Raw genomic sequence first — 111,660 nt, 5'->3', positions numbered from 1 at the left:
GCACGACCCCAAAGACAGCACGTCGGCCGATCTTGCCGTCCCTGATTTTGAGGCGGCGTTGACTGGCGATATTCGCGGCAAAAAGATTGGTATCCCAAAAGAATACCGCATGGACGGCATGCCCGATGAAATAGAAAAGCTATGGTCGGACGGAGCCGCCATGATGCGCGACGCCGGGGCCGAGATTGTCGATATCTCCTTGCCGCACACCAAATACGCGCTGCCTGCGTATTATGTGATCGCCCCTGCCGAAGCTTCGTCAAACCTCGCGCGCTATGATGGTGTGCGCTACGGCCACCGCGCCAAGCTTGATCAAGGCGACGGCATCACCGAGATGTACGAAAAGACCCGTGCCGAAGGTTTTGGCCCTGAAGTCCAGCGTCGCGTCATGATCGGAACGTACGTGCTATCGGCCGGGTTCTATGATGCTTATTACAACCGCGCGCGCCGGGTTCGGGCGCTGATCAAGAAAGACTTCGATGATGTTTTTGCAGCTGGCATCGACTGTATTCTAACACCAGCCACGCCCTCCGCGGCGTTTGGTTTGGGCGAAATGACCGATGCTGATCCCATCGCGATGTATCTTAACGATGTGTTTACCGTGACGGTGAACCTTGCGGGATTACCGGGAATTGCTGTGCCAACGGGGCAGGACGCCCAAGGGCTTCCACTGGGCCTGCAGTTGATTGGGCGGCCATGGGAAGAAGCCGACCTGCTTTCTTCCGCCTACGCACTAGAACGCGCGTCAGGCTTTGTGGCCAAGGCTGAAAAATGGTGGTAAAAAACCGAAAATAGAACAAAAACAGGCTTTCGTGATCGCTATGATACCCCGCTTTATTCTTGGCATGACTGCCATCGCAGCATTTTCCGCCTGTCAGCCTGTCGCCCCGGAAGACAGCCAATTTGGCGTGGGCTACAATCAGACCTTTGACGCACAGCGTACGGATCGCGACGCGGCATTGGCCAGCAGCACGCCTGTGCCATTGCCTTCCGAGGTAACGTCTGGCCCACTGCCAGCCGCGGGCTCTGCCGAAGCAACGGCCGCTGAAACCGCAGCACTCTTGGCTGCAACAAGCCCGCAGGACCAGCAGGCCCGCGCGGATGCGTTGGCGAACAATTCTGGTGAGGCACCCATCATCGCAAGCCCCAGCAACCCAGCCCCGGCTGTGGTCGACGCCGCGGGCATCAGTCGCGAAAATAACTTTGACGCGGTAACCGGCCAGCGGAGCATCGACGATGACGCCGCGCGCATCGCGTCCAGCCGCGAACAATATGAAGTCATTCAGCCCGAAGCGATCCCTTTGCGCGAAGATACTGGTCCAAACATCGTGGCCTACGCCCTGTCCACAAGCCACCCTGTTGGCACCGAAGTCTATAAGCGGTTCAGCTTGAATAAGGCCGGTAAATTTAAACGCAATTGCGGTAAATTTCAGCATCAGGATCAGGCGCAGATTGAATTCCTAAGCGCAGGTGGTCCTGAAAAAGACCCTCGAGGCATGGACCCAGACGGGGATGGCTATGCCTGCACGTGGGATCCAGCTGTTTATCGCAACAGCTAAGCCCGCGCTGTGCATCAGTATCCTTCACCTAACTGCGGCCCGCGTCGTGGCGGGATACTGCCTGAGCTGATCGTGATCCACTACACAGCCATGCAAAGTGCTCAGGCCGCAATTGAGCGGCTTTGCGATCCTGAGGCCGAGGTTTCAGCCCATTACGTGATCGCATCAAACGGAACAGTGACCCAACTTGTCGACGAAGATCAGCGCGCTTGGCATGCGGGCTCCGGCAGTTGGCAGGGGCAGGGTGATGTCAATTCTCGATCCATCGGGGTTGAACTTGATAACGCCGGCACCCATCCTTTTTCTGAGCCTCAAATGGCGGCACTTGAGGCGCTGTTGCGCGGTACCATGGCGCGCTGGTCTATTCCCGCGGGTGGTGTGATCGGTCATTCAGATATGGCCCCAGGCCGCAAATCAGATCCGGGTCAACGGTTTGACTGGGCGCGTCTTGCTCGCCAAGGTCTTGCCGGTCATGCGACAGGACCTGCGCTAGATGGGCCTGCGTCTGAGGAGGGGTTTCGCGCCGCCGCAACCAAGGCCGGCTATCCTGCTGACACCTCCCTAGATGTGCTTCTCCAAGCAACCCGTTTGCGGTTTGCTCCGTGGCGGACCGGACCGCTTTGCGCTGCCGACCTTGCTCTTCATCATGGTCTCTAGCCCTAAACCCCTTTCCTTTGGCCAAATTTCCCACAGGAGGCCCAAAACTGCGCCTACACCCCATTGACCTGCCCCCCCATTGCCCACTACCGCTAACGTCGCGCGGAAGGCTGGATGATCGCGGTGCTGGCAACAGTGTCGAGGAAAGTCCGGACTCCAAGAAGATACGGTGCCGGGTAACGCCCGGGCGGGGCAACCCGACGGAAAGCGCCACAGAAAATAGACCGCCGCTCAGACAGGTCGGGCAACCGAAACCATCACGGGCGGTAAGGGTGAAACGGTGGAGTAAGAGCCCACCGCGCCGCTGGTAACAGGGGCGGCATGGCAAGCCCTACCGGGAGCAATGCCAAATAGGGACCGCGCGTTCGCAAGGACGGGGCCACTTCTGCCCCAGCAGGTTCGGGTTGGCAGCTATAGCTTTGTTGGCAACAACAAGGTCAGAGGAATGGTCATCCATGGCTGTAGGCTTGCCTGCAGCCGGGACAGAACCCGGCTTACAGGCCTTCCGCGCATATTTACACAAGACCCAACGGTGCCTCTGCACCCAGGGATCTCAGCAAGGAGACAGCGATGCAGTTGGCAGGAAAAACAATAATTGTGACCGGTGGCAGTGACGGCATTGGTCGCCATATCTGCCTCAAACTGGCGGCGCAAAAGTGCAACGTGGCCATCATCGGCCGTGACAGCGCGCGGCTTGACGCTGTTGCGGCTGAAGCGCGGGCTGCGGGTGCCCCTGCCGCCCATGGCTTTGTCTGTGACCTTCGCGAAACCGACAATATTGCGAAAACTTTGGCCGATATTACAGAACAGTTTGGCGTTGTGGATGTCCTCATCAACAACGCGGGTATTTGGCACAAAACGGGGCCGCTTGATCTGATCGATTCGCAATTGATCGACGACACCGTGGCCACCAACCTGTCGGGGGCCATCCATTTGACCCGTGCGGTGCTGCCGGGGCTACGCGGACGGCCTGAAGCGGCGATTCTAAACGTGGTTTCGAAATCGGGCGTTTTGGCGCAAGCGGGCCAATCGGTGTACACAGCGACCAAATACGGCATGCGCGGCTTTACCGACGTGCTGAAGCTGGATGAGGCGGAGAGCGGTGTGCGTGTCGCAGGCCTTTATCAAAGCGGAACAAACACGGCCATGTTTGCAAAGGCGAATGAAGAAGTTCCGAACCATATTTTTACGGAACCTGATGATCTGGCGGACGTGGTGGTGTTCATGTTATCGCGTCCCGCAAAGCTTTGGATGCATGATGTTCGTATAGAGCTTTGAGAGCGTCCTTTTGCGGTTGACTTGGCACTGCATCCGGGTAAAAGCCGGAACTCAGGATTAACGCACAGCCCCATCCGGGTGGCAGTGCAGTAGGAGTAATACCATGGCGAAGCCAACCACGATCAAGATCCGTCTGAACTCGTCCGCGGGCACAGGCCATTTCTACGTCACCAAAAAGAACGCACGCACAATGACCGAGAAAATGGTCATGAAAAAGTACGACCCCGTTGCGCGCAAGCACGTTGAATACAAAGAAGGCAAGATCAAGTAATTGATCTGCTAACTTTGCTTGAAAGGCCGCGCATCTAGCGCGGCTTTTTGCGTTTTAAAGCGCACTTCAAAGCTTCTGTGCAGGCAGCCCGTCTGGGGTCGTGTGCTTTCGGGCACCGGTATTGCGATTGATACGCGGGCCCCTGCCACGATCAGCTAGGTGGTGGCAATCATTGGTGCGCAGGCGCTAAAGTCTGGTTCCGCCGCGTCACCATTGGCTGGATCGGCCGCGCAACAGACCCGCCCCCGCAGTCCGGTCTGATCTCAAGCAGGGCTTGGATCCTGCGCTCGAGAATGACTGGTTCACAGAAAAGGATAGCCAACGAAAAAGGCCGGACCCTTTCGGACCCGACCTTTCTTTAGCTTAATATGTCAGCGAAGGTTATTCGCGGTTGCCGAACAATTGCAGCAACATCATGAACATGTTGATGAAGTTCAGGTACAGGCTCAGTGCGCCCATGATGGCTGACTTGCCCAACCATTCGCTGTCGCCGTGCTGAGCGTGTGCGATGTAATCCGTCTTGATGCGCTGCGTGTCATAGGCTGTCAGACCCGCAAAGATCAGGACGCCAATCGCAGAGATCGCGAAGGTGAGCGCAGAGCTGGCCAAGAAGATGTTGATGATCGAGGCTGCAATCAGGCCAATCACACCCATGATGAGGAAACTTCCCCAGCCAGAGATGTCTTTCTTGGTCGTGTAGCCATAGAGCGACAGACCCGCGAAGGCGATTGAGGTAATCAGGAACACCTGAATGATCGACGCGCCCGTGAACACAAGGAAGATCGAGCTGATCGACAGTCCCATCAGGAAGGCGAAAGCGTAGAACATCAACTGAGCCGTGGCTGCGGACATCTTGTTGATTGCGGCGCTAAAGCCGAAAACCATCGCAAGCGGTGCGAACATCACGACCCATTTCAATGGGGACGCGTAAAGCGCGTGGCCGACGTTGGTCAGATATTGACCTTCACGCAGCTGTGCGACGCCGTTGGCGGCATCTGCTGTCACTGCCAGGCCTGAAATCGCCCATGCAGCGGCGAATGTAATAAGCATGCCTACGGACATCGTGCCGTAGACTTTATTCATGTGCGCGCGAAGACCTGCGTCAATCTCCGCGGTACGGGTTCCGGCAGCTGTCCGGATTGTATTCACGTCTGCCATTGATACCTCCAATTGGGAACGACGGGCGTGCGGGACACTCCCAACACGGTTCAGCTGTAATATCGTGACTGAACCCCCTGTTTTCAAGTCTTTTGATCAGGAATACCGACCTTTATTCGCGGCTCAGTGCCGCAGGTTAACTTGGGGATGCCCAAAATTGCCCCTATTGGGTTAGCGACAGGTCAAAAAACGGACATTTTGTCCGGTAGTGAGTCATTTTGACTTCACATCTAGTGATGGTTGTGTCTCTTTTGATGCGAAATGTTGATGCTTTTCGTCAAATTGACGAACTGATAACTGCTGACGCGATACCTTTTTCGACGAGTACAGATCATGCGTAATCTTGATATCACCACCTTGCGATCCTTTATTGCGGTAGCTGATTCCGGCGGGGTTACGCGGGCGGCGGGTTTTCTACACCTCACACAATCGGCTGTCTCGATGCAGTTAAAACGGCTCGAAGAAATGCTGGGACTGGACTTGCTTGATCGCTCTGGGCGGACGGTTGCGTTGACCGCCAGTGGGGAACAATTATTGGCTTACGCGCGCCGCATGGTGGCCCTGAATGATGAACTCGTCAGCCGTTTGACCGATCACGAATTTGAAGGCACCGTGTCTTTGGGCGTGCCCCATGACATCGTTTATCCGGCGATCCCGCAGGTCCTTAAACAGTTTAATGCGGCCTATCCAAGGGTGCGCGTTTTGCTCGAATCCTCACATACCCGCGTCCTAAAAGATCTTTTTGCCAAAGGCAGTTGCGACATTATCATGACGACAGAGACCACCTGCGATGCAGGGGCTGTCACGTTGGCCACGCGGCCGCTGATGTGGATCGGTGCGCCGGGTGGTGTTGCGTGGCGGCAGCGCCCGTTGCAGCTTGCCTTCGGGCGGCTGTGTACGTTTCGGCCAAACGTGGTGGCCGCCCTCGACGAAGCTGGCATCACTTGGCAAGTTTTGGTTGAGACAGAAAGTGACCGCACGATTGAAGCCACCGTCAGCGCGGACCTCGCGGTGCACAGTATGATCGAGGGCACAGAGCCCCCTCATTTGGAGCGGATCGATCACAAGGGCGCTTTGCCGATGCTCCCAGCACAGCATATCAATCTGTACCGGGCGCAAGGTGGCAAAGGGCCTGTTCTGGACGCCCTGAGCGATCTTTTGCTTGGGGCCTTTGCCGGAAAGGTTGACAGGTAAGCAGTCTCGCGGTTTAGTCATCTCCAAGTTGTTTATTGGAGTTTAAAGTCTATCTTTGGTTGGGCGTAGACGGACGTTGTCTTGGTGATATCAGATCACGAAAACGTGTTTATGTCCGGCAAAGTGCTTCAGCATCTAGGGGGCTCCTTATTTAATATAGTGCGCGAAATTTACTTAGCGTGCTGTCCAAAAAGGCGTTTCTCGCATTTGCATCAAAGATGCATGTCTTTGGGGCGCAATCGCTGGCCGGCTTCTTTCGGAGGAGGCTAGGGGGAATTTAATACGTTACTTACCCTTGGGTTGTAGCGCGGGATGCTACATCACCCAAGTAGCAAGTAATTTAAATTGTCGTGGAGCGCATTTTTTGTATGCTTGATCAAAATGGGATGGTTGAACAAGCAACATAATTTCGCGGATCTATGTCGAACAAGTAACCAGTTGGCGTGCTGTTTCCACGTCGATAGAGAAAGGAACTAAGGCCCATGGCTCATATCGTGGACGTACATGTTGGTAAACGCATTCGCCAGCGGCGTTGGCTGATTGGAATGACGCAGCAAAAACTGGCCGAAATGGTCGGGATCAAATTCCAGCAGATCCAGAAATACGAGACAGGTGCAAACCGCGTCAGCGCATCGCGGCTTTGGGATATTGCCGACGTCTTGGGCGTTCAGGTGGCATTCTTTTTCGAGGGCATCAAAGCGCAGCAAGACGTTGTTAGTTCCGACGGTAATGCAGTTCCCGATGATCTGATGGGGGACAAGGAAGCGATGGATCTTGTGCGCTCCTACTATGCCATTCCCGAAAATCAGCGCCGGCGACTGTTTGAGTTGGCCCGCGTGTTAAGCGACGTCGCCTAAAAGCGCGCAAGGGTCTGCCGATAAGGCGGACCCGGTCTTGCAATGGTAAGCGTTAGCTGGCACGCCGTTGCAATGACAGATAAAACCCGATTTGATCCCGAAATTGACCGTGTTGGCCAGATGTTGGCTGATGCGGCACGCTCCGTTATTTTGCCTTTTTTTCGCGACCCGAACCTTGGTGCGGATAACAAGTTGGCAGCAGGCTATGACCCAGTTACCGAAGCGGACCGGGCAGCCGAACGTGCCATGCGCGACATACTTCAAACAGAGCGCCCTGATGATGCAATCCTTGGTGAAGAATACGGCACCAAACCAGGCACTTCTGGCCTGACTTGGGTGCTTGACCCGATTGATGGCACCCGTGGTTTTGTATCTGGTGCACCTACTTGGGGTGTCCTGATCGCCCTAGGTGACGCGCAGGGGCCTTTTTACGGCATCGTCGATCAACCCTATATAGGGGAGCGTTTTATCGGCCATCCCGAAGGCGCGACCCTGACGGGCCCGCAGGGATCTGGGCCGATCAAAACACGCGCGCCTCGCGCTTTGGCAGAAGCGACGGTTTTCACGACATTCCCCGAGGTCGACACGCCGCAAGACGCTGTCGCTTTTAACGCCGTAGCAAGCAAGGCGCGTTTGACCCGTTACGGGATGGATTGCTATGCTTATGCTCTCATTGCTGCCGGTCAGATCGATCTGGTGATTGAAGCAAGGCTCGCCCCATATGACATTCAGGCCCCCATCGCGCTGATCCACGCAGCCGGAGGGATCGTTACAAATTGGGAAGGCGGCCCGGCCCATGATGGCGGTCGCGCCATTGCCGCCGCGAACCCCGAAATCCACGCCGAAGCGATTGCGCTGCTCCAAGGAGCGATGCAAAGCTAATGGCAATCTTACTCAAAAATGCCGATGCGGTCCTGACGATGGACGATACCCGCCGCGAACTTTCAGGTGTGGATATTTTGCTTGAAAACGGTGTGATCGCGGCAATCGGACCAAACCTGCCAGCCAACGATGCCGAAGTCATCGATGCACGTGGCACCCTCGTTACACCGGGCCTCGTGAACACACATCACCACCTTTACCAAAGCCTCACACGGGCGGTGCCAGCGGCGCAAGACGCGCTGCTGTTTGGATGGTTGCGCACGCTCTATCCGATCTGGTCGCGGTTCACGCCAGAGCATATGCACGTGTCTGCCCAAGTTGGCCTTGCGGAACTGGCCCTATCGGGCTGCACCCTCAGCTCTGATCACCTTTATCTCTATCCAAACGGAGCGCGGCTCGAAGATACGATTCACGCGGCCGCTGAACTTGGTTTGCGGTTTCATCCCACGCGCGGCGCGATGAGCATCGGCGAAAGTGCCGGCGGTTTGCCCCCCGATGCGTTGGTCGAAGACGAGTCCGCCATCCTCAACGATTGCATTCGGGTTATTGATGCATTCCATGATCCCGCCGAAGGATCGATGTGCCGAGTGGGTGTTGCCCCGTGCTCGCCTTTCTCGGTGAGCCGTGAACTGATGCGCGATGCTGCGCTATTGGCACGCGACAAGGGCGTGATGATGCACACGCATTTGGCCGAAAACGTCGAAGATATCGCCTATTCGCTTGAGAATTTTGGCAGCTTGCCGGGGCAATACGCGGAAAGCCTTGGCTGGGTTGGACCGGATGTATGGCACGCCCATTGCGTCAAGCTTGATTCGTCCGAGATCGCGCTTTTTGCTCAAACGGGTACCGGGGTTGCGCATTGTCCTTGTTCAAATTGCCGTCTTGGCAGCGGGATCGCACCGATCCGCGCCATGCGGGACACAGGCGTGCCAGTGGGCCTTGGGGTTGATGGGTCAGCAAGCAATGACGCCGGCAATCTAGTCGCCGAGGCGCGTATGGCGATGTTGCTGCAACGGGTTGCGCGCGGGGCTGACGCCATGAGTGCCCGCGAGGCGCTTGAGATCGCCACACGCGGTGGTGCAGATGTGCTGGGCCGCCCCGATTGTGGCAGGCTTGAGGTTGGCAAACGTGCTGATATCGCCGTGTGGGATATGACTGGCGTTGCTGCCGCAGGCAGTTGGGACAAGGCAGCTCTGTTGCTTGCAGGCCCAACGATAGTGCGCGATCTGTTTGTCGAAGGCCGCCAGATTGTGCGGGACGGGCAGATTACAACGCTGGACATGGGGGCCCTTGTTGCTCGGCAAAACAAATTGGCAGAGCACCTACAGGACACGCTTTGAAACAGATTTTCCTCATGTTTGCGGCGCTGGTCTTTAGCGCGCAATTGGCGCTTTCTGATGCGGCTGTGACCAAAGGTCTGAACAATCTTCGAGCTCAAAAGGGCCTGTCAAAACTAAGTGTTTCGAAGCCACTGCAACGCGCCGCAGAGGATCATGCGCGCGAGATGTACACTAAAGGTTATTTCGATCACCGCGGGGCCAATGGGTCGACTGTGGGCAGCCGGACCAAACATGCAGGGTATCGTTGGTGCATCGTGGCCGAAAATATCGCCAAAGGACAAAAATCCGCGGCAGAGGTTATGAGTGTCTGGACGAAATCGCCGGGCCATCTCAAGAATATGGCGCTGCGCCAAGCGCGTGACGTCGGGGTCGCGCATGTTGGCGATGTCTGGGTGATGTTGCTGGCCGCCAAACGCTGCTGAGTTAGCGTTGTAACTGTCCTGCGATCCATACATCTCGGATGGCACGATCATCGCCCATCATGATGGTCGGAAATACAGCTTCCCAGATTGTTTCGGCCTGCGCAGCACGCTGTGCGATGGCCGGGGTTGAGGCAAGATCAAGCACGGTAATATCCGCATAACCACCCGCGCGCAGATGGCCGATCTGATCTTGTAAATGCAGGGATCGAGCGGATCCGGCTGTTGCTAGCCACATCAATTGCGCAGGGTGCAACGCTGTGCCGCGCAGTTGCCCGATCTCATATGCCGCAGCCATTGTCCGCAACATCGAAAAGGACGACCCGCCGCCGGTGTCCGTGGCGAGGCCCACCGGAATATTGCGCGCGGCCAGTCCGGCCATATCAAAAAGCCCTGATCCGATGAATGTATTGGATGTGGGGCAATGCACCAAAGCGGCACCTGTTTCTGCGATACGGTCCACTTCACGCGGTGTCAGATGGATGGCATGACCAAAAACACCACGCTCTCCGAGCAACCCATGGGTTTCATAGGTGTCAAGGTAGTCACGCGCATCTGGATACAGGTCTCGAACCCAGGCGATTTCGTCCACCTGCTCGCTGAGGTGGGTCTGCATGAGGCACTCCGGATGTTCGGCCCATAACGCGCCCAAAGCGCTGAGTTGTTCAACCGATGAAGTGGGCGAAAATCGTGGTGTGATCGCGTATTGTGCACGGCCCTGACCCTGCCAGCGGGCGATCAACGCTTTGCTGTCGTCATAGGCCGATTGCGCCGTGTCGCGCAGCCCGTCTGGCGCGTTGCGGTCCATGCAGGTTTTGCCCGCAACCACACATTGTCCGCGCGCTGCGGCAGCATCAAACAGGGCGTCCACACTATGCGGATGGATGGTCGTAAAACTGCAAACGGTTGTAGTCCCACACGCAGTTGTAAGGTCCAAATACCGCGCTGCAATTTCGGCGGCATAGGCTGGATCACTCAGGCGCAATTCCTCAGGGAAAGTATAGGTGTTAAGCCAGTCGATCAGGCGTTTTCCCCAGCTCGCGATCATCGCGGTCTGCGGGTAGTGCACATGTGCATCTACAAAGCCGGGGCAGATCAAACCATCCGCGTAATCAACCACTTGGGATTGTGGGTGATCGCGGAGCAATGTCGCACCATCGCTCACGGCGGTAATGTGCCCGTCCGAGATCAAAACGCCACCGGCAGGATCAACCCGCACGGCATCAGACCACGCATGCGTCATCGGGTCGGCATCAAAAAGTAAGGTCTGGCCTAAGAGCAGTGTTTTATGAGTCATGCCGCATTCTAGTCTTGCTGGCGTATGGGCTGCAATCGAGAACGCGTCCCCGCGGCATTGTATCCGCAAAAGGGTGCGTTTATGATCGCGCAGGCAAGGGAGTGAGCGCAATGTCAGAGCAGATTTTGGAGCCCTCAGAGCCCCCTCACGATGACAGCACCGAAGACGAAGCGTTCGTGTTGGACCAACGCGATGTTGCCGCCATACTCTATGCGGTAGAAATCGACGATCAGGTCAAATTGACCGAGTTGATGGAGCCACTGCACGCAGCCGACATCGCTGACCTTCTTGAGCAAATCAGTGCTTTTGAACGTACCCGCTTGATCCGGCTTTACGACCACGAATTTGACGGTGAAATCCTGTCAGAACTCGACGAGTCGATCCGCGAAGAAGTCATCGCGATCCTGAGGCCCCATGTGTTGACGCAAGCCGTCCGCGAGATGGACAGTGACGATGTGGTGGATCTAGTCGAGGACCTGGAAGGTTCCCGCCAAGAAGAGATCCTAGATGCGCTCGAAGACAGCGACCGCGTGGCCATCGAACAGGCGCTGACCTACCCTGAATACTCTGCCGGGCGCCTGATGCAGCGCGAAGTCGTCATGGCCCCCGAACATTGGACCGTCGGTGACGCGATCGATTACCTGCGTCGCACTAAAGAAGAAGACCTGCCTGACCAATTCTATCACATTATTATGGTCGATCCACGCCTGCATCCGGTTGGCAACGTCACACTCGGCAAGGTGATGCGGTCCAAACGCACGACCTTGCTGCGCGACATTCTGGAAGAAACATTTCACGTGATCCCCGCCATGCGCGATGAGGGCGACGTGGCTTATGCGTTCAACCAGTACCACCTGATCTCGGCCCCTGTGGTCGATGACGAGGGGCGCTTGATTGGGATCATTACGATTGATGATGCGATGGCCGTACTGGATGATGAGCACGAAGAAGACATCTTGCGATTGGCCGGTGTCGGCGAAGGCTCTTTGTCTGACCGCGTGATTGAGACGACCAAACAGCGTCTGCCCTGGTTGGGTGTCAACCTCATCACAGCCATTGCCGCCTCCATGGTGATTTCACAGTTTGAGGTGGCGATTGCGCAGATTGTTGCGTTGGCCGTGTTGATGCCGATTGTTGCGTCCATGGGCGGGAATGCAGGCACGCAAAGTCTGACCGTTGCGGTGCGCGCGATCGCCACCAAGGATCTCACCGGCTCGAACGTCTGGCGCGTTATCCGGCGTGAATGCCTTGTTGGGTTGGTGAATGGGACAATATTTGCCGTTATCATGGGGATCGTCGGAATGATCTGGTTTGGTTCGCCGGAATTGGGCTACGTCATCGCGATCGCGATGGTGATCAACATGGTCGTGGCAGGGTTTGCAGGGACGGGCATACCGATTTTGCTGGAACGGATGGGGATCGACCCCGCGCTGGCTTCAGGTGCATTTGTGACAACTGTTACAGATGTGGTGGGCTTTTTTGCGTTCCTCGGCCTGGCAGCGGCCGTTTTGTTATGAGCTTGGCTGGCGCAAAAGATGCCGCACGCAAAGCAGCATTTGCCCACCGAAAACCGCTATTTGAAAATGCCAATGCTGCGCAGGCCGGATACCTCAGCGAGGTGCTTGCCGGGTATCGCGGCGTGCCCCTTTCGGGGTTTATGCCAATACGCACCGAAATCGATCCCGTCCCTGCCATGGCTGAGGCAAGCGCGCATGGTCCGGTTGGTGTTCCGGTGATCGTCGCCGCGGATACGCCGCTGCGGTTTGCACAATGGACCCCAGATGCTGCGATGGCTGCTGGTGCCTTTGGCGCGTTGATCCCACAGGATCCGGTGTTTTTTGAACCAGAGATCGTGATCGTGCCGCTGTTGTCCTTTGACCGCGCCGGGGGACGATTAGGCTATGGCGGTGGTTTTTATGACCGTACCCTTGAGATGCTGCGCGCAAAGCGGGCAACATTAGCCATCGGTTTTGCCTTCGCCGGCCAAGAGACAAATGACATCCCACTCGAGGGGACAGATCAACCGTTGGACCTGATCGTGACAGAACGTGGTGTGATTGAGGTCACGCGCAGCTAGGCCAAAGCTGGCTTGCGGCGAATGACCCCTTGCCGTGACGCGCGCGGCGTCCTAACCCGGTGCCATGAAAATACTCTTTCTTGGCGATGTGATGGGCCGCGCTGGGCGCCGCGCGATCACCGAAAACCTGCCGCGCTTGCGCACAGACTGGAAACTCGATTTCGTCGTGGTCAACGGCGAGAACGCGACCAGTGGTATGGGCCTGTCGGGCATGCACGCAAAGACCCTGCTTGAGGCGGGTGCTGATTGCCTGACATTGGGCGATCATGCGTTCGATCAAAAGGATATGTTGGCTTTTATCGAACAAGAACCACGTATCATCCGGCCGCTGAATTTCTCAAAATCTGCACCTGGCAAAGGTGCGCGTGTCTTTACAACGCGAACAGGACGCAAGGTGCTAGTCACCCAGGCGCTTGGCCAAGTGTTTATGAAACGCCCCTTTGATGATCCATTTTCAGCCCTTGATGAGGTTTTGAAAACCCATCCGTTGGGCGGCATGGCTTCTGCGATAATCGTTGATTTCCACTGCGAAGCCACATCCGAGAAGATGGCGATGGGCCATTGGTGCGATGGCCGGGCCAGCCTTGTTGTCGGCACCCACACCCATGTCCCCACCAGCGACGCGATGATCCTGCCGGGCGGTACGGGTTACATGACCGATGGCGGCATGTGCGGTGATTACAATTCGGTGATTGGCATGGACAAAGCGGAGCCCCTGCGCCGTTTCATCACTGGCATGCCGCGCGAACGTTTCACCCCCGCAAATGGTGAAGCCACGCTGTCAGGTGTCTACATTGAAACGGACGACCGTACTGGCAAAGCCACGCGCATCGTCTCCATTCGCCAAGGCGGGGCCCTTCAGCAAAGCGCTCCGTGACCCGGCGCGAGACATTATTCTACGCCTGCGTCCTGATCCTGATGGGTGCTGGCTGGGGCATTACGATCCCGTTGACCAAGATTGCTGTCAGCACGGGCTACGGACATTTCGGGTTGGTGTTTTGGCAGCTCGCGATCGGTTGCGTGATCATGGGTACGGTCTGTACGCTGCGGGGCATTCGCTTGCCGCTGAACCCACGTGCGCTGCGGCTATACCTGATCCTTGCGTTGATCGGGACGATTTTACCCAACACCGCCGGCTATCAGGCCGCCGTGCATCTGCCGTCGGGTATCTTGTCGCTGCTGCTCAGCATGGTGCCGATGTTTGCGTTTCCCGTCGCGCTTTTGCTAGGCAACGACCGGTTTGAAGCCCGCCGTTTGGTGGGCCTTGGCTGCGGGTTGTTTGGGGTGCTGCTGATCGTGGCACCGGGTGCCGAAGTGAGTCTCAACTTGCCGCTCTTCTGGGTCGCTATCGCGCTGATCCCGGGCATGTTCTACGCGTTCGAGGGAAATTACGTTGCCAAATGGGGCACTGAAGGGCTCGATGCTTTTCAGGTCATGTGGGGTGCTACGCTGATCGGGGTCCTCTTGATGGGGCCGGTATCCGTCCTGTCGGGTCAATTTGTTACGCCGGTTTGGCCGCCCAATATACCGCAAGCTGCGTTGGCCGCATCTTCGGTGGTGCATGTCTTTGTCTATGCCACATATGTTTGGCTGGTTGGTCGGGCAGGGGCCGTGTTTGCCGTTCAGGTCAGCTATCTTGTGATGGGTTTTGGCTTATTGTGGGCCAAGCTTATACTGTCAGAAGCATATTCCCCTCTGATTTGGGCTGCGTTGGCTGCGATGTTCCTTGGTATGTATCTGGTTCAGCCCCGGCCAAAGGTTGCCCTTGCCGACGCACCTGCGATGGGCAACACTAAGGGCTAAATTTCTGGCGCGAGGCGCAAGCTATCACTATGGAAATATTCGACTTTTCCCAAACGACCGAGGCCGTTGTCGCACTGACCGTCGTGGTGATCATGTTTATCATGTTCCTACGCGAGTCCCTACCGACCGAAGTAGTGGCTCTAACGGGCGCTGCATTGCTGCTTGTTGCAGGCGTGTTGCCTTACGAAGATGCGCAGGCCGTGTTGCAAAATTCAGCTCCTTGGACGATTGCCGCAATGTTCATTGTTATGGGGGCGCTGGTGCGCACGGGCGCGCTGGATGTACTAACCCGGCTGGCAGAACGCTATGCGCGCACCAATCCCAAAACCACCGTGGTGGGCGTGATCCTTTCGGTCATGGGGGCCTCCGCGATTATGAACAATACGCCCGTGGTTGTTGTGATGATCCCCGTCGTTGTGCAGCTCAGCAAAACCTTGGGTACGAAAGCGTCCAAGCTGCTGATCCCCCTCAGCTATGCCGCGATCATGGGTGGCTCACTGACGTTGATCGGCACCTCGACGAACCTTCTGGTTGATGGTGTGGCCCGCGAAAACGGGATGGAACCGTTTGGTATCTTCGAAATCCTGCCCATTGGTCTGATTGTTTGTGCTTGGGGCCTCATTTACATGAGCACAATCGGCCGAAAGCTGCTGCCAAGCCGCGATTCCATGGCCAACATGCTGTCAGATCGCTCAAAGATGAAATTCTTTACCGAAGCTGTGATCCCGCCCGAAAGCAACCTGATCGGGCGCGATGTAACCGATGTGCGGCTCTTTAAACGCGAGGGTGTTAGGCTCATTGACGTTGTGCGCGGCGATACTTCGCTGCGGCGAAACCTCAAAGGGGTTCAGCTTCAGCTCGGTGACCGCGTGGTTTTGCGCACTCAGATGACTGAACTGCTAAGCCTTCAGGCCAACAAAGAACTCAAGCGCGTTGACCAAGTTTCCGCGATTGAGACAACCACCGTTGAAGTCCTTATCTCGCCGGGTTGCAAAATGGTGGGCCGGTCACTTGGCAATCTGCGTTTGCGCCGTCGCTACGGGGTCTATCCGCTGGCGGTGCACCGCAGGAACCAAAACATCGGACGGCAGTTGGACGATCTGATCGTAAAGGTCGGTGATACCTTGCTGCTTGAAGGGGCCGCCGAAGACATCTCGCGCCTAGCCACTGACATGGACCTTGTCGACGTCAGCCAACCTTCTGCGCGTGCCTATCGCAGGAGCCACGCGCCGATCGCCATTGCGGCGCTTTTCGGCATTGTGGTACTCGCGGCGTTTAACGTGGCTCCGATCCTGCTTTTGGCTGTCATCGCTGTGGCGGTGGTTCTTGCCACCGGCTGCATCGACGCCGAAGAGGCGTTTTCATTTGTCGATGGGCGCCTTCTTGCGCTGATCTTTTCGATGCTTGCTGTCGGGGCTGCCTTGCAAAACTCCGGTGCAATCACGCTGATCGTTGACAGCATCGCGCCAAGTTTGGCATCCTTGCCTCCCTTTTACGTGATCTTCTGTGTCTTTCTACTCACGACGATCCTAACCGAAATCGTGTCTAACAACGCTGTCGCCGTCATCATGACGCCCATCGCCATCAGCCTTGGCGCTGCCCTTGGGATGGATCCGCGCCCGCTGGTTGTTGCAGTGATGATCGCGGCATCCTGTGCATTCGCCACGCCTATTGGCTATCAGACAAACACATTGGTCTACGGCCCGGGGGGCTATAAATTCACCGACTTTATGCGCATTGGTATTCCGCTAAACCTCAGCATGTCGTTGATCGTCAGCGCGATGATCCCGTTTTTCTGGTAGCGCTTATCACAGCGGCCAAAACACCAAGATCGCAGGGATAGACACCGCAATCACGATGATCTCTAGCGGCAATCCCATCCGCCAATAATCCCCAAATCCATAACCCCCTGGGCCAAGGATCAGCGTGTTGTTCTTGTGCCCAATTGGCGTCAGGAATGCCGCCGACGCCGCAATCGCAACCGCCATCAGAAAAGGATCCGGCGATACACCCAAGGTCTGCGCCATCTGGATGCCTACAGGTGCTGCGACAATCGTGGTCGCCGTATTATTCAGCACATCTGACAAGGTCATCGTGACCACCATCAATACGGTAAGCACGGCCCATGCAGGCATGCCTTGGGTCAGGTTAATTAACCATCCTGCAATTAATTCGGTGCCGCCAGATGTTTGGAGCGCCGCACCCAGCGGGATCATCGAGCCCAGCAGCACCACAACGGGCCATTCGATATGGGTATAAAGCTCTGACAGCGGGACGATCTTGGCCAAGACATAGGCCACAACCACGATCCCAAGAGCGACTGGCAGGTAAATTAGCCCAAATGATGCGGCTGCAACTGCCGCTGCAAAGAGCCCAATCGCCAGCCACACTTTTTTGTCGTTCGTCACGGCCAGCCCGCGATCGGCAAGTGGCAACACACCCAGCCAATCCGTCACTTGGGCTGCCGTATCGCGCGGCACCAACAACAAAAGGATATCGCCGGGCTTCAGGATTGTCTTGCGAAGCTGCGAGGTGATCTTGCGGCCTTGCCTTGATATACCCAAGAGTACGGTGCGCTGGCGCCATGCAAGCCCGACTGATTGCGCCGTTCGACCCGCAAGCCGGGCATGTTCAGTGACCACAACCTCGATCAGTTCGACCCCTTCGCCATCCGCATGCAGACGCTCTTCGCGCTCGGCATCGGCCAGCGCCAGCTCCAGCGTGGTGCGGAATTCGTCGAGTGCGTCAGGGGTGGCCTCAAGCACAAGCGTATCACCCGCCCTGATCGGCGTGTTATGCGCCGTGCCATACCGCCGTTTACCGTCACGCATCAGACCCAAGATCGCCACGTCAGATTTCTCGGCGACCTCATAAAGCTCGGCCACGCGTTTGCCGATCTGCTTGTTGTCTTCGGGCACCACCAACTCGGCCATGTAGGGTGCCAAATCATCGGCCTGCACGGCCGCATCTGCGCGCTGAGGGATCAACCGCCAACCAATCAAGGCCACAAAAGCAAGCCCCGCAATGGCGGCAATCCCGCCCACGGGGGCAAAATCGAACATCTTGAACGGCTCACCCAGCGCCTCTTCGCGTATAGAAGCGATGATAATGTTGGGCGGCGTCCCAATCAGCGTGACCATCCCGCCAAGGATCGTCGCAAAGCTTAGTGGCATCAACGATAGGCCTGGTGCGCGCCCGGCCTTGCGCGCCGTCTGGATGTCGACCGGCATCAAAAGCGCCAGTGCCGCCACGTTATTCATAAAGCCCGACAGGACGCCGCCGACCACACCCATCAACGTGATATGCGCCCCAAGACTGCGCGAGGCATCAACCAACGTGCGTGTGATCAAGAGCACCGCGCCTGAGCGGACAAGCCCGGCAGAAACAACCAACACCAATGCCACAACCAGTGTCGCGGGATGACCAAAACCGTCAAAGGCGTGTTTGGTGTCGACCACGCCCAACACCACCCCAGCCATCAGCGCCGAAAAGGCCACAAGATCATAACGAAAGCGGCCCCATAGCAAGAGGCCAAAGACGCTTCCAAAAAGCGAAAACAGGATAATTTGGTCGGTTGTCATCGGGGTCGCCTTTGAAATCGTTACGGGGTCTTTGACGGTGTGAGCGTAGGGGCGGAACTGAGGGTTTTCCACCCCTCGACGTCATGCCCGGCTGATTTCGGTTGCAACCGGCGCGCTAGGTTAGGGTTTTGATTGCTTGCAAGCCTCTGCGCTGGCCTTGTCGGGCGCGGTGGGCTGGCATATAGAAACGCAAAGCAACTTTTCAGACATGAGGTTTCCATGGCAGGCCACTCAAAATGGGCAAATATCCAACACCGCAAAGGGCGTCAGGACAAATTGCGCGCCAAGGTATTTTCCAAGATGTCCAAGGAAATTACGGTAGCCGCCAAAATGGGCGATCCTGATCCTGACAAAAACCCCCGTTTGCGCATGGCCGTGAAGGAAGCAAAATCTGTTTCTGTGCCAAAGGAAGTGATTGATCGGGCGATCAAGAAATCCCAAGCAGGCGAGGGCGATGATTACGAAGAAATCCGCTATGAGGGCTACGGTCCCAATGGCGTGGCTGTGATCGTCGAAGCAATGACCGACAACCGCAATCGCACGGCCTCAACGGTGCGGTCGACCTTTACCAAGAACGGCGGCAACCTCGGCGAAACCGGCAGTGTTGGTTTTATGTTCGACCGCAAAGGCGAGGTGACATATTCCGTTGATACGGGCGATGCCGATACGGTGATGATGGCCGCGATTGAAGCTGGCGCTGAAGATGTTGAAAGCACCGAAGAGGGGCATGTGATCTGGTGTGCGGACACGGATCTGAACGATGTCGCGACCGGGCTTGAGGGCGAATTGGGCGAATCCGATTCTACCAAACTGGTCTGGAAGCCCAATATCACAACTGAAATGGATCTAGAGAGCATGCAAAAGCTGATGAGGCTGATGGATGCGCTCGAAGACGACGACGACGTACAGCGGGTCACCACCAATTTCGAGGCCTCAGATGAGGTCATGGAACAGCTGTCCGAAGAATGATGTTGTCGCGCGGCGTCTCAAGCGCCGCGTGTCGACCAATCTGACCTGGTTTTAAATTAGACAGCACAAATATAATGCGCGGCGTTGTCCGAAATTGCGTGTTGTTCGGAAATTTTCGCTATTGGCTGAGCCGGTTTGAAAATTGTGGGCTAGAAAAGAAAAAAGCGCATTTCTGCGCATCAATTCCGTATCTCCGATCCTTTTTACTTGCGAGCGCCTATCTGAAAATGCAGGTGGTGGCGCCTTCGCTGTTCAGCTGGCCGGGCGCAAGAAGCTCAGCCAGCTGGTGGTGGTAGACGTGCAGCACTTACGTTTAGGGCGTGCATTGTCGATCTGCGTGAGCAGGCGTTTTACGTCGTTGAGTTTGCCCAGAACGTCTTCAGTTCCTGCGTTGACCTGAACCTGCAAAATTTTGCTTTGGGTCTCCAGTGCGGACTCAATCAAGTCCAGTTCCTTGCAGCTCACGTCTAGTTTTGTGTTTGTGTCAAACATGTCTTTATCCTTAATACCTGATATCCAGATAGGGTTAGTATAGTCTATACGCTAGTCCGCCCCGATCAGATCACTGTGATGTGTCTGCAATTCCTCACGAAACTGCGAGGTTGGGTTACAAGCCGGTTTTTTTGGGCTCTTTGTTGCCCGCTGCATATCAATACGGACAGCGCGCCAAGTTCCGTCGCCGCTCATTACAAAGAGTAACGGGGCGCATGCATGAAAAATTCAGGCAATGTGGAGTTGGTGCGCGCAGCTGACTGGGATAATGCGCGGAAGGGGGGTATCACCGGCAAAGCCGCCCGCCGCAAGTGCAAAACTTGCGAAATTTGAACTGATTTATCGAGGCCCTGCGTGATCACATCTTTTCTGCCCGGCTTTGCGCTTAGTCTGACGTTGATCCTTGCGATCGGTGCACAAAATGCATTCGTTTTGCGGCAGGGGTTAAAGCGGCAACATGTGTTGGCCGTCTGCCTGATCTGCGCGGTGTCGGATGCGTTGTTGATCATCGCTGGGGTGGCAGGGTTCGGTGCACTGGCCCAAGCGTTGCCGTGGTTTGAAATCGCGATGCGCTACGGCGGGGCCGCTTTCTTGATCTGGTACGGCTGGCGCAATGCAAAGAGCGCGTGGCGCGGAGGCGCGGCCTTGGACATTGAAGGCAGCACCGAGCAAAGCTTGCCACGGATCGCGGCGACCTTGCTAGCGCTGACGTGGCTAAACCCGCATGTCTACCTCGATACAGTCGTGTTGATCGGATCGATCTCGGCGCAATATCCTGACCGGTTTGCATTTGGCGTCGGCGCTGTGATGGCGAGCTTTGTCTTCTTCTTCGCGCTTGGATACGGTGCGCGCCTGTTGGGTCCACTTTTTACCCGCCCCCGAAGCTGGCAAATCTTAGACGGGCTCATCGCACTCACGATGTGGGGCATCGCGGCCAAACTGATCTTTGGTTAAGCGCTTGTAGACATGCGCTGATTGCGCTTTTGTCCGGCTATGGCCACACAGCTTCCTCATCGCCCCATGACCGGTATCTTTTTGATGCTTGTAACGGGCGTTTGTTTCATCTTGGTGACCGCATTGGTCAAATCAATGGGGTCGCGCATGCCCGCTGCTGAGGCGGCATTTCTGCGCTACGCAATGGGATTGGTGTTTGTGCTGCCCGTGATCTCAACCCTCAGGGCGGCGCATTTGACACGCCGACAGTGGCAGCTTTTTACAATCCGGGGGCTGTGCCATGCGTGCGGTGTGATCCTCTGGTTCTACGCGATGACCCGCATACCAATCGCAGAGGTGACGGCGATGAATTACCTTGCGCCGATCTACGTGACTATCGGCGCTGCGATATTTCTGGGAGAGAGGCTGGCAGCGCGCCGAATTTTCGCTGTGGTAATGGGGTTGGTAGGGGCCGCGATCATTCTGCGCCCCGGTTTTCGTGAGGTCGGCAGCGGCCACCTAGCCATGCTGATCGCAGCAGTGGTCTTCGCCGCAAGCTATTTGATTGCCAAGCTCCTTGCGGATGAAACGAAACCAGCCGTTGTCGTCGCAATGTTGTCGGTCTTTGTGACCATCAGTTTGGCACCATTTGCGGCCTATGACTGGATCGTACCCAATGCCAAAGAGCTGACATTTCTAGCTGCCGTCGCCTGCTTTGCCACGGCCGGGCATTTCACCATGACGCTGGCCTTTGCTGCCGCTCCAGTGACAGTGACGCAACCGGTGACGTTCTTGCAGTTGATCTGGGCCGCAGCGCTGGGGGCGTTCATGTTTGCGGAACCGGTAGATATCTGGGTCGTGGTCGGCGGGTTTGTCATCCTCGCCTCTGTCACCTTTATCACGTGGCGAGAGGCGGTTCTGAAGGGCCGCCACATCACACCCCACACGAATGAGACAAAGGTTTAGCGCTTTTATTGATTGACGGATCAATAAAAGCGCTCCACCCTGATCGGGCTTCCATTAAAGGACCCGAATCTTATGCCCAAAGTTGGAATGGAGCCGCTGCGCCGTGCCTCATTGGTAGAGGCGACGATCTCCGAGATTGGGCGGGCCCGGTCGCTTGACGTGACCGTCGGCCAAATTGCCAAGGCCGCCGGTATGTCCACCGCACTTGCGCACCACTATTTTGGCGGCAAGGATCAGATCTTCTTTGCGGCAATGCGCCATATCCTTGTTGAATACGGGGTTGAGGTCCGCACGGCGCTGGCCGGTACCCAAACACCTCGGGAACGGGCCGAAGCAATTGTGCGCGCGAATTTCGCCCAAACCTGTTTCACCCCAGAGACGATTTGCGCATGGATGTCGCTTTATGCTGCTGCCAGCAAGGGTGGGCGGATGCAGCGTTTGCTACGGCTTTATCAGGGGCGTCTGCGGTCCAACCTGCGCCACGCCCTGCGCCCGATCAGTGCGCAGCCCGAGGCTGATGCAGAAACACTGGCTGCCCTCATCGACGGACTTTATCTGCGGGCCGCTTTGTCAGAGGCCGCAACTGCCGACGATGCGCGCAATGCCGCGATGTCGATCCTTGATCTGTTGCTGGATATGCCCAAATGAACAAGCCCAACATCCTGATCCTGATGGTTGACCAGTTGAACGGGACATTGTTCCCTGATGGTCCTGCCGACTGGCTGCATGCGCCCAACCTCAAAAAGCTTGCTGCGCGCTCGACCCGTTTTGCGAATTGCTATACAGCCAGTCCGCTTTGTGCGCCGGGACGCGCGGCGTTCATGTCGGGGCAACTTCCATCGGCGACAGGGGTCTATGACAACGCGGCTGAATTCGCATCATCAATTCCCACATACGCACATCACCTGCGGCGTGCGGGCTATCAAACATGTTTGTCAGGCAAGATGCATTTTGTCGGCCCAGACCAACTTCACGGGTTCGAAGAACGCCTGACCACCGATATCTATCCTGCTGATTTCGGGTGGACACCAGATTACCGCAAGCCGGGTGAACGTATCGATTGGTGGTACCACAATATGGGCTCCGTCACCGGCGCGGGTGTGTCCGAGATTTCAAACCAGATGGAATATGACGACGCCGTGGCGTATGAGGCGACGCGCAAGCTTTATGATTTATCACGCGGTCAAGATGCGCGGCCTTGGTGCCTCACGGTCAGCTTTACGCACCCGCATGACCCTTATGTAGCGCGCAAGAAGTATTGGGATTTGTACAACGATTGCGAGCACTTGCAGCCCGACGTTAAGGCGATGACTTATGAGGAGCACGACCCTCACTCACAGCGTATTTTTGACGCCAACGATTGGCGTAGCTTTGACATAACGGATCAAGACATCCAGCGCTCACGCCAAGCTTATTTCGCCAATATCAGCTACCTCGATGATAAGGTCGGCGAGATCCTGCAGACGCTTGAAGACACCCGGCAAGAGGCGATCATAATGTTCGTCTCGGATCACGGGGACATGCTGGGCGAACGGGGCCTTTGGTTCAAGATGAGCTTTTTCGAAGGCTCGGCCCGCGTGCCAATGATGATCGCCGCTCCGCAGATGGAGCCTGGTCTGCACACGACGCCCGTCAGTAACATCGACGTCTGCCCGACACTTTGCGAGCTTGCCGGCGTCTCCATGGACGAGGTGATGGATTGGACCACCGGTCAGTCGCTTGTGCCCATGGGGCAGGGTGTGGAACGCACCGAACCCGTGGCGATGGAATACGCGGCCGAGGGAACCCAAACACCGATGGTGTCGCTGCGCTACGGCAAATGGAAGTTTAACCGCTGTGCAATTGATCCCGATCAACTCTTTGATCTGGAAGCCGATCCGCATGAGTTGAACAATCTTGCAGAGCATCCTGAGCATCAGGGCACCCGCAGTACGTTGCGCGCCAAGTCAGAAGCGCGTTGGGATCTGGCGGCCTATGACGCGGATGTGCGCAAATCCCAAGCCCGCCGTTGGGTTGTCTATGAAGCGCTGCGTCAGGGCGGTTATTATCCATGGGATTACCAACCCCTGCGCGATGCATCAGAGGCCTATATGCGCAATCATATGGACCTCAACGTGCTTGAGGAAAACAAACGGTTCCCACGCGGGGAATAATCAACAAAAACAAAAAAACCAACGGTGCAGTGCCGCAAGAAGCAAAAAATATGCACCGATCAAAAAAAAGCGACCAACAAAAACGAGGGACAACATGCTTACGTCTGTAATCTCATTCGGAGTTATCCTGGCATTTGTGCTGGTGATAATCTGCGTCATCAAATGGTGGGACCTACCACTGACAGGCGTCACCCCGATGCCGCTTTTTACCTTTATCGCCATCCTTTTTACGTCCGGTCTAGATGTGGGCCTGATCATGTTCCCGTTGGCTTTTGACTTTCCGCTTTATGCCGATACCGCCACGGAGCCAGCTTATGCCTTTACCAACCCCTTGGCCTTGGAGTTTGGCTTTTGGGGTTTTCTGATTTGGGCATTCTACTTCCTGACGACGTTCTATTTCTGCGCAATCGAGCCGCGGGTGAAATTCTTTGAAATCCCTGCCGTTAAGCTCCTGAACAACTTTGTAATCATCACGACCTGCGCCTTTACCGGCGCGCTGTTCTTGATCTACATGCCGTATTACATCGCCGAAGTGGGCGACGGAGAGACGATTTTGCCGGTCTTCTACCTGATCTGCTTCTTGGTGATCCTTGTGGCGGCGTTTTCTTCAACGGATCTTAAGTTCGTCCGCCTGTTGTCCGTCAGCTCAACAGTGCTTTTCTTTGGCCTGATTGCTTATATGTGGCTGAACGCAGGTATGGGTGTGGGTGAATTTGTGACCACGGCCAGCAATGTCGGTGGCTATTTCAGCAACATCCACACGTTCATCATACCTCTGACGGAATATCACGAATTCTATCTGTTCTGGTGGTTTGCATGGTCGATCATGATCGGTCAATTTGTCAGCCGGTTTGTGGGCGGCCTTAAGACATGGCAGTTGCTGGCGGCTTTGCTGGTGTTCCCGTCAATCCCCTTGGCGTTGTGGTTTTCGGTGCTGTATTACTACTACCTCAACGGGATCGGCACGGCCGGTTTGCCAAATTGGGCCATGACAATTGTGGGGATCGTGTTTGTGATCAACTCGTTTGACTCGCTCATCCGGCTTTATACCGACAACCTCAACCTCACGACTGTGCGCTTTGGCACCACGTCATATGTGCTGGCCAACACCATCGGCCTGTTTGTCCTGACGTTGCTGTTTCAGTCCCAATGGCTGCAGATCCAGTGGGTCGGGTCCGTCGTGATTGGCATTTACCTGATGGCGCTGGCCTACATGTTTTTTGTCAAACGCTCGAAGCTGTCTGGCCTAACAGGCGAGCCGAATTTCGCTGCTGAATAATATCGAATGGCCCCGTCTGCGATGTCAGGCGGGGCTCTCCAACCAAAAGAGAGACTTATGCAGACCCAACCCAAAGCAAGCCATTTTATCGACGGCCGTTACGTTGAGGACACCGCAGGTGCCCCGATCGAGGTGATCTATCCCGCCACTGGTGAAGTGATCGCCACCGTGCACGCCGCCACGCCCGCCATCACCGAGCAAGCGATTGTTGCGGCAACCCGTGCCCAAGGCGCATGGGCTGCATTGACCGGAACCGAGCGTGGTCGCATCTTGCGCCGTGCCTCTGACATTCTGCGCGAGCGGAACCATGATCTGAGTGTGCTTGAGACCTATGACACCGGCAAACCCTATCAGGAAACCTCTGTCGCAGATGCGACAAGTGGGGCCGATGCGTTGGAATTTTTTGGCGGAATGGCCGCGACCTTGACGGGTGAGCACATCCAGTTGGGTGAAGATTGGGTCTATACCCGCCGCGAGCCTCTCGGCTTGTGCGTCGGTATCGGCGCGTGGAATTACCCGACCCAGATTGCTTGCTGGAAAGGCGCTCCGGCGCTGGCATGCGGCAATGCGATGATCTTTAAGCCGTCCGAGACCACGCCCCTTTGCGCGCTAAAAGTTGCTGAGATTTTGCATGAAGCCGGGCTGCCTGCTGGGATTTACAACGTGGTGCAGGGGAGGGGCGACGTGGGTGCGTCTCTTGTCACCGACCCTCGCGTAGACAAGGTGTCACTTACCGGATCCGTCCCAACGGGCCGCAAGGTTTATGCAGCGGCGGCGGCCGGTATCAAACATGTCACGATGGAGTTGGGTGGCAAATCGCCAATGATCGTCTTTGATGACGCGGATATCGAAAGCGCAATCTCGGGTGCGATCATGGGCAATTTCTATAGCTCTGGCCAGGTCTGCTCCAATGGCACACGCGTGTTTGTGCACCGCGCAATTAAAGAGGCTTTCCTGACCCGCCTCGCAGAGCGTTTAGAAGGAGCCGTGATTGGTGATCCAATGGACCCGGCCACGTCCTTTGGTCCGATGGTGTCGGAAAACCAGATGAACATCGCGCTAAGCTATATTGAAAAAGGCAAAGCGGAGGGTGCGCGTCTGGTTTACGGCGGTGCAAAGCTGGACCGTGAGGGTTTCTTCATGCAGCCCACCGTTTTTGCAGATGTGACCGACGACATGGTGATCGCACGCGAAGAGATCTTTGGGCCTGTTATGGCTGTTCTGGATTTCGACGATGAAGACGACGTGCTGGCGCGTGCCAATGATACCGAGTTTGGTTTGGCCGCAGGCGTCTTTACCCGTGATTTGGCGCGTGCGCACCGGATCGCTGCAGGGTTTGAGGCGGGGACTTGCTACATCAATACCTATAATGATGCGCCTGTTGAGGCCCCTTTTGGGGGATCGAAGAACTCAGGCGTGGGGCGCGAAAACTCCAAGGCCGCGATTGAGCATTATACTCAGCTGAAATCGGTCTATGTACGTATGGGCACGTTGGAGGCACCTTTCTAAACAAGACATAATTCAAAGGTGCGCTGCCGCGCATTTCATTCTTGGGATGTGCGGCAAACGTGCTCGCAAAAGGGCGGGTGTCGTGGGGAATTTGGTGGAATTGATCATGCCAAAAACGGGCCTCTTTGACCTGCAGACAGATCACGAAGGATAACACGATGGACGCAGATTTTATTATTGTAGGGGCAGGCAGTGCAGGCTGTGCAATGGCCTACCGCCTAGGTGCATCAGGCGCGTCGGTGTTGGTGATTGAGCACGGCGGCACCGATGCAGGGCCGTTTATTCAGATGCCCGCCGCCCTGAGTTATCCGATGAACATGAAGCGCTACGATTGGGGTTTTCAGTCCGAGCCCGAACCCCATCTGGGTGGGCGCAAGTTGGTGTGTCCACGGGGCAAAGTGATTGGCGGGTCTTCTTCGATCAATGGGATGGTTTATGTGCGTGGGCATGCCATGGATTATGATCACTGGGCCGAGGCTGGTGCGGATGGCTGGGGCTATGCCGATGTGTTGCCCTATTTTAAGCGGATGGAGACTTGGCACGATGGGGATCATGGTGGCGATCCCGATTGGCGCGGCACGGACGGACCGCTGCACGTCAGCCGCGGCCCGCGCGACAACCCGTTGTTCGATGCATTTGTCCAAGCGGGCAAGCAAGCTGGGTACGAAGTAACCGACGACTACAACGGCGAGAAGCAAGAGGGCTTTGGCCCCATGGAGCAGACCGTCTGGAATGGGCGGCGATGGTCGGCGGCAAACGCCTACCTGCGGCCCGCTCAGAAGCAAGGCAATGTGCATGTTATCCGTGCTCTGGCGCGGCGAGTTGTGATGGACGGTAAACGAGCCGTCGGTGTTGAGGTTAAGCGGGGTGGTAAAGTCGAAGTGCTGCGCGCGGGCCGCGAAATTGTACTTGCAGCGTCATCGATCAACTCGCCAAAACTGCTGATGTTGTCGGGGATCGGCCCTGCGGCGCATCTAGCTGAACATGGGATCGATGTGGTCGCTGACCGTCCGGGCGTAGGTGGAAATCTGCAAGACCACCTCGAAGTTTATCTGCAGATGGCAGCGTCCCAACCAATCACGCTTTATAAGCACTGGAATCTGGTATCAAAGGCCGTGATCGGCGCGCAGTGGCTTTTGACGAAACGCGGGATGGGCGCTTCGAACCAGTTTGAAAGTGCGGCCTTCATACGCTCCAAACCGGGCGTGCAATACCCCGATATTCAGTACCATTTCTTGCCGATTGCTGTGCGCTACGATGGGAAAGCCGCTGCTGAAGGGCACGGGTTTCAAGCCCATACAGGACCAATGCGCTCAAAGTCTCGCGGACGTGTCAGCCTTGCCTCTGCAGATCCCGCTGACGAACCAAAGATTGCGTTCAACTACATGTCTCATCCAGACGACTGGGAGGAGTTCCGTACATGTATCCGTCTAACCCGCGAGATTTTTGCGCAGGAAGCCTTTGCGCCGTTTGTAAAACACGAGATCCAGCCGGGGGCGGATGTGCAAAGCGACGCCGAGATCGATGCCTTTATCGGGGAGCATGCGGAGAGCGCTTATCACCCCTGCGGCACCTGCCGAATGGGCCGGGCGGATGACCGGGACGCAGTGGTAGACAGCCATGGACGCGTGATTGGGGTTGAAGGGCTTCGTGTTGCTGACAGCTCGATTTTCCCGCGCATTACCAATGGGAACCTGAATGGACCTTCGATCATGGTGGGCGAGAAAATGGCTGACCATCTGTTGGGTTTGGACCCGTTACCAGCGTCCAATGACCAGCCTTGGATCCATCCGAATTGGCAAGTAACACAACGTTAACTCAGCCTAACAAATAGCATTGCGCCGTTTCAGTTTCGGCTCCATAACCGGCGCATGTTAAGAATTTGTTCACTGTTTGCCCTCTGTTTTCTCTTTGCAGTGCCGTTGCAGGCTGCGGTGCGGGACACCGTTTCGGGGTCCGTCCGAGTTATTGACGGCGATACCTTTGATGTTGGAGGCACGCGCGTCCGGCTTCATGCGGTCGATGCGCCCGAAATGGACCAAACTTGTAAAGCAGTGCAGGGTGCGACGTGGGATTGCGGCGTTTGGATCACCAAGGTGGTGCGTGACCGGTTTGCAGGTCAAATCGCCACGTGCACGTCGCGCGATACGGATCGATATGGCCGGACGGTAGCAACCTGTGTGGTAGGCGGACAGGATGTTGGCGCGTGGTTGGTCGATCAGGGGATGGCCTTTGCCTATGTCAAATATGGCAGTGACTATGTCGCCCAAGAACGTGTTGCAGCACGGGCAAACCGGGGCCTACATGCCACCCAAATTCAAGCCCCTGAAGACCACCGCCGCGCCAAACGCAAAGCTGCTGCTGCACCAAGCGGGGAGTGCCAGATCAAGGGAAACATATCGGCGAGGGGGACACGCATCTACCACATATCGGGTCAGCAATTTTACCAACAAACCCGCATCTCCATAAGAAAAGGCGAACGGTGGTTTTGCTCTCAAGCCGCGGCACAGGCGGCCGGTTGGCGCGCAGCGCGGCGCTAAAGATTAGTCGACACGGTAAGGCAGTATGTCGCGGCGGTCAGGATTTACGACCAGTTTACGTTCCAACGGGGGAACGGCGCGCTGGTGGCACGTTTTACGCTCGCAAATACGGCACGAAATACCGATGGGTTCAAATGCTGACGTACGGCTTAAGTCCAGCCCATCGGCATAGACCAGCTGCGCGGCATGGCGAATCTCGCACCCTAGGGCGATTGCAAAACGGCGCAGAGGCGCGCCGAACCGCCCTTCGGATTTCGAGATGTCACGCGCCAAGCTAATATAGCGGACACCATCGGGCGTCTCCGCCAACTGACGCAAAAAGCGCCCCGGTGTCTCGAATGCGCTATGCACGTTCCAAAGGGGGCAGGCCCCTCCAAATCGCGCAAATTGCAGCCGTGTGGCAGAATGACGTTTGGTGATTGTACCGGCTTGATCAACGCGCACGAAAAAGAACGGAATGCCCTTTGCGCCGGGCCGCTGCATTGTCGACAGGCGGTGCGCCACCTGTTCGATGGAGGCCCCAAAATGGGTAGCGAGCATCTCAAGATCATGACGTACTTCACGGGCGCGATCTTGAAACGCGCGGTAAGGCATCAGCGCCGCCCCGGCAAAGTAGTTGGCGAGCCCTAACTTGGCGATGCCGCGTGCCGCCGGAGTATGGAACCGCGCAAGGTCCAATGTCGCATCAAGCAGCGCGTCATTACGGCAAAGCGCCACCTGCACAAGCATCTGAAATGTCTGCGTTTCGCTGCTGGCATGGGCTGAAATCTGCAAGCTCTGTGCGTCTGGATCATACAGTCGCAGCGCGTCCATTTCTGCCAGCTCGACCGTGACGCCAGCGTCGGCGAGGGCGGCAATGGCCGTTGTTCGGATCGATACACCCTTCGCCTGTGCCCTGCCGAAATGTTCAGCAGCCCGGTCCACAGCATCGATGTAGTTATCGCAATAGTGAAAGAAGTCGCGCACTTCTTCCCAAGGGCTTGGGCTGGCGCGCGCATCTTCACGCCCCAGTGCTTCGTCCAGGGATGCAAGGCGTTCTTGGGTTTGTCGGTAGCTTTGGTGCAGAGTAAGAAAGGCCCGTGCTAGGCCCTGTGCGTTTGAGGCGGCAAGGCGTAAATCTGCAAGAGGCGGCATGACGCCCTCAAAAAGTGGATCGGCCAAAGCTTCGCGCATGTCGCTGACCAGACGTTCACCGTCTCCGGCGCTGAGTTCCGTTACATCAAGGCCGAATTCTGACGCCAACGCCAACACCACAGTTGTCGACACCGGGCGGTTGTTGTTCTCCATTTGGTTGAGATAGGGCAGGGACACACCAAGTCGTGCGGCAAAGTCTTTTTGGGTGTGCCCAAGTCGTGTGCGCAATTCGCGCAGCTTAGCTCCAGCATAGAGTTTTTGAGTGGCCATAACGCGCCCTTTGCAACTTTGCAGTTGCTTTAAGCTAGCTTTGCAAACTGTGTCGCGCAAGCGGCCTTTGGCGACTTAAAGCCCTAGTGAGCGTTCGCGACGGATCACGGCGTAGATCGCTATCAATCCGGCTATTGCGGTCACCAGCATCAACCATAGGAGTGGAAACGCACCTGTTTCCGGTCCAAGCAGCATGCCTGCAAGGGCGCTTAGGGCAGCGCCGCCACCAATCATGATCGCACCGCCCAGCCCGGAGGCTGTGCCTGCTAGATGAGGACGCACTGACAGCATGCCGGCCGTCGCGTTGGGGATGCATAGCCCGTTACCCAAACCCACAAGCGTCATCATGCCGAAAAAGCTGAGCGGGCTGCCATAGCCTGCCAAGAAGATTAGCAACGAAATGGCACCCCCTACAGCATTTGCTGCGCAGCCCCAGAACACCAGCTTGTTGATGCCAAACTTGGTGGCGTATCGCCCGGTGATGAAGTTACCGACAAAATATCCGACCGCTGGAGCACCGAAATAAACGCCGAGTTTGGCGGGGCTCATGCCAAAGACCTCTGTGCCGACAAATGGCGCACCACCCAGATAGGCAAAAAACGCACCTGAACAAAAACCAGCCGCCAACGCGTATCCCCAAAAGCGCGGGGAACGGAAAAGTTCGGGGTATTCTTTGAATTGCGCAACGAGGGATTTATCAGAGGTTCGTGCCGTTTCGCCCAGGTCGGCCCAGGTCAACGCCATTACGGCAGCACCCATGATGAAAAGTGCCCAGAAGTTAGCTTTCCACCCAAAGAACTGATCCAGAATGCCGCCCAAAGCAGGGCTCACCATCGGGACGACGGCCATTCCCATTGTTACGTACCCAATCATCGAAGCCGCCCGGTCTTGCGCATACATGTCGCGCACAACGGCGCGGCTTAACACCATGGCAACCGCGACAGCTGCTTGACACATCCGGAATGCTAGAAATACGTGCACATTGGGTGCGTAGATGCACCCCACAGTTGCCGCCAAAAACAGCCCCAACCCCCATAACATGACAGGTCTTCGCCCAAACCTGTCTGAGAGTGGTCCTATAAATAGCTGCAAGCCGGCGCTGAACAGTAGATAGAGGGCAACGGACAGTTGCATGATGCCGTAATCCGTCTCGAAATGTTCGGTCATCTTCGGCAGGCTAGGCAGGAATATATTCATCACGATCGCTGACATGCCTGCCAGTAGGATCAATGTGACGATATGTGGTGGTGTGGTGTGGTCGCCAAATTTGGCGGGGGCCACGTCGGGAAGGGTGTCTTGCATGCAAATTTAGGTAATCCTGTGCTGCGATCTTGTCCACGCTAAATTTATTAGCAAATTTGCAATTAGCACTCGATCGGCTGAAAATAGTTTGCAAATTTGCACGAATGGCCTTTGGTTCCTCGCGCACTTGCGTAATATACGCGCGACCAGCCCTCAAAGGAGCGCCCCATGAAAGATATCCACGAACAACTCGAAAATCGCCGCGCCGATGCCCGCCTAGGTGGCGGCCAAAAGCGGATCGATGCGCAGCACGCTCGCGGTAAATTGACCGCCCGAGAGCGCGTCGACTTGCTGTTGGACGAAGGCAGCTTCGAGGAATTCGATATGTTCGTGACGCACCGCTGCACGGATTTTGGCATGGAAAAGCAAAAACCGGCTGGGGATGGCGTTGTCACAGGGTGGGGCACAATCAACGGCAGGCTTGTCTATGTCTTTAGTCAAGATTTCACCGTTTTTGGGGGATCTCTTTCAGAAACGCATGCGCAAAAAATATGCAAAATCATGGACATGGCCGTGCAAAACGGCGCGCCTGTGATCGGGATCAACGATTCCGGCGGTGCGCGCATCCAAGAGGGCGTGGCCAGCCTTGCGGGCTATGCTGAAGTGTTCCAGCGCAATATCGAGGCGTCCGGCGTGATCCCGCAGATCAGCGTTATCATGGGCCCTTGCGCAGGCGGAGCGGTTTATTCACCAGCGATGACTGACTTTATCTTTATGGTCAAAGACAGCTCTTACATGTTTGTGACAGGCCCAGATGTGGTCAAGACGGTCACAAATGAACAGGTCACCGCCGAAGAGCTTGGGGGTGCCGCCACTCATACCCGCAAATCCTCGGTCGCAGATGGTGCATTTGAGAACGATGTAGAGGCGTTGGCCGAAGTGCGCCGACTGGTCGATTTCTTGCCTTCCAACAACCGCGAGATGCCGCCTGTGCGTCCGTTCTTTGACGATCCTGCACGGATTGAAGCGTCACTCGATACGTTGGTGCCGGAAAACGCCAACACGCCCTATGATATGAAAGAGTTGATCCTCAAACTGGGCGACGAGGGCGATTTTTATGAAATCCAAGAGGATTACGCCAAGAACATCATCACTGGTTTTATCCGGATTGAGGGCCGCACCGTGGGGGTTGTTGCTAACCAGCCGATGGTGCTGGCCGGGTGTCTGGACATCGACAGCTCGCGCAAGGCCGCGCGGTTTGTGCGCTTTTGTGATGCGTTTGAAATCCCTCTGCTGACGTTGGTCGATGTGCCCGGTTTCCTGCCCGGCACGTCCCAAGAATACGGCGGCGTGATCAAGCACGGTGCCAAGCTTTTGTTTGCTTACGGCGAAGCGACAGTGCCGATGGTCACGGTCATCACGCGCAAAGCTTATGGCGGTGCCTATGACGTGATGGCGTCCAAGCATTTGCGCTCAGATTTTAACTACGCTTGGCCCACTGCCGAGATCGCCGTGATGGGGGCCAAAGGCGCGACAGAGATCATCCACCGCGCTGATCTGGGTGACGCCGATAAGATCGCCAAGCACACGGCGGATTACGAAGAACGCTTTGCCAACCCGTTTGTGGCCGCTGAACGTGGGTTCATCGATGAGGTTATTCAGCCCCGCATGACCCGCAAACGCATCGCGCGCGCTTTTGCCAGCCTGCGCAACAAGAAGGTCACGACCCCGTGGAAGAAGCACAACAATATCCCGCTCTGAGGGATAGACCCGTGCGTTTGATGAAAGTGTTAGCAGCGGTCACAGATGGCCCAAACCGAGCGATGAAAGGACCCCAATGACCCAGCTGTGGAAAAACCAGTCCTTTACCATCGCTCATGCCGATGATGGTAAGTTTGAGGGCGCGGGCCTGCGTCCGTTCTTTGAGTATCGCGAGCTTGGCGTCTCTGCGGCCACTAAGGGCGCGTATGGTGCCCATGTGATCCGAGCAGTGCCCGGCATGGAAGGCCCCGGCACTTGGCATTCACATGATCTGGATTTTCAGATGGTTTATGTGACCAAAGGCTGGGTTGTCTTTGAGTACGAAGGGCAGGAGGGGCAGGGCGGCGGCGAGCATCTGCTACGCGAGGGCTCATCTGTGCTGCAGCCCCCCGGTATCAAACACCGCGAAGTCCGGCATTCCGACGATATGGAGCTGATTGAGATCATCTCGCCCGCGAGCTTTGACACCAAGGACGAAACCGCCCCATGAGATTGCTTGCTGCCCTGATCTTTGTTGCGACACCGCTGGCTGCGGCTGATGTGCCTTCGGGTCAGCAGATCACGCTGCATGAGGTGCTTGTGGATTCGCAACCTGAGAGCACATGGCTGCGCTTTCGCTTTTTGGCACCTCAGATTGCGCGGGGCGACACACAGTTGGACTACGCCACTGCCGCCCCCGATATGGTGCACCTTTGCGATGCGCTGGCAGTGCCTTACATAGCCAAATATGAACTTGAAGCAGATGTGATTGTGATTTCTTTGATGGACCGGATTACTGATTTTGCTGTGCCTGATCCGGACGCTACCCAGTTTTTTGAGGCATTTCGCATCGAAAACGCATCCTGCATTTGGGAGGATTTCTGATGCACCCACAATATCTTGCGAGGTTACGCTCATCCGGCCAACTCAATGAGGCTTTGGAGTCACATCTTTGCCGATTGAAATTGTCCGCATATCGCTGCGCTGCGCGATCCGTTATCTTGAGCCCAAGAAATACTCAGGTGTTTCTTACTTCAAAGGCGGGGCAAGTGGTGCGTCATGTGCTGCGTCCCCGCATCATTAGTGACTGGAGAAATAGATGTCGAAGAGCATCAAACTGTTGGCAGCATTCGGTTTCATCACCGTGGTTGCCGCCTGTGCGCGTGAGCAGCAGGTCGAAGAGTTTGTCGTGGTTGAACCCGAGCCCATCTCGGTCGAGCCGACATACACCGGTAAGTACAAGTAATACCGAAACAGGACGGGCGCCCCGCCAATTGGTCGCGCCCGTCCTGAGTGCCTTCCCACAGGAGGGCTTGGCATGGCACTAGACTATATGCTTAAGCATCGCGGCTTTCCGGGCCGTTTGCCGCGCACGGATTACCAATTCACCCTTCGACGTGCCAACCCCAAAGGGGCCACACCGCTGATCGCGCGTGAGCGTCGCCCAGACCGCCGTTCACCCGATAAAAACGCCGACGAAGGCTTTATGCGCGCCTTGTGGGAAAATTTCGGCGATACGCCGTTCGAGCGTGGCAATCTGGACGCTGGACGGTTGTCGTGGCTCTTGGGTCGCGAAGTGTTGGAAGCGACAGATCCGTTTGATCCTGCAAGCTATGAAGCGATGCTGGTTGTCGACGAAGCGGCCGCACGCGCTGCATTCCCCGATGTGTTCGACTCATGATCGGCATTTTGTTGCGTGTGTCAGAAGGATTTCGGCGGGCAACAGCCGATATCGGCCTGGTGGGCGTTTCCGGCTATGCGCGGGTCAATTCATCGGCCAACGTGGCTTCAGTCAGTGATGGAACCTCCAAAGACATTCTGACGGATAAAAAAACATATACCCCTTCCCCTCCAGGGCAGCGCGCTTCACACACGGTGCCGCTGCCCGATTTTTTTGGGAAAAACGCGTTTGTGGTTGGTTCATACCATCCCAGTTGCGTTTTGGGGTCAGGCAAGAGCACAAAAGGAAAACCTCCATGCGTTTCAAGACATTCACTCTTATTGCAGCAGCGTCACTCGGTCTCGCTGCCTGTGGCGACAATGTGGGCGAGCAAGCCCTCGGAGGTGCTGCCATCGGTGCGGGCATTGCAGCCATCACGGACGGAGACATCGCAAAAGGTGCTGCAATTGGTGCAGGCGCAAATGTGGTGGCCTGCAACACGGAAATCGCCGACTGCAATTAACCCAACCGCTTACGCCGCGTCCAAAAGACCGGCTCAAACACACACGAAACCCGCCCGGCCTGCGCCGGCGCGGGTTTTTTCGTGGCCTCACCTCAGCAAAAGGGACAGCTCATGTTCACTAAGATCCTGATCGCAAACAGAGGCGAGATTGCTTGCCGCGTTATTAAGACCGCCAAAAAGATGGGCATTCATACCGTCGCCATTTATTCGGACGCAGACCGTCAGGCGCTCCACGTGCAGATGGCAGATGAGGCGGTGAATATCGGCCCGCCCCCAGCGAACCAGTCCTATATTGTGATCGATAAGGTCATGGCGGCGGTTAAATCATCGGGCGCGCAAGCCGTACATCCGGGGTATGGTTTCTTGTCTGAGAACTCGAAATTTGCCGGAGCACTTGCAGATGCTGGTGTTGCTTTTGTCGGCCCCCCCGTTGGTGCCATTGAAAAGATGGGGGACAAAATCACCTCCAAGAAGATCGCCCAAGAGGCAGGTGTCAGCACCGTGCCAGGCCATATGGACTTGATTGCGGATGAGGATGAAGCGGTCAAGATCTCGAACCAGATTGGTTATCCCGTGATGCTCAAGGCAAGCGCTGGCGGCGGAGGTAAGGGCATGCGGATCGCATGGAACGACCAAGAAGCGCGTGAGGGGTTTCATTCGTCCAAAAACGAGGCTGCAAATTCCTTTGGTGATGACCGCATTTTCATCGAGAAATTTGTAACTCAGCCGCGCCATATCGAAATTCAGGTGCTGTGTGATGCGCATGGGAATGGCATCTATTTGGGGGAGCGCGAATGCTCGATCCAACGTCGAAACCAAAAGGTTGTTGAAGAGGCCCCAAGCCCGTTTCTAGATGAAGAAACCCGCAAAGCCATGGGAGAGCAGGCTGTCGCGTTGGCGCAAGCCGTCGGTTACACCAGCGCTGGCACGGTCGAATTCATCGTAGACGGCAACAAGAAATTCTACTTCCTTGAGATGAACACCCGGCTGCAGGTGGAACACCCCGTCACGGAATTGATCACAGGCGTCGATCTGGTTGAGCAGATGATACGGGTCGCAAATGGCGAGCCCCTGAGCATCAGCCAAAAAGATGTGAAACTGAATGGCTGGGCCATTGAAAACCGTCTTTATGCCGAGGATCCATATCGTGGATTTTTGCCCTCAATTGGCCGTTTGACGCGTTATCGCCCGCCAGCAGAAGTGGTCGAAGACACCCACGTGGTGCGCAATGATACAGGCGTCTACGAGGGCGGCGAGATATCGATGTACTATGATCCAATGATCGCAAAGCTGTGCACTTGGGCCCCGACACGGGCGCAAGCGATTGAGCGGATGCGCGTGGCTCTCGACAGTTTTGAAGTTGAAGGGATCGGGCATAACCTGCCGTTTCTCAGCGCGGTGATGGACCATCCCAAGTTTATCTCTGGCGATATGACAACGGCCTTTATTGCTGAAGAATACCCTGATGGGTTCGAGGGCGTGACCCTGTCTGACGTCGATCTGCGCCGAATTGCTGCGGCAACAGCGGCGATGCACCGGGTGGGTGAAATCCGCCGGGCGCGGGTCTCTGGCCGGATGGACAACCACGAGCGCAAGGTCGGGTCCGATTGGAATGTCGCCCTGCAGGGGCAATCGTTTGATGTGATGATCAATGCTGATCCCGAAGGGGCGAGCGTCACATTCTCGGATGGCGAAACCTTGCGGGTAAGTGGGCCGTGGACGCCTGGTGATCAGCTGGCCTTGATGACGGTCGCTGATGCTCCGCTGGTGCTAAAGGTTGGCAAGATATCTGGCGGTTTCCGGATTCGTACACGCGGCGCGGACCTCAAGGTTCATGTGCGCACACAACGGCAGGCTGAACTCGCGCGCAAGATGCCCGAAAAACTACCGCCCGATACGTCGCGTCTTTTGTTGTGCCCGATGCCCGGGTTGGTCGTAAAGTTAAACGTCGAAGTTGGCGATGAAGTCGAAGACGGTCAGGCCCTGTGCACTGTCGAAGCGATGAAGATGGAGAATATCCTGCGCGCTGAAAAACGCGGAAAAGTCGCCAAGATCAATGCCAGTGCTGGCGATAGTCTTGCTGTCGACGATGTCATCATGGAGTTCGAGTGATCACGGCAACCCTCAATACCAAACTAGGGCGCGGCAGCTATCTAGCTGCCGGGCCAGCTGTTTTTTGTTCGCGAATTTCACGTTTGCGGATCGTCATCTTGTCGATGCTGCGGGTGATCTCGCGTACGCTCCATGGGAACGGTTTGCGGATCTTCACATCGCCGTCCTTGCCGATAAGCGCCAACATGAAACCACGCGGCCGCAGTTTCAGCCGCAAATCACCACGTGCCGCTGGGTCCGTATCGGTCACCACAATCACATCGCGAACTATCAATTCGTCGCTCTGCGCTTCCAACAATTTCAGCTGTTCGATATATGCGGGGTCATCGGTGCTGTCTGCAAAGATGACGACAGGTCGCTTTTTCCAGACTAATTCATTCAAATCGACCGTATCTGCGGCGATGAATAGCTCTGAAACGGGTGTTTCTAAGGCGGTTTGGGCCATTAGGGGCATAGGGAATAGTCCCGTAAAAACAGATAGTAAGATGGCTTTCATTGGCGCTCCTTCACCTACCCATATAAGCCGCTCAGCCGTCTTTGCGAAGGCTTTGTGCGCCAATTTTAACATTAAGCTGACCGCAAGGGGTTATACAGCATGATCGCCGCACTTCCCTCGACATGGCCGAATGGGGTGGCCCTGAGCATCAAGGCGGCGCGCTTTTTCATGGATATCATTCTGCATGTGGGTGCACATCGCACCGGTACGACCAGTTTCCAGCACTACTTACAGTCCAATGCAGCGGTTTTGAGCGAGGACGCGACTGGCTATTGGGGGCCATTGCGCACCCGCAAGGGGTTGTTTTCGGGTCTCTTTCCCGGAGTTGCCGGGGCGAGTGGGCGCAATTTGCAACGCCGGGCCGAGGGACGCGTCAAAATGCATCTGACACTGGCTGAGCAGGCCGGTGTTGATCGATTAATCGTCAGCGACGAGAATATGATCGGCTCCCCGCGGCATTGCCTGCGTGACGGGCTGCTCTATCCTGCCGTTGGTGACCGGATGGCGCGCATATCATCGGCCTTTGGTGGCCGGATCAGTCGAATTGTCCTAAGCTTGCGCGCGCAGGACCTTTGGTGGGCGTCCACCTCTGCCTATGCGGTTTACCGAGGTCACAGCGTGCCTACCGCGCGTCATTGCGAGCGCATTGCGCATACAAGACGCGGTTGGCGTGATGTAATTACCGACATCGCCTGCGCTGCACCCGAAGCCGAAATTAGGGTGCTGCCGTTTGAGCATCATGTGGGGCGTCCCGATCTGCTGTTTGCTGCCGCGACTGACAGACCGGCACCTACAACACACGCGGACGGGTGGCTTAATCGCTCGCCCGATCTTGCAGCGATGCGCACAGCGATAAAACAACAAGACAGAGACGCTTCCGAGTTGCCAGAGGGCGACGGCCGTTGGCAACCCTTTGCGCCGGCGCACACCGCTGCCATGCGCGAAACATACCAAGACGACATGATGTGGTTATCTGCCGGTGCAGACGGGCTAGCCACACTGACACAGGACCCGACCCGCAGCAGAACAGGCAAAAGCCAGCCTGCGGGCGACATCAGACAAGGACACTCAAATGACCAAGGACACTCCTCGATCCCCCGACCACGCCATGTGGCGCGGTCTGGCTGAAGCGGAACTGCGCGGGCGTAGCCCCGAAGACCTGACGTGGAAAACTCTTGAAGGGATCGATGTTCAACCGGTTTATACGGCTGACGACCTTGAGGGCGTATCGCATTTGGGCGGCATCCCTGGTGCCGCACCATTTACCCGTGGGGTGAAGGCCACAATGTATGCAGGCCGCCCTTGGACGATCCGTCAATACGCAGGGTTTTCCACGGCAGAAGAATCCAACGCCTTTTACAAGCGTGGATTGGCAGCGGGCCAGCAGGGGGTTTCAGTCGCCTTCGATCTTGCGACCCATCGCGGATACGACAGTGACCACCCGCGGGTAGAGGGCGATGTAGGCAAAGCGGGCGTAGCAATCGACAGCGTTGAGGACATGAAAATCCTCTTTGACGACATTCCGCTTGATAAAGTGTCTGTCTCGATGACGATGAACGGCGCGGTGATCCCAATTTTGGCAAGTTTCATCGTCGCTGGTGAAGAACAAGGTCACGATAAATCCGTGCTCGCAGGTACGATCCAGAACGACATCCTCAAGGAGTTCATGGTCCGCAACACGTATATCTACCCGCCCGAACCTTCGATGCGGATCATCGCGGATATTATTGAATACACATCGACTGGGATGCCAAAGTTCAACTCGATCTCGATTTCAGGTTACCACATGCAAGAGGCCGGCGCGGACCTTGTGCAAGAGCTGGCATTTACGCTTGCGGATGGTCGCGAATACGTGCGCGCCGCGATTGCGCGCGGTATGGATGTCGATCTATTTGCGGGGCGTTTGAGCTTTTTCTTCGCCATCGGAATGAACTTTTTCATGGAGGCGGCCAAATTACGCGCGGCGCGTTTGTTGTGGCATCGCATCATGGCGGAATTTGAACCCAAGAACCCCAAATCAAGCATGCTGCGGACCCATTGTCAGACATCTGGGGTCAGTCTTGCCGAACAAGATCCTTATAATAACGTCGTGCGCACCGCCTATGAAGCGATGAGCGCGGTATTGGGCGGCACACAAAGCCTGCACACTAATTCGCTCGATGAGGCAATCGGTTTGCCGACCGATCATTCAGCGCGTATTGCCCGTAATACGCAGTTGATATTGCAAGAAGAAACCGGGATCACCAACGTCGTCGACCCTCTGGCTGGCAGTTATTATGTAGAAAAATTGACCCATGATCTTGCTGAGGCCGCCTGGGCGCTAATCCAGGAAGTCGAAGAGTTGGGTGGCATGACCAAAGCCGTCGCTTCGGGCATGCCAAAGCTGCGCATCGAAGAAGCGGCCGCCACTCGGCAAGCCAATATCGACCGGGGCAATGAAGTGATCGTTGGCGTGAACAAGTACCGCCGTGACAAAGAAGACCCGATTGATATCTTGGATGTTGACAATGTCGCAGTGCGGCTGAGCCAGATCAAACGTCTGGAAGGCATCCGCGCCACTCGAGATGATGCGGTCTGTACCGCGGCGCTTGCAGAGCTGACTCGCCGCGCGAAAGAAGGCGGCAACCTGCTCGAAGGTGCGGTTGAGGCCGCGCGTGCGCGGGCAACAGTGGGAGAAATTAGTATGGCTATGGAAGAAGAATTCGGCCGTCACCGCGCAGAGGTCAAAGTGTTGGCAGGTGTCTACGGTGCCGCCTATGAAGGCGATGAAGGCTTTGCTGCGATCCAAAAAACAGTAGAAGATTTCGCCGAGGCCGAAGGCCGTCGTCCACGTATGTTGGTGGTCAAAATGGGCCAAGACGGGCACGATCGAGGTGCCAAAGTGATCGCCACTGCGTTTGCCGATATCGGATTTGATGTCGACGTGGGCCCTCTATTTCAGACCCCAGCGGAAGCTGCGCAGGATGCCGTTGACAATGATGTGCATGTTATCGGCATCTCGAGCCAAGCCGCTGGTCACAAAACGCTGGCCCCGCAATTGGTCAAAGCTCTAAAAGACGCCGGAGCAGAAGATATTTTGGTCATTTGTGGCGGGGTTATTCCGCAACAAGATTACCAGTTTCTGTATGATGCAGGGGTCAAAGCAATCTTTGGACCTGGTACGAATATCCCAGCAGCTGCGCAGGATATTCTGAAACTCATTCGGTCCACACGGGCGTAAATAAATGGGGAAGGACGTTAATTCGTCCTTTTCCGACCCAGATGCAGTTTTGGCCGGGTGCAAATTATCGCAGCCTGACAGGCTTTCGCGACAAAATGCACTCAATCGCCATCGGTATCGGATGGGCACGCACCGCTCGGATGGGTCACACAAAAGCAAAGGCCAGTTTCCGCATGTCGGGCCTGCCAATTTACTGCGAAAGGATACCTATGCTGACCCTTGATCATATCGCTGTTTCGGCTTCGGATTTGCCGTCTGCTACGCGCCATGTTGAGGCGTCATTGGGGGTTCCGTTACAACCCGGAGGCGTGCATGCGGTGTTTCATACTCACAATACACTGCTTGGTTTGTCCGATGATCTGTACCTTGAGGCGATTGCAGTCAATCCGGATGCGCCGAAACCTGATCGCGCGCGCTGGTTCGATTTGGACCGCTTTAGTGGCCTGCCACGTCTTACCAATTGGATATGTCGCTGCGATGATTTGGAAGCAGCTCTTGCGCTTTTGCCTGCTGGGTTTGGCAAGCCGGTTGATCTGGCGCGAGGTGACATACGCTGGCGTATGGCGGTGCCACAAAATGGTGTGCTGCCGTTTGACAACTGCGCCCCCGCGTTGATCGAATGGCAAAGCGACGCGCACCCAACAGGGCGCCTGCAGCAACAAGGATGCAGCATAACAAACTTGGAAGTATCCCACCCAGAATCAGGTGAACTAGAGGCGCTTTTGGCTCCGTTTCTGAAAGACGCACGCATCGGCTTTGTCGCAGGGCCCGCGGCATTGGCGGCACAGATGCAAACGCCCGGTGGGGCCGTATGGCTGCGTTGATCCGAGAGGCTGAACTGCGCGATGCCCCCGCTATTTCTGAGCTATGGAATGCGCTTATTCGCGATACGACGGGAACGTTTACTACGGTTGAAAAATCGCATGAGGATATCACCATGCTGATCCGCGACCGGTCGGGCAGTTTTCTGGTGGCGGGGGGCGATCATGTGCAAGGTTTTGTGACGTGGGGCCAATTTCGATCAGGTCCGGGATATGCCGGGACGGTCGAGCACAGCGTGATCGTTGGCAAATCCGGGCAGGGGATGGGGCGCGCTTTGATGCTGGCCGCTCAAGATGCAGTAATTCAGCAGGGCATCCATGTGATGATCGCAGCGATCAGTGGTGAAAACCCAAACGCTGTGGCATTTCACACCGCCATGGGTTTTGAAAAAGTTGGCCATCTGCCTCAGGTAGGGCAAAAATCGGGCCGCTGGCTGGATTTGATTTTGATGCAAAAATCCTTGATTGCGCCCTGACTTCCCCAGTCGGGCGGTTTACAAGACACCTATGTCGATCTGGATCCGCATCACTGAGGCGTTGTCTGCCCTGACTTCTGGCGAAGGCCTGTCGGAGGTATTCGACCGCCTGCGCGCCCCGCCTGAACGCTCTGTTGGTTTCACCATTGCGGTCATCGCGTTGGGGGCCAAGATGGCCAAAGCCGATGGGCGCGTGACGCGAGATGAGGTTACGGCCTTTCGCGAAGTATTCAAAATCGCCGATGATGATGCCAAAGGCGCTGCGCGTGTTTTTGATCTAGCACGGCGCGACGTCGCTGGCTTTGAGGAATACGCCAACCGCATCGTTGCGATGTTTTCGGGCACGCCAGATATGCTTTGTGACCTGATGGAAGGGTTGTTTCATATCGCGATGGCCGATGGCATCTACCATCCAAACGAGAACGCGTTTTTGGAACGCGTTGCCGAAATATTCGAGCTGCCCGACGAGGTTTTTGAAGGAATGCGGGCACGGTTCGTCCCCGACACCTCGCCACTGCCGCATACCGTTTTGGGCATCGCCCCGGGCGCGTCAAAGGAGGTCGCACGCGCGGCTTGGCGCAAACTGGTAAAGGCCAACCACCCCGATGCTTTGATTGCGCGTGGATTGCCCGAAGAAGCGGTGCGGCTCGCCGAAAAACGAATGATCGACATCAACCGCGCATGGGATACCTTGTCAAAGAAAGGCCGCTGACATGCGCATCGCCACTTATAACGTTGAGTGGTTTGGCAACCTTTTTGACAAAAAAGACCGATTGATCGACGACAATGGCAGTTCGGGCCGTTACGGCGTGACCCGTGCACAACAAATAGCGGCGCTCGCTACCGTTTTCCGCGCGCTAGATGCAGACGCGATCATGGTCATCGAAGCCCCGGATCAAGGGCGCAGACACAGCACGATCGCAGCTCTCACAGGGTTCGCTGACCGGTTTGGCCTGCGCGCGAACGCCGCTATCATGGGGTTTGCCAACGACACCCAACAAGAAATAGCGTTGATGTATGACCCCAGCGTGCTCGAGGTTTCGCATGATCCGCAAGGTGCTGCGACCGGGCCAGATGGGACCACTGGCGCGCCCCGATTCGATGGGGTGTTACGGATTGATCTGGATATCGACGCCACCGAGGATTTGGTGGTGTTTTCCAAGCCTCCGCTGGAATTGGCCCTGCGCAGCCAGAGCGGCTTTGAATTTCGCATGATCGGCGCACATCTGAAATCCAAAGCACCGCATGGCGCGACAAATCCGGCGCAAGTGATGCAATATGCTATCGCTAATCGGCGCAAACAGCTTGCGCAGGCAATCTGGCTGCGGGGCCGGATCGACGAACACATCAAGGCTGCAGATGCTTTGATGGTGATGGGCGATATGAATGATGGCCCCGGTTTGGACGAATTCGAAGACCTCTTTGGCCGCTCTTCGGTTGAGATCGTACTGGGACGCGGCCGGGAGGGCAGCCTTTATGATCCGCATGCAGAGCGTGTTCTAGGCCAGCGCATTGGGGCAAGCCCTACAACATCGCGGTTTTGGATGAGGAAGGAAAAGCGCTATTTGCAAGCGCTGTTGGACTACATCATGGTCACACCTCATTTTCGGGAACGCGGGGCGGTTTGGCGGATCTGGCACCCATTGGATGATCCAGAATGCTGGAACACTGCGGCTCTGCGCGATGCACTGGTGAAGGCTTCTGACCATTTCCCGCTGACGATCGAATTTGACGCCTGAAGTTTTGAAATTTTGCGCTCAGCACACTATATTGGCCATATGAAACACGTTGTCGCCACCCTTGCCCTTTTGATTTCCGTACCTGCCCACGCGCAGGATGCGCCCTCCACCTTGATGGAGCGCGGAGCGCAGATGTTCCTCGAGGGTCTGCTTAATGAGATGGCACCAGCCCTGGACGATCTGTCGGAATTTGCTGAGGAAATGGGCCCATTTTTGCGCGATTTCGCGACCAAGATGGGGCCAAAATTGCACGAATTGATGGGCGAGGTTGAAGATTGGAGCGCCTATAGCGCGCCTGAAATGCTGCCGAATGGCGATATTATCATCCGGCGCAAACCCGATCATCCGCTTGATCCGGTGACCCCAACAGTACCCGCGCCCCAAGTCGACCTATGAGTAACTCGTCTCCCTTTGCGTCGATAAAACGGCTAGATTATACCGTGCTGATCGTGCGCGACATGGCGGCGATGCAGCGGTTTTACGAGGATGTCTTGCTCTTGAAGGTGACGCGCAAGCTTTCTGAAAACTGGTATGAGTATGCGATGGGGGACACCATTCTTGCACTGTCGAACCCCGGATTAACAGCCGATGATGCGCCGGTCCCGCGTGGTACAGCAGCCGTGCAATTGGCGTTTCAGGTGCCGCGTGTAACGGTCGATGATTGCCACGTCGGACTTTTGGCTCTCGGCATCGATGTTGTCTCGCCGCCAACAGACCGCGATTTTGGCCACCGGACGCTGTTTTTTCGCGATCCCGACGGCAATCTTTTGGAGATTTACGCAGAAATCTAGCGTTTGACTGTTTTGACCGCCACTTCTGCACCCAAAGATGCGGCGAGCGAATTCAACCGCGCCTCCGCGACCTCGCCATAAAGCGGGATCATGTCAGCCGTCAGCCACAGCTCCAACAGCTTTTTCTTTGGGAACCAGCGTATTTCGCCGCGTTCACTACCTTTGTTCATCCACAACATCGCGCCAAAGCGCATTGCTTTGCCAAGGATTTCGGCGTCATGGCGCGTGCCTTCATCGACCATTTCATAGAGGTCCTCGAACCGGCTGTTTTCGCGCTTGTTTGAATATCGGTGCAGCAGCGCGAGGCCCAAATAGATACGCTCAGAGTGTTTGAGACCGCCCAGATTGGCGCGGGTCGCGTTGTCAAAGCACAGTTCCGCGCGGTAATCGGGATGCGCGCGCCAACTCACGTCATGCAAAAGACACGCCGCTTTGACCAACCGCAAACGCGGGGCCGGGGCAGATTTGTAAAGCGGTTGAATGAAGTTGTAGAGGATCTTACCAAACCCAGGCATTCGGGCGTCCTTGGCCTCGGCAAAGCGGCACGCCTCAACCAGCGGATCGCGGTCGCGTAGGCGTTGGGGCATCTGTTCATAAAGCATTCCCTCGCGGATGCCGTAGCTGGAAACCGCGATGTCCTTGGGACCAAAGGTTTTTACAAGGCGGCCCAGAACCTGAGCCGCATAAGGCACAAGCGCCATCCGGCTGGACGAGACGCCTGCGATACTGCGTAATTCATCGGCATCTGTTTCTTTAATATAGGCTAAAGTCGCCGCAACCGAACGTCGCGTCATGCGGTATTCATGCAGTACATGGAGCGGATAGCCGCGCCGCACCATGTCGATACGGGCAATGGCGCGCCATGACCCACCCACAAGAAACAGGCGGTCGCGCTGACTGCCCATTTTTGCCGCGAGCTTTTCCATTACTTCTTTGATATGCGCCTCGCGGGCCCTGGCACCGCCTTTGATATCGCGCAGCTTGAGCGGCCCCAGCCGAGACGTGACGCGCCGGCCCACGCGGCCCCCCGAAATCTCTGCCAATTCCATCGAAGAACCGCCAATGTCGCACACCAGACCGTAGGCCCCGGGCCAACCCAGCAACACGCCTTGCGCCGACAGGCGGGCTTCTTCTTCGCCGTCGATCACCCAGATTTTCAGGCCTGTTTCGCGGTGCACATCTGCGCAGAAATCACGCCCATCGCTGGCGTCACGTACGGCGGCGGTGGCGACAACTGTCAGTTCTGTCAGCCCCATGCCGTCGGCGAGTTTCTTAAAACGCCGCATGGCTGATAATGCGCGCACCCGACCTTGGGGGGAGAGATGCCCGGTTTCGGCCATGCCCGCCCCGAGCGCACACATGATTTTTTCATTGTAGAAATATGCGGGGCTTCGCGCCGCGCCATCAAACACAACCATCCGCACAGAGTTTGATCCAACGTCCACAACGCCTACGCGGCGCAGGGCCCGTGCAGAAGGGTCTTCGAACAATGGTTTGGCAAAGGGGCCCAGATCGGCGACGCCTGTTTCGGGAACAAGCGCGGGTTTCTCGCTGAGGTCTGACATGGCCACTCCCTGACTGCGCGTCGCGGGCAAAGTGGCGTACCTGCAGCGAGCCGTCAATGGCCGTTAACGGCCCAGTCAGTCTTCGGTATGCGTGAGTTTCGGTACATCTGACGCGCCAGCGGATCCGCGCCCTGACAACGAAGGGTTTTCCATGAAAAATCGGTGGCAGTTGAACGCAAACTGGCCATCAGGCAGCGCGGGGCGCGAGAAATGGCCTTGCGGCGACATCACCCAGCTTTGTGCTACATCTGCAAGGTTGGCGGCCATGATCTGGCTGGTGATCTGCGCTTTGACGGTTGGGTTTTCAATCTCAACCAAAGTCTCGACTCGGCGGTTCAGGTTTCGACCCATCCAATCGGCGGATGACATATATACCCGTGCCTTTTTATGCGGCAGCCCGTGTCCATTGCCAAAACAGACGATGCGGCTGTGCTCCAAGAACCGACCAACGATCGATTTTACACGAATATTTTCGCTTAATCCTTCGACGCCAGGCCGCAGTCCACAAATGCCCCGCACCACGAGGCTGATTTTTACGCCTGCTTGGGAGGCCGCATAAAGTGCGTCGATGACTTCGGCGTCGATAATCGAATTCATCTTGGCCCAAATTTCAGCGGGCTTGCCTGCGCGCGCGTAGTCTGCCTCGGCTGCGATCATCGCCAGCAGCCGTGGTTTGAGCGTCAGAGGCGAAATGGCGAGGTTATCCAGATGTTCAGGTTGGGCGTAGCCAGAAAGGTAATTAAACACCTTAGTCGCGTCGCGGCCCAGTTTCTGATCGCAGGTGAACAGCGACAAATCGGTGTAAATACGCGCGGTAATCGGGTGGTAGTTGCCGGTGCCGTAATGGGTGTAGGTCACCAATTGGCTGCCTTCACGTCGCACCACAGTTGAAATTTTTGCGTGTGTTTTCAGATCGATAAAACCGTAAACGACATGCGCGCCGGCGCGTTCTAGGTGGCGCGACTGGCGGATGTTGGCAGCTTCATCAAACCGTGCTTTCAACTCGACCAAGGCGGTCACGGACTTGCCCTGTTCGGCGGCCTCGCACAGTGCTTCGACAATCGGGCTGTCGCGCGATGTGCGGTATAGGGTCTGTTTGATCGCCACCACATTTGGATCGCGGGCGGCCTGCTGCAAGAAGCGCACGACCATATCAAAGGTCTCGTACGGGTGGTGCAGCAGCATATCCTTGTTTCGGATCGCCGTGAACATATCACCATCGTGGTCGGTGACGCGTTCGGGGATACGGGGGATAAATGTCGGCCAAAGCAGATCGGGCCGCGCGTCGGTCACCAGCGCGCTGAGGTCATTGAGGCCAAGCATTCCGTCAATTTCGATCACATCCTGCGGGCGCACTCCCAGCTCCGCCATGATGACCGATTTCAGCCGCTCAGGCGCTCCGGCGGAATGCGTCAAACGTACCACTTCGCCCCGGCGGCGGCGTTTCAGCGCGACTTCGAATTCGCGCACCAGATCTTCGGCCTCGTCTTCGACCTCCAGATCGCTGTCTCGTAGAATGCGGAATTCGAAATGCGCCTTCAGCCTGTAGCCAGGAAAAAGGTCTGGAATTTTCAGGACCAGCAGATCTTCTAGCGGCAGATAGCGCAGTGAACCGTCAGCAGCGGGCAGGGATACAAACCGGTCGATCTGCGCGGGGATCGGCAGAAGCGCCTGCAAGGGCCGCTTGTCTGCTGTCCGCTCAAGCTGAAGCGCGAGTGCATAGCCGGTGTTGGGAATAAACGGAAATGGGTGCGCGGGATCGATCGCGAGTGGTGACAATACCGCAAAGACTTGGTTTAGAAACACGTCATGCAGCGCCGATATGTCGGATTTGTCCAAATCAGCAGCACGTTCCAGCATGATGTTCTGGCTGTCCATTTCACTCAGCAGATCAACCAAAACCCTCTGTTGCGCGATCATTAGATTGCGCGCGTCTTCGTTGATGAACACCAGTTGCTCTGCCGGAGTCAGCCCGTCGGCGGCGGGCGTGGTGTTGCCGGCCTGGGCAAGCTCGCGCAAGCCTGCAACGCGCACGGTGTAGAATTCATCTAAGTTCCCCGCCGAAATGGACAAGAACCGCAACCGCTCAAGCAACGGAACCCTTGGGTTTTCGGCTTCTTCGAGCACCCGCCAATTGAACCCTAACCAGCTTAACTCGCGGTTAAAGAAACGGCCCGGCCCGGTGATATCGAGATCAGGCAGGGGCGTGGGCGCGGCAAAGGGCGCTTTGAGAAAATCGGCGTGTGTCATGACGGCCTTATGGCGCTGAAGTGTAATGAAAATGCGACGGGTTTTGCAGGCCAAAAATCTACCTGCCCTGCCACTATCGCGCAGGCTAGCCTAAGTTGTCCAGCACCCGACCCGCAAGTTGGCGTGTAACTGGCCGCTTCTGCGCAAGGCTCGCCTCATCCAATGCGGCCACAAGATCGCGCGCCGCAGCAAACGACCGCTCCATCCGCAGCAGCACATAGGGGATGACATCGGGCTTTGGCATCAGTTGGCGATCCGCCAGCAGTTTCACCAGCACAGCAAAAAGCAATGCGTCGTCCGGCGCGTCTAAGGTGGCCTCTGTGGTGCCTTGCATCCGGCTTGCGAGATCCGGCAGGCTCAACGGCCAATGCGCGACGGGGCCGGTCCCGGTCAACAAAAGCGAATGGCCCTCGGCCAATGTGAGATTGTGCAAGTGAAAGAGCGCGTTTTGTGCTTCTGCATTGCCGGCGATCTCGGGCACATCTTCGATGGCAACGTGAGATGCCGCAAGGGCGGGCACGACGTCTTCTGTCAGATCAGCGGCGGCAATTATCTGCGCACCGCTGTTCGCGGCCCAGACATGGGTCAGATGAGTTTTGCCGGATCCCGCAGGCCCCGTGAGCACCAATTTGCGCCCCGCCCAGTCGTGCCAGTTTTCGATAAGTGCCACAGCCATGGCATTAGAGGGCGCTACCAGAAAATCGTCACGCCCCTGCGCCGTGCGGGTGGGCAAGGCCAGACCAAGCTGCACAGCCATGTTATGTGTCGTTTTCTTCGGTGCCGCGGTAGAGCAGGCTGCTCTGGTATTGCTCGATTGCAAACCGAGTGACAACGCCAAGTGAAGCCGCGACTGGCACGGCGACCAGCATTCCCACAAAGCCAAAGAGCGTGCCGAATACCGACAGGGCCAAAAGCAACCAGACAGGGTGTAGCCCCACTGAACCACCCACAAGGCGCGGCGTAAGAACATTGCCTTCTATCACCTGGCCAAGTGCAAAGATGCCAGCGACCATCCCGATTGATACCCAATCGCCCCAGAATTGGAACAAGGCCAATCCTATGGCCAGCGCGCCACCAATCAGCGCACCAAGGTATGGAATAAAGGTGACGACCCCCGCGATGAAGCCCACCACGAGACCAAACTGCAGCCCCACCAGCATCAGGGCGATGGCATAGTACGTACCCAATATCAGGCAAACTGTCCCCATGCCGCGCACAAAAGATGCGAGCGTTTGGTCGATTTGGGCCGCCAATTTGCGGACCGTTGGCGCATGATCGCGCGGCAGCAGCGTATCAATTTTCGTAATCATGCGGTCCCAATCAAGCAGCAAGTAGACCGACACAACCGGAACGATCACAAACAGCATAATGAGGCTCAGGATCGACGCTGCCGACGCCAGCGCGGTTTCAAGAAAATGCACGCCAAATTGTTGCACCGTTTCGGCCATTGATGTGATCGACGTGCGCAACGTAGACCCTTCTTGGGAAAGCGATGGGAAGCGTTCGGTTATAAAGCTCGTAAAACGCGTGGCCAGTTCGGGAGCGGATTGGAACAAGTTGATCGCTTGGCCAACCAAAGTCGGAATAACCAAAAGCGCCATGATTACAAAAACGAGCACCCCCGTGATCGTAATGATCGCCGTCGCCGCAGCCCGGCTTAACCCCAGCTTTTCCAGCCGGTCCGCTACAGGATCAAGGAAATAGGCAATTGCGCCGCCCAATAGAAAAGGCAGCAGCACATCGCCCATGAACCACAGGGTCACCATCAGGACCGCGGCCGCGATCCCCCAATATTTCAATTGATCTCTGATTGGCAGGGCCATGTTGGTCTCCGCTGGTTGACCTCTGACATCGCCTATGGCGCAGCGCGTTTCAAGGCTTGGCTGCAAAAAACACGTGAGGCGCAGTGCCGCGCGCTATGCAATTGCCCCTTTGCGCGGTTTGCCATACTTAGTGCCAAAGGCTGAAAAGCCGCCACCCCAAGTCCAGATGAGGCCGCCAAATGCGACTGTCACGATATTTCCTGCCCGTGCTCAAAGAAACACCTTCTGAGGCTCAAATTGTCAGCCACCGCTTGATGCTGCGCGCGGGCATGATCAAGCAGTCCAGCGCCGGAATCTATTCCTGGCTGCCACTTGGCTTCAAGGTTTTACGCAAGCTTGAGAACATCGTGCACGAAGAACAACAACGCGCGGGCCATATGCCGATGTTGATGCCCACCATTCAGTCTGCGGACCTGTGGCGGGAAAGCGGGCGTTATGACGCGTTCGGGGCCGAAATGCTGCGCATCAAGGATCGCCATGATCGTGATTTGTTGTTCACCCCGACGGCCGAAGAACTTATCACTGACATCTTCCGCGCCCATGTTGGCAGCTACAAAGATCTGCCGCTGACCATGTATCAGATTCAGTGGAAGTTCCGCGACGAGATCCGCCCGCGCTTTGGCGTGATGCGTGGCCGCGAGTTCTACATGAAGGATGGCTACAACTTCGACCTGACCAAAGAAGACGCACTGCACGCGTATAACCGCCATCTGGTCAGCTACCTACGCACGTATGAACGCATGGGCTTGAAAGCGATCCCGATGCGGGCCGATAGTGGAGCGATGGGCGGGGACAACACCCATGAATTCCTTGTGCTGGCCGAGACCGGCGAGTCTGAAGTGTTTTATGACAACGCTGTCACTGAACTGAGCTTTGGTGATCGTGAGATCGATTATGATGATGTCGCGCAATGCGCGGGCGTTATGGATGAGTTTACCAACCTCTATGCCCGTACGGATGAAACCCACGACGCGGCCCTGTTTGAGGCCGTACCCGAAGAGCGCCGTCGCGTCGCGCGCGGCATCGAAGTTGGGCAGATCTTTTACTTTGGCACCAAATACTCCGAAGCCATGGGGGCAACTGTTCAGGGCCCCGACGGCAAGGTTGTGCCCGTGCACATGGGCAGCCACGGCATTGGCGTCAGCCGTTTGATGGGTGCTATCATTGAGGCTAGCCATGACGACAAGGGCATTATCTGGCCCGAAGGTGTGACGCCGTTTCACTGTGGTATCGTCAACTTGCGTCAGGGTGATGTTGAAGCGGATGCAGCCTGTCTGGCGCTTTATGAGGGGCTCAAGGCACTTGGTCTTGATCCGCTTTATGATGACCGTAAAGAAGGTGCTGGCAGCAAGTTTGCCACGATGGACCTGATTGGTTTGCCTTGGCGCATCACCGTGGGGCCACGCGGTTTGAAAAACGGTGTGGTCGAATTGACCAGCCGCCGCACCGGAGAAAGCGAAGAGCTGCCACCCGAAGAAGCAATCAAGCGTGTGGCGGAAATCTACGCTGCCATTTGAATGGCAAATCTCTGAGACGTGATGTGGTGCGGGCTGGACAAGCCCGCCCATAACGTCAGCTATAGGTCATCTGTTTTAAGATGGAGGACTGCTCATGCACCGTTTCATGTCTCTTTTGGCCCTGATGCTCGCAGCACCTGTGGCCCTTGCACAACCGGTTGAACAAGGGCCCAAAAACGTCCCTGGTTTTGACCCCGAATGGCCAACGCAAACTCGCGCACCCGAAACCCTCAGCGGTGTGGAGATGCAGGTCGAAGTGCTGGCAAGCGGCCTGTCGCATCCGTGGGGAATGGCAGTGCTGCCGGATGGCAGCTATCTGGTGACCGAACGCGACGGGCGTTTGCGGATGATACTCAATGGTGTGGTCCAGCCTCCCATCAAAGGGGTCCCGGATGTCCTGGCCAAAGGGCAGGGGGGCTTGTTGGATGTCGCCCTCGCGCCGGATTTTGCAACGTCCCGTATGATCTTTCTTACCTATGCCAAACCTATGTCCCGGGGCCGCAATGCCACCGCCGCAGCCCGCGCTGTGTTAAGTCTTGATGGTACCGAGATTACAGGCCTGACGGATATCTTTGTCCAAGATCCACCCTCGACGAAAGCCACCCATTTCGGATCGCGCATTGTGCTGGACGGCATCCATGCCTACATCACCACCGGCGAACATTTCACTCGCAGTCAGCGTAAATATGCACAGGACGTGGACAAAACCTACGGCAAGGTTGTGCGCGTCACGCTTGATGGTACCGCCCCCAGCGACAATCCGTTCGCCGCTCAAGGCCCGGTCGCTGCGACGGTCTGGAGCTTGGGCCACCGCAATGTGCAAGGGGCCGCGATCCGACCCGCCACTGGCGAATTGTGGACGTTGGAGCACGGGCCAAAGGGCGGCGATGAGTTGAACCGCATTGAGAAGGGCGCGAATTTTGGCTGGCCGATTGTGAGCTATGGCGAGAATTACAATGGTCGATCCGTAGGCAGCGGCATAGCGGTCGCCGAGGGTATGACCGCGCCGCGCTATTACTGGGACCCCGTGATCGCACCCGGCGGCTTTACGTTTTACCAAGGAGAGATGTTTGGCGATTGGCAGGGCGATGTTCTGGCCGCATCGCTTAACCCCGGTGGGCTGGTTCGTTTGATCCTCGACGGGGATACTGTTGTGGGCGAAGAGCGTTTCATGAGCGGTGACCGCCGCATCCGCGACGTTGAGATCGACCACGATGGTGCCATTTTGCTGCTCGACGATGGCGAAGGGGCGGTATTGCGCCTGACACCAAAGTAAAGCTGTTCTAGGCGTTATGTGTTGGAACTTTCGGGTGATGCGGCCAGCTGCTTGCTCAGCGGCTAAAGTCCTCAATCCCAGCGCCCAGATTCCCAGGGTCCTCGAGCGACCTCTTCAACGTGAATAAACATGCAACCCGTTTCTATTGAGGAGACGTCATTTGCGTCCGGTCCAAGAGGCGAATCGCTTGATCGATTTTTTTGACACGAGTAGGGGCGGGAATTTGGTTGTTTCCAAATTTGATGCATTCAAGTTACCCGTCTCGAACTGTATTTATTTCGTGGATAACACGAGTGAAATAAGGCGAAAAAGCGGCAAATTATTGAATTATTAGTGTTCTCAGAAGCGAGGCAGGGCGCTAGATTAAGATACGCTTAATTAGAAAGAAATCTTAATTGGTCATCTAGTTATTAATGTTAACGATTCTTAGGAGTTCATAGATATGAATATTAAAATAGTAGCACTTTCAGCGGTAGTTGCGTTTGGTGCCCTTGGCACATCCGCATTTGCCGCAACCCTCGTAAACGAAGGCACAACAGTTGGCGGTAATTTTGCCGAAGTTGGTGGTTTCACGGCGGTTAACGTCTCTGACCCGAACAACAATTGGGACGAATCATTGACGACACCGACTTCACAGTGGCTCTGGGACGGCCAGTACAGCAATCAAGCTGGATCTGGCGGGACAGAAAACGGCACGTTGGAGTGGACCTTTGACTTCGACCTGACCGGTTATACGCTCGAAACGGCCGCGATCACGGGCTTTGCCGCGATGGACAACTTTGGGACGATTTCCTTGAACGGAAACGACATTTTTACCCTTACGGGCAACACCGCCTCAAACTACCGCGCGCTAGCTTCATACGGTACGCCTTTCGCAGGTTACTTTAATGAGGGATTGAACACGTTGATGTATTCGGTATCCAACAACAACGGTCCGGGTGGTTTCCGTGCCACTCTCAATGTCCAAGCGGATGTTGCTCCTGTGCCGCTGCCTGCTGCTGGCTTTCTTTTGATGGCCGGACTTGGTGGTTTGGGCATGATGCGCCGCAAAAAGACCAGCTAATCCAAACGATCAATTAGATAATCGAGAAGGGGTCGGCCATTGGGTCGGCCCCTTTTTCTATTGGGACTGGGGCATTGGGTGAATGCGTTTCCGCTTTACAGCGTGCTTCATGCCGTTCCATAAAACTTCCAGCATGTCTTTACGGCGCGTCAGACGCTATCGTGTTGTTGCACTGACGCCCCTATCATCGGACATTGAAACATTCGGCGAAACTCTGTCGGGCGGAATATATCTATGATGATCCTGCGCGCATTAACACTGGCTGGCGGACTTGCCGGGGCAACCGCGACGTCGCAATTCCCGGAATTCTCTCAACAATATATCCAACGCTTAGGTGGCGCTGTCGACGCGCTTAGCGAAGTGGTTGCTGATTTTGATGCGTCAGCCGCTGCTGAGGGTCTAACGCGCACAGCTGCGCTCAGCCAGATGCAAGGCACTGCGTTTTTGGAGCGAAGACGCAGTGATATGACCCGCAGCTTTGCTCGGCTGGATACGCTACGCGCCGATCTGGCAGAAGTGCAAGATCACGGGCCCTTCATGCGCGCCTACAACCTGCCGCGCCTTACTGACCGGGATATCGCGCAGGCTGCATGGGCCGCCTATCAACCTGCGCTGCCACTCAATTTTGCGGGCGCGATTTTTGCCGGGATCGGGTTTGTATTGGGCGGGCTGGGTGTCAAACTCATCCTGCGCCTCTTCGCTCTTCTCTTTCGCCGCAAGCAGCGCATCTGAATTTCGAACGTTGGATGGATGTTTGCGCCAGACATTACTGGCTCAATGAAATTACCAATTGATGTCCTACCAAAGAACCTTCTGGCACACAGAATCCACTGTAAGGCCGCGCACGGGGATCCATGCTGAGCCAAATCCCAACGCAGATGCGCTAGTTTCAGACAAATACCTTTGCTGCGAAGGCATTGCGTTGGCACTCACCGCTTGACCCGCCCCGGCCAAATCGCCACGTTGCCGCGAACCAACCGGGCTAGCGTGATCTGCCCATAGACCAAGGACCGTTATGGCCGGACGCACCGCTCCTTTTGCCCCATTCGAGTGGATGATCGCCTGGCGCTACTTGCGTGCGCGCCGTGCGGAGGGTGGTGTCAGCGTGATGACATGGATCAGCCTCATCGGCATCACCTTGGCCGTTTTTGCTTTGATCGCGACGCTTTCGGTACGGTCGGGTTTCCGGGCTGAGTTCGTGGATACCATTGTAGGGGCCAATGCGCATGTAACCGTCTATACGGTTGGGAATATTAAGGAAAACGGCCAGCTGGACCGTAAAATCCGCGACTACGCCGGCCGCGCCGAAGAGCTGGCTCAGGTTCCGGGTGTGACACGCGTCGCTCCTTTGGTTCGCGGGCAGGTTATGGCCACGATCGGGCAAAACAACGCCGGCGTTGAGGTCTACGGGATCCAAGGAGCCGATCTAGCCACGATCCCGCGCATTGCGGATCCGGAAACCGCACTAGGAGATCTGGCGCGTTTTGACGAGGGCATCGCCATCGGATCTGGCATCGCGCGCACGCTGGGCGTGGGGGTGGGTAGCCGGATCAAGCTGATTTCCCCAAACGGGGTCAAAACCGCATTTGGCACATCTCCGCGCATCAACGCCTATGAGGTCGTCTATATTTTCACCGCTGGGCGCTATGATATTGACCGGACCCGCGCCTATCTTCCACTGGCTGAGGCGCAATCCTACTTCAACAGCGAAGGCGCTGTGGATGAGTTCGAAGTGATGGTCGAGGATCCCGAAAAGGTAGATCTGTTTGCCCCCGCCATTCTTGCCGCCTCAGGTGACGATGGGTTGGTTTGGACGTGGCGTGATGCATCCTCGGGGTTTCTCAGCGCGCTGGATATCGAAGACAACGTGATGTTTGTCATCTTGTCAGTGCTTGTGCTGATTGCGGCGATGAACATCGTTTCTGGCCTGATTATGCTCGTTAAAAACAAAGGGCGCGACATTGGTATTCTGCGTACAATGGGCCTGACAGAAGGATCGATCCTGCGGGTGTTTTTTATCTGTGGCGCATTCACTGGGATCATCGGCACTGTGATGGGGGTCATTTTGGGATGCCTCTTTGCGCTTTATGTTGATCAGATTTTTGGAATTGTGAATTGGCTCGCTGGCGGTAACGCTTGGGATCCATCGGTCCGCGGCATCTACTTCCTGCCTGCGAAATTGGAGTTGGGTGATGTCCTTTCTGCGGTGGCTCTGTCGCTTGGATTGTCGTTCATTGTTACGATATTTCCTGCACGCCGCGCGGCACGGATGAACCCAGTTGAGGCGCTGCGCTATGAGTGATCCATCCCTCAGCCTTTCGGGCATCACCAAGGCCTATAACGCGGGTAAACCCAATGAGGTTACCGTGTTGCGCGGTATTGATCTGACCGTGGCCGAAGGCGAAGTTGTGGCCCTCGTTGCCCCCTCAGGGGCTGGTAAATCGACGCTGCTGCATATTGCGGGATTGCTCGATACGCCAGACGCTGGCCAAGTTCATATCGCGGGCACCGATATGACCGGCCAATCTGATCGCAAGCGCACTGCCGTTCGGCGCCAGGATGTTGGTTTTATCTACCAGTTTCACCATCTTTTGCCTGAATTCACGGCGCTGGAAAACATCGTGCTGCCGCAATTGGCCAATGGCGTCTCCAAGGCCGAAGCTGAGGCGCGCGCGCAGAAATTACTATCGGATGTTGGCATCGCACCACGCGCCGGCCACCGCCCAGCAGCCTTATCGGGCGGCGAGCAACAGCGCGTTGCCTTTTGTCGTGCATTGGCAAATACACCACGCCTGCTGTTGGCAGACGAGCCCACCGGGAACCTTGATCCCAAGACGTCTGACACTGTTTTTGCAGCACTGATGACGCTGGTGCGCGCCACAGGTCTGTCGGCACTAATCGCCACTCATAATCTTGAGTTGGCAGGCCGCATGGACCGTCAAATCCGCCTTGATCTGGGGCAACTTGCCTCCGAATAATATATAAAATTTGCCCGGAAGTCTCCGCTAAGTGACCTCATTTAGACCCCAGTTTGGGCTATGATGGTGAGGGTACAGGACAGGAATACTTCCATGTTACCCCTTATGTCGTTTCTTCTGGTTGCTATGTCTCCGCTGCTTGCAGTTGGGTTCGACACGTCTTCGGACGAAGAGGAAGAAGACCCAGATGCGGCCCTTCCCGAAGATGGTAGCGATCCTGTTGAGATGGTCGATGTGGCCTCATTTCTTGAGGATGCGCGCAGCGTTGATGGGGACACGGGCCCGTTCAACATTGTCCGCGGCACTGACATGGACGAAGATTTTGTTGGTACCGAAGGCAGCAGCAATGTTTTCGACACATCTGGCGGCACCGATACGATCATTGGAGCCACAGGCGCTGATACCCTAATTGGCGGCGAAGACAGTGATGTCATCACCGGTGGCGACGGCGATGATGCGCTCTTTGGCGGTTTTCAGCGCGAAACCCGCGTTGATGATCTGGACGCCGATACGATTGATGGTGGTCTGGGGGACGACGCGTTGTTCCTTGGGAATGGCGATACCGCAACCGGCGGTGCTGGTGCAGACGTCTTTGCTGCCATTCAAGGTGCTGATGGCAATGTGATCATCACCGATTTCGACGAAGCTGAAGACGCACTTGCGATTGAAACCCCCACACCTGACGACATCTCCGTTACGGATCAGACGGTTACTGATGATGGGCTGGTGATCGGGTTCTCAACAGGCCTAAGCGTCACGCTCCAAGGTCTGACATCGCCTTTGGCCGAAGATACGATTACCTTTGTCTCCGTCACGGCCTTGGATACGCCAACAACGGGTTGACGCATCCCATCCTTCGCCCCACATTAACGAGCCGATGAGAGGCACGCAAAGGGATGACGGGGCGCATGGCGAGCATTACATTAGACGACATTGAAATCACGGCCAAAGCTGCACTCGTGGCCCACGGGGCAGGTGCCTTTGCTGCGGCCGAAGTCGCGCGAGCGGTTCGCAAGGCAGAGGCCACTGGTAACCGGATTTGTGGGCTCTACTACGTTGAAAGCTACTGCCAACAGCTTCGCTCGGGGCGTGTCAAAGGCGACGTGGTGCCCGACGTCAGCAGCGCGCGCCCTGGCACCGTGCATGTCGACGCACAATTCGGATTTGCACAGCCGGCGTTTTCCTATGGCCTGCCCGTGGCGCTGGACGCTGCGCGCAGCCTTGGCGTCGCATCCCTTTCGGTGATGCATGCGCACACCTGCACCTCTTTGGGCTACTTTACCGAAAGCATCGCGCTGGCTGGCATGATCGGCATCGGTTTTACCAACGCGTCTCCCATCGTGGCAGCCCCCGGTGGCAAGACCCGCGTTATCGGCACCAACCCCATCGCTTTTTCAGTGCCAGACGGCAATGGCGGGCTGGCGATGCAGTTTGATCAATCCACCACCACCGTTGCCTTGGGCAAGATCACCATGGCCAAGGCCGCCGGTGAAAAAATCCCTGAAGGCTGGGCGCTGGATGCGGACGGAAACCCAACAACGGACCCTGATGCGGCGATAAAAGGGTCGCTGGTGTCGATGGGCGGTTACAAGGGCTGGGGCTTTGGGCTCATGGCCGAAGTGCTTGCGGCGGCGATGACCGGCGGCACTTTGTCACGCGATGTCAAACCCCTCAAAGCACCCGAAGGCGCACCGCATGATCTGGGCCAATATTACCTGCTGATTGATCCTTCAACAGCGCCGGATTTTGGTGCGCAAATGGCCGCTCTTGCGGAAAACGTAGCACAGGACGAGGGCGCCCGGATGCCCGGTCAACACCGCAGTCTAGCAGATCCAGTGAATGTGCCAGATGCGCTGTGGAGCCAGATGACGGAGCTGGCCAGCGCCTGATCTTTAGACCTGTTGCGTCAACCAAACCCCGGCTGCCATCAGCGCAATCCCACCCGCGCGCGCCAACCCCAAGGGTGATATCTGCGCGCCGAAAAGCCCAAAATGATCAATCGCCGCGGCGCTGATCAACTGACCTAAAAGCACGAAGAACACCGCATTTCCGATCCCAAAATGGGGGGCGATATAGGTGATTGAAAGGATATAGAACGCCACCAAGAGCCCCGCCAGAAATAGGTGTTTTGGCGCGCCGATCATACGAGCGAACCCCTGGGGCCCGGTCATGAGCGTAACGGCAAGGCTGACGGAAAAGGCGATTATAAACAGTACTGTAGCTGCGGCTGCAGGAGATCCGATACGCCCGCCTAGTTGTGCATTCAGCGCGGCCAGCACCGGGATCCCGATGCCTGCGATCAGCATTATGATGGCGTATTGGGCCACGTGGGTCTCCTTATCGACAGATATTTTTTAGGTCTACGCCGTCCCATGGCAAGCCGACATCATAAGCGGGCGAGGACGGGAGCGGTGCGACCGGCATCACTTGGGCGATCAACCCGTGCAAACGCTCGGTGCGAGGGGCGTCTGGGGCCAGCGCCCGGCAACAAACGAACTCTTCGACGATGCTGCCTTGTTGCTCAAATGCGAATTCTGAAAAGCGTGGTTCTTCATTGATCTCAAAGAGATAAGGATCGCCGCCGGGATTATGTTCAGATGCGGCGCGCAAGGGGGAATAGCCGGTCGTGGCGCGGTTTTGCCATTGCCAAACATGGGTCAACTCATGCGCCAACAGCATCGCGGCGATCAGGCCGACGCGGTCAGGATAGTCAGGCAGATAGTCATCCAAATACCAGTCTCGGTCAAAAAGAACGGTGTTCCAAAGGGCGACGGCAGCGGGCTTGGTGGTGACCAATTCTTCTGTGTCTTGAGGCGGGAAGATCAACTCGCGGCAGGTCGTGCGTGGCCGCGGTTTGCGCGTAAACGTGACGGCCCGGGTCGGGGCTCCGTCATGCAGCCGCACCCGATCAAGGTCGAGCGCATCGCCGTGGATGGTGGAGGCAAAAGCACGCTCGGTATCCGTCAAAGGGCGTCCGCAAGCGGCGAGGAAAAGGAGCAGGATCAGGGCACGAAACATTCCCGCATTAGGGGGCGGAGCGGGGCAGGGTTCAAGGGTAAAAGCGGTGTGCACCATGTGTGCACACAGTGTGCACTGGTTTGTGCACACTGTCGGGGCGCGAAGCAGGTTTGTAATTTGGTTTTGCTTAGGAGCCACAGCGTTAGGGCAGCGCCCGACCTCGCGTCGGAGGCCGTCTTGCAAACTCTCCAGCGGAGAGGTTGAGGCCAGACGAGGGCATCAGCCCAGAGAGCACGTATTTGCGCCCTCCCTGAGACTTCGTCGGTACGATGGTTGGGAGAGTGAAAAGCCGGAAAGCTAGCAAGTAGTCTACCCTGGATTCAGAGAACTTGCTAGAATGCCTACTAGCGCAGACGGGTCCCACAAAACAAGAATACCAACTAGAATAGGCTTTGTTGCATAAATCGGGTGAGGGGCGTTCTTCCCCTTACCCCAGACGGATTTAGCCTACGGGCTCAGTGATAGGTATGCCAAGAGCGGTGTAGCGGTTCAGCACAGCGATGCGGATTTGGATTTCCGCGACCTGTCTTTCAAATCCTCGCGCCATCAACGATTGGCCGAGTAGTTTCATACAATGCATCTTTGTTTTGACGCGGCTTCGGCGGTGGTATCCACTCCAGCGTCGCCACAGAGTGCGGCCCAAATATCGCTGCGCATTGACCGCATCGTTTCGGGCAACAGCTCCGGCGCTCGTAGGCTTCCAGGCCTTCGCCTTCACCTTCGGCTTTGGTCCCCGTGCTGTCGATGAGCAGGTTCAGTGCACCTTTGGACCCACGATAAGGCAGGCTTACGTTCAGAGTCTTCTGGTGTCTGCATAAGGTGCTAAAATCAGGTGCTGCTCAATCCAACCCGACCAAACGCAGCGAGCTCTGGACGAACCCAGTTGTTTGACGGAGAGGCATGCCAAACAGGACCTTCAGTGTCAGGCATGTCTGGATGGCGGCATCACTGAATTTCTATTGCCGACCGCGCTTACCTCTCGGCGGTGGTGTCCAAACCGTCTCTGGATCAAACCAGATCGATAAGGATCCGCACTGCTTCAAGCTGGCATTGTAAGATGACCAATTCTTGGTCTTGTACTTCGTAGGGACCCAACTGCTCATGCCTTCAGCTAGCACGCTGGATTCATACAGTGAATCCCATCAGTCCATTTGTGCAACAAAGCCCGAAAAACCTAGTAACGAGATTTCGTTGGAGGTGACTTCAAAAGTTGCAAATATCAGAGTGGAAATTGCAATAACCAAAAGTGAGCGCTTGGCCTTTCGAGAATCTAATGGGTCGAACTTATCCCAAATCATACTCGACGGCCCCCCTCAAACATCCAGCTCCTCGACAAACCGGGCGTTCTCCTGAATGTACTGGAACCGCAGTTCCGGCTTCTTCCCCATCAACCTTTCGACCAGATCGCCGGTTTCGCCCGGGATATCTTCGTCCACGGTCACGCGGATCAGTTTGCGGGTCTTAGGGTCCATCGTGGTCTCTTTGAGGTCTTTCGCGTCCATTTCGCCCAGACCTTTGAAACGTTGCAGGTCAATCTTACCTTTGCCGCCCAAGCCTTTTTCCAGCAGCGCGTTTTTCTCGGCGTCATCGGCCACATAGGCGCGGCGCGCGCCTTGAGTCAGGCGGTAGAGTGGCGGGCAGGCGAGGTAGAGGTGGCCGGCGTCGATCATCGGGCGCATTTGAGTGAAAAAGAACGTCATCAGCAGCGAGGCAATATGCGCGCCGTCGACATCCGCGTCGGTCATGATGATGATTTTGTCATAGCGCAGGTCATCGAGGTTAAATTTACTGCCCATGCCAACGCCAAGCGCTTCGCACAGATCGGAAATCTCGGTGTTGGTGTTCAGCTTGCCCGAGGCAGCGCCCAACACGTTAAGGATCTTGCCCTTTAGCGGCAGCAGCGCTTGGTTCACGCGATTACGCGCACCCTTGCCGGAACCGCCAGCGCTGTCGCCCTCCACGATAAACAGCTCCGTTCCTTCGCGGGTTTTGGAGGTGCAATCGGTTAGTTTGCCAGGAAGGCGCAGCTTTTTGGTAGCCGTCTTGCGCGCCGTTTCCTTTTCCTGACGACGCTTAAGCCGTTCTTCGGCCCGCAGCACCAGAAAATCGAGGATCGCGCCCGCAGATTTAGTATCTGCCGCCAGCCAGTTGTCAAAGTGGTCACGCACGGCATTTTCCACCATGCGCTGCGCGTCAACAGTGGCCAGCCGGTCCTTGGTCTGTCCCACAAATTCCGGTTCGCGGATAAAGCATGAGACCAGAGCACAGCCACCCGTTGTCAGGTCTTCGCGGGTTATGGTGGTGGCTTTGCGGTTGCCGACCAATTCGCCGTAAGCCTTGATACCCTTGAGGATCGCGGCCCAAAAGCCGGCCTCGTGGGTGCCGCCTTCGGGTGTGGGGATGGTGTTACAATAAGATTGGATGAAACCGTCGCGTGAGGGTGTCCAGTTAATGGCCCATTCGACCTTGCCGGGGGCGTTGAATTTTTCTTTGAAATCAACGGTGCCTGCAAAGGGGGCTTCGGCGTAGGTCGTTGATCCCGAAAGGTTTTCATTGAGGTAGTCAGAGAGCCCACCGGGGAAGTGGAAGGTCGCTTCCATGGGTGTGTCGCCGTCTACGATCGCGGTCTTCCAACGGATTTCGACCCCGGAGAACAAGTATGCTTTGGAGCGGGCCATGGCGAACAGGCGTGAGGCGCGCAGTTTGAGCGAGCCAAAGATTTCAGGATCAGGGTGGAAGGTCACGGCAGTACCACGCCGGTTGGGTGCTGCACCGACCCGCGCGAGGGGCCCTTGGGGGATGCCGCGAGAAAACTCCATCGCCATGACTTCTTTGTTGCGCGCACTCTCGACCCGCAGGTGATCCGAAAGCGCATTCACAACCGAGGACCCAACGCCGTGTAAACCGCCCGAGGTCTCGTAGCTGTCGCCCGAGAATTTGCCACCGGCGTTCAATGTGCAAAAGATGATCTCCAGCGCGGATTTGCTGGGGTCCTTGGGGTGGGGGTCGGTCGGAATGCCGCGCCCATTGTCGCGCACGGTGACATGGCCGTTTTCGTGCAGCTCGACTTCGATCCAAGTGGCGTGGCCAGCGACGGCTTCGTCCATGGAGTTATCGACGATCTCGGCAACCATGTGGTGCAGCGCACGATCATCCTTGCCGCCAATATACATGCCGGGACGTAGGCGCACGTGCTCCATATCCTCCAGCACTTCGATGGAGGACGCGTCATAGGTAGGGGCGCTTTTCTGGCCGGACAGAAGATCGGTCATGGGGCTGCTCACGTGTTTTGTTTTGATTGGCTCCAATTATGGCAGAGGGACCGGGGAGGGGGAAGTGGGCATCGTCGTCAGAGCCATGATCAGGCTATTATCTTGTGCAGGTTGGTGGCTGTTGTGCGGGGCGTGGCAGTGAACATTACTGGTTGCGTAATTGAAGCAGCAAACCTGCTCTTAGAGGTGGCGGTGAAGGATCATCTTGATTGGGGGATGTGCTGTAGCGATGATCTAGAGCGCTGCGTAGCGTTGCTGATGGGCACTTGGGCAAATTGCAGCTGGGATTGAGGCTGCCGCGCACCTGCGCTAGCCTCTTTTGATGTAATACTAACGAGAAAGAGACGCCCATGGCTTGGATCAAAACCATTCCCTTTGAAGCCGCCACTGGCAAGCTCCGCGCGCTCTACGGGCGTGTCACGGGCCCCGGTAACAATGTCGATAATATCATGATGATGCATTCGCTGCGCCCGCATACGATGGAAGGGCATATGGCGATCTACAAATACGTTTTGCATCACCGCGACAACACGGTGCCAAAGTGGTTCCTTGAGGTGCTAGGCGTTTGGGTTTCATCGTTAAATACATGTGGCTATTGCGTGGAGCACCACTTTGCCGGGATGAAACGCCTGCTGGGCGACGCACCACGCGCAGATGCGATCCGCACCGCCCTTGAGGCGCGCGACATTGCCGCCACCCCGCTAGATGCCGCCCAACACGCGGCGCTGCGCTATACTCAGGCCTTGACGCAAACCCCCGGCACGATGGCCGAAACTGACGTGCAAGCACTGCGAGAAGCCGGTTGGGAAGATGGCGAAGTTCTTGAGATTAATCAGGTCGTTGCATATTTCAGCTATGCCAATAGGACGGTGTTGGGACTTGGCTGTTCAACGAAGGGCGACATCATCGGGCTTAGCCCCGGAAATTCGGATGACCCTGAGGATTGGGGCCACCGTTAGCATCTGGGTGCGTCAGGATATGACGGCGCAGGGCGTGGCAAAGCAGCCAATCTGTTTGTTTAACAGAATGGCTGCTTCAGTTTTGTAGGTCACATTACACTGCTGCCGTGGCCTCGATTTCAAACAGCAAACCGGGAAGCGCCAGCCGCGTCACGCCGAGCAGTGTCATTGGTGGCGCGGATTGGATTGGCCCAAAACGCATCCCAAGCAGATCAAAGTTCTTGAGCGCCTCATCTACGTCAGTTGCGTACACACCAAGCCGAATGATGTTGCTCAGGTTCATATCGGCACCAGCCAGCACAGCCTCCAGATTGTCCAAAGCGAGGGCGATTTGGCTGCGCATATCTCCGGGGTGTTGTGGGTTGCCCTCGCCGTCGACAGCAGTTTGACCCGCGCAGATTAACTGGCGTGAAGGTCCATCGATAATCTCGGCCTGATTATAGCCAAGCTTCAAAGACCAGTCCCACGGATTTACAGGTGTGCGTTTCATCGTTCATTTCTCCTAGTTGATGTCTCTGCAAACCTTCTAGATTTATTTGGTGCCAAATATTGTCACCAAATGTGTTATGTTGAAAATATGAACATTAGACAAAGACATGACACCATCGTGCGGACGCTTCGGCGCAACGGAACTTCGACGATTGATGATCTGGCCTGCGAGGTCGGTGCATCCAGAAGAACCCTTCTGCGCGATATCTGCGCGCTGCGTGATGAGGGTTTTGTCATTCATTCGGAAAGTGGACGTGGGGGAGGTGTGCAGCTTGATCCGCAATCGATGCAAACAACCGCCCGCCTTTCCGTGGCCGAGGTTTTTGCGCTTTTGATCAGTGTTGCTGCAATGCGCGCGGCGCAAAACCTGCCGTTTTCTGATTTGGCGGATGCGGGTCTTGCGAAGATCGAAAAATCTCTGCCCTCAGACAAGGTGCGCGACCTGCGCCGGTTCCTTGATTGTCTGCATATTGGCCAACTGTCACCAACGCAGGATTTGTCAGATCTAGGGCGAATTGATCCCGCATTGCTCCCAGCGTTCGAAACAGCATTCCTTGGGCAACTTCACCTAAGGTTTGAATACTGCGATGCCAAAGGAGCCAAAACAAGCCGCGAGGTGGAACCACAAGCCATGCTGATCTTGCAGCCATTATGGTATCTGGTGGCTTGGGATCCTGATCGAGATGATTTTAGACATTTTCGAATGGACCGGATCAGCAAACCTGAATGCATCGATGGCACGACATTCCGGCGGCGGCATGTGCCATTTGAGGATGATGTCTGTCCCTACAAGGATCTGCCCCAATAAATGGGCAAAACCGATATCCAAATGCACTGCGGCATCGTTTCGTCTCAGCTCTATACGAGACGCTCAAGAGCTCCCCAACAATGTTCGGGTGAAATACGGCGCGGCGGCTCAGACAAACCCATCTTAGGGGTCCACAAATACACCCTTTCGAAAGCCGCGCAGGCGACGTACAGATCAAGGTATGGTCCGTTTCATGTCTTACCCTCAACACGTCCGTGCGATCACCGTTCTGGGCTTACCGCTTATTGGCGGGCATCTGGCGCAGATGGCGATCGGCGTCACCGATACTGTGATGCTGGGCTGGTATGGGGTCGAGGCACTGGCCTCGGTTACGCTGGCAAGTACCTTTTTCTTCGTCCTGTTTATCTTTGGATCCGGGTTCGCCGGGGCCGTCATGCCCATGGTTGCGTCTTATGCCGCCGAAGGTGACGAGGTCAGCCTGCGCCGTGCCACGCGGATGGGGCTCTGGTTGAGCCTTGGGTTTGCCTTGCTGGCGCTGCCTTTGATGATCTGGTCGACGCCTATATTGGCGCTGTTGGGGCAATCCCCCGAAGTTGCTGCCAGCGCTGGTGCATATCTCGCCGTTGCGGGCTGGGGCATTGTGCCGGCATTGATGGTGATGGTGCTCAAATCATACCTCGCAGCGCTAGAACGCACCCAAGTTGTGTTATGGATCACAGTTGTTGCCGCCGTGGTGAATGCAATTGCGAACTACGCGCTGATCTTTGGCAATTGGGGCGCGCCGGAATTGGGAGTGGTTGGGGCCGCTGTGGCATCGGTCTCAACGCAGATTGTATCGCTTATTGGGGTCGTGGCCTATGTCCGATGGGCCCTGCCGGAGCATAGCCTGTTTCAACGGCTATGGCGTGCCGATCCGGGGATGCTTGCCCGTGTTTTTTCCCTTGGGTGGCCGATCGGTTTGACCTCTCTGAGCGAAGTGGGCCTTTTTGCTGCTTCTGCTGTGATGATGGGCTGGTTGGGCACGACCACGCTGGCCGCGCACGGCATTGCGGTTCAACTCGCGTCGATTACGTTTATGATGCACCTAGGCCTTAGCAATGTGACCACGATCCGCGCAGGCAACGCCTACGGGCGCCATGATCTGCTGCATTTGGCCCGTGGGGGCAAGGTTTCGCTGGCCATGTCACTGATGATCGCCCTGCTTACTATTGCAGTCTTTGTGATCTGGCCCGAACCGCTGATCTCTGTGTTCATGCAGCGCGACGATCCTGCGCGCGATCAAATTCTTGCGGTTGGCGTCGGCTTGCTTGCCATGGCGGCGCTGTTTCAACTGGTGGATGGGGCCCAGGTCATCGCGCTTGGCCTGCTGCGCGGCGTGCAAGATACCCAAGTTCCGATGTTCCTCGCCGCGATCAGCTACTGGGTCATTGGCATCCCGTGTTCGTATTTCCTAGGATTCACGCTGGGTCTGGACGGCATTGGCGTCTGGGCTGGGTTGGTGATTGGGCTGGGCGTCGCTGCGATCTTGCTGAACGCCCGCTTCTGGGGTGCGACGCTGCGGCGGCTTGGAGCCAACGATGCACCTATCTCCTAGAGTATAGCAGATACTGTTTGAAGCAGCATTGGCCTGACGGAACTCGACTTCGTGTTCTAGGCCACGAACAAGGGCGGGCCTTAGGGTGCGAGGGCGCTAGTCGTCGCCCACCAGTCGGTCCGCCTTCTTGCGCACCAACGTGCTGCGCAGGTCATGCATCGCCAACAGCAGCGCATCCGTGACCGCTTCCAACTGCGCATCCGTGGCCTTTGCCTGCACCCACTGCGTTGTGGTGTTTAGATAATCTACCGCGCGGTGAATGTCGTCGATATCGCGGTGCGCGAGGATTTGCGCGCGTTCTTGCATCCACGTCTTGATCTCGGTCAGGTCCGCTTCTGACAGGGTGCGGTCGCCGTTTGGTTTGATCTCGCCATTGCGCATGTTGACGCTCGCGATCTGATCCATCTCGATCCGCCGCTGCCGGTTTTCAGTGTCCAAACGGAACACCAGCGCGCCGTTTTCACGCACCCTAAAGTAATAGTCGGGCAGGTCTGACATCTTACGTCCCCTCATTCCCCATGCACCGCAAAAGCGATCCATCACGGTCAATCAGTGCAAAGAACCGTATCGGGCCGCCATCGTCAATCATCGTGAGGCTCCGCGGCCGCCCCATCGGATCATCAGGCAAATTCAACGCAGCCCATTTGGCCCGTAAACCATCCAGATCGTCCACACGAATACATGCACTGAACCAGCTGTCTTCGGGCTTCAGATCTGGATGGTGAAAAAACTCCAACTCAAGCGTGCCGCGCGCCAAGATAAGCCAGCTTGTATCGCGGTAGATAACGTTGAACCCAAGAAGAGCGTAGAAGTCACAGGTGCGCTGAAAATCCCGACTGGGCAGGTTGGCTGTGATCCTGTCGGGTTTCGTCACGGAGTAATTTACCTCAGCTCAGCACAGAATTTTTGAATGCGGGTACAGGCCTCGGTCAGGGCCGCATCTGATGTGGCATAGCTTACGCGAAAATTTGGGCTTAGGCCAAAAGCCGCCCCAAACACCACAGCCACGCCGGTTTCTTCCAGCAGTGCGGTGGCGAATACTTCGTCATCCGTGATCTTGGTGCCGGCCGCCGAAGTCTTGCCGATCAGCCCCGCAATCGAGGGATAGACATAAAACGCGCCTTCAGGCTTAGGGCAGGTCATGCCGTCAATTTCATTCAACATGCTGACCACCAGATTACGCCGGCGCACGAACATTTCATTGTTGGGCGCAATATAATCTTGAGTGCCATTGAGCGCTTCAACCGCGGCCCATTGCGAAATGGAACACGGATTGGAGGTCGATTGCGACTGCACTTTGCGCATCGCAGCAATCAGCTTTTCTGGTCCCGCCGCATAGCCAATCCGCCAGCCTGTCATCGCATAGGCCTTGGACACACCGTTGACCGTTAGTGTCCGGTCATAAAGGCGCGGCTCGACCTCAGCAGGGGTGCAGAATTCGAACCCATCATAAGAAAGATGCTCATACATATCATCCGTCATCACCCAGACATGGGGGTGGCGCATCAGTACGTCTGTGATGCCCTTCAGCTCATCGCGGGTATAGCCCGCACCTGTCGGATTGGACGGCGAGTTAAAAATGAACCATTTGGTTTTGGGCGTAATCGCAACCTCGAGCGCTTCGGGCGTCAGTTTGAAATCTTGTTCCAGCGTGGCGGTGGCAATCACCGGCTCGCCACCTGCCAACAACACCATGTCGGGGTAGCTGACCCAATAGGGCGCGGGGATCACGACCTCTTCGCCAGGGTTCATTGTCGCCATCAACGCATTGTAAAGGATCTGCTTGCCGCCACCTGAAACCGACACCTGAGCAGGGGTATAATCGAGCCCATTGTCGCGCTTGAACTTGGCACAGATCGCTTTCTTCAGCTCCGGAATGCCGTCAACGGCGGTGTATTTTGTCTTGCCCTCGGCAATGGCGCGCACCGCGGCGTCCTTGATGTTTTGTGGCGTATCAAAATCCGGCTCGCCTGCGCCCAGCCCAATCACATCCCGGCCAGCGGCCTTCAGTTCTTGCGCTTTTGTCGTAACGGCAATGGTGGGGGACGGTTTGACGCGGGCTAGGGTTTTGGACAGCAGTTCCATTTCGGCCTCAATTTGATATGTGTGCGCCATATTTATTAGCAGACCCCGATGGGCGTTCAAGCGCGAAGCGTTTGACGCATGGGGCGAAAGGACGTTGACGTGACAGAATGGTATGGCCCCGACGCTGCAACTTTTGGAGACCGCGTGGCTGCCGCGCGCGAAGCCGCAGGCATGGATGTGGAAGCTTTGGCCATTAGATTGGGCGTGCGCCAATCCACCATCCGCAAGTGGGAAGACGACGTTTCAGAGCCGCGCGCGAACCGTTTGTCGATCTTGGCAGGCCTGTTAAATGTATCCATGCGCTGGCTGATCATTGGCGAAGGCGAAGGGCTCGACGCGCCCACTGAAGAACCCGTGCCCGCAGATCTCAGCGGCATCCTTGCCGAAATGCGCACCCTTCGGATGGAAATGCATGCCAAGGCCGAGGCGATGGGGCGGTTGGAAAAACGCTTGCGCGGGATCATGCGTTCGCAGGAACAAACGGATGTCTGAACTTCATGAGCACCGGGTCAAACGCCTCGCCATGCGCTCCATGCGTCGTGGCATCAAAGAGATGGATCTGATTTTGTCGGCGTTTGCAGATGCAAAACTTGCCGCGATGACGGATGCGCAACTGACGGTGTATGATGTGATGCTCGATGAAAACGACCATGATCTTTACCAATGGGTAACAGGTCAGGTCGAACCGACGGTCCGTTACGGCGAAGTGATCGATGACATCCGCGGGTTTATCGCATCGCGTGACATGTCCTAAAGCCTGCCTTTATCGGATCGGATTTCATAACAGACAACGAAATATGCGCTGCCGCTTTTTGTGGCGGCGCATTTCGTTGTAGTTCTTAGATGGAACGAGGCGGCGGTATTGGGGCTTCATGCCCCCATATTGCGTCAGGCGGGACCACCAAGCACCGCATATTGCGGTGTTGCGCAGTTTTTTTATGCAACGCGCGGAATAATCATCGGCGTTTAACGAAATATTCTGGTTTTTTCTTCAGGTTCCCAAGTGAGCACAAAGAGTCGGAGAACGAGAATGAGTATTCAAGACCCCATCGACCTTCCCACGTCAGACAAGGGATTTATGGTCGGCTATCTGGAGGCGCTGTCGCTGGTAGAGCGGCTGCATCGTCTGCTTCTGGACGTCATTAAGGACGAGTTTGAGCGGGTAGGTGTATTAGAAATCAACGCCGTTCAAGCGCTGCTGCTGTTCAACATCGGTGACAATGAAGTCACCGCTGGCGAGTTGAAAACCCGCGGTTATTACCAAGGTAGCAACGTTAGCTACAATCTGAAAAAGCTCGTCGAGATGGGTTATATGCACCATGAGCGTTGTGAAATTGATCGCCGTTCCGTCCGCGTGCGCCTTACTGAAAAAGGTCGCCATATCCGCGATGTGGTCTCCGAATTGTTCGGACGTCACGCTGACGGACTTGAGCATAAAGGCGTGCTGGGCAAAGACGGCATCGCCGAGATCACAGAATCGCTCAAAAGGATGGAACGCTATTGGAGCGATCAAATCCGCTACATCTACTGAACGCGCCTACCGCGAAGACAAGACCAGACCGTCAAGCTCGCGCAGCAGTTTGGCGGTCATCGCACGGGCGTAGTCCTCAAACCCGATTGCCGTCTCAACAAAGGCATCCGGTCCCATGATCACTTCGGCGCGAAAATACGAAGACAACTCGCCAATTTCAGCCTGCCTAATGTCCCCGATGTTGGGATCATCTGCGCCAATCACCAGCGCATTGATCGTAATTCCATCCGCACCAATCAAGGGTTTCACATCGCGGGGGCGGGGGCCGAGATTGGCTTTACCGTCGCCCGAAATATCCAATGTCCGCCGCCAGCACTCTGACTGGCTACGCAAATGCGTGGCCCCTGTCGCCATCGCAACCCCGAGTGCGGTACCTGGACTGGTTACACGTCGCTCTGTCTTGCGTAGGGTCACGATGACAGCATCAAGCGCGGCAGTCCCGGTGATGGTCGTCCATGGAATAACCGTGGCCTGATTGTCTGGCCCGCTCCATTCATAGACCATCAACCGGACAGGCGTTTGGGGCAGGGCGGTCAATGCTCCGCGTACGGCCTTATCATCCAGCGCTTGGGCCAATCCGCCCAACTGCAACTGATATTCCCGCGCATCCACCGATCCTGAAACATCCAAGCCCAACGCCAATGCCTGCCTGCAGGGTTCTGCGTATGCAGCCCCGCCAAGCATCATCAGTGCCATCAGTGCGGCGGCCTTCATCCTGCGTCTGCGCTGCCATCCAGCGCCCCGATGGCAGGCGGCCTCAGCTCCCGCTCCAGTTTGCGGCGCATCGCCCGCTCGTAATCCTCAAACCCATCGGCAATCTCTAAAAACGCGCCCGGCCCATGCAAGACCTCGGCCTTGTAAAACGCAATCAGCCCAACCTCGCCCTCAAAATCGGCGGCATTTACCACCAAGCCGTTCACCGTGACCTGATCAAACGGGAATTCGGCATAAGCGCGCGAGGGCCCGAACCCTTCATTGTTTTGCCCATCCCCAGCCATATCCAGCGTCTGGCGCAAACAAACAGGAGCCCGCGTTAGCAACCCGGCCCCATATCCCAGTGCATAGCCCATCGCTGTGGGAAAATCATTGTGACTGCGTTTGGATGCCGCCACGACCTCTGCGGCCTCGATCAATGCGCGGGGGCTGTCGATCATCCGCCAATCGAGCACAATTTCTTGGTTGTAGCGCCCTGACCATTCGTAGACCGCCAGCGCCACGGGTAGATCGGAGGCGAAAAATGCGGCTTTCACCTCCGGCGATGTAAGCGCGGCGACAACACCGCCGCGCTGTAAACGATCCTCGCTCGCGTCCACAGAACTGGACACATCCAGCGCCAATGCGAGGGCCAAGCGGCACTGCTGCGCTGCAGCAGGCAGGCCCGCCAGCACCAAAACGGTGAGGAGGATCGCCGCTTTTACCAACTTCCGGTGTTTTCCATGCTCGCCCAAGGTTCTGCCGGGGCCAGGCTTTCACCTTCCTGAAGCAGCTCGATCGAAACGTTGTCGGGGCTACGCACAAACGCCATGTGACCATCGCGCGGAGGACGATTGATAACGACACCATTGTCGCTAAGGCTCTGGCACATATCGTAAATATTCTCGACCGTGTAGGCCAGATGACCGAAATGCCGGCTGTCGTCAGGCAGGGCATCATCGCCATCCCAGTTATATGTCAGTTCCACATCCGCATGGCCGTCATCCATCCCAGGAGGGCACAGAAATACCAGCGTAAACCGCCCGCCTTCGTGATCCATACGGCGCCGCTCAACGAGGCCCAGAAGTTTGTAAAATGCGATGGATTTATCAAGATCTTTGACCCGGACCATCGTGTGAAGAAACTTTGTTGGCATGATTTCCCTCTCATACATAGCGTGTTGCACCAAGCTAGCATGAAGCGCCCGCGTGTCGAGCGACGATCCTGTGATTTCATATTGCCAAAATCGCGTCTCAGAAAGACGAGCGAATACCGACACTCATGCCCAGACGCCGGGTGTCATACAGACCAATATTGCTCTCGGTGCGCTCGTATTTGAGGGTAAGGCTGGGATTGAAGCCATAGTAATCGATCTGGCGAAAAACAGCTGTCACATCTGCGGTTACCCGAAGGTCATTACGCCCCGAGGCGTCATGCTGGGACACTTCATAGTCGCGATACGACGTCCCCAACCCAAAGAACAAGCCTGCACCCATAACGGGCTTGCGCATGACATAACCGGCACGCAGCGCAAACTCGCCATATTCGGCATCCTTGTAATTCGAGGTTTGCGCTCCAAAAGACGCGGCCCCGTAGATCGAGCTACCAGACTCCAGCAGCTTGCCGATGCTGCCGGTAACAAGGGATTTATGCGAGTCGTAGGTCCTGTACCCATCCTGAACTTCGGTATTGAGCGCCAATGTGAACTTGTGAGCTCTGCTTGGCCGGTAGCTTTGACTGAGGCCGCCGCGGAAAAATGCTGTATAGCTCGCGCCGCCATACCAACTTTGACCCAATTCGGCTCTGGCGATGAGCTCCCCTTTTCCGTTGTAATTCAATCGACTGTAACGGTACCCGATGCTCACGCGGCCATAGGCAAAGTCGCTGCCCGTCGGCAGGTCGTCTGTGCTGCCAGATTCTTCTTTGGCCTCGCGCAAGATGTCCTTAGCAGAGCTGGAAAGCACAAAGGTGCGGTAGGCCATTGAGAAATTTACGTCATGCGCCGTGCGAGAGGTTTGCGAAAAGCGGTAGCGCGCCTTCACATCGCCGCCGATTTCCAGACCTGACAGGGCCTGACTGGCACCACTGAGGGTGTATTCAATTGGGCCACCAAACACGATGTCCGAGATTGCATAGTTCAATCGTGAGCTGTCGCGAACCGATCCGTTGTTGATGTTCGAATTGGGGGCCAGCGTGAACGACAGGTATGTTTGCCACGGATTGCGCTGCTGCACATATTTGAAATCACGTTTAGCCCGCGCCGCGAGTTGTTCGGTCGGGGCGTGATGAACGGCGCGGCGCAGCCAAAGCTGCGCACGTGTGCGTTTATTGTCTGACGACAGTGTTTGCGCCATGATCAGAGCGCTTGAGAATTTTTGAGACCCATCCTCAGCAAGGCTCCACGCCCGGCGTGCGGCCTTCTGAGCTTCTTTGTACCGACCCAAATCACGCAGCGCCCGCGCCATCAAAAGTTGGGGGGTCAGGTCATCGGGATCGCGTTCAGCCAAGGCCTCTGCATAGAACAACGCCCGTGCAGGATCACGTTCTTGCAGGCTGATAAAGGCCGCCTTCTCAATCTCTTGCGGGGCAACTCGTCTCGTACTTTCAGCCTGCGCGTGGGCGAGAGGCATGGCAATAAATCCTGCCATGCACACTGCTTTGATGACGCGCCGCATCACCGGGGCTACGCTCATGGCTGAACGTTTGGATCCCGGTAAACGATAAAGCCACTGGTATCGCGCACGGTGGCATCGCGGAATTCGGAGGTGTTCTCAAGCACCATGACACCCACGATTTCATCAGGGTCATCGCCTGACACGATCGCGTAATAGTTGCCGCTCTCATATTCTACGACGTCACCGTTATCATTGACAAAACGGCTGGTCAGTTCGCCAACCAGATCGCCATTATTGTCCAACACACCCGGTGCAACCGTAAAGATCGCCGCAGGAATGCTCTGGATCGATGAGCTGTTAAGGTCGTTGATACGCGTGGTCACATTGGCCGTAATGTCATTGCCATTGATATCGAATACTTGACGGTTGGTCAGCTGACCCTGAACGCCATCGCCCCGCCCGCCAGTGGATTCATTGAAATCGTCAAAGTCGATCGCAATCGCGACGTCACCAGTTGAATACTGCAACGCACCAGCGCCATCAAAGTCACGCAAACCGCCAGCTTGTCCCCGGAAAATCGCCTGTCCGGTTGTTGGCAAATCTACAGAACCACCCCGTTGATAGATGAAACCACCAAAGCCGTAGGGGATATAGGCCCCTGTCCGTACAATCGCGAACTGCGTCGTCGGATCGCCATCTGAATCTCGGTTGCGGCTCACGCCATAGATCGCGCGGTGCGTAAATTGGTTAACGGCAGCACCCGTGATCGAATCTGGATACTGCGCATCTGCTTCATAAACCGCGAACTCACCGCCGCCCAAGCTGCCTACAGCCCGGCCGCGTTGGTAGGTATTGGCCCCATCAAACGCGAGGTTATCTACTGTGAATGTGTCGCTGTCCCCGTCATAGGAGATCCCACGTGCAAAGCCGTTGCCCCCGTCCGTTGGTATTTCTGAGCGAAACAATCCTGTGCCAGCGCTGGGCGATTCCGTTCCCGGAGGGACGCCATCGCGCGTAATGCCGGTGCCGCCATCGGTCGTGCCATCGTCGCCTGTGCCGCTGTCGTCGTCGTCTTCAAATGGATTGCCGCCCGAACAGGCCGCCAAAGTCAGGCACAAAGCCACGCTTGCCAGTTTAAATTTCATCTCTGCCTACCTCTGGGTTTTTTGTTTTTCCAACCATGGCTATGAGCCCTGTCGCATGTCAACGGCCCAAACAAACTGCGCCAAAAACCATGGCCAAAAAGCAATACCGCATATGGCGGTTCCAGCGCCCTCATGGGCCAGATATAGTCACAGACGAATCCACGCCCATGCCAAGGACGCCCCACATGCCACTTAGCCCTGAACAACTCGCCGAAATCGATGCTTTGCGCCAAACACCGCGCCCAACCCTGCGCGCCGTCTCAGAAGGAATGGAGGCGCATCTCTACCGCGCCTACGATGTCCTCGACCACGGTTTCATCCGCGTTATCGACTACATGGGCGACGATGCAGCCATCTGTCAGGCCGCCCGCGTCAGCTACGGCAAGGGCACAAAATCAGTGCAAAACGACGAAGGGCTGATCCGCTACCTCATGCGCCACTGGCATTCCACGCCCTTCGAGATGTGCGAAATTAAACTCCACGTCAAACTGCCCGTCTTCGTCGCGCGTCAGTGGATCCGCCACCGCACCGCCAACGTGAACGAATATTCCGCCCGCTATTCCATCCTCGACCGCGAATTCTATATCCCCGAACCGGACCACGTGAACGCGCAATCGGTTGTGAACAATCAGGGCAGGGGTGGCGTGCTCGAAGGGGCCGAAGCCGCCCGCGTACTCGAAATCCTGAAATCAGACTCCACCCGCGCCTATGACAACTACCAAGCCATGATCGCGACCGAAGGCCCCGACGGCGAACCTCAAGACGGCCTTGCCCGCGAACTCGCGCGCATGAACCTGCCCGCCAACATCTACACCCAATGGTATTGGAAAGTGGACCTACACAACCTGTTCCATTTCCTACGCCTGCGCGCCGACGCCCACGCCCAATACGAAATCCGCGTCTATGCCGATGCGATCTGCAAAGTCGTCGCCGATTGGGTCCCCGCGGCCTACGGCGCGTTTGAGGATTACCGTCTTGGCGGGGCGACGATGTCGGGCAAGGCCTTGGAGTGCGTGCGCCGCATGCTAAAGGGCGAAGAGGTCACGCAGGAGAACTCAGGCATGAGTAAAGGCGAATGGCGGGAGTTTGAGGCGACAATTCTTTGAATTCCAGGGACATTGTTGTACCAGACAGATTGACGCTTCTGAACTCGGTGCATGAACTGAAGATTGAAAAGTTGGATTTGTCACAAGTTGATGAATGCAACATTAGGTTTTCAGAGTGTACATAAGCTGAGCCGGGCCCCTTGATGTTTCTTGCGGCAAAAATTCGAATTCTGATGAAGCAACACCAGAAAACGAAATTTATTTTGTGGACAAAGAATAGCCAATTCACTGGTTGGGCGGATCACATTGGCCTATTTCGCTTCTTGGGCTTTAAGCGAGGAAACGAAACAGGGGCCGCCCGTGGTTCTACAAATTATACTCCTATAACAGTCTATGACATTGCTGAGTTGCGGGACGCGGCGGGTGACATTCCCGTTGGAAAACACGTGGCCAAGACTATTCAGGGGCTGGCCGAGAATTTATCGCAGCAAGATAAAGGGCCAGTATTCGACTTAGTTGAATATTCTCTGCGAGAAATAGTTAGAAATGCAGCAGAACATAGTCGCGGGACGAAAATTGCTCTCTTGGGGCAATGTTGGCCGGCGAAAAAGATGGCCGAGATTATAGTTATGGATAACGGTGTTGGAATAGCCGAAAACCTCTATGAAAATGAACTTCTGGAATGCGAAACTAATCGTGAGGCGCTCAAATTCGCAATTCTACCGGGAGTAACAGGGGTGTCACTGGATGATAGGTTACAGCAGGACGACCACTGGAAGAACTCGGGATTCGGTATGTTTGTGACAAGCAGGTTTTGCGCCGAAAATGGTCTTTTTCGGGTCGTCAGCGGTGCCGACGGCCTCTCTCTTGGCGGCGAAGTTCAGACCGAACATCCTTGGAGTTTTAAAGGGACATTTGTTCAGATGCGATTGTCTTTCGGAGATGCTCAAAGACGACTTGATCGGATTGATGAACTTACTGACAGCGGAAAGATAGCTTTCGGAGAGTTGTTGAAAGATCATCCTATAAGAGCTTCTACTGCATCAAAGCTCTTAGCCTCGCAATTCTTGAAAACACCAAACTAAAGCGTGATCCTCCCGCTCCAACAACCCAACCCTCACAAAACATCCCGCCCGGCGGCACCGCTGGGCAGCGCCCGAACCGCCCCCACGGGGCGGGCGCTATCGGACCGGCCCCTCGGTTCGGCCGCTGCCCTCAAACTCACATATCACCGTTCAAATAGGTTTCCCTAGAAGCGGGCCGCCCGGCTCAAAGGCACCCCGGCGAATTTCTTGCGAAATCCGCGTTCGGCATTTCAATCGGTCCCCCGGACCGATTGATCCGGCTTTGCCGGACCATGCCTCACCCCCCTCCAAACACAAAAAAACATCAAAATTAACGATACAGTCACGCTTCCAACCGCGCGCGCTATTAACCTTCCCCAAAACTCAGAAAGTCATACAATCGGTGCACAGCCTGTGCACGCGCTGTGTACGCGTTGTGCATACCCGTTTCTCATAAAAATAAGGCGTTAACCCCCGTTTTCAGCTCCAACAGGGCAAAACCCCACAGGCCGTTGCGCACAACGCCCCGCTGGGCCAAACTACCCCCATGATAGATCTCGCTAACCTGCCGTCAGACTTCAATAAAAATCCGTTCCCGCATTACGATGCGCTCTTGGCTGGGGCCCCAGTTTGCCCACAGCCCGACGGCTCCGTCCTGATCTCAAAACACGCAGACCTCAGTGCCATCTACCGCGACACCGCAACCTATGTGTCTGATAAGTCAAAGATTTTCGCACCCAAGTTCGGCGTGGGCTCTCCTCTGTTTGAACACCACACAACCAGTCTGGTCTTCAACGATCCGCCCCTGCACACCCGTGTGCGCCGCATCATGACCGCTGCCCTCACCCCCAAGGCTCTAGCCCGCATGGAGCCGGGCCTCGTTTCCACAGTCGATCAGCTGCTCGATACCATGTCGCAAGCTGCTGATCTTATTGAGGATTTCGCCAGCGTCATCCCCATCCAAATCATCGGAAATCTGCTCGATATCCCAATGCAAGACCGCACCCCCCTGCGCGATTGGTCTCTCGCCATCCTAGGCGCGCTGGAACCCGTCCTGACAGATGCCCAACTCGCCGCGGGCCACAACGCGGTCACCGAATTTAAGTCTTACTTACAAAGCCTTATCGCCCATCGCCGTAGCCACCCCGGTGACCCGGAAACAGACGTCCTGACCCGTCTGATCCAAGGCGACGACACCGGCCATCTCTCCGAAATCGAGCTTATCCAAAACTGTATTTTCATCCTAAATGCCGGACATGAAACCACCACAAACCTAATTGGAAACGGTCTTGCCCTGCTGCACGATCATCCCGGTGAGCGAAAATTGTTGCTTCAAGATCAGTCCCTTATCAATAGCACAGTTGAAGAAATCCTACGCGTAGCTTCCCCAAATCAGTTCGGAAACAGAGAGACGGCAACTGACGTAACCCTACGCGGTTTTCACATTCCCAAAGGTACAAACATGCATCTGTGTATCGGTGCCGCCAACCGCGACCCGGATGCATTCGATCTACCACAAGCTTTTGATATTACTCGAAACCCCAACCGCCACCTCGCCTTTGCTGGAGGGCCACATGTCTGTGTAGGCCTTACCCTTGCACGCATGGAAGGGCGGATCGCGATCGACCGTTTTGTGCGCCGCTTTCCAAACTATGAGGTTTCCTCAGACCGCAAACACGGTGGCCGCATCCGATTTCGCGGATACGTCAATCTACCGGCACAACTTGGAAGCTGATTGGGGAACGACCGTAGCTGGATTGGAAATATCGCAGGTAAATTAGGAGGTTATGGCGAAGTCTAACATACTGCCTTTGCTTTTCCAATTTCCGCGTAAGCGCGGTAGCCGTACTTAACTCGTAGCGATGTATCTACTTGAAAACATCGTGTTGCTGTTGGAAACTTCAAGAAGTTCGCTGCGCATTTGGCTGCCAGATCGCACAAACATTTACAAATCGGAGGGTACGGGATGCTGAGGGTCTATGGGCTTAAAAATTGTGACACCTGCCGCAAAGCGATGAAAGCGCTACCAAGTGCCACCTTGGTTGATGTCCGGGCTGAGGGCGTGCCAGATGCTGTGTTGCAGGACGCATATGATAGGTTTGGACAGGCGCTGTTGAATACCCGGTCCACCACGTGGCGCGGCCTTTCTGAAGATGAACGGGCGCAGCCAGAGCTCACTCTTTTGCGGCAGCACCCGGCGCTGATGAAACGCCCGTTGATCACTCTTGGAGATAAAATGTTTCTCTCTTGGAGCAGTGAGGTTGAGAGCGATCTAAAGGCAGCGCTCTAAGTCTTTGACCGCAGAGCATTGTCAAAGGAAAGCGGGCCTGCGCCTTTCATTACCAAGACAAGCAGCAAGAACACCCAGAGCGCCCGCTGGTCCATGATGATTGAATCTGGAAAGCGATCAAACCAAGCGCCAAACACTTTGGGATCGCCCAAGCTGCCGTGGCCATAAAGATCCGTCAGCGACTGCAACGTAACGAAGCCTATCATCCCCAACGCAGCAAGCCGTGTGAACAGGCCCAAAACGATGAGGGCAGGCAAGATGAATTCGGCCCAAGTGCCCAGCAAGACAAACACGGTATAAAAACCCGGAAGCTGGTCCGTATCATAACCGACGCTCTCTAGAAGTCGGGGGAGGATCTGAGCGTAGGCACCTGTTGATGGGGTGAATATACCACCAATGCCATCGCCCAATTTTGTCAAGCCAGAGACCCAAAAATACATCAGCAACACGCCCGCAAAGATTAACCGCGCTAAGGTTGGCAGGAGCCAATCGCTTCGATCAAGACGGTCCGCAATTGCACGGTAGAGGGTCATCAGTGCAGTCATTATTTTTCCTTCCAAGGACGTAACATTAGGGCTTGGCCCTCGAGAGCGACAGTTAGAGCAGCACCAAGATCAAATTCTGGCCATGTCTGCACAGTAGAGTCGTGCGCGCCACCAAAATCCTGCCCTGATGCCAAATGATCAAGCCAATCTGCGGCACCTGGGGGCAGCAAAATGGGAGTGGGGTCGAATTTTGGCCGGGTTACAAGAACGTCTTGTGCCACAGCTTGGGGCTTTGGCGCGCCTGAAATCGTATTGAAACGCCAGATGTCATAGAGCGGCCAAGGTGAGCGTAAAACTCGAGTGGCGGGTGCCAGTTTCAGGTGCAATTTTAGAACGTCTTCGGGGTTGCCCTGAAGCAGGCTTGCGTCAAACGCATTGGCATCGGCCGCGTGATAAGAGGCGCGTAATGCCAGATCCAAACGGGCAACATCACCAAGATATCCGATATGCGCCAAAGGTTTAAACCCTTCGAGGAATTCAGGAAACTCAGTACCATAAAACATCATTAAGGGTGACTGGGGTGGGTGTGCCCGCACAAAAAGCGGCGCGAGATTGTCAAAGTTCTGGCCGCCCAGCAGCTTGAGTATCAGGGGAAAGGCGGTCCGAAGTGCCTCTATCAGGGAGACGGTTACGTTGTTGCGGTAAACATCGTAACGCCGCCCTGCAGGGGCGCCATCAGGGTTAATCAGGCCCGCCGGAACGGGTTGATTTGCATCCAACAGAGCAGTGCGAAAATGGGCCTGGCTGACCGTCATGCTGCGAGAACAAGGGTCTTGAGGGTTTCGGCAGCGCGCTCCGTTTCAGTGCGCAGAGTTGACCAATCAGGGACGTCATTGTCCCATTCTACCAGGACCGGCTTGGGGCCGGTTTTCGCCAATGTATACGCCAAAAGTGACCAAACAGGATCGACGACCGGCATATTATGGCTGTCGATCAGCAGCAGGGCACCATTATCGTCGGCATCTTCGTCGTGACCACCGACATGGATCTCTCCGACAGCGTCGAGCGGGAAGGCATCGATATAGGCTTGCGGGCTGAGACCCAGATTTGTGGATGAAATGAAGACATTGTTCACATCCAGCAAAAGACCACAGGAGGTTTTCTGGGTCAGCTCAGCTAAGAAATCGGTTTCAGACAACGTTGACTCGGCGAAGGCGAGATAGCTTGAGGGGTTTTCCAGCAGCATCTGCCGCCCCAATGTGTCTTGGACTTGGGCAATGTGATCAGCGACGCGCCCTAGAGTTTTAGGCGTGTAGTGCAGGGGCAAAAGATCATTTAGGAACTCCGCGCCGTGGGTCGACCATGCCAAATGCTCTGAAAAAGCAGCGGGTTGCGCCCAGTCATTTAGGTGCTTTAGCCGGGCAAGATGATCTGTATCCAGCGGGCCTTCGCCACCGATCGACAGGCCAACGCCGTGGATCGACAGAGCAAAGCGTTCAGACAGTGCGCGAAGCTGCGCAAGGGGGCGTCCACCATCACCCATGTAGTTTTCGGCATGGACTTCGACCCATTCTACGGGGCCGGGCGCATCGATAATATCTTGAAAGTGTTGGGGCTTATAACCCACCCCGGGGGCATCGGGCAGGCTGCCAACTTGCGGGAATTTGTCGCGCATATTCGGGCCTTTTGGTGCTTACGTTCAAAGAGGAGTGCGGGCAGCGAGCCACCCGCACTCCAAATGATTTATGCAGGAAGATCGCGCTCAAGTGCTTCAAGTGCGCCTTCACGTGCTGTGCCGTCTGCCATTGCGGGCAAATCGATGTCGGCGCATGTGCCTGCATCCACGAGTGTCCAAGCGTTGCCCTGATAATCTGTCACCGATGTACCGGCGCAGGTTGTGCCGGGGCCCGCGGCGCAATCATTGGCACCAGCCAATGAAATACCGTAGCATTTTTCTTTTGCCGCAGCTTGGGCGGTTGTGGTTGTCTGTGCCGTCAACGCAGCGGCAACGGCCCCTGCAATTGCGAGTGTTTTCATCGAGTTGGACATAGTGTTTCCCTTCAAATCCAGAGACTTCAATTGCGATGGCCTCAAGGTAGACCAGTGCGGAAATCAATACCATTCACGAGCGGGTGTGTCACATACCTGTTAGAAATTTGTGAGCAAAATGGCACCCCACCCGCGATCACATAGGCAAGTGGGGCCATTTTTGAAACAATATGCGCGAAAATCGCGCGCACCTCGCGAAATGTTACAGAAGATCGGGCGGTGTCGCTTCGACACGAAGCGCTTCTGTTACAGCGCTTAGGGGCTGCACGGAGGTTTGCTTTTCCCCAAGACGACGCACAGACACAGTACGCTCTTCAACTTCGCGCCCGCCAACCGCTAGGATCATGGGCACTTTGCCAACCGAATGTTCACGGACCTTATAGTTGATCTTTTCGTTGCGGATATCGGCTTCGACACGCACGCCAGCGGCTTGCAAGGTGGCCACCACCTCAGCGACATAAGCGTCAGCATCCGAAGTGATAGAGGCCACAACAACTTGCCGCGGCGCCAGCCAGAACGGCAATTTACCGGCATGCTCTTCGATCAAGATGCCGATGAAACGCTCAAAGGAGCCCAAAGTTGCGCGGTGCAGCATCACAGGCCGGTGCTTGCCACCGTCTTGACCGACATAGGTCGCGTCCAGCCGTTCTGGCAGCACGAAATCCACCTGGTGGGTGCCGCATTGCCAGTCGCGACCGATCGCATCGGTCAACACAAACTCCAACTTGGGGCCATAAAAGGCACCTTCACCAGGGTTCATCTCGGGCTCAATCCCGGCTTTGCGGGTGGCGCTCAGCAGGGCTGTTTCAGCCTTGTCCCATACTTCGTCTGATCCTGAACGCATGTCCGGGCGATCAGAGAACTTTACTTTGAAATTCTCAAAGCCGAGGTCTTTGTAGATGCCCGACAGGAACTCAATGTAAGTCGCGGTTTCTTCTTCGATCTGATCCTCAGTACAAAAAATGTGCCCATCGTCTTGGGTAAAACCGCGCACCCGCATGATGCCGTGCAGGGCACCCGACGGCTCATACCGGTTGCACGACCCAAATTCGGCCATGCGCAGCGGCAGGTCACGATAAGATTTCATACCTTGATTGAAAATCTGTACGTGGCACGGGCAGTTCATCGGTTTCAGTGCATTTACAGCCTTTTCACGGGCGTGCTCTTCGTCGACTTCGACGATAAACATGTGCTCCTGGTACTTTTCCCAGTGGCCTGATGCTTCCCATAGTTTGCGGTCCACGACCTGCGGGGTGTTCACCTCGACATAGCCGCCTGCGCGCTGTTTGCGGCGCATGAAATCCTGCAGCTGGGTATAGATACTCCAACCGTTTGGATGCCAAAATATCTGGCCGGGGGCCTCTTCTTGCATGTGGAACAAGTCCATCTCGCGGCCGAGCTTGCGGTGGTCGCGTTTGGCGGCTTCCTCCAGCATGTTCAGATGCGCGCGAAGTTTTTCCTTACCGGTGAAGGCGACGCCATAGATGCGCTGCAGCATGGCCCGGTCGCTGTCGCCGCGCCAGTAGGCCCCGGCGATCGACATGAGTTTGAACGCGTCGCCCGGCACTTGGCCAGTATGTTGCAAATGCGGGCCACGGCACAAATCTTGCCAGTCGCCATGCCAATACATGCGCAGCGGCTCGTCGCCCGGAATGCTCTCAATCAGCTCAACCTTGTAGGGTTCGCCCAGATCTTCGTAATGCTTGATCGCGCGGGGACGGTCCCAAACTTCGGTACGAACGAGATCACGTTTATTGATGATCTCCTTCATCTTCTTTTCGATGGTGCCAAGATCCTCGGGAGTGAAAGATTCTGCCCGATCAAAATCGTAGTACCAGCCGTCTTTGATCACAGGGCCGATGGTGACTTTGGTGTTGGGCCAGATTTCTTGCACGGCGCGGGCCATAATATGCGCAAGGTCATGACGCACCAACTCATTGGCTTGAACTTCGTCTGCCATGGTGTGGATCGCGATGTCGGCATCTGCGCCAATCGGCCAAGCTAGATCGACATGCGCACCGTTTACGGTGGCAGAAATAGCCTTTTTCCCAAGTGAAGTTGAGATATCGGCAGCAACTTCGCCAGCAGAAATGCCAGCCTCATAGCTGCGCGCGTTGCCATCGGGAAGGGTGAGAGAAATCTGGGCCATGTTTGGCGCTCCTCGTCAGTTTGGCGCCTACGAGACGCCCGGTTGCGGGTTATGTGGCGCCCTTTTGACCGGGGGCGGCGTGCGCGTCAAGACCTCACGGGGTCCTCAGCCGATCGTATGTCCAGTGTTGCCAGAGGCGGCATGATGTCCGCCTCTGGCCAATGCATTCAGAACCGCGCGGCAAAGACGGCGTAACCCATGATCAGGCAACAGACCCACCCGGCGGTAAAAATCATCGGGCGCAGGGGCATTCGGGCAAAGCCGCTGATCATCCCTGCGGCATGTGCCACCCGCAGCCAGAAGAAAATGATGCTGGTCCAATAGGTAAGCGCGTTGAACCCATCGAGGCGGTCTACCAACAGCACCAGAATGGCAAACGGCAGCAGCTGTTCGATTAGGTTCAAATGCGCCCGATATGCGCGGTGCACCCACGGCCGCATTTGCGACAGATCACCCGGCCGTTGGAAGGTGTCGCCAGCGGCTGTTTCGGAGTTGACCCCAACGATATAAGGGATCCAAAGCGAGGCCGCGAGCAGCGCAAGGCATGTCAGTACGCCCAGCTCAGTTGGGAAAGATGCAGGCGTCATAGTTCAAGCCTCCGCTGCGGGATAGGAGAACTTGACGGTTTTGCCGGTCTCTAACCATGTCTTGAGCCCAGCAAGCGTCCTTTGCCAACCATCAGCAATCCCTTCCTGACCGGCGGGCAGGTCGTAATGCTCAAGTGTCAGCAGGCAATGATCCACCTGTGGCTCGATGATATAGACAAACCGCGAGGCTTGAAGCGGCACTTCGGGGCCTGCCCAATGCGGCTCGAACGTACTTTCAATGCGGGTCTTGGGTGTCAGCTGCGTCTCGGTGCAAATCAACATCGTGTTGTCGTCGGGGGTTTTGTAGATCAGCGCGTTGCCTTCGCGTTCGCAACTACTGACAACGAAATTATAGGCTGCATTGGCGTCCGCATCCGTCAGCGCATGCCAAAGGGCGTCTTGGGTACAGTGAATATAGGTTTGCATCATAAAATCAGGTTTCGACATCGGCGTGGTTCCTTCAAGTTGGGTTTTTAGGGAAATCACTGCGCGTGCCGCCGGTTGCACGAGCAAAGGCTCGATCCAGCGGTCTATGGCCTCTTGGAGGGGGACGGCGTTGAGATAATGGTATTTGAACCGTCCATCTTTGCGGGTCACGATCAACCTGGCTTCGATCAGGACGCCAAGGTGTTTCATCACACCAAAACGCGTCATTTCGAGCAGTTCTGTAAGCTCTTGCAAACTCTGCCCGTCGCGCTGGTGCAATGCATTCAGCAAGGTGCGGCGGGCCGGATCGGCCAGAGCTTTGAAGATCATGTCCATAGAATCGCTTATACGTGACAAAGTAGTCACGTGACAATAGGGTCACCTAATTTTGAATCTCTTGCCCTTGGCTCAAAGCTTGCGCATGATCGCGCTGAAACGGAGGGCCCGATGTCACAGACCGCGTATTTTGAGACACCACAGGGGCGCAATTTGGCCTACTGCCTTAGCGCAGGGCAGGGGCCCACAATCGTTTTCCTTTCAGGGTTGAAGTCAGACATGCTTGGCACCAAGGCTTTGCATCTGGAGGCGTGGGCCCGCGCACAAGGCCGCAGCTTTTTGCGGTTTGATTATTCTGGCCATGGGGAGTCATCGGGCATTTTTGATGAAGGTGCGATTGGCGATTGGCACGAAGATACGCTGGCCCTTGTCGACGCGCTGATTGATGGGCCGATTGTGGCGGTTGGGTCGTCAATGGGCGGCTGGCAGGCTCTGCTCCTGGCAAAGGCGCGCCCGGAGCGCCTTGTTGGGCTTGTCACAATCGCCGCCGCGCCTGATTTCACGGAAGACGGCTGGTGGGCTGGGTTAACTGAGGCGCAAAAGACTGTGCTTGAGGCGCAGGGCAAGGTGGAGCTGCCATCGGATTACATGGAGCCTTATATTGTGACCCGCCGCATGATTGAGGACGGGCGCAAGCATCTGGTCCTGCGTACACCATTAAACCTGCCGTTTCCCACGCGCCTTTTACAAGGTACGGCGGACACCGCCGTTAGCACCGAAATGGCCAACCGCCTACTAGAGCAAGCGACCGGTCCTGATATCCAACTGACGCTTATCAAAGGCGCAGATCATCGGTTTTCTGAAGCTGATAATCTCTCTATGATCGAAACCGCGATATTGGATGTGCTGAAATAGCCCAACAGGAGCAAAGTAAGATGGAACAACGCATCAGTTTGATTACCCTTGGTGCGCGCGATCCCGCGTTACTGGCTGATTTCTACGAGGCTTTGGGCTGGCGGCGGGTTGAGACACCCGACGGGATCATTGCCTTTGACCTGATAGGGCAAGCGCTTGGTCTCTACCCCCTTGATAAATTGGCCGAAGATATGGGCCGAGACCCCAAAACACTGGGGCACGGTGCCGCAACATTTTCCCACAACGTCGCATACCAAGAACAAGTCGGCGCACTGATGGACCGCGTCGAAGCTGCGGGAGGGGAAATTTTGCGCCCGGCATCGGATGTTTTCTGGGGCGGGCATATTGGCTATTTTTCTGACCCCGAAGGCCATGTCTGGGAAGTGGCGCATAATCCATTCTCCACCCTTGGTCCGAATGGCGAATTCCGCTGGAACGGCTACGGCTGATGCGCCGTCCCGCCAGCATGTGGAGCCTTGAGACGCTGGGCCGGGTGCGTTTGTCGAAACATTTCTACATGCGTGATTTCTTGATGTCGGAGATCTCGGCGTTTCATGGCATCCCGAACATCCCAGATGATCCTGATTTGGCGATTGAACACGGTCGCGCGCTTTGTACGCAATTGCTGGACCCGCTGGAAGAAACATTTGGCCGAATTGGTGTCCGTTCGGGCTACCGCTCAGATGCCCTCAACACTTACGGAAACGAGAACAAACTCAATTGCGCAAGCAGCGATAATCCCATCGAGTGCCACATCTGGGACCGTCCCGGTACGCCCATTGCGGGCACGTCGCTGGTGGTCCCATGGTTTGCGGATCAATACGGCGCAGGCCGCGATTGGCGCGATCTGGCGTGGTGGGTGCATGACCATCTGCCCTATTCCGAGATGTGGTTCTTTCCCAAATTGGCGGCGTTCAACCTCGTTTGGCGGCCTGAACCGTTGCGCACGATCTCCAGCTATATCGCGCCTAAGGGCTTGTTATTGCGCACCGGCGCCGCCCCTTCCGAGGATGTGGCCACCCGATCTGCACGCTACAGCGACTTTCCGCCCCTGCGCGGCATTTCACAGCCCTAAACCACTCCGCATTTGCTTGCGGGCAGGGCGGATGCAGGTCAAACTGCGCGTCGCAGGCAGGGCAGGAGACCTCGATGAAAGAACCACTGGTTTTGTTGCCGGGCATGATGTGTGACGCGCGGCTTTTTGGTCCACAGATCGCAGAACTTTCGGCAGATACGGCCGTGATGGTCGCCCCTGTAACGGGCGGCGACCGGATCGAAGAAATCGCGTCTGGCCTGCTGGACGCATTACCGCGCCGCTTTGCGCTTGCTGGGCTTAGCATGGGCGGCATCGTTGCGATGGAAATCCTGCGCCGGGCCCCTGACCGTGTGACTCGAATTGCGCTGATGGATACCAATCCGCTGGCTGAAACCCCGGTGATAGCGGCCAACCGCGAGCCGCAGATCGTCAAAGCACGCGCGGGCCGGATGCTGGAGGTCATGCGCGAAGAAATGAAACCGAACTACCTAGCGCCAGGCCCTTACCGTGGTGAAGTCCTCGATCTGGTTTTGGACATGGCTCAGGTATTGGGCCCCGATGTTTTTATTCGCCAATCCCGCGCGCTTCAGCGCCGCAAGGATCAGCAGGTAACGTTGCGCAAATGCAAGGTGCCCGCCCTTATTTTATGTGGTGCACATGACGCGCTTTGTCCGGTAAAACGGCATGAATTTATGGCAGAACTGATCCCCTACGCGACCTTGCGCGTGATGGAGCAAAGTGGGCATTTGCCGACATTGGAACAGCCGTCCGAGACCACATTTGCGCTGCGCGAATGGCTTCAAATGCCACTGATATTGCAATAGCCGCTTAAAGAAGGGCTTTGCGCTCCGCGAGTGGGACAATGCGCGGCGTGGCGACAGGGGCTCTTGTTGCGGGGTCAAAGAACGGCGTGTCTTTCCAACGCCCCGATAGCGCGGCAGCAGCAGTCCGACTTAGCATTCCGTAGACAAACCGGCCCATGTTGCGATGTTTGGTGCCGCCACCAGATTGCGGCATGAACGATTCAGCAGCTATCCGCCCTAGCGCTTCGGTGTTTTCCAGACGTTTAGTATTCACGCCGACAAACGAAAACCGCGGGTTGCGCAACGTGTTGCACAGCGGTGCCCCACAGCAGCTTGCTTGCCAGCGCAGGAGATTTTTTTCACCAAAGGAAAACACCGCGAGATTTTCAGCGCCTTTGTCGATCTTGATCCGATCAGCGGTAGTTTGGAATATCTCAACAGGGTCGGGCGAGGGGTCTGATTGCCCCGCATAAATCTCTGCAGCGCGGCAATCCTTGCAGTGACAGGCCAGATGTGTGCCGGCACGTGGCGAGGCCGCAAGCAAACGCCCCGACACCGCACCACATGAACAAGCAAAGGCGATGTCAGAGGCGCGTTTCATAGTTTTTAAGCCGCCTTTGATCTTTTAGGGGCTTTACGAACTTTCGTTGGTTTCTCAACGGGATCGCCATCATTGGCATCAATGAAATCCAACACCAGCGGCCGGATATTGTTGCGCCAACTCTTGCCGGCAAAGATGCCGTAATGTCCGGCACCTTCTTCGAGGTGGCTGGCTTTTTTGCTGTCAGGCAAGCCGGTACACAGATCAAGCGCCGCGATGCATTGGCCAGGTGCCGAAATGTCATCCGCCGACCCTTCGACGGTCTTGACGGCCACGGTTGTGATCTTGCCCATGTCGACCTGTTTGCCCGCAACGACGAATTCGTTCTTAGCAATTTCACGGTTCTTAAAAATCCGGTCCACTGTCGACAGATAGAATTCCGCCGGCATGTCCATCACCGAGAGGTATTCGTCGTAAAATTTGTTGTGCTTGTCATGCTCATGCGCTTCGCCACGCGCCACGCGCGCGATCTGATCTTTGAATGCGCTTTTGTGCGTATCACCATTCATAGATACAAATGACGCAAGTTGCAGAAGGCCGGGATAGACCTTGCGGCCCACGCCCGCGTGTTTGAACCCGACGCGCTGGATCATCGATTGCTCTAGTTGGCCCATGGTGACGCGGTGACCAAAGTCAGTGACATCGGTTGGTGCGGCGTCAGGATCAACTGGCCCGCCGATCAACGTCAGCGAGCGAGGCTGCGCATCGGGATCTTCTTCGGCCAAATAGGCGGTCGCGGCCAGCGTTAGGGGGGCAGGTTGGCAAACGGCGATCACATGGGTGTCTGGCCCCATATGCCGCATGAATTCTACTAGATACAAAGTATAATCTTCGACGTCGAACTTGCCTGCACTGACGGGAATGTCCCGCGCATTGTGCCAGTCGGTAATATAAAGGTCGCAATCCGGCAGCAGGCTAATCACGGTCGAGCGCAGCAACGTGGCATAGTGGCCCGACATTGGCGCGACAAGCAGCACCTTGCGTTTCTTGGCCGTGCGGCCCGCAACGCGGAAATGCAGCAGATCCCCAAAATCACGCACGATCTCTTTTTCGACTGTAACCACATGGTCTTGGCCGTCTGCAGCGGGAAAAGGCGGGATATTCCAATCCGGTTTCATCGACATACGCGAGAATGTGCGTTCCGTTACTTCGCCCCAAGCGGCCATCCATTGCAACGCAGGGTTTGGAAACATCGCAAAAGCGGGATAGGATCCCATAGCGAGCGCCGAAGAGCCGAGCCATTGGTTCGTATTCCGTACCGTTTCCATTAGGTCGTAGGTTGCCATATAGCGCACGTGGGGTACTCCTGTTGTGAGCCCATTTTCTGGGCACGGCGTCGCGCCCCACCCAGACCCGGGCGACGAAATGCTGCAAGTGCGAAGATAGAAGGTAAGGGTTAAGATGACAACTAAAACAACGGAAAATGAAGAGCTACCTGAGGCTTCGTTGTCACGTATGGCTGAAAATCTACTTAAAGTTGACGCCTTGCGCGAGCGTTTGACGCAAGTGATGGCCAGCAAGAAAGGTCATCAGGCCGCGCTGGATGGTCCGAATCAAGAATTATTCACTAAGGCCGCTCAGGTCTATTGGCAGGAGGCGATGCAAAACCCCGCCAAGATCTTTGAGCACCAGTTGGGGTATTGGACCAAATCGGTCACCCATTTTGTCGAAGCGCAACAGGCCTTGGCCAAAGGAAACCTTGAGGCCCCTGACGACCAAACACCGACCGATCGTCGTTTTGCGAACCCATTGTGGCAAACGCACCCCTATTTCAACTTCCTCAAGCAGCAATACCAGATCAACGCCGAAGCGCTGGAGCAGGCCGTATCTGAAGTAGAAGACATGGACCCGCTCGAGAAAAAGCGCCTGCAATATTTCAGCCGCCAGATTATCGACATGATGAGCCCGACAAATTTCCTCGCCACCAACCCCGATGCGCTTGAGCGCGCTGTGGAGACCGAAGGCGAAAGCCTTATCAAAGGTCTGGAAAATCTGATTAGCGATCTGGAGGCCAATGACGGCGAAATGATCGTGCGCCTGGCGGATGAGCGTGCGTTTGAGCTGGGGCGCAACATCGCGACATCACCGGGCAAGGTCGTGTTTCGCAACCGCATGTTCGAGCTCATTCAATACACGCCGAGCACTGAAAAGGTTCACGCGACGCCGATCGTGGTGTTCCCACCTTGGATCAACAAGTTCTATATTCTCGATCTCAAGGAGCAAAATAGCCTTGTGAAATGGATCGTCGATCAGGGCTACACCTTGTTTATGGTGTCTTGGATCAACCCGGACCCCAGCTATGTCGATGTCGGCATGGAAGAGTATATTGAAGAGGGCTATCTGACCGCCTTCGAAGAAGTGAAGGAAATCACCGGCGAAAAGCAGGTGAATGCGGTTGGTTATTGTATCGCCGGGACAACCTTGTCGCTGACGCTCTCCTTGCTCAAGCAACGCGGCGATACGTCGGTCAAATCGGCCACCTTCTTTACCGCCCTCACTGATTTCTCGGATCAGGGTGAATTCCAGCCCTTCCTGACGAATGACTTTATTGACGGTATTGAGGCCGAAACCAAAGACAAAGGCATGCTGCCTTCTGTTGTAATGGCGCGGACCTTCTCATTTTTGCGGTCCAATGATCTGGTCTATGGGCCGGCGATCAAGAGTTACATGCTGGGCGACACACCGCCCGCGTTTGATCTGCTGTATTGGAACGGGGACGGGGCCAACTTGCCAGCCAAGATGGCGATGCAATATTTGCGCGGCCTGTGCCAAGCCAATGAATTGGCGGATGGCGGCTATGATTTGTTGGGACACCACCTAGAACTTAAGGACATCGATATTCCGCTGTGCGCGATTGCCTGCGAAACGGATCATATTGCGCCTTGGAAAGACTGCCTTCGCGGGGTTCAGCAGATGGGCGGCAAGGACAAGACGTTTATTATGGCCCAATCAGGTCACATCGCAGGCATCGTGAACCCGCCGACCAAACACAAGTATGGCCACTATACGAACCCCACGCTGGGCCTGACCCATGAGAAGTGGCTGGAAAGTGCGGATTTCAACGAAGGATCGTGGTGGCCACGCTGGGGCAAGTGGTTGTCAAAACGCGGCGGCAAGATGATTCCCGCACGTATTCCAGGTGCCAATGACCGAAAAATTCTTGCCGATGCACCGGGAAGCTACGTGGCGATCAAGGCAAGAGGTTGAAAAATAACGCCTAATCACAGATTGAAAATCTTATGCTGCAGTGCAGAATAAAGCTTGAAATGCCGCAGCGCAGCATCTATATCTTTTAACAGAAGCGAAAACGACGGGAATGATCCCGGCACTGAAGCATCAAAGGATATTGAAAATGACAAATACACCAGACATGACGGCAATTCTCAAAGACGTAATGGGTTCTTTCCCAGTTGACACCAAAGGCATGGAAGCATCGTTCAAAACAACAGCTTCTTTGAACGAAAAGCTGTCCGGCGTTGCCCTGACAGCGGTTGAGAAGTCCACCGAGATTTCTTCCAAGTGGACCAAAGAGACTCTGACAAAGCTGGCAGACATGTCCAAAGCCAAGCAAGAGCCTGCAGATTACGCAAAAGCAATGAGCGATTTCGCTTCTGCTTCTGCCGAAACAGCAGCCGAGCACATGGCCGCTTTCGCTGAAATCGCGAAAAAAGTTCAGATGGACACAGTTGAGTTGATGATGGCCGCTGGCAAAGACATCTCCGACGACGCGACATCCGTGATGTCCAAAGCAACTACCGACGTGCAGAACGGTGCGAAAAAAGCGACATCTAAGTAAATCGATCTAAACTGTACTCTACCTCCCTCAGGGTGCAGGACTAGGGCGGGCTCTTTGAGCTCGCCCTTTCTTTTTGTTTCAGGCGCGTCTAAGCTGCATTGCAGCAAGAACGTCAGAGAGGACTTTCACGTGGCGGACAGCGGTAAACCCCTTCTTATCAAACGGTACGCCAGTCGGCGTCTCTACAACACTGAGACCAGTGATTATGTCACGCTCGAAGACATCGCAGGGTTCATTCGCGACGGTCGTGAGGTGCAGATCATTGATCTGAAATCTGGCGACGATCTGACACGACAATATTTGCTACAGATCATTGCAGAGCACGAAAGCCGTGGCGAAAGCGTGTTGCCTGTTGATGTGCTCAACGATCTGGTGCGCAGCTACATGACAGGTGGCGTTAGCGTAGTGCCCGAGTTCCTCAAGACGTCTTTTGATATGCTGCGGGATGGCCAAACGCGCGCGATGGATAACATCAGCTCTCTGAACCCGATGGCCAAAATGCCCGGTTTTGAAGTGATGCAAGCGCAGCAAAAAGCGCTGATGAAAGCCATGACGGGCGGTATCGGTGGATCCGGCTGGGCAGGCGGGACAACACCCCAGCCCGGCAACGACGCGCCTCCAGAGCCTGAAAAGGGCGAAGATCTGGACGCGATCAAAAAGCAGCTCGCGGAATTGCAGGAAAAACTGTCAAAGTTGAAATAACGGGTAGGGGCCTCACAAGGCCCCTTCTTTACGCCAACAGTGTGTTTTTTTAGACGCCGAAGCGATCGCGCAGCGCGTACCAACTCATCGCAAGAGCCAAAAGCGGTGTCCGCATCGCAGCGCCGCCGGGAAATGCTGAGGTCGGGATTGCCGCCATTGTGTCAAATCCATCACCGTCACCGCAAATTGCCTGCGCCATCAGCTGCCCTGCATGCGTCGCCGTGCCCAATCCGTGCCCCGAATACCCCGACGCCGACAGAATATTTGGTGCGACCCGCGCAAAATAGGGCAAACGCTTGAGAGTGATGGCCAAAGTGCCGCCCCATGCATAGTCGATTTTTACATCCCGCAGCTGTGGAAATATCTCTGTCATAGGTTTGCGAACTTTGGCGGCGATGTCGTTTGGAAAGCGGTAGCCATAGCTTTCGCCGCCGCCAAACAGCAGTCGGCCATCGTGACTGAGGCGAAAGTAATTCACCACAAATCGACTGTCAGCGACGGCCACATCACGCGGCAAGACATCAGCCACACGCGCGCCCAAAGGTTCGGTCGCTGCGATGAAATTATTGATCGGCATCACCCGCCCAGCAACCTTGCGGTTAAGCCCACCCAAATAGCCGTTGCACGCCAACACGACATGATCTGCGACCACATGGCCGCTATCTGTGCGCACTGTCGCGGGTGTGCCTTCGTCGATATTATGCACGGGTGAGCGTTCATGAATACGCACGCCCGCTGCAGCGCAGGCCCGCGCCAGACCCAATGCAAAGTTCAACGGATGCAAGTGCGCGGCACCTTTATCCAGTACGCCACCGCGATAATCGGGTGACGGGCACACATCCTGCAATGCATCGTGATCAAGTATTTCGATCTGATCATAGCTGTAGCGTTGCTGCAGGTGTTCGGCATAGCTGTGCAGATCGCGCACGTCACTATCTGTTGATCCGGTCCACGCAACGCCGGGTTTCAGGTGGCAATCGATCTCGTGCTCGGCAATCAGCCGTTTGACGAGCGCCTTGGCCTCTTCGCCCATTTTCCACAGCTTGGCCGCGTGATCCGCGCCCAACATCCGCTCCAGCGAGTCTTGTTCTACACGCTGGCCGCTACCGAGTTGCCCGCCATTGCGCCCCGAGGCACCAAAGCCAACGCGCTGGGCGTCCAAAAGCACCACGTCACGCCCCGCTTGCGCCAAATGCAATGCCGTGGACAGGCCCGTATATCCGCCTCCGATGACGCAAACATCTGCCTTTTGCGCACCTTTTAGGGGGGCAAATTTCTCAAGCGGTGTCGCAGTCGCAGCGTACCAGCTTTTTGGGTACTGGCCCGCGCGGTCATTGGAATAAAGAAGGTTCACGTGGCTTACACGTTCATCAAAAGATGCTCGCGCTCCCACGGCGAGATTACGTGCAAGAACTCTTCATATTCCGCCGCCTTCACGATGGAATAAACCCGCGCAAATTCAGGGCCCAACACTTCGTTCAAAGCGGTCGCGTTGACAAACAGTTCCAGCGCTTCGCCCATGACACGAGGGATGTCACCTTCGCCGTGATAGGCATCGCCTTTGAATTCCGGTTTGGGTTGTTTTTGGGCCATCAGCCCCAAATAACCACACGCAAGGCTTGCCGCGATGCCCAGATATGGGTTGCAATCCATCCCAGCCAAACGGTTTTCCACGCGCCGCGCCTCGGGCCCAGACAGGGGCACACGAATGCCCGTTGTGCGGTTGTCGCGCGCCCATTCAAGGTTGATTGGGGCGGCGTGATCTTTGACATACCGGCGGTAGCTGTTGACGTAAGGTGCAATGACCGCAAGTGCGGAAGGCATATGATCCTGAAGGCCAGCGATGAAGTGATAGAACGCGTCCGTCTCTTCGCCTTGCGGGCCAGAGAAGATATTCGCGCCTGTCTCAGCGTCCAAAACCGAATGGTGGATGTGCATCGCACTACCGGGCTCGGACGCAATCGGCTTGGCCATGAACGTCGCATAGCACTCATGCCGCATCGCAGCTTCGCGGATCAGGCGTTTGAAATAAAACACTTCATCCGCCAATTTTACCGGATCGCCGTGCAACAGATTGATCTCCAATTGGCCAGCACCGCCTTCTTGGGTGATGCCATCAATCTCAAAACCTTGGGCCTCAGCAAAATCATAGATGTCGTCGATTACCGGGCCAAATTCGTCCACCGCCGTCATCGAATAAGACTGCCGGGCCGCTGCTGGACGGCCAGAGCGCCCCATCATTGGCTTGATTTCTTGGGCCGGGTCGAGATTGCGCGCGACCAAAAAGAACTCCATCTCGGGGGCCACAACCGGCTCCCACCCTTCGGCACGGTAAAGCTCAACCACACGCTTGAGCACATTGCGCGGCGAGTAGGGCACCGGATTACCATCGCGATCGTACGCGTCGTGAATAACCTGCAAGGTCCAGTCGCCCGTCCAAGGGGCCGCCGTCGCCGTCGACATATCAGGGCGCAGGATCATGTCTTTTTCGATAAAGCCGTCTTCGCCCGCGGCCTCACCCCATTCACCTGTGATCGTCTGGTAAAAGATGCTGTCGGGCAGGTGGAAGTAATCTTGCCGTGCGAATTTCGTCGCCGGAACCGCCTTGCCGCGGGCAATGCCGGGGATGTCAGGGATGATGCATTCGACCTCGTCGAGCCGGCGGTCCATCAGGTATTCGCGCGCCGCAGCGGGCAGGTCGTCTTTCCAATCGGCCATCAGGCCCTCTCTTTCCTCTTGAAGAATGCGCCCATATCCCGCCCGATCTGTTCATTATCGAGGCTGAGGGGCAGGTTGGTTTTTGCGGTGGCAAGCTGATCATCAGGAACAACGCCTTTGCCACGACCGGTAATCAGACCATCAATGAAATCTGCGCCAAACTCCGGATGCGGCTGCAGTGTCAGAATTCGGTCACCGTATGTCAGCGCTGCATTGGCGCAAAACGCTGATGATCCGATGACTTGGGCATCCTCAGGCAGGCGCGTCACCTGATCTTGATGCCAGGCATTTAGGGCAAGGGACTTGCCATCAATGTCGTATTCGACACGGCCAACGGACCAGCCCCCATCGAATTTCTCAACTTTACCGCCAAGCGCTTGCGCGATGATCTGGTGGCCAAAACAGACACCAATCATCGGCCGCCCATCCGCATAGACATCGCGAACAAATTGCTCCAGCGGCGCAATCCATGGGTGATCTTCATAGGCCCCGTGTTTGGAGCCCGAGATAAACCAGCCATCGGCTTGACCCACATCATCTGGGAAATCGCCATCAACAACGGACCAAGTTTGATAGTCGAAATCATGCCCCTGCAGCAGGTTTGTATAAAGCGACGTGTAATCGCCAATGCTGCGGCCCAGCTCTTCGGGTACGTGGCCCGCCTGAAGTATTCCGATTTTCATAAACTACACCGTGTCCAAATAGATTTCGACCTGCTCTGCGGGGGTGAGTTCGTGCATGTAATGCAGCTCTTGCCGTTTTGTCAGAACAAAATTGCGCACCATCTCAGGCGCAAAAATCCGCGCGATATCAGCGTCTTTTTCAAACGTATCAATCGCGGTTTTCCAGTCACCCGGGATCTGCGGCAGGTCTGCGGCATAGGCGTTTCCGGTGATTGGGGCAGGCGGCTCAACCGCGTCTTCGATGCCGTTGATTGCGGCCCCCAGCACGGCAGAAAGCATCAGATACGGGTTCACGTCGCCGCCCGATACGCGGTGCTCTATCCGGCGCGCTTTGTGACTGCCCGAAGGGATGCGAATAGCTGACGTGCGGTTCTCGTAGGCCCATGAAACACCAGTTGGCGCGTGGGCACCGGGCACCATCCGGTCAAAGCTGTTGGCGTGCGGCGCAAAGATCAACGCTGATCCGGGCATCGCCGAGAGGCAGCCTGCAACCGCATGGCGCATCACATCGGTGCCTTCTTCGCCGCCATTGTCAAAGACATTGTCACCGTTTTCATCCAGCACCGAGAAATGTGTGTGCAGGCCCGAGCCCGAGTAATCCTCGTAAGGTTTGGCCATAAAGCTCGCGGCAAACCCGTGACGCCGCGCCAGCCCCTTGACCAGCATCTTGAAAAGCCATGCATCATCCGCCGCGCGCAGTGCGTCGTCGCAATGCATCAGGTTAATCTCAAACTGGCCCAGACCGGCTTCGGAAATGGCGGTGTCGGCCGGAATATCCATCTCTTCGCAGGCGTCATAAAGATCGGTAAAGAATTCATCGAACTGGTCCAGCGCCCGGATCGACAGCGTTTCCGCCGCCTTGCGCCGTTTGCCAGAACGCGGCGAGACGGGCACTTGCAGCTTGCGACCGGAATCGTCGATCAAAAAGAACTCGAGCTCGACTGCACAAACAGGCGTTAGCCCGCGCGCCTTGAAACGGTCCAACACAGCCCGCAGCGCATGGCGCGGATCACCAGCATAGGGGCGTCCATCATCATGGAACATCCAGATCGGCAAAAGTGCCGTAGGCGCATCCAGCCAAGGCATCGGCATAAAACCACGTTCTGTGGGGCGCAAAACACCGTCGCGGTCACCTGAATCGAATACCAGCGGGCTGTCTTCGATATCTTCACCCCAGATGTCGAGGTTCAGCACTGACATTGGAAAGCGCGTTCCGTCTTCAACGATTTTGTCAGCAAAACGTGTCGGGATCCGCTTGCCGCGCGCTTGACCGTTTAGATCAGCGGCCGCGACGCGAATGGTGCGGACCTGAGGATGTTTACGTAGCCAATTCTGCATAGGTCACCTGAGCGGTGGGCTGGCAGAGGGCCGGGGGACAAAGCGTGCCCCAGATCGCCATGGCCAGCGCCACGGAAAAATTTGATCAAATCACAAATACTACCTGATCAGATTGGGACGCAAGCGAATTTTACGCCGCCGGTCTGCGGGGAGGTGTCGGCTCAACCGTCGGTTAATCAGCCCGAAAATGCCAATCACGATGACGGTCAGCAAAATGAAATACCCAGCCAAGATCGGGTAGGGGATAAAGGGGTTAAACGTCTTGTCGGCAAAATAGCTGGCGTAATAAAGCGCATCGCCGCGCTGTTGCCATGCCGGAAAGCCGGAAAAGAACACCAGCGTTGTGGCATGAAACAAAAAGATCGACTCGTTGGTATAAGCGGGCCATGCAAGGCGCAGCATCGTGGGCCAGATCACCCGTTTGAACCGGGGCCAGCCTGTCAGACCGTAGGCATCTGCGGCCTCCACATCGCCTTTTGGGATAGATTGGAGCGCGCCATAGAAGATTTCGGCGGCATAAGCAGATGTATTGCAAAACAGGACAATCAATGCGCCCAGCCATGCAGCTGTGAATGGATCAAAGAATGCAAATTGCGATTTTAGCGACAGAAACAGGAAATACCCAAAGAAGAATTGGATAAACAGCGGCGAGCCTCGGAAGACAAAGATGAACCATTCTGCAGGCTTGCGGATAATCCGACGCGGACTGGCTTTGGCCACACCAAGGGCCGTGGCAAAAAAGAAACCGAACATCAAAGCAACCACGCCAAAATAGATGTTCCAGATCATGCCGGACCCAATCAGCGTGAATTGTTCGCATAGAGTAAAGTTATCTTTCGGGAGCAGCCGCTCGCCGTACCCCACCGAGCGCAGCCCGTAGTCTTGAATGGTTTGGAGGCAGCTCATGCCGCTTTCCTTTGTGCTTCGCCGCCGGTTGTGGCCTGACCGCGGGTCAAACGCCGCATCAAGCGGTCTAAAACAATCTCAGAAAAGCGAGTGAAGATGAGGTAAAACACCAGCAGCGCCAGAAAATACCACATGCGCCAATCGGGGTGTGGATAGTCGGTGAACCGGGGCGTTTTGGTGCCACCCAATTCACGCGCCCAATACACAATATCTTCGATGCCCAGCAAGAAAAGCAGGGGCGTGGCCTTGATCAGCACCATCCACAAATTACCAAGGCCGGGCAGTGCGTAGACCCACATCTGTGGCACCAAGACGCGGCGGAAAATCTGGCGCGGGTTCATGCCGTAGGCTTCGGCGGTCTCAAGCTGCGCATGGGGCACAGCGCGCATTGCTCCAAACAGAACATTTGCTGCGAAAGCCCCGAAAACAATGGAGAAAGTCAGAACCGCGATCGCAAATCCATAGGTCTCGTGGACCCATTGTGGGTCTGTGCCCAATGGCATCTTGGCAACCTGACAGACGACAAAATCGCTCCCTTGCCGAATGGGTTGATCCCAGTCTGGGCATTTCACCTTATGGCGCAGGTATTCGATACCCTGATCCAGGGCGATCACAAAAAACAGAAAAAACGCAATGTCGGGCACGCCGCGCACCAGCGCGATATAAGTCTTGCCCAACCAGCGCAGAGGAGCAAATTGCGACCGAGCCGCAGACGCTCCCGCAAAGCCAAAACCCAAAGCGACAGGGGCCGTAATGGCCAACAGCAACAACACCAACGGCACCGCCCAGTAGAACGCCATGTGCTTGCCCGTTGTCAGGTAGCAGCTGAGCCAAGTCAGGCCCTCAAGTTGAGAAGGATCGGCGCAGTAGCTAAAAATGGCGGCGCTCGTTTATGGGGGTGAATGCAGTTGGTTTAGAAATCTGGGGAGAGGGCAGGCCCCTCCCCAGAGGTATTTAGATCAAAAAGTTGCCGAACCCGGCAGGTGCTTTTCAATCAACACGTTGAGCGTGCCGTCAGCCTTCATTGACTGAATGGCGGCGTTGAATTTCTCACGCAGCTCTGCATCGCTTTCGCGAACGCCAAGGCCAATACCGCCGCCCAAAAGGACATCGTCGCCTACAAGGTTCAGATCGCCATCGGCTTCGGCGATTGGCTCGAGATAGGCGCGATCCGCCAGAACCGCATCAGCTTCGCCATTCTTAACAGCCGCGACGGTTTCTTCGGGCGTGGCGAACTCAACGAGTGTAGCCCCTTCCATGGACGCAATCTGGCTGGCCTGAATTGTACCTGCTTGCGCTGCGATAACGCCTGTCGTCAGATCTGCGTCCGCAGACAGCGCCAGGAACGAAGAAGGATCAGGTTGGGTGTATGGGTCAGAGAAATCAATGACTTGGTCGCGCTCATCGGTGATCGACATACCTGCCATGATGACGTCGTAGTTGCCGGAAACGAGGTTGGGGATAATGCTATCCCATTCGTTGGTGACCCACTCGCAAGTCAGTTCGGCGCGGGCGCACAGCTCATCGCCCAGCTCGCGTTCAAAGCCGTCAACTTCGCCCGCGTCGTTGAGGAAGTTATAGGGAGGGTATGCGCCCTCTGTTCCCATGCGGATGGTTTTAGCGTGGCCGTCGGCGAAAGCCATACCGGCTGTCAGCGCGAGAGCGGCTGTCGTCAAAATTAGCTTCTTCATATCATGGTCTCCGAGTTCTTGGTTTTTGATTTACGCGGCGTGGGTTGCAGAGAGAAACCCGCGCAGTCGTTCCGATTTGGGTGCGCCAAACAGCGTTTCTGGCGGCCCTTGTTCTTCGATAAGACCTTGATGCAGGAACACAACGTGATCCGAAACATCTGCGGCCAATTTCATATCGTGGGTTACGATCATCATGGTGCGTCCCTCGGCCGCGAGGTTTTTGATCACCTTGACCACTTCTTGTTCTAATTCAGGGTCGAGTGCCGATGTGGGTTCGTCAAACAACAGCGCCTGCGGCTCCATGCACAGCGCGCGCGCGATCGCAGCACGTTGTTGTTGCCCGCCGGACAATTGTGCCGGATAGACGTCGCATTTATCGCCAATACCCACCTTGTCGAGATATCCGCGCGCGGCGTCTTCTACTTCGGCGCGGGGACGGCCCAACACGGTTACCGGGGCTTCCATCACGTTTTGTAGAATCGACATATGAGCCCAGAGATTGAATTGCTGAAAAACCATCGACAGGTTTGTGCGAATGCGCAGCACCTGTTTTGCATCCGCGGGGCGGCGATTGTGGCCTGCACCCTTCCAACTCACCGGTTCGCCATCGAACAGCAGCTCGCCTTGCTGGCTGTCTTCTAACAGGTTGCAGCATCGCAGCAGAGTCGATTTTCCAGAACCCGATGAACCGATCAGCGAAATCACATGCCCGCGTGGGGCCTTAACGCTGACGCCCTTGAGGACCTCCAACGCGCCATAAGCTTTGTGCAGGTCGCGGATCTCAATAACGGGTGGGTTGTTTGACACTGGCAAGGCTCATCAAATGATACGCAAAGTATACAACTTGAATTGACAGCGATTAGCAACGCTGAACTCAGCCAAAAAAAGTGCCGTTACGTCAGCTTTCTATACGGCGGCGCGCTTGTGCGCTGTCGATGTCGGTCACACCCAAAAGGTTCGCAACAAGCCGCAACACGGCGTCTTCTTCGTTAGCACGTTGCCCATCAGCCAAAACAACGCTCCACATCGCCTCAATCACGCCAAGACGCGCATCATATGGTATGGCATCTTTGACAGCGCGGGTGAAACGGACGGTATCAGGGGCCTCAGCCTCAAGCACCTCAGCATCCGCGCGCAAGGCGTCCCGCTCAGCACCAGATAGACCGTAGCGTGCGGTGATAATGTCATCGATGCGCTGCTTTTCGTTGGCGCTGTAGTCATTATCGGCACGCGCGATTCGCACCAACAACGCGGTCAGCGCTAGACGTGCGTCGGTATCGGCGAGGGGGGCGGGAGCAGGCTCTGTTAGCCGCTTAAGGAAATCTGCAAACATGAAATGCTATATAGTCCTGTTTATGAAAGTCACAAACCCGATTTACGGCTGAGCGCCTTTTGCCGTGCGCAGGTGATGTCAGCTTCGCTCAAGCCTAGGGCTGTTTCAATTGCAAAAAGCTGCGTTTCCTCCGCATCGTCACGCTTACCGTCAGCCAAAGCCACGGACCACATGGCATCCGCCAAGGCTTTGCGGTGGGCATAATCGATCTCGTCGCGCAAAATCACGGCAAATTCTGGTGTGCCGGGCGCGTGTCGTTCCAGTGCTTCGCAAGTGGCGCGTAGTTTTGCAGCCTCCAGAGGCTTCAGGTCGAAAGTTGCCGCTAGGATACGATCAATCTGCGCCACTTCTGAAACGACATATTCTCGGTTCGCCAACGCCACGCGTACCAAGAGCGCGCCAAGTGCGAGCTGCGCATTTGGCTGGGGTAGGGGTTTCGGGTCCGGGGTGCGGCGGGGGAATAGACGCTCTAACATAACATCCCCTCTAGCTTAGATCAGGGATTTTTCCAAAGCGTAAAGTGTCTATTGCGATGCCTTGCGGGTCAGAATTTGTCACAACAAAGCCCGCAATGTCCGCAATTCCCGGATTTCGTGCAAATCCGACCTCGAATTCGCCTGTGGGTGAAATGGGTACCACACCAATAACGCTGCCATCGCGGCGCAGAAATTGAACATGGGCAGTGCCTGCTTCGCCGCCGCGCAAATCAAAGGCAAACGCGGATTGGTCGCGGTCAAACAAGACGGCAATCGCGCCTTCGCCTTGGCCTTCGCGCTTTGGATAACCTGCCGCGCCATACCCGTTGAGCAATGCGTTGCCATAAAAGTGGACCACCGACAGATTTTGCCCATCGGCCCCTGGCAACAAGATAAGCGGACCAAATGCGGCACCCGTCACAGTGTCATGATCGCCCTTAGGGCTAAGCTGTTGACCTGCGAAATGTTCTCCAAATTGCGCGCCGGGCAGGGCAAGCACATCATCCACCAAGCGGCCTGGCCCTGACCCGCTGGGCGTGTCGTCAAAAGTGATGATTTCGGGCAGGGCAAATTCTTGGGGGTTCACAAGACAAACCGATGCGCCACAGGCCAACACAGCCTGCGGCATTAGCATCAAGGCGAGTGCGCGCAAAAAGATCATGCACACAGCATAACACAGAAGTTACGAATCGTAGCCTTCGATAATAATCAAGCTGCCTTCCGCAGCAATTTGCCTGATTTCCTTTGCCGTCTGGTAGCTCGCACTCTCATAGCAGGCCACCGCGTCAGCGTAGCTGGGGAATTCGATCACAACAGTTCGGGCGTTCATCTGGCCTTCGCGCACCTGTTGTGTCCCTGCACGCACCAAAAACTTTGCGCCAAATTCAGCAAAGGGTTTGGCATTGGCTGCGCGGTATTTATCGTAGACCTGCGCGTCGCGCACATCCACATTTGCGATCCAGTAACCTTTAGGCATTCCGGGGTCTCCCTTGGCGGTAAAGCGTTCTTACAAAGCGTGGCGTTTAAAAAACGCGCCGATCCTTTTTGCCTCAACGTCCAGACCGTAGGGTGGATTCACCACAAAAAGGCCCGATCCTACCATCCCGTGCCCGGGACGCGCGGGGGCAAAGCGGACCTCATGGTGCAACGCCTCGAGTTTGCTGTCTAGCAAGGAACGCAGCATCGGCTCGTGCGCGCCATTCGTCAGGATTGGATACCACAACGCTATAATGCCGACGTTCCATGCCCGGTGCAGCCGCGTGATGTGGCGCGGCATATCTGCATAATCAGTCTTAATTTCATAACTGGGATCAATCAGCATCAGCCCACGCCGTGGCGTTGGCGGGCAGACGGCATAGGCCATATCAAACCCATCCCGGCGGTAGCATTTCGCGTCATAGGGCGACATTGCCAGATCAAGGGCGGCGTGCTCTTGGGGGTGCAACTCGGCCAAATGCAAGGTGTCGCTGGGGCGCAAAAGCTGCGCGGCAATGCTGGGTGATCCGGGGTATGCCTCTGGTCCATAGGTTTCGCGGGTTTGGGCCAACACCTCAGCATAAGGGTGATCAGCGTCAAACCAGCCGTTTGCCCGCTTGATGCCCTGTGCGGCCTCACCGGTCTTGACGGCTGCATCATCCATCAAATCATAGATCGCGCGGCCCGAATGCGTCTCAAGATAGCTGAGCGGTTTATCTTTGCGCGTCAGATAGGCCAGCATCCACGCAAGCAGGCTGTGTTTGTGAACATCCGCGAGGTTTCCGGCGTGGTAGCTGTGCTGGTAGCTGAGCATCGGGTTCCTCGTTTGGGTCAGATCCAACGGGCGCAGCGGTGCTGCGACACGATTTTTTATGTTCGGCCCCTGTGGCCAAACGACCGCTTAGACCAGTCGGGACATTTCCTTGGCTGCACGCACAAAATCCTTGAAAAGGGGATGCGGGGCAAATGGCTTGGATTTAAGCTCGGGGTGGAACTGTACGCCAATAAACCAAGGGTGATCGGACCATTCCACGATCTCTGGCAACTTGCCATCTGGTGACATGCCTGAAAACACCAAACCGGCCTTTTCGAGCTGTGTGCGGTAGGCGATATCGACCTCGTAACGGTGGCGGTGGCGTTCGTCTATTGAGGTGGAGCCGTAGATCTCTGCGACCCTCGATCCTTCTTTGAGCGTCGCGTCATACGCGCCTAGACGCATGGTGCCGCCTTTGTCGTCCTCGACCTTGCGCTCAACTTTGTGGTTGCCCTGCACCCATTCCTTGAGGTGGTAAACAACTGGTTCAAAGCGCTTTTTCCCCGCTTCATGATCAAATTCTTCTGAGCCTGCGGTGGTCAGGCCTGCAACATTACGTGCCGCTTCGATGACCGCCATTTGCATGCCCAGGCAAATGCCCAAGTAAGGCACCTTGTGTTCGCGGGCGTATTGCGCAGCTTTGATTTTGCCTTCTGTACCGCGCTCGCCAAAGCCACCAGGGACGAGGATCGCATGGAACCCAGCAAGGTGGGGGGCAGGATCAGGGGATTTGTCGAAAATCTCTGCGTCGACCCACTCAACTTTAACTTTGACGCGGTTGGCCATCCCACCATGGGTCAGGGCCTCTGCAATGGATTTATAGGCGTCTTCGAGTTGGGTGTATTTGCCAACAATGGCAACTTTTACGAGGCCTTCGGGGTTATGTACCCGGTCCGATACGTCGCGCCAAACCGACAGATCTGGTTTAGGGGCCGGTGAGATTTGAAAGGCGTCCAGAACCGCCTGATCCAACCCTTGGGCGTGATAGGCGAGCGGTGCATCGTAAATGGTTTCCAGATCGTAAGCCGCCACAACAGATTCTTTGCGGACGTTACAAAAGAGCGCAATCTTTTCGCGTTCTTTTTCCGGGATCGGATGCTCAGACCGGCACACCAAAATATCAGGCGCGATGCCAATACTTTGCAGCTCTTTTACGGAGTGTTGGGTGGGTTTTGTCTTTAGCTCGCCACTGGCCGCGAGATAGGGCAGGAGCGTCAGGTGCATGAAGATGCATTGGCCGCGTGGCTTGTCATGGGCAAACTGGCGGATCGCTTCAAAGAACGGTAAACCTTCGATGTCGCCGACCGTGCCGCCAATTTCGCACAGCATGAAATCAACTTCGTCATCGCCGATACCAATGAAATCTTTGATCTCGTTGGTGACATGCGGGATCACCTGAATGGTCTTGCCGAGGTAATCGCCGCGGCGTTCTTTTTCCAGCACGGTGGAATAAACCCGACCCGAAGAGATGGAATCGGTCTTGCGCGCGGCAACGCCAGTGAATCGCTCGTAATGGCCCAGATCAAGATCCGTTTCAGCGCCGTCGTCTGTCACAAAGACTTCGCCATGCTCAAAGGGGCTCATCGTGCCGGGATCAACGTTGAGGTAGGGATCAAGCTTGCGGAGTCGCACCGAAAAGCCACGTGCTTGTAAAAGCGCCCCAAGGGCCGCCGAAGCCAGTCCCTTGCCAAGCGAAGAAACCACACCACCGGTGATGAAAATATAGCGTGCCATGTGCGCGATTGCTCCCGTGAACTGTCTTTTTGAGGGTCGTTAGACCGCCCAGATGTGCTGTGAAAAACTACAGCACCACGGGACTAACGGGTAACAGGATTCGTGTAGGTAAGGCAAGGCCGTACCGCAACATGATGTTGCGGCAATCGGCAAAACCTCAAGGTATTGGTGTTGCGGAATTAATCCGCTGTCGGGACGAGTGGCGCGTTGTCGCCTTGGGCGGGGGGCAGAAGATTGTCCCCGTCAGGTGCCGCTGGTGCCGTGATCTCATTTTGAGCAGGCGGCGTATCACTCAGTCGATCAAGGACTGAGCTTCCTGCAGATTTCTGAGCAGCAATGATGGTTAGCGACATCGACGTTACGATAAACGCTGCGGCCAGGACCCAAGTCACTTTGCCCATCGCTGTTGCCGGTGCCCGGCCAGATGCAGCACCACCGCCACCCATACCCAAGCCGCCCCCTTCCGAGCGTTGAAGCAAAACTGCACCGATCAGCGCGATTGCGAGGAAGATGTGGATGATCAGAACGACGTTTTCCATGGGTACCGTGCTTTGTTTATGCGCTGCGTGTTTGGGGTATCTAGGCAAGTTCGTCGTTGGGGGCAAGGGCTCTGCGGCAGGCAATCGATGCCGTGTCACTTAACGGCCAAACAGAGGTAGACAAGCAGCACGTTGCGACGCAGGATAATGCCATGCCCCATGATAGCCATGACCACGATCACCCCCATACGTTGTTGCCACCTGATCCCGCCCTGCGGATCAAGGCTTTGGAGACGATTCTAACTCAAAAGGGTCTGGTTGATCCTGCCGCCCTTGATGTGATCATCGACACCTACGAGACCAAAATCGGGCCACGTAACGGTGCCGCCGTTGTCGCCAAGGCATGGGTTGATCCAGATTTCCATGCTCATCTGTTGAGTGACGCTACCGCAGCCGTGTCCAACTTGGGGTTTTACGGACGTCAGGGCGAACACATGGTCGCGGTGGAAAACACACCTACCACGCATAATATTGTCGTTTGCACTCTGTGCAGTTGCTATCCATGGCCACTTTTGGGCATTCCGCCGACATGGTACAAATCGGATGCATACCGCGCCCGCGTTGTGCGTGAGCCGCGCAAAGTACTGGCAGATTTCGGCGTAGCATTGGGCCCTGATATGGCGGTACGTGTTTGGGATTCGACCGCAGAGGTGCGATATCTGGTGATCCCGATGCGCCCCACTGGCACAGACGGTTGGAGCGAAGAGGCGCTGGCCGACATTGTGACCCGCGACAGTATGATCGGCACTGGTGTGGTAAACGCACAATGAGCCGCGTCCACGACATGGGCGGTCGGTTTGGCGATGGCCCCGTAATTCCCGAAGCCGAGGGCGAGGTGTTTCACGAGGACTGGCACAAGCGTGCCTTGGCTCTGACACTGGCGTCTGGATCACTGGGCAAATGGAACATCGATATCTCGCGTCATGCCCGCGAATGCCTTGCCCCTACAGATTATGCTGCTTTTTCTTATTACGAAAAATGGATGGCCGGATTGGCCGATCTGCTGGTGGCCCGAGACGTATTGACCCGCGAGGAACTGTCGGGTGGTGCTGTTGGCGCAACCGATCTGGCAGAGAAAATGCTGACCTCCGCAAAGGTTCCGGCTGTTCTGGCCGCTGGCGGCCCATCAGATCGGCCAACCACAACGCCTGCGCAATTTGCGCCCGGTGACGCAGTGATCACCCGTGCCATTGCCGAAAATACGTTGGTTGATGGTGGGCATACGCGCCTGCCGATGTACGGTGCAGGCGCACGCGGTCGCATTCTGCGCGTGCACGGCAACCATGTATTGCCCGACAGCAGTGCTCACGGTCTTGGCGATGGTGCAGAGCCGCTTTATGCTGTGGTTTTTGAAGCATCTGAGCTGTGGGCGCACCCTGAACACCCCCGCGATGAGGTCGTTCTGGACTTGTGGCAAAGCTATTTGTTGCCGCAATGAGCACACCCGAACCCGTCTTTGAAGCACCCTGGCACGCGCAGGTTTTTGCACTGACGGTGCACCTGAACGAGGCCGGTCATTTTGACTGGAGCACGTGGGCCACGCGCTTTGGGGCGACGCTTGCGCAGAACGGTCTGACAAAAGAGCTTAATGGTGGGGACGACTATTTCACGGCTTGGCTCGAAACGCTTGAAGCTTTTCTTGCAGACGCAAATATTGCGACGCCGCAAGCCGTTGAGCAATTCCGCAGTGCATGGGAACGCGCCTATTTACGCACGCCGCACGGCGCGCCCGTTCATTTAGGCGACTGATACACAGCAGGCTCAGCGTCGGGAATAAAGCCCTGCTTTTTGCAAAAACCGTTTGAGCGCGCCTTTTTTAGGCAAACGAGGCGCTTTGAGCTTTGAGGTGCCGGCCAACCTGTTGAATTCATGCACGTCAATCACGCGCTCCGCGCAGCCACATCCTTCGCCCAGCCCAACTTTGGTATAGTAGAACTTGGTAAAATCTTGTTCGGTTCGGGCAGGTTTACGCATCTAAATCATCCACATCTGCTTGTCCTGAAACGGCGCGCCGTACGATGCTCCAGCTGAGCCCAATGCCCAGAACGAAACTCAGCGCCGTCAAACCCAACCATACATTAAAGTTGGAGTTATCGAGCCTGAGCACACCAAAATCATACAACACCCAAAGGCCTGCCGACACCAATGCCAGCACCAAGAGCATCCCCAGCCCACCGATGCTGCGAAGCGTGGCGCGCAGGTAAACGATGTAGCCGATCAACAGCAACAACCCCAAAAGCAATGCCAGAGATATGTTCATGTCGCCATAGTCGCGGACCCATTTGACGTAGTTGAATTCCGTCGGATTGAACGTCGCAGCCAGCAGTAAAAAGGCGCAAAGCCAACGCAGGATAAAGCCCATATGTTTTGTCCTTTTCCGTTGATCCCAAATATCTCCGTCGAACGCGGGAAAGTCCATGGAGTGCCAAAATTGAATTTATTACCTCGAGGCACAGGTGTTTCTGACGTTTCAAAGTCCGTCTAGCCCATTTCATGGTTTCGTCCGGGTTCAGCCGGGGCTATACGGTGCCGGGTTTGATTTGAGAAAGGGCAGTCATGGCTAATGTTGTTGTCGTAGGCGCACAGTGGGGCGACGAAGGAAAAGGCAAAATTGTCGATTGGCTGTCTGAACGGGCGGATGTCATTGCCCGTTTTCAAGGCGGACATAACGCGGGCCACACGCTTGTCATTGATGGCGAGGTGTTCAAATTATCCTTGTTGCCATCTGGCATCGTGCGCGGTGGCAAGCTTTCGGTGATCGGCAACGGCGTTGTCCTGGACCCATGGCATTTGCAAGAAGAGATCGCAGGTTTGCGTGGGCAAGGTGTTGAAATCACGCCTGAAACGCTGATGATTGCTGAAAACACTCCGTTGATCCTACCTATTCATGGCGAACTGGACCGTGCCCGTGAGGCACAAAATTCCGTCGCCAAAATTGGCACGACAGGGCGTGGCATCGGGCCCGCATACGAAGACAAAGTTGGGCGGCGTTCCATCCGAGTTGCCGATTTGGCCGATGACGCAACGCTTGAGCTACGTGTGGATCGCGCCTTGGTGCACCATGATGCTCTGCGCCGGGGTCTGGGGCTTGAGCCTATCGACCGCGAAAAACTGTTGGCTGATCTACGTGCGATTGCGCCGTCAGTGCTGGAATATGCAGCCCCGGTTTGGAAAGTCCTCAACGAAAAGCGCCGCGCGGGCAAACGGATCTTGTTTGAAGGCGCTCAAGGCGCGCTCTTGGACATCGATTTCGGCACCTATCCCTTTGTGACCTCGTCTAACGTGATTGCAGGTCAGGCAGCGACCGGTACGGGCATTGGCCCTGGTTCCATCGATTTTGTGCTCGGCATCGTAAAAGCCTATACCACCCGCGTGGGCGAAGGGCCGTTTCCAGCAGAGCTTGACGATGCGGATGGCCAGCGTCTTGGCGAGCGGGGCCATGAATTTGGTACTGTAACCGGGCGCAAGCGACGCTGCGGTTGGTTTGATGCCGTTCTTGTACGTCAGACCTGTGCGACCAGCGGCGTCAATGGGATCGCTTTTACCAAACTCGACGTGCTCGACGGTTTTGAGACGCTCAAGATTTGCGTGGGCTACGAGCTTGACGGGAAAGCGCTTGATTATCTGCCGACAGCTGCAGATCAGCAAGCGCGGTGCACGCCCGTTTATGAGGAAATGCCCGGCTGGAGCCAATCTACCGAAGGCGCACGCAGTTGGGCGGAACTCCCGGCGGAAGCAATCAAATATGTGCGCCGTGTCGAAGAGCTGATCGGTTGCCCCGTTGCTTTGCTGAGCACGTCGCCCGAACGCGAAGATACTATTTTGGTGACCGATCCGTTTGCGGATTGACCTGAGCAAGCTGGGCACCACGTAAGGCGCAAAGGAGGGACGCATCATGGCACTAAGTTACAAGGCGCGTCGGCGCTGGGCATTGGTCGTTCTGTTGGTGGGGTTGCCGCTTTATATCCTTGCAGCAGTGGTTTTGGTGTCACTGTTTCAGCGCCAGTCGTTTCTGGTCGAGTTGTTGATATATGTGGGGCTCGGTGTGGTCTGGGCAATCCCATTACGCTTTGTTTTCAAAGGTGTGGGTCAAGCTGATCCAGATGCGGAACAAAGCGACTAACTCTTGCCAAACCGGTGTTCACAGG

General features: G+C 56.1%; 118 protein-coding genes, 1 other RNA gene and 1 pseudogene (1 of these 120 cut by a window edge). 70 read left to right on the top strand and 50 right to left on the bottom strand.

The features are described from left to right. The 6 genes from gatA to rpmG all read left to right on the top strand — a co-directional run. Positions 1-781, top strand: partial view of an Asp-tRNA(Asn)/Glu-tRNA(Gln) amidotransferase subunit GatA gene (gatA, locus tag C1J03_RS16745; RefSeq protein WP_114887626.1) — the 3' portion only. It extends 707 nt beyond the left edge of the window; the window shows 781 of its 1,488 coding nt (coding positions 708-1,488); its start codon lies beyond the left edge, outside the window; it ends in the stop codon at positions 779-781. Between the two features lie 40 nt (positions 782-821). Further along, positions 822-1,559, top strand: a complete 738-nt coding sequence (locus tag C1J03_RS16740) for a hypothetical protein (protein ID WP_114887625.1) — start codon at positions 822-824, stop codon at positions 1,557-1,559. 9 nt (positions 1,560-1,568) lie between these two features. After that, complete coding sequence (locus tag C1J03_RS16735) at positions 1,569-2,216, top strand: N-acetylmuramoyl-L-alanine amidase (RefSeq protein ID WP_114887624.1); 648 nt, start codon at positions 1,569-1,571, stop codon at positions 2,214-2,216. A gap of 102 nt (positions 2,217-2,318) precedes the next feature. Then, positions 2,319-2,729, top strand: an RNA gene (rnpB, locus tag C1J03_RS16730) — RNase P RNA component class A. Between the two features lie 57 nt (positions 2,730-2,786). Next, positions 2,787-3,494, top strand: a complete 708-nt coding sequence (locus tag C1J03_RS16725) for an SDR family oxidoreductase (RefSeq protein WP_114887623.1) — start codon at positions 2,787-2,789, stop codon at positions 3,492-3,494. Between the two features lie 103 nt (positions 3,495-3,597). Next, positions 3,598-3,765, top strand: a complete 168-nt coding sequence (gene rpmG / locus C1J03_RS16720; protein WP_025061397.1) for a 50S ribosomal protein L33 — start codon at positions 3,598-3,600, stop codon at positions 3,763-3,765. 381 nt (positions 3,766-4,146) lie between these two features. Here rpmG and C1J03_RS16715 read toward each other — a convergent pair whose 3' ends face one another. Next, on the bottom strand, positions 4,147-4,923 hold the full coding sequence (locus C1J03_RS16715; RefSeq protein ID WP_114887622.1) for a Bax inhibitor-1/YccA family protein: 777 nt from the start codon (positions 4,921-4,923) through the stop codon (positions 4,147-4,149). A gap of 333 nt (positions 4,924-5,256) precedes the next feature. On the opposite strand from C1J03_RS16715, the gene C1J03_RS16710 reads away from it, so the two are divergent. The 5 genes from C1J03_RS16710 (at position 5,257) to C1J03_RS16690 (ending at position 9,618) form a co-directional block, all read left to right on the top strand. Next, a complete protein-coding gene (locus C1J03_RS16710; protein WP_114887621.1) occupies positions 5,257-6,117 on the top strand; it encodes a LysR family transcriptional regulator in 861 nt (286 codons plus the stop codon). Between the two features lie 482 nt (positions 6,118-6,599). Continuing rightward, on the top strand, positions 6,600-6,974 hold the full coding sequence (locus C1J03_RS16705; protein WP_114887620.1) for a helix-turn-helix domain-containing protein: 375 nt from the start codon (positions 6,600-6,602) through the stop codon (positions 6,972-6,974). A 72-nt stretch (positions 6,975-7,046) separates the two neighbouring features. Continuing rightward, entirely contained in the window at positions 7,047-7,856 is an 810-nt protein-coding gene (gene hisN, locus C1J03_RS16700; RefSeq protein ID WP_114889055.1) for a histidinol-phosphatase, read from the top strand. Continuing rightward, the gene (locus C1J03_RS16695) at positions 7,856-9,196 is read left to right on the top strand and encodes an 8-oxoguanine deaminase (protein ID WP_114887619.1); all 1,341 of its coding nucleotides are present in this window, start codon (positions 7,856-7,858) and stop codon (positions 9,194-9,196) included. Before hisN ends, C1J03_RS16695 begins: the two co-directional genes overlap by 1 nt. Beyond that, positions 9,193-9,618: a CAP domain-containing protein gene (locus C1J03_RS16690; RefSeq protein ID WP_162798569.1), complete on the top strand. Its 426-nt coding sequence runs from the start codon at positions 9,193-9,195 to the stop codon at positions 9,616-9,618. The genes C1J03_RS16695 and C1J03_RS16690 overlap by 4 nt, the downstream gene beginning before the upstream one ends. A 1-nt stretch (position 9,619) precedes the next feature. Here C1J03_RS16690 and guaD read toward each other — a convergent pair whose 3' ends face one another. Beyond that, the gene (gene guaD, locus C1J03_RS16685; RefSeq protein WP_114887617.1) at positions 9,620-10,912 is read right to left on the bottom strand and encodes a guanine deaminase; all 1,293 of its coding nucleotides are present in this window, start codon (positions 10,910-10,912) and stop codon (positions 9,620-9,622) included. A 110-nt stretch (positions 10,913-11,022) separates the two neighbouring features. On the opposite strand from guaD, the gene mgtE reads away from it, so the two are divergent. From mgtE to C1J03_RS16660, 5 genes are all read left to right on the top strand, one after another. Further along, the gene (gene mgtE / locus C1J03_RS16680; RefSeq protein WP_114887616.1) at positions 11,023-12,429 is read left to right on the top strand and encodes a magnesium transporter; all 1,407 of its coding nucleotides are present in this window, start codon (positions 11,023-11,025) and stop codon (positions 12,427-12,429) included. After that, on the top strand, positions 12,426-12,989 hold the full coding sequence (locus C1J03_RS16675) for a 5-formyltetrahydrofolate cyclo-ligase (protein WP_114887615.1): 564 nt from the start codon (positions 12,426-12,428) through the stop codon (positions 12,987-12,989). Before mgtE ends, C1J03_RS16675 begins: the two co-directional genes overlap by 4 nt. A gap of 64 nt (positions 12,990-13,053) precedes the next feature. Continuing rightward, positions 13,054-13,866 carry a TIGR00282 family metallophosphoesterase gene (locus C1J03_RS16670; protein WP_114887614.1) on the top strand — a complete coding sequence of 271 codons (813 nt, stop codon included), beginning with the start codon at positions 13,054-13,056 and terminating at the stop codon, positions 13,864-13,866. Continuing rightward, entirely contained in the window at positions 13,863-14,792 is a 930-nt protein-coding gene (locus tag C1J03_RS16665; protein WP_114887613.1) for a DMT family transporter, read from the top strand. Before C1J03_RS16670 ends, C1J03_RS16665 begins: the two co-directional genes overlap by 4 nt. A gap of 29 nt (positions 14,793-14,821) precedes the next feature. After that, the gene (locus tag C1J03_RS16660) at positions 14,822-16,594 is read left to right on the top strand and encodes an SLC13 family permease (protein WP_114887612.1); all 1,773 of its coding nucleotides are present in this window, start codon (positions 14,822-14,824) and stop codon (positions 16,592-16,594) included. A gap of 6 nt (positions 16,595-16,600) precedes the next feature. Here C1J03_RS16660 and C1J03_RS16655 read toward each other — a convergent pair whose 3' ends face one another. Then, on the bottom strand, positions 16,601-18,373 hold the full coding sequence (locus C1J03_RS16655) for an SLC13 family permease (protein ID WP_114887611.1): 1,773 nt from the start codon (positions 18,371-18,373) through the stop codon (positions 16,601-16,603). Positions 18,374-18,592: 219 nt separating this feature from the next. Here C1J03_RS16655 and C1J03_RS16650 point away from each other — a divergent pair, with 219 nt between their 5' ends. Next, a complete protein-coding gene (locus C1J03_RS16650) occupies positions 18,593-19,342 on the top strand; it encodes a YebC/PmpR family DNA-binding transcriptional regulator (RefSeq protein ID WP_114887610.1) in 750 nt (249 codons plus the stop codon). A 252-nt stretch (positions 19,343-19,594) separates the two neighbouring features. Here the strand turns inward: C1J03_RS16650 and C1J03_RS16645 are convergent, their stop codons facing one another. Beyond that, a complete protein-coding gene (locus tag C1J03_RS16645; protein WP_114887609.1) occupies positions 19,595-19,834 on the bottom strand; it encodes a hypothetical protein in 240 nt (79 codons plus the stop codon). A gap of 357 nt (positions 19,835-20,191) precedes the next feature. Here C1J03_RS16645 and C1J03_RS16640 point away from each other — a divergent pair, with 357 nt between their 5' ends. From C1J03_RS16640 to C1J03_RS16605, 8 genes are all read left to right on the top strand, one after another. Further along, positions 20,192-20,788: a LysE/ArgO family amino acid transporter gene (locus C1J03_RS16640; protein WP_114889054.1), complete on the top strand. Its 597-nt coding sequence runs from the start codon at positions 20,192-20,194 to the stop codon at positions 20,786-20,788. A gap of 39 nt (positions 20,789-20,827) precedes the next feature. Beyond that, entirely contained in the window at positions 20,828-21,733 is a 906-nt protein-coding gene (locus tag C1J03_RS16635) for a DMT family transporter (protein WP_114887608.1), read from the top strand. A 72-nt stretch (positions 21,734-21,805) separates the two neighbouring features. Next, positions 21,806-22,381, top strand: a complete 576-nt coding sequence (gene betI / locus C1J03_RS16630) for a choline-binding transcriptional repressor BetI (protein ID WP_114887607.1) — start codon at positions 21,806-21,808, stop codon at positions 22,379-22,381. Continuing rightward, complete coding sequence (gene betC, locus C1J03_RS16625) at positions 22,378-23,886, top strand: choline-sulfatase (RefSeq protein WP_114887606.1); 1,509 nt, start codon at positions 22,378-22,380, stop codon at positions 23,884-23,886. Before betI ends, betC begins: the two co-directional genes overlap by 4 nt. 94 nt (positions 23,887-23,980) lie before the next feature. Then, the gene (locus C1J03_RS16620; protein WP_114887605.1) at positions 23,981-25,165 is read left to right on the top strand and encodes a BCCT family transporter; all 1,185 of its coding nucleotides are present in this window, start codon (positions 23,981-23,983) and stop codon (positions 25,163-25,165) included. Positions 25,166-25,222: 57 nt separating this feature from the next. Beyond that, positions 25,223-26,674 carry a betaine-aldehyde dehydrogenase gene (gene betB, locus C1J03_RS16615; RefSeq protein ID WP_114887604.1) on the top strand — a complete coding sequence of 484 codons (1,452 nt, stop codon included), beginning with the start codon at positions 25,223-25,225 and terminating at the stop codon, positions 26,672-26,674. Positions 26,675-26,832: 158 nt separating this feature from the next. Further along, on the top strand, positions 26,833-28,491 hold the full coding sequence (betA, locus tag C1J03_RS16610; RefSeq protein ID WP_114887603.1) for a choline dehydrogenase: 1,659 nt from the start codon (positions 26,833-26,835) through the stop codon (positions 28,489-28,491). Between the two features lie 117 nt (positions 28,492-28,608). Further along, entirely contained in the window at positions 28,609-29,214 is a 606-nt protein-coding gene (locus tag C1J03_RS16605) for a thermonuclease family protein (protein ID WP_368073904.1), read from the top strand. Positions 29,215-29,217: 3 nt separating this feature from the next. Here C1J03_RS16605 and C1J03_RS16600 read toward each other — a convergent pair whose 3' ends face one another. After that, on the bottom strand, positions 29,218-30,618 hold the full coding sequence (locus C1J03_RS16600; RefSeq protein ID WP_114887601.1) for a helix-turn-helix domain-containing protein: 1,401 nt from the start codon (positions 30,616-30,618) through the stop codon (positions 29,218-29,220). A gap of 75 nt (positions 30,619-30,693) precedes the next feature. Then, positions 30,694-31,920: a multidrug effflux MFS transporter gene (locus tag C1J03_RS16595; RefSeq protein WP_114887600.1), complete on the bottom strand. Its 1,227-nt coding sequence runs from the start codon at positions 31,918-31,920 to the stop codon at positions 30,694-30,696. Between the two features lie 168 nt (positions 31,921-32,088). On the opposite strand from C1J03_RS16595, the gene C1J03_RS16590 reads away from it, so the two are divergent. The 7 genes from C1J03_RS16590 to C1J03_RS16560 all read left to right on the top strand — a co-directional run bounded on the left by C1J03_RS16590 (position 32,089) and on the right by C1J03_RS16560 (position 37,895). Continuing rightward, positions 32,089-33,621 carry an acyl-CoA carboxylase subunit beta gene (locus C1J03_RS16590; protein WP_114887599.1) on the top strand — a complete coding sequence of 511 codons (1,533 nt, stop codon included), beginning with the start codon at positions 32,089-32,091 and terminating at the stop codon, positions 33,619-33,621. 76 nt (positions 33,622-33,697) lie between these two features. Beyond that, positions 33,698-34,111, top strand: coding sequence for a cupin domain-containing protein (locus C1J03_RS16585; RefSeq protein WP_174234473.1), 414 nt, complete (start codon positions 33,698-33,700; stop codon positions 34,109-34,111). Continuing rightward, complete coding sequence (locus tag C1J03_RS16580) at positions 34,108-34,485, top strand: DUF6497 family protein (protein WP_114887598.1); 378 nt, start codon at positions 34,108-34,110, stop codon at positions 34,483-34,485. The genes C1J03_RS16585 and C1J03_RS16580 overlap by 4 nt, the downstream gene beginning before the upstream one ends. 214 nt (positions 34,486-34,699) lie before the next feature. Beyond that, a complete protein-coding gene (locus C1J03_RS25565; RefSeq protein ID WP_174234472.1) occupies positions 34,700-34,846 on the top strand; it encodes a hypothetical protein in 147 nt (48 codons plus the stop codon). A gap of 87 nt (positions 34,847-34,933) precedes the next feature. Beyond that, entirely contained in the window at positions 34,934-35,281 is a 348-nt protein-coding gene (locus tag C1J03_RS16575) for a hypothetical protein (RefSeq protein ID WP_114889052.1), read from the top strand. Positions 35,282-35,576: 295 nt separating this feature from the next. Beyond that, positions 35,577-35,783 (top strand): hypothetical protein, encoded by a 207-nt coding sequence (locus C1J03_RS16565; RefSeq protein ID WP_114887596.1) that lies wholly within the window; start codon positions 35,577-35,579, stop codon positions 35,781-35,783. 111 nt (positions 35,784-35,894) lie between these two features. Continuing rightward, positions 35,895-37,895 (top strand): acetyl-CoA carboxylase biotin carboxylase subunit, encoded by a 2,001-nt coding sequence (locus tag C1J03_RS16560; protein WP_114887595.1) that lies wholly within the window; start codon positions 35,895-35,897, stop codon positions 37,893-37,895. A 37-nt stretch (positions 37,896-37,932) separates the two neighbouring features. Here C1J03_RS16560 and C1J03_RS16555 read toward each other — a convergent pair whose 3' ends face one another. Then, the gene (locus C1J03_RS16555) at positions 37,933-38,391 is read right to left on the bottom strand and encodes a DUF4174 domain-containing protein (RefSeq protein WP_114887594.1); all 459 of its coding nucleotides are present in this window, start codon (positions 38,389-38,391) and stop codon (positions 37,933-37,935) included. A 99-nt stretch (positions 38,392-38,490) separates the two neighbouring features. Here C1J03_RS16555 and C1J03_RS16550 point away from each other — a divergent pair, with 99 nt between their 5' ends. From C1J03_RS16550 to C1J03_RS16515, 8 genes are read left to right on the top strand one after another with little or no spacing between them, the layout of a single operon-like run. Further along, positions 38,491-39,519, top strand: coding sequence for a hypothetical protein (locus C1J03_RS16550; RefSeq protein WP_254694076.1), 1,029 nt, complete (start codon positions 38,491-38,493; stop codon positions 39,517-39,519). After that, complete coding sequence (gene scpA, locus C1J03_RS16545) at positions 39,464-41,611, top strand: methylmalonyl-CoA mutase (RefSeq protein ID WP_254694075.1); 2,148 nt, start codon at positions 39,464-39,466, stop codon at positions 41,609-41,611. Before C1J03_RS16550 ends, scpA begins: the two co-directional genes overlap by 56 nt. A 41-nt stretch (positions 41,612-41,652) precedes the next feature. Further along, positions 41,653-42,435, top strand: coding sequence for a VOC family protein (locus C1J03_RS16540; RefSeq protein WP_368073903.1), 783 nt, complete (start codon positions 41,653-41,655; stop codon positions 42,433-42,435). Continuing rightward, positions 42,423-42,908: a GNAT family N-acetyltransferase gene (locus C1J03_RS16535; protein ID WP_114887592.1), complete on the top strand. Its 486-nt coding sequence runs from the start codon at positions 42,423-42,425 to the stop codon at positions 42,906-42,908. The genes C1J03_RS16540 and C1J03_RS16535 overlap by 13 nt, the downstream gene beginning before the upstream one ends. A gap of 31 nt (positions 42,909-42,939) precedes the next feature. Further along, positions 42,940-43,620 carry a molecular chaperone DjiA gene (locus C1J03_RS16530; protein ID WP_114887591.1) on the top strand — a complete coding sequence of 227 codons (681 nt, stop codon included), beginning with the start codon at positions 42,940-42,942 and terminating at the stop codon, positions 43,618-43,620. Between the two features lies 1 nt (position 43,621). Next, entirely contained in the window at positions 43,622-44,647 is a 1,026-nt protein-coding gene (locus tag C1J03_RS16525) for an endonuclease/exonuclease/phosphatase family protein (RefSeq protein WP_114887590.1), read from the top strand. A gap of 39 nt (positions 44,648-44,686) precedes the next feature. Continuing rightward, a complete protein-coding gene (locus C1J03_RS16520) occupies positions 44,687-45,043 on the top strand; it encodes a hypothetical protein (RefSeq protein ID WP_114887589.1) in 357 nt (118 codons plus the stop codon). Beyond that, positions 45,040-45,438 carry a VOC family protein gene (locus tag C1J03_RS16515; protein ID WP_114887588.1) on the top strand — a complete coding sequence of 133 codons (399 nt, stop codon included), beginning with the start codon at positions 45,040-45,042 and terminating at the stop codon, positions 45,436-45,438. The genes C1J03_RS16520 and C1J03_RS16515 overlap by 4 nt, the downstream gene beginning before the upstream one ends. On the opposite strand, the gene C1J03_RS16510 is transcribed toward C1J03_RS16515, so the two are convergent. The 4 genes from C1J03_RS16510 to C1J03_RS16495 all read right to left on the bottom strand — a co-directional run bounded on the left by C1J03_RS16510 (position 45,435) and on the right by C1J03_RS16495 (position 51,076). Then, on the bottom strand, positions 45,435-47,003 hold the full coding sequence (locus C1J03_RS16510) for a Ppx/GppA family phosphatase (RefSeq protein WP_114887587.1): 1,569 nt from the start codon (positions 47,001-47,003) through the stop codon (positions 45,435-45,437). The two genes, C1J03_RS16515 and C1J03_RS16510, sit on opposite strands and share 4 nt — an antisense overlap. Positions 47,004-47,078: 75 nt before the next feature. Next, positions 47,079-49,253 carry an RNA degradosome polyphosphate kinase gene (locus C1J03_RS16505; protein ID WP_114887586.1) on the bottom strand — a complete coding sequence of 725 codons (2,175 nt, stop codon included), beginning with the start codon at positions 49,251-49,253 and terminating at the stop codon, positions 47,079-47,081. A gap of 85 nt (positions 49,254-49,338) precedes the next feature. Next, a complete protein-coding gene (locus C1J03_RS16500) occupies positions 49,339-50,010 on the bottom strand; it encodes a chromosomal replication initiator DnaA (protein ID WP_114887585.1) in 672 nt (223 codons plus the stop codon). Between the two features lies 1 nt (position 50,011). Continuing rightward, a complete protein-coding gene (locus C1J03_RS16495; RefSeq protein WP_114887584.1) occupies positions 50,012-51,076 on the bottom strand; it encodes an AI-2E family transporter in 1,065 nt (354 codons plus the stop codon). Between the two features lie 179 nt (positions 51,077-51,255). On the opposite strand from C1J03_RS16495, the gene proS reads away from it, so the two are divergent. The 8 genes from proS to C1J03_RS16455 all read left to right on the top strand — a co-directional run bounded on the left by proS (position 51,256) and on the right by C1J03_RS16455 (position 59,799). Beyond that, entirely contained in the window at positions 51,256-52,593 is a 1,338-nt protein-coding gene (proS, locus tag C1J03_RS16490) for a proline--tRNA ligase (RefSeq protein WP_114887583.1), read from the top strand. A 94-nt stretch (positions 52,594-52,687) separates the two neighbouring features. After that, positions 52,688-53,869, top strand: a complete 1,182-nt coding sequence (locus C1J03_RS16485; RefSeq protein WP_114887582.1) for a PQQ-dependent sugar dehydrogenase — start codon at positions 52,688-52,690, stop codon at positions 53,867-53,869. A 442-nt stretch (positions 53,870-54,311) separates the two neighbouring features. Continuing rightward, positions 54,312-54,932, top strand: coding sequence for a VPLPA-CTERM sorting domain-containing protein (locus tag C1J03_RS16480; RefSeq protein ID WP_114887581.1), 621 nt, complete (start codon positions 54,312-54,314; stop codon positions 54,930-54,932). Positions 54,933-55,169: 237 nt separating this feature from the next. Further along, positions 55,170-55,664, top strand: a complete 495-nt coding sequence (locus tag C1J03_RS16475) for a DUF2937 family protein (RefSeq protein ID WP_114889049.1) — start codon at positions 55,170-55,172, stop codon at positions 55,662-55,664. 283 nt (positions 55,665-55,947) lie between these two features. Beyond that, positions 55,948-57,234 carry a lipoprotein-releasing ABC transporter permease subunit gene (locus tag C1J03_RS16470; RefSeq protein WP_114887580.1) on the top strand — a complete coding sequence of 429 codons (1,287 nt, stop codon included), beginning with the start codon at positions 55,948-55,950 and terminating at the stop codon, positions 57,232-57,234. After that, positions 57,227-57,910 (top strand): ABC transporter ATP-binding protein, encoded by a 684-nt coding sequence (locus tag C1J03_RS16465; protein ID WP_114887579.1) that lies wholly within the window; start codon positions 57,227-57,229, stop codon positions 57,908-57,910. Before C1J03_RS16470 ends, C1J03_RS16465 begins: the two co-directional genes overlap by 8 nt. 93 nt (positions 57,911-58,003) lie before the next feature. Further along, positions 58,004-58,753, top strand: a complete 750-nt coding sequence (locus C1J03_RS16460; RefSeq protein ID WP_114887578.1) for a calcium-binding protein — start codon at positions 58,004-58,006, stop codon at positions 58,751-58,753. Positions 58,754-58,818: 65 nt separating this feature from the next. Next, complete coding sequence (locus C1J03_RS16455; RefSeq protein WP_114887577.1) at positions 58,819-59,799, top strand: Ldh family oxidoreductase; 981 nt, start codon at positions 58,819-58,821, stop codon at positions 59,797-59,799. A 3-nt stretch (positions 59,800-59,802) separates the two neighbouring features. Here the strand turns inward: C1J03_RS16455 and C1J03_RS16450 are convergent, their stop codons facing one another. The 4 genes and pseudogenes from C1J03_RS16450 to C1J03_RS16435 all read right to left on the bottom strand — a co-directional run bounded on the left by C1J03_RS16450 (position 59,803) and on the right by C1J03_RS16435 (position 64,200). Next, positions 59,803-60,237 carry a DMT family transporter gene (locus C1J03_RS16450; RefSeq protein ID WP_114887576.1) on the bottom strand — a complete coding sequence of 145 codons (435 nt, stop codon included), beginning with the start codon at positions 60,235-60,237 and terminating at the stop codon, positions 59,803-59,805. A gap of 10 nt (positions 60,238-60,247) precedes the next feature. After that, positions 60,248-60,928 carry a hypothetical protein gene (locus tag C1J03_RS16445; protein WP_114887575.1) on the bottom strand — a complete coding sequence of 227 codons (681 nt, stop codon included), beginning with the start codon at positions 60,926-60,928 and terminating at the stop codon, positions 60,248-60,250. A 442-nt stretch (positions 60,929-61,370) separates the two neighbouring features. Then, positions 61,371-62,031: pseudogene (locus tag C1J03_RS16440) on the bottom strand (transposase). Positions 62,032-62,241: 210 nt separating this feature from the next. After that, positions 62,242-64,200, bottom strand: a complete 1,959-nt coding sequence (locus tag C1J03_RS16435) for a DNA gyrase/topoisomerase IV subunit B (RefSeq protein ID WP_114887574.1) — start codon at positions 64,198-64,200, stop codon at positions 62,242-62,244. A 350-nt stretch (positions 64,201-64,550) separates the two neighbouring features. Here C1J03_RS16435 and C1J03_RS16430 point away from each other — a divergent pair, with 350 nt between their 5' ends. Then, positions 64,551-65,159 carry a carboxymuconolactone decarboxylase family protein gene (locus C1J03_RS16430; RefSeq protein WP_114887573.1) on the top strand — a complete coding sequence of 203 codons (609 nt, stop codon included), beginning with the start codon at positions 64,551-64,553 and terminating at the stop codon, positions 65,157-65,159. A gap of 94 nt (positions 65,160-65,253) precedes the next feature. On the opposite strand, the gene C1J03_RS16425 is transcribed toward C1J03_RS16430, so the two are convergent. Then, positions 65,254-65,649 (bottom strand): RidA family protein, encoded by a 396-nt coding sequence (locus tag C1J03_RS16425; RefSeq protein ID WP_114887572.1) that lies wholly within the window; start codon positions 65,647-65,649, stop codon positions 65,254-65,256. Between the two features lie 87 nt (positions 65,650-65,736). Between C1J03_RS16425 and C1J03_RS16420 the strand changes: the two genes are divergently transcribed. Together C1J03_RS16420 and C1J03_RS16415 are read left to right on the top strand one after the other, a co-directional pair. Beyond that, positions 65,737-66,456, top strand: coding sequence for a helix-turn-helix transcriptional regulator (locus C1J03_RS16420; protein WP_114889048.1), 720 nt, complete (start codon positions 65,737-65,739; stop codon positions 66,454-66,456). Between the two features lie 193 nt (positions 66,457-66,649). Next, positions 66,650-68,011, top strand: coding sequence for an MATE family efflux transporter (locus C1J03_RS16415; protein WP_441351117.1), 1,362 nt, complete (start codon positions 66,650-66,652; stop codon positions 68,009-68,011). 96 nt (positions 68,012-68,107) lie between these two features. Here the strand turns inward: C1J03_RS16415 and C1J03_RS16410 are convergent, their stop codons facing one another. Genes C1J03_RS16410 through C1J03_RS16400 form a run of 3 tightly spaced genes read right to left on the bottom strand, consistent with a single transcriptional unit; the run spans position 68,108 to position 70,096 of the window. After that, entirely contained in the window at positions 68,108-68,509 is a 402-nt protein-coding gene (locus tag C1J03_RS16410) for a hypothetical protein (protein WP_114887570.1), read from the bottom strand. 1 nt (position 68,510) lies between these two features. Then, positions 68,511-68,885 (bottom strand): bleomycin resistance protein, encoded by a 375-nt coding sequence (locus C1J03_RS16405; RefSeq protein WP_216825861.1) that lies wholly within the window; start codon positions 68,883-68,885, stop codon positions 68,511-68,513. Between the two features lie 8 nt (positions 68,886-68,893). Further along, positions 68,894-70,096 carry a pyridoxal phosphate-dependent aminotransferase gene (locus tag C1J03_RS16400; RefSeq protein WP_114889046.1) on the bottom strand — a complete coding sequence of 401 codons (1,203 nt, stop codon included), beginning with the start codon at positions 70,094-70,096 and terminating at the stop codon, positions 68,894-68,896. Between the two features lie 78 nt (positions 70,097-70,174). Between C1J03_RS16400 and C1J03_RS16395 the strand changes: the two genes are divergently transcribed. From C1J03_RS16395 to C1J03_RS16385, 3 genes are all read left to right on the top strand, one after another. Beyond that, positions 70,175-70,588: a helix-turn-helix domain-containing protein gene (locus tag C1J03_RS16395; protein WP_114887569.1), complete on the top strand. Its 414-nt coding sequence runs from the start codon at positions 70,175-70,177 to the stop codon at positions 70,586-70,588. Further along, positions 70,581-70,850 carry a succinate dehydrogenase assembly factor 2 gene (locus C1J03_RS16390; RefSeq protein WP_114887568.1) on the top strand — a complete coding sequence of 90 codons (270 nt, stop codon included), beginning with the start codon at positions 70,581-70,583 and terminating at the stop codon, positions 70,848-70,850. Before C1J03_RS16395 ends, C1J03_RS16390 begins: the two co-directional genes overlap by 8 nt. 276 nt (positions 70,851-71,126) lie before the next feature. Next, entirely contained in the window at positions 71,127-71,627 is a 501-nt protein-coding gene (locus C1J03_RS16385) for a MarR family winged helix-turn-helix transcriptional regulator (protein WP_114887567.1), read from the top strand. A gap of 6 nt (positions 71,628-71,633) precedes the next feature. Here C1J03_RS16385 and C1J03_RS16380 read toward each other — a convergent pair whose 3' ends face one another. The 5 genes from C1J03_RS16380 to C1J03_RS16360 form a co-directional block, all read right to left on the bottom strand. After that, positions 71,634-72,323: a DUF1194 domain-containing protein gene (locus C1J03_RS16380; protein ID WP_254694074.1), complete on the bottom strand. Its 690-nt coding sequence runs from the start codon at positions 72,321-72,323 to the stop codon at positions 71,634-71,636. Between the two features lie 14 nt (positions 72,324-72,337). Further along, positions 72,338-73,048, bottom strand: coding sequence for a DUF1194 domain-containing protein (locus tag C1J03_RS16375; protein ID WP_114887565.1), 711 nt, complete (start codon positions 73,046-73,048; stop codon positions 72,338-72,340). Then, complete coding sequence (locus C1J03_RS16370) at positions 73,042-73,476, bottom strand: VOC family protein (protein WP_114887564.1); 435 nt, start codon at positions 73,474-73,476, stop codon at positions 73,042-73,044. The genes C1J03_RS16375 and C1J03_RS16370 overlap by 7 nt, the downstream gene beginning before the upstream one ends. Positions 73,477-73,573: 97 nt before the next feature. Then, positions 73,574-74,968 (bottom strand): porin family protein, encoded by a 1,395-nt coding sequence (locus tag C1J03_RS16365; protein ID WP_162798568.1) that lies wholly within the window; start codon positions 74,966-74,968, stop codon positions 73,574-73,576. Between the two features lie 41 nt (positions 74,969-75,009). Further along, on the bottom strand, positions 75,010-76,080 hold the full coding sequence (locus C1J03_RS16360; protein WP_114887562.1) for a hypothetical protein: 1,071 nt from the start codon (positions 76,078-76,080) through the stop codon (positions 75,010-75,012). 185 nt (positions 76,081-76,265) lie between these two features. Here C1J03_RS16360 and thyX point away from each other — a divergent pair, with 185 nt between their 5' ends. The 4 genes from thyX (at position 76,266) to C1J03_RS16340 (ending at position 80,480) form a co-directional block, all read left to right on the top strand. Then, positions 76,266-77,186: an FAD-dependent thymidylate synthase gene (gene thyX / locus C1J03_RS16355; RefSeq protein WP_114887561.1), complete on the top strand. Its 921-nt coding sequence runs from the start codon at positions 76,266-76,268 to the stop codon at positions 77,184-77,186. A 143-nt stretch (positions 77,187-77,329) separates the two neighbouring features. Then, the gene (locus C1J03_RS16350) at positions 77,330-78,211 is read left to right on the top strand and encodes an ATP-binding protein (RefSeq protein WP_114887560.1); all 882 of its coding nucleotides are present in this window, start codon (positions 77,330-77,332) and stop codon (positions 78,209-78,211) included. Positions 78,212-78,737: 526 nt separating this feature from the next. After that, entirely contained in the window at positions 78,738-79,925 is a 1,188-nt protein-coding gene (locus C1J03_RS16345; protein ID WP_114887559.1) for a cytochrome P450, read from the top strand. Between the two features lie 234 nt (positions 79,926-80,159). After that, complete coding sequence (locus tag C1J03_RS16340; RefSeq protein ID WP_114889045.1) at positions 80,160-80,480, top strand: ArsC/Spx/MgsR family protein; 321 nt, start codon at positions 80,160-80,162, stop codon at positions 80,478-80,480. Here C1J03_RS16340 and C1J03_RS16335 read toward each other — a convergent pair. The 7 genes from C1J03_RS16335 to C1J03_RS16305 all read right to left on the bottom strand — a co-directional run bounded on the left by C1J03_RS16335 (position 80,477) and on the right by C1J03_RS16305 (position 86,512). Then, positions 80,477-81,025, bottom strand: coding sequence for a DoxX family protein (locus C1J03_RS16335; protein ID WP_114887558.1), 549 nt, complete (start codon positions 81,023-81,025; stop codon positions 80,477-80,479). The genes C1J03_RS16340 and C1J03_RS16335 overlap by 4 nt on opposite strands. Beyond that, entirely contained in the window at positions 81,025-81,780 is a 756-nt protein-coding gene (locus C1J03_RS16330; RefSeq protein WP_114887557.1) for an HvfC/BufC N-terminal domain-containing protein, read from the bottom strand. The genes C1J03_RS16335 and C1J03_RS16330 overlap by 1 nt, the downstream gene beginning before the upstream one ends. Next, on the bottom strand, positions 81,777-82,640 hold the full coding sequence (bufB, locus tag C1J03_RS16325) for an MNIO family bufferin maturase (protein WP_114887556.1): 864 nt from the start codon (positions 82,638-82,640) through the stop codon (positions 81,777-81,779). Before bufB ends, C1J03_RS16330 begins: the two co-directional genes overlap by 4 nt. A 68-nt stretch (positions 82,641-82,708) precedes the next feature. Continuing rightward, positions 82,709-83,014, bottom strand: a complete 306-nt coding sequence (locus C1J03_RS16320; RefSeq protein ID WP_114887555.1) for a BufA1 family periplasmic bufferin-type metallophore — start codon at positions 83,012-83,014, stop codon at positions 82,709-82,711. A gap of 202 nt (positions 83,015-83,216) precedes the next feature. Then, positions 83,217-85,163 (bottom strand): threonine--tRNA ligase, encoded by a 1,947-nt coding sequence (thrS, locus tag C1J03_RS16315; RefSeq protein WP_114887554.1) that lies wholly within the window; start codon positions 85,161-85,163, stop codon positions 83,217-83,219. A 167-nt stretch (positions 85,164-85,330) separates the two neighbouring features. Next, positions 85,331-85,750 (bottom strand): MAPEG family protein, encoded by a 420-nt coding sequence (locus tag C1J03_RS16310; protein WP_114887553.1) that lies wholly within the window; start codon positions 85,748-85,750, stop codon positions 85,331-85,333. A gap of 3 nt (positions 85,751-85,753) precedes the next feature. After that, the gene (locus tag C1J03_RS16305; RefSeq protein WP_114887552.1) at positions 85,754-86,512 is read right to left on the bottom strand and encodes an ArsR/SmtB family transcription factor; all 759 of its coding nucleotides are present in this window, start codon (positions 86,510-86,512) and stop codon (positions 85,754-85,756) included. A 111-nt stretch (positions 86,513-86,623) separates the two neighbouring features. Between C1J03_RS16305 and C1J03_RS16300 the strand changes: the two genes are divergently transcribed. The 4 genes from C1J03_RS16300 to C1J03_RS16285 all read left to right on the top strand — a co-directional run bounded on the left by C1J03_RS16300 (position 86,624) and on the right by C1J03_RS16285 (position 89,227). Further along, on the top strand, positions 86,624-87,367 hold the full coding sequence (locus C1J03_RS16300) for an alpha/beta fold hydrolase (RefSeq protein ID WP_114889044.1): 744 nt from the start codon (positions 86,624-86,626) through the stop codon (positions 87,365-87,367). A 20-nt stretch (positions 87,368-87,387) separates the two neighbouring features. Further along, positions 87,388-87,816: a VOC family protein gene (locus tag C1J03_RS16295; protein ID WP_114887551.1), complete on the top strand. Its 429-nt coding sequence runs from the start codon at positions 87,388-87,390 to the stop codon at positions 87,814-87,816. Between the two features lie 17 nt (positions 87,817-87,833). Further along, positions 87,834-88,442: a hypothetical protein gene (locus C1J03_RS16290; protein WP_114889043.1), complete on the top strand. Its 609-nt coding sequence runs from the start codon at positions 87,834-87,836 to the stop codon at positions 88,440-88,442. A gap of 74 nt (positions 88,443-88,516) precedes the next feature. After that, positions 88,517-89,227: an alpha/beta fold hydrolase gene (locus tag C1J03_RS16285; RefSeq protein WP_114887550.1), complete on the top strand. Its 711-nt coding sequence runs from the start codon at positions 88,517-88,519 to the stop codon at positions 89,225-89,227. A 4-nt stretch (positions 89,228-89,231) separates the two neighbouring features. Here the strand turns inward: C1J03_RS16285 and C1J03_RS16280 are convergent, their stop codons facing one another. Both C1J03_RS16280 and phaZ read right to left on the bottom strand, forming a co-directional pair. Continuing rightward, positions 89,232-89,807: a DUF6151 family protein gene (locus C1J03_RS16280; RefSeq protein ID WP_114887549.1), complete on the bottom strand. Its 576-nt coding sequence runs from the start codon at positions 89,805-89,807 to the stop codon at positions 89,232-89,234. Positions 89,808-89,812: 5 nt separating this feature from the next. Further along, positions 89,813-91,102, bottom strand: a complete 1,290-nt coding sequence (gene phaZ, locus C1J03_RS16275) for a polyhydroxyalkanoate depolymerase (protein WP_114887548.1) — start codon at positions 91,100-91,102, stop codon at positions 89,813-89,815. Between the two features lie 106 nt (positions 91,103-91,208). On the opposite strand from phaZ, the gene C1J03_RS16270 reads away from it, so the two are divergent. The 3 genes from C1J03_RS16270 to phaR all read left to right on the top strand — a co-directional run bounded on the left by C1J03_RS16270 (position 91,209) and on the right by phaR (position 94,305). After that, complete coding sequence (locus C1J03_RS16270; protein ID WP_114887547.1) at positions 91,209-93,014, top strand: PHA/PHB synthase family protein; 1,806 nt, start codon at positions 91,209-91,211, stop codon at positions 93,012-93,014. Between the two features lie 145 nt (positions 93,015-93,159). Then, on the top strand, positions 93,160-93,603 hold the full coding sequence (locus C1J03_RS16265; protein ID WP_114887546.1) for a phasin family protein: 444 nt from the start codon (positions 93,160-93,162) through the stop codon (positions 93,601-93,603). Positions 93,604-93,732: 129 nt separating this feature from the next. After that, complete coding sequence (gene phaR, locus C1J03_RS16260; protein ID WP_114889042.1) at positions 93,733-94,305, top strand: polyhydroxyalkanoate synthesis repressor PhaR; 573 nt, start codon at positions 93,733-93,735, stop codon at positions 94,303-94,305. Between the two features lie 49 nt (positions 94,306-94,354). On the opposite strand, the gene C1J03_RS16255 is transcribed toward phaR, so the two are convergent. The 15 genes from C1J03_RS16255 to secG all read right to left on the bottom strand — a co-directional run bounded on the left by C1J03_RS16255 (position 94,355) and on the right by secG (position 107,512). Continuing rightward, positions 94,355-95,659, bottom strand: a complete 1,305-nt coding sequence (locus tag C1J03_RS16255) for an NAD(P)/FAD-dependent oxidoreductase (protein ID WP_114889041.1) — start codon at positions 95,657-95,659, stop codon at positions 94,355-94,357. A gap of 5 nt (positions 95,660-95,664) precedes the next feature. Then, positions 95,665-97,023, bottom strand: a complete 1,359-nt coding sequence (locus tag C1J03_RS16250; protein WP_114887545.1) for a glutamine synthetase family protein — start codon at positions 97,021-97,023, stop codon at positions 95,665-95,667. Continuing rightward, positions 97,023-97,706 carry a type 1 glutamine amidotransferase gene (locus tag C1J03_RS16245; RefSeq protein ID WP_114887544.1) on the bottom strand — a complete coding sequence of 228 codons (684 nt, stop codon included), beginning with the start codon at positions 97,704-97,706 and terminating at the stop codon, positions 97,023-97,025. Before C1J03_RS16245 ends, C1J03_RS16250 begins: the two co-directional genes overlap by 1 nt. Before the next feature lie 3 nt (positions 97,707-97,709). Further along, positions 97,710-99,044 carry a glutamine synthetase family protein gene (locus tag C1J03_RS16240; RefSeq protein ID WP_114887543.1) on the bottom strand — a complete coding sequence of 445 codons (1,335 nt, stop codon included), beginning with the start codon at positions 99,042-99,044 and terminating at the stop codon, positions 97,710-97,712. A 99-nt stretch (positions 99,045-99,143) separates the two neighbouring features. Continuing rightward, positions 99,144-99,950: an ABC transporter permease gene (locus C1J03_RS16235; RefSeq protein ID WP_114887542.1), complete on the bottom strand. Its 807-nt coding sequence runs from the start codon at positions 99,948-99,950 to the stop codon at positions 99,144-99,146. Beyond that, positions 99,947-100,828: an ABC transporter permease gene (locus C1J03_RS16230; protein ID WP_114887541.1), complete on the bottom strand. Its 882-nt coding sequence runs from the start codon at positions 100,826-100,828 to the stop codon at positions 99,947-99,949. Before C1J03_RS16230 ends, C1J03_RS16235 begins: the two co-directional genes overlap by 4 nt. An 81-nt stretch (positions 100,829-100,909) precedes the next feature. Next, positions 100,910-101,641, bottom strand: coding sequence for a transporter substrate-binding domain-containing protein (locus C1J03_RS16225; RefSeq protein WP_114887540.1), 732 nt, complete (start codon positions 101,639-101,641; stop codon positions 100,910-100,912). Between the two features lie 30 nt (positions 101,642-101,671). Next, the gene (locus C1J03_RS16220) at positions 101,672-102,448 is read right to left on the bottom strand and encodes an ABC transporter ATP-binding protein (protein WP_114887539.1); all 777 of its coding nucleotides are present in this window, start codon (positions 102,446-102,448) and stop codon (positions 101,672-101,674) included. A 91-nt stretch (positions 102,449-102,539) separates the two neighbouring features. Then, entirely contained in the window at positions 102,540-102,974 is a 435-nt protein-coding gene (locus tag C1J03_RS16215) for a TerB family tellurite resistance protein (RefSeq protein ID WP_114887538.1), read from the bottom strand. 29 nt (positions 102,975-103,003) lie between these two features. Then, entirely contained in the window at positions 103,004-103,450 is a 447-nt protein-coding gene (locus tag C1J03_RS16210) for a TerB family tellurite resistance protein (RefSeq protein WP_114887537.1), read from the bottom strand. Between the two features lie 10 nt (positions 103,451-103,460). Continuing rightward, the gene (locus C1J03_RS16205; RefSeq protein WP_114887536.1) at positions 103,461-104,111 is read right to left on the bottom strand and encodes a hypothetical protein; all 651 of its coding nucleotides are present in this window, start codon (positions 104,109-104,111) and stop codon (positions 103,461-103,463) included. A 21-nt stretch (positions 104,112-104,132) separates the two neighbouring features. Beyond that, complete coding sequence (locus tag C1J03_RS16200; RefSeq protein WP_114887535.1) at positions 104,133-104,426, bottom strand: DUF1330 domain-containing protein; 294 nt, start codon at positions 104,424-104,426, stop codon at positions 104,133-104,135. Positions 104,427-104,456: 30 nt separating this feature from the next. Further along, the gene (rlmJ, locus tag C1J03_RS16195; RefSeq protein ID WP_114887534.1) at positions 104,457-105,239 is read right to left on the bottom strand and encodes a 23S rRNA (adenine(2030)-N(6))-methyltransferase RlmJ; all 783 of its coding nucleotides are present in this window, start codon (positions 105,237-105,239) and stop codon (positions 104,457-104,459) included. An 87-nt stretch (positions 105,240-105,326) separates the two neighbouring features. Continuing rightward, positions 105,327-106,973 carry a CTP synthase gene (locus tag C1J03_RS16190; protein ID WP_114887533.1) on the bottom strand — a complete coding sequence of 549 codons (1,647 nt, stop codon included), beginning with the start codon at positions 106,971-106,973 and terminating at the stop codon, positions 105,327-105,329. A gap of 179 nt (positions 106,974-107,152) precedes the next feature. Then, a complete protein-coding gene (gene secG / locus C1J03_RS16185; protein ID WP_114887532.1) occupies positions 107,153-107,512 on the bottom strand; it encodes a preprotein translocase subunit SecG in 360 nt (119 codons plus the stop codon). A gap of 152 nt (positions 107,513-107,664) precedes the next feature. Here secG and nthA point away from each other — a divergent pair, with 152 nt between their 5' ends. Genes nthA through C1J03_RS16170 form a run of 3 tightly spaced genes read left to right on the top strand, consistent with a single transcriptional unit; the run spans position 107,665 to position 109,261 of the window. Then, positions 107,665-108,282: a nitrile hydratase subunit alpha gene (nthA, locus tag C1J03_RS16180; RefSeq protein WP_114889040.1), complete on the top strand. Its 618-nt coding sequence runs from the start codon at positions 107,665-107,667 to the stop codon at positions 108,280-108,282. Further along, on the top strand, positions 108,279-108,950 hold the full coding sequence (gene nthB / locus C1J03_RS16175; protein WP_114887531.1) for a nitrile hydratase subunit beta: 672 nt from the start codon (positions 108,279-108,281) through the stop codon (positions 108,948-108,950). Before nthA ends, nthB begins: the two co-directional genes overlap by 4 nt. Beyond that, complete coding sequence (locus C1J03_RS16170; protein ID WP_114887530.1) at positions 108,947-109,261, top strand: nitrile hydratase accessory protein; 315 nt, start codon at positions 108,947-108,949, stop codon at positions 109,259-109,261. Before nthB ends, C1J03_RS16170 begins: the two co-directional genes overlap by 4 nt. Before the next feature lie 12 nt (positions 109,262-109,273). On the opposite strand, the gene C1J03_RS16165 is transcribed toward C1J03_RS16170, so the two are convergent. Both C1J03_RS16165 and C1J03_RS16160 read right to left on the bottom strand, forming a co-directional pair. After that, the gene (locus C1J03_RS16165; RefSeq protein ID WP_114887529.1) at positions 109,274-109,486 is read right to left on the bottom strand and encodes a hypothetical protein; all 213 of its coding nucleotides are present in this window, start codon (positions 109,484-109,486) and stop codon (positions 109,274-109,276) included. After that, positions 109,479-109,874: a DUF6524 family protein gene (locus C1J03_RS16160; protein ID WP_114887528.1), complete on the bottom strand. Its 396-nt coding sequence runs from the start codon at positions 109,872-109,874 to the stop codon at positions 109,479-109,481. Before C1J03_RS16160 ends, C1J03_RS16165 begins: the two co-directional genes overlap by 8 nt. 194 nt (positions 109,875-110,068) lie before the next feature. Here C1J03_RS16160 and C1J03_RS16155 point away from each other — a divergent pair, with 194 nt between their 5' ends. Continuing rightward, complete coding sequence (locus C1J03_RS16155) at positions 110,069-111,361, top strand: adenylosuccinate synthase (RefSeq protein WP_114887527.1); 1,293 nt, start codon at positions 110,069-110,071, stop codon at positions 111,359-111,361. Positions 111,362-111,407: 46 nt separating this feature from the next. Further along, complete coding sequence (locus tag C1J03_RS16150; RefSeq protein WP_114887526.1) at positions 111,408-111,635, top strand: DUF2842 domain-containing protein; 228 nt, start codon at positions 111,408-111,410, stop codon at positions 111,633-111,635. Positions 111,636-111,660: the final 25 nt, after the last annotated feature.

The organism is Sulfitobacter sp. SK012 (assembly GCF_003352085.1).
Taxonomy (GTDB): domain Bacteria; phylum Pseudomonadota; class Alphaproteobacteria; order Rhodobacterales; family Rhodobacteraceae; genus Sulfitobacter.
This window is presented reverse-complemented; position numbering and strand designations above follow the sequence as displayed.

Bases quoted from the DNA above. Each gene is read 5' to 3' on its own strand.
- C1J03_RS16675 (WP_114887615.1), top strand. From the start codon at position 12,426: ATGAGCTTGGCTGGCGCAAAAGATGCCGCACGCAAAGCAGCATTTGCC.
- proS (WP_114887583.1), top strand. From the start codon at position 51,256: ATGCGACTGTCACGATATTTCCTGCCCGTGCTCAAAGAAACACCTTCT.
- C1J03_RS16475 (WP_114889049.1), top strand. From the start codon at position 55,170: ATGATCCTGCGCGCATTAACACTGGCTGGCGGACTTGCCGGGGCAACC.
- thrS (WP_114887554.1), bottom strand. From the start codon at position 85,163: ATGGCCCAGATTTCTCTCACCCTTCCCGATGGCAACGCGCGCAGCTAT.
- C1J03_RS16515 (WP_114887588.1), top strand. From the start codon at position 45,040: ATGAGTAACTCGTCTCCCTTTGCGTCGATAAAACGGCTAGATTATACC.
- C1J03_RS16540 (WP_368073903.1), top strand. From the start codon at position 41,653: ATGCAGTTTTGGCCGGGTGCAAATTATCGCAGCCTGACAGGCTTTCGC.
- betC (WP_114887606.1), top strand. From the start codon at position 22,378: ATGAACAAGCCCAACATCCTGATCCTGATGGTTGACCAGTTGAACGGG.
- C1J03_RS16710 (WP_114887621.1), top strand. From the start codon at position 5,257: ATGCGTAATCTTGATATCACCACCTTGCGATCCTTTATTGCGGTAGCT.
- C1J03_RS16600 (WP_114887601.1), bottom strand. From the start codon at position 30,618: ATGGCCACTCAAAAACTCTATGCTGGAGCTAAGCTGCGCGAATTGCGC.
- C1J03_RS16285 (WP_114887550.1), top strand. From the start codon at position 88,517: ATGAAAGAACCACTGGTTTTGTTGCCGGGCATGATGTGTGACGCGCGG.
- C1J03_RS16400 (WP_114889046.1), bottom strand. From the start codon at position 70,096: ATGGAACTGCTGTCCAAAACCCTAGCCCGCGTCAAACCGTCCCCCACC.
- C1J03_RS16525 (WP_114887590.1), top strand. From the start codon at position 43,622: ATGCGCATCGCCACTTATAACGTTGAGTGGTTTGGCAACCTTTTTGAC.
- C1J03_RS16455 (WP_114887577.1), top strand. From the start codon at position 58,819: ATGGCGAGCATTACATTAGACGACATTGAAATCACGGCCAAAGCTGCA.
- C1J03_RS16560 (WP_114887595.1), top strand. From the start codon at position 35,895: ATGTTCACTAAGATCCTGATCGCAAACAGAGGCGAGATTGCTTGCCGC.
- C1J03_RS16215 (WP_114887538.1), bottom strand. From the start codon at position 102,974: ATGTTTGCAGATTTCCTTAAGCGGCTAACAGAGCCTGCTCCCGCCCCC.
- C1J03_RS16575 (WP_114889052.1), top strand. From the start codon at position 34,934: ATGCTTAAGCATCGCGGCTTTCCGGGCCGTTTGCCGCGCACGGATTAC.
- C1J03_RS16535 (WP_114887592.1), top strand. From the start codon at position 42,423: ATGGCTGCGTTGATCCGAGAGGCTGAACTGCGCGATGCCCCCGCTATT.
- nthB (WP_114887531.1), top strand. From the start codon at position 108,279: ATGAGCCGCGTCCACGACATGGGCGGTCGGTTTGGCGATGGCCCCGTA.
- C1J03_RS16705 (WP_114887620.1), top strand. From the start codon at position 6,600: ATGGCTCATATCGTGGACGTACATGTTGGTAAACGCATTCGCCAGCGG.
- C1J03_RS16320 (WP_114887555.1), bottom strand. From the start codon at position 83,014: ATGTCCAACTCGATGAAAACACTCGCAATTGCAGGGGCCGTTGCCGCT.
- betB (WP_114887604.1), top strand. From the start codon at position 25,223: ATGCAGACCCAACCCAAAGCAAGCCATTTTATCGACGGCCGTTACGTT.
- C1J03_RS16150 (WP_114887526.1), top strand. From the start codon at position 111,408: ATGGCACTAAGTTACAAGGCGCGTCGGCGCTGGGCATTGGTCGTTCTG.
- C1J03_RS16360 (WP_114887562.1), bottom strand. From the start codon at position 76,080: ATGAAATTTAAACTGGCAAGCGTGGCTTTGTGCCTGACTTTGGCGGCC.
- C1J03_RS16250 (WP_114887545.1), bottom strand. From the start codon at position 97,023: ATGGCCGATTGGAAAGACGACCTGCCCGCTGCGGCGCGCGAATACCTG.
- mgtE (WP_114887616.1), top strand. From the start codon at position 11,023: ATGTCAGAGCAGATTTTGGAGCCCTCAGAGCCCCCTCACGATGACAGC.
- C1J03_RS16480 (WP_114887581.1), top strand. From the start codon at position 54,312: ATGAATATTAAAATAGTAGCACTTTCAGCGGTAGTTGCGTTTGGTGCC.
- C1J03_RS16430 (WP_114887573.1), top strand. From the start codon at position 64,551: ATGGCTTGGATCAAAACCATTCCCTTTGAAGCCGCCACTGGCAAGCTC.
- C1J03_RS16460 (WP_114887578.1), top strand. From the start codon at position 58,004: ATGTTACCCCTTATGTCGTTTCTTCTGGTTGCTATGTCTCCGCTGCTT.
- C1J03_RS16335 (WP_114887558.1), bottom strand. From the start codon at position 81,025: ATGACTGCACTGATGACCCTCTACCGTGCAATTGCGGACCGTCTTGAT.
- C1J03_RS16365 (WP_162798568.1), bottom strand. From the start codon at position 74,968: ATGGCAGGATTTATTGCCATGCCTCTCGCCCACGCGCAGGCTGAAAGT.
- C1J03_RS16190 (WP_114887533.1), bottom strand. From the start codon at position 106,973: ATGGCACGCTATATTTTCATCACCGGTGGTGTGGTTTCTTCGCTTGGC.
- C1J03_RS16425 (WP_114887572.1), bottom strand. From the start codon at position 65,649: ATGAAACGCACACCTGTAAATCCGTGGGACTGGTCTTTGAAGCTTGGC.
- C1J03_RS16380 (WP_254694074.1), bottom strand. From the start codon at position 72,323: ATGGCACTGATGATGCTTGGCGGGGCTGCATACGCAGAACCCTGCAGG.
- bufB (WP_114887556.1), bottom strand. From the start codon at position 82,640: ATGCGCGACAAATTCCCGCAAGTTGGCAGCCTGCCCGATGCCCCCGGG.
- C1J03_RS16205 (WP_114887536.1), bottom strand. From the start codon at position 104,111: ATGATCTTTTTGCGCGCACTCGCCTTGATGCTAATGCCGCAGGCTGTG.
- C1J03_RS16435 (WP_114887574.1), bottom strand. From the start codon at position 64,200: ATGACCGATCTTCTGTCCGGCCAGAAAAGCGCCCCTACCTATGACGCG.
- C1J03_RS16505 (WP_114887586.1), bottom strand. From the start codon at position 49,253: ATGACACACGCCGATTTTCTCAAAGCGCCCTTTGCCGCGCCCACGCCC.
- C1J03_RS16345 (WP_114887559.1), top strand. From the start codon at position 78,738: ATGATAGATCTCGCTAACCTGCCGTCAGACTTCAATAAAAATCCGTTC.
- C1J03_RS16635 (WP_114887608.1), top strand. From the start codon at position 20,828: ATGGCCACACAGCTTCCTCATCGCCCCATGACCGGTATCTTTTTGATG.
- C1J03_RS25565 (WP_174234472.1), top strand. From the start codon at position 34,700: ATGTCGAAGAGCATCAAACTGTTGGCAGCATTCGGTTTCATCACCGTG.
- C1J03_RS16580 (WP_114887598.1), top strand. From the start codon at position 34,108: ATGAGATTGCTTGCTGCCCTGATCTTTGTTGCGACACCGCTGGCTGCG.
- C1J03_RS16470 (WP_114887580.1), top strand. From the start codon at position 55,948: ATGGCCGGACGCACCGCTCCTTTTGCCCCATTCGAGTGGATGATCGCC.
- thyX (WP_114887561.1), top strand. From the start codon at position 76,266: ATGCCACTTAGCCCTGAACAACTCGCCGAAATCGATGCTTTGCGCCAA.
- C1J03_RS16410 (WP_114887570.1), bottom strand. From the start codon at position 68,509: ATGTCAGACCTGCCCGACTATTACTTTAGGGTGCGTGAAAACGGCGCG.
- C1J03_RS16395 (WP_114887569.1), top strand. From the start codon at position 70,175: ATGGGGCGAAAGGACGTTGACGTGACAGAATGGTATGGCCCCGACGCT.
- C1J03_RS16330 (WP_114887557.1), bottom strand. From the start codon at position 81,780: ATGACGGTCAGCCAGGCCCATTTTCGCACTGCTCTGTTGGATGCAAAT.
- C1J03_RS16695 (WP_114887619.1), top strand. From the start codon at position 7,856: ATGGCAATCTTACTCAAAAATGCCGATGCGGTCCTGACGATGGACGAT.
- C1J03_RS16585 (WP_174234473.1), top strand. From the start codon at position 33,698: ATGACCCAGCTGTGGAAAAACCAGTCCTTTACCATCGCTCATGCCGAT.
- C1J03_RS16590 (WP_114887599.1), top strand. From the start codon at position 32,089: ATGAAAGATATCCACGAACAACTCGAAAATCGCCGCGCCGATGCCCGC.
- C1J03_RS16655 (WP_114887611.1), bottom strand. From the start codon at position 18,373: ATGACAACCGACCAAATTATCCTGTTTTCGCTTTTTGGAAGCGTCTTT.
- C1J03_RS16295 (WP_114887551.1), top strand. From the start codon at position 87,388: ATGGAACAACGCATCAGTTTGATTACCCTTGGTGCGCGCGATCCCGCG.
- C1J03_RS16740 (WP_114887625.1), top strand. From the start codon at position 822: ATGATACCCCGCTTTATTCTTGGCATGACTGCCATCGCAGCATTTTCC.
- C1J03_RS16265 (WP_114887546.1), top strand. From the start codon at position 93,160: ATGACAAATACACCAGACATGACGGCAATTCTCAAAGACGTAATGGGT.
- hisN (WP_114889055.1), top strand. From the start codon at position 7,047: ATGACAGATAAAACCCGATTTGATCCCGAAATTGACCGTGTTGGCCAG.
- C1J03_RS16530 (WP_114887591.1), top strand. From the start codon at position 42,940: ATGTCGATCTGGATCCGCATCACTGAGGCGTTGTCTGCCCTGACTTCT.
- C1J03_RS16390 (WP_114887568.1), top strand. From the start codon at position 70,581: ATGTCTGAACTTCATGAGCACCGGGTCAAACGCCTCGCCATGCGCTCC.
- C1J03_RS16155 (WP_114887527.1), top strand. From the start codon at position 110,069: ATGGCTAATGTTGTTGTCGTAGGCGCACAGTGGGGCGACGAAGGAAAA.
- C1J03_RS16620 (WP_114887605.1), top strand. From the start codon at position 23,981: ATGCTTACGTCTGTAATCTCATTCGGAGTTATCCTGGCATTTGTGCTG.
- C1J03_RS16550 (WP_254694076.1), top strand. From the start codon at position 38,491: ATGATCGCCGCACTTCCCTCGACATGGCCGAATGGGGTGGCCCTGAGC.
- C1J03_RS16350 (WP_114887560.1), top strand. From the start codon at position 77,330: ATGTTTCTTGCGGCAAAAATTCGAATTCTGATGAAGCAACACCAGAAA.
- C1J03_RS16300 (WP_114889044.1), top strand. From the start codon at position 86,624: ATGTCACAGACCGCGTATTTTGAGACACCACAGGGGCGCAATTTGGCC.
- C1J03_RS16555 (WP_114887594.1), bottom strand. From the start codon at position 38,391: ATGAAAGCCATCTTACTATCTGTTTTTACGGGACTATTCCCTATGCCC.
- rpmG (WP_025061397.1), top strand. From the start codon at position 3,598: ATGGCGAAGCCAACCACGATCAAGATCCGTCTGAACTCGTCCGCGGGC.
- C1J03_RS16495 (WP_114887584.1), bottom strand. From the start codon at position 51,076: ATGGCCCTGCCAATCAGAGATCAATTGAAATATTGGGGGATCGCGGCC.
- C1J03_RS16235 (WP_114887542.1), bottom strand. From the start codon at position 99,950: ATGAGCTGCCTCCAAACCATTCAAGACTACGGGCTGCGCTCGGTGGGG.
- C1J03_RS16510 (WP_114887587.1), bottom strand. From the start codon at position 47,003: ATGTCAGACCTCAGCGAGAAACCCGCGCTTGTTCCCGAAACAGGCGTC.
- C1J03_RS16465 (WP_114887579.1), top strand. From the start codon at position 57,227: ATGAGTGATCCATCCCTCAGCCTTTCGGGCATCACCAAGGCCTATAAC.
- secG (WP_114887532.1), bottom strand. From the start codon at position 107,512: ATGGAAAACGTCGTTCTGATCATCCACATCTTCCTCGCAATCGCGCTG.
- C1J03_RS16170 (WP_114887530.1), top strand. From the start codon at position 108,947: ATGAGCACACCCGAACCCGTCTTTGAAGCACCCTGGCACGCGCAGGTT.
- scpA (WP_254694075.1), top strand. From the start codon at position 39,464: ATGACCAAGGACACTCCTCGATCCCCCGACCACGCCATGTGGCGCGGT.
- C1J03_RS16415 (WP_441351117.1), top strand. From the start codon at position 66,650: ATGTCTTACCCTCAACACGTCCGTGCGATCACCGTTCTGGGCTTACCG.
- C1J03_RS16670 (WP_114887614.1), top strand. From the start codon at position 13,054: ATGAAAATACTCTTTCTTGGCGATGTGATGGGCCGCGCTGGGCGCCGC.
- C1J03_RS16200 (WP_114887535.1), bottom strand. From the start codon at position 104,426: ATGCCTAAAGGTTACTGGATCGCAAATGTGGATGTGCGCGACGCGCAG.
- C1J03_RS16385 (WP_114887567.1), top strand. From the start codon at position 71,127: ATGAGTATTCAAGACCCCATCGACCTTCCCACGTCAGACAAGGGATTT.
- C1J03_RS16165 (WP_114887529.1), bottom strand. From the start codon at position 109,486: ATGCGTAAACCTGCCCGAACCGAACAAGATTTTACCAAGTTCTACTAT.
- C1J03_RS16565 (WP_114887596.1), top strand. From the start codon at position 35,577: ATGCGTTTCAAGACATTCACTCTTATTGCAGCAGCGTCACTCGGTCTC.
- C1J03_RS16715 (WP_114887622.1), bottom strand. From the start codon at position 4,923: ATGGCAGACGTGAATACAATCCGGACAGCTGCCGGAACCCGTACCGCG.
- C1J03_RS16500 (WP_114887585.1), bottom strand. From the start codon at position 50,010: ATGGCTGTGCAGCTTGGTCTGGCCTTGCCCACCCGCACGGCGCAGGGG.
- C1J03_RS16280 (WP_114887549.1), bottom strand. From the start codon at position 89,807: ATGAAACGCGCCTCTGACATCGCCTTTGCTTGTTCATGTGGTGCGGTG.
- C1J03_RS16310 (WP_114887553.1), bottom strand. From the start codon at position 85,750: ATGACGCCTGCATCTTTCCCAACTGAGCTGGGCGTACTGACATGCCTT.
- C1J03_RS16445 (WP_114887575.1), bottom strand. From the start codon at position 60,928: ATGTTTCGTGCCCTGATCCTGCTCCTTTTCCTCGCCGCTTGCGGACGC.
- nthA (WP_114889040.1), top strand. From the start codon at position 107,665: ATGCCCCATGATAGCCATGACCACGATCACCCCCATACGTTGTTGCCA.
- C1J03_RS16725 (WP_114887623.1), top strand. From the start codon at position 2,787: ATGCAGTTGGCAGGAAAAACAATAATTGTGACCGGTGGCAGTGACGGC.
- C1J03_RS16650 (WP_114887610.1), top strand. From the start codon at position 18,593: ATGGCAGGCCACTCAAAATGGGCAAATATCCAACACCGCAAAGGGCGT.
- C1J03_RS16270 (WP_114887547.1), top strand. From the start codon at position 91,209: ATGACAACTAAAACAACGGAAAATGAAGAGCTACCTGAGGCTTCGTTG.
- betI (WP_114887607.1), top strand. From the start codon at position 21,806: ATGCCCAAAGTTGGAATGGAGCCGCTGCGCCGTGCCTCATTGGTAGAG.
- C1J03_RS16240 (WP_114887543.1), bottom strand. From the start codon at position 99,044: ATGCAGAATTGGCTACGTAAACATCCTCAGGTCCGCACCATTCGCGTC.
- C1J03_RS16225 (WP_114887540.1), bottom strand. From the start codon at position 101,641: ATGAAGAAGCTAATTTTGACGACAGCCGCTCTCGCGCTGACAGCCGGT.
- guaD (WP_114887617.1), bottom strand. From the start codon at position 10,912: ATGACTCATAAAACACTGCTCTTAGGCCAGACCTTACTTTTTGATGCC.
- C1J03_RS16245 (WP_114887544.1), bottom strand. From the start codon at position 97,706: ATGAAAATCGGAATACTTCAGGCGGGCCACGTACCCGAAGAGCTGGGC.
- C1J03_RS16210 (WP_114887537.1), bottom strand. From the start codon at position 103,450: ATGTTAGAGCGTCTATTCCCCCGCCGCACCCCGGACCCGAAACCCCTA.
- betA (WP_114887603.1), top strand. From the start codon at position 26,833: ATGGACGCAGATTTTATTATTGTAGGGGCAGGCAGTGCAGGCTGTGCA.
- C1J03_RS16660 (WP_114887612.1), top strand. From the start codon at position 14,822: ATGGAAATATTCGACTTTTCCCAAACGACCGAGGCCGTTGTCGCACTG.
- C1J03_RS16370 (WP_114887564.1), bottom strand. From the start codon at position 73,476: ATGCCAACAAAGTTTCTTCACACGATGGTCCGGGTCAAAGATCTTGAT.
- C1J03_RS16520 (WP_114887589.1), top strand. From the start codon at position 44,687: ATGAAACACGTTGTCGCCACCCTTGCCCTTTTGATTTCCGTACCTGCC.
- C1J03_RS16595 (WP_114887600.1), bottom strand. From the start codon at position 31,920: ATGCAAGACACCCTTCCCGACGTGGCCCCCGCCAAATTTGGCGACCAC.
- C1J03_RS16420 (WP_114889048.1), top strand. From the start codon at position 65,737: ATGAACATTAGACAAAGACATGACACCATCGTGCGGACGCTTCGGCGC.
- rlmJ (WP_114887534.1), bottom strand. From the start codon at position 105,239: ATGCTCAGCTACCAGCACAGCTACCACGCCGGAAACCTCGCGGATGTT.
- C1J03_RS16160 (WP_114887528.1), bottom strand. From the start codon at position 109,874: ATGGGCTTTATCCTGCGTTGGCTTTGCGCCTTTTTACTGCTGGCTGCG.
- C1J03_RS16645 (WP_114887609.1), bottom strand. From the start codon at position 19,834: ATGTTTGACACAAACACAAAACTAGACGTGAGCTGCAAGGAACTGGAC.
- C1J03_RS16485 (WP_114887582.1), top strand. From the start codon at position 52,688: ATGCACCGTTTCATGTCTCTTTTGGCCCTGATGCTCGCAGCACCTGTG.
- C1J03_RS16290 (WP_114889043.1), top strand. From the start codon at position 87,834: ATGTGGAGCCTTGAGACGCTGGGCCGGGTGCGTTTGTCGAAACATTTC.
- C1J03_RS16305 (WP_114887552.1), bottom strand. From the start codon at position 86,512: ATGGACATGATCTTCAAAGCTCTGGCCGATCCGGCCCGCCGCACCTTG.